This is a genomic window from Type-A symbiont of Plautia stali (assembly GCF_059731155.1).
In genome coordinates this window covers 461,045-576,387 of sequence record NZ_AP035891.1, presented here as the reverse complement: position 1 = coordinate 576,387, position 115,343 = coordinate 461,045, and the positions used below count along the sequence as shown (strand labels likewise).

Genomic DNA, 115,343 nt, shown 5'->3' with positions numbered 1-115,343 from the left:
GTGCCGGTCAGCTGCGGCATCACATCCCTGATCATCGCGAAAAAATGCTGCAGGCGGGCCGGATAATAACTGGCCCACGGGTAGGTCAGCCACACCGGCAGCGGCGGCGCCTGCCAGTCGGGCACCAACTGCACCAGCGCGCCGCTGGCTAAATCCTCCTGCACCACCCATGACGACACAATCGCGGCGCCTATGCCCGCCAGCGCGGCTTTGCGCACCGCGTACAGGCTATCGCTGGCGAGGCGCGGGGCAATCGCCAGGTTGATCGGCTGGCCGTCGCTGAGACGCTGCAGCGCAATTTCGTTACGATAAAAACTGGTCAGCGCCAGCCACGGCAGTTGCGTCAGTTGGGTAACCTCTTTCACCGGCGCATGAGCCGCCAGCAGCGCCGGTGCCGCAACGACAAAGCGCGGCACTTCCGCCAGCAGCACCGCCACCACCGACGGGTCCGTGGGCGCGCCGACCTGAATGGCGCAGTCAACGTTTTCACTGACAAAGTCCGGCGTGCGGTCGTTGAGCATCTACTCCACTGCCAGGCGCGGATAGCGCTGCAGATAATCCATCAGCGGCGCAATCAACTGATCCTGACCAAACGCATGCGGCGCACGCACGCGCAGCGTGCCGATCGGGTCGTCATTGGCGCCGGTTAATTCATCTTCAAGCGCGTGCCAGGTCGCCACCAGCTGCCGTGCCTGGGCATAGCAGCGTTCCCCGTCATCGGTGAGTTTCAGCGCATGGGGTGGTGCGTAAAATCAGTTTCAGGCCGAGCCGCTGCTCCAGCGCCTGCAGACGGCGACTCACGGTGGGCTGGGTGGTGCCGAGCTGCGCCGCAGCCGCCGACAGCGAGCCGCTTTCAACAATGCGGATAAACGTCTGCATCAGTTCGATGCGGTCAACGCTGGTGAATGTGCTCATACGTACCACGCATAACAGTTCTGTGTCGTAGCAGTCTACCGCGTATGGCCGCAACGCGCTTTAATAAGCGCATTATCACGGGGGAAAACCACTATGTCTGCCATGTCTCAATCTTCTGCCATGCCTGCTGAAAAGCTGCCGGCGCCGCTGGTGTTTACGCTGGCGGCCGGTGCCGGTCTCAGCGTGGCATCGATTTACTACAGCCAGCCGATGCTGGATATCATCAGTAAACAGTTCAATGTGGGCATCGGCAGCGTTGGTATGGTACACCGATGCTGACCCAAGCCAGTTACGCGCTGGGGATTCTGCTGCTGGCCCCGCTCGGTGACCGCCACGATCGCCGCACCATCATTCTGGTTAAAGGCTTGCTGCTGGTCGCCGTGCTGCTGCTGTGCGGCTTTTCCGGCGGCATCAGTGCGTTGCTGATCGCCAGCTTTGTTACCGGATTAACCGCTACCGTGGCGCAGGACATTGTGCCGGCGTCGGCGGCGCTGGCACCGGAGCGCAGCCGTGGCAAAACCGTCGGCACGGTGATGACCGGGCTGCTGGTCGGCATTCTGCTGTCGCGCGTGGTGAGCGGCGTGGTGGCGAAGTATCTGGGCTGGCGCACCATGTACATGATGGCGGCGGCGGCGGTACTGCTGAGCAGTCTGGCGCTGTGGCGCGCGCTGCCACGCTTTACGCCGGGCACCACGGTGAGCTATCCGCGTCTGCTGCTGTCGCTGGCGCATCTGTGGCAGCATCACCAGACGCTGCGCCGCGCGGCGCTGGCGCAGGGCCTGCTGTCGGTAAGTTTTAGCGCCTTCTGGTCTACCCTGGCGCTGATGCTGAGCGATCGCTTCCATCTCGACAGCGCCGTGGCAGGGGCTTTCGGTCTGGCCGGTGCCGCCGGTGCGCTGGCCGCGCCGCTGGCGGGCAGTTTTGCCGACCGCATCGGCCCGGCGCGTGTCACCCAGTATGGCGCCACGCTGGTGATGGTGTCGTTTGCCCTGATGTTCCTGCTGCCGGTGCTGCCGGTGCCGGCGCAGCTCGGCCTGATTATCCTCAGCACCATCGGCTTTGACCTTGGCGTGCAGGCCACGCTGGTGGCGCATCAGACGCTGGTCTACAGCCTGGCGCCGGAGGCGCGCAGCCGCCTCAATGCGCTGATGTTCACCGTGGTGTTTATCGGTATGGCGACAGGCGCGGCGCTCGGCAGCCTGGCGCTGGCCCATTTCGGCTGGAATGGCGTGGTCAGCCTTGCGACGGCTGCCGCTGTGCTTGCGCTGCTGATTCGCCTCGCCAGTCGCCATCTGCAAAACTAATTCACGATCCTGTGCCAGGCTTAAAGGAGAATGTTAATTAAAAACGGAGCGTTATGAACTTCCTGGCCTGGACTGCCCTCACTGGCGGTCTGCTACTTTTGATGTCACTGGCTTCCGGCTGGATTCACCGGGGGCCGGTGACGTCGTTTGGTCTCTACCTGTTCGCGGGCATTCTGTGCGGCCCGTGGATGCTTAATCTGCTGCAAATCGACATTATCGGCCACGCCGAGCTCGCCGCCCATATCACCGAAATCACCATGGCCGCCTCGCTGTTTATCACAGGGCTCAAGCTGCGTCTGCCGATGAGCGCGCATGCGTGGCGCGTCGGGCTGCGGCTGGCATTCTCGGCGATGTTGCTGACCGTCGGCGGCATGGCCTGCCTGATTCACTGGATTACCGGCTTTGGCTGGCCGCTGTCGCTGGCGTTTGGTGCCATTGTTGCCCCGACTGATCGGTGCTTGCCAGCCTGATCTCCGTTAACGATGCGCTGCGCGTGGCGCTCTCCAGCGCGCGATGTGGTGTGGGCGATTGGCGGTGGGCTGGCGATTGGTTATCTGCTCGGACGGCTGATCGGCCAGCTGGCGACCCATCTGCGCAGCGCGCATCACGACGTGGCCCCCAATGATTTCCTCGCGCTGGCGCTGATCGCCCTGAGCTATGCGGCGGAGCAGTCGGTGGATGCGTCTGGCTTCCTTGCCACCTTTGCGGCAGGCGTCGGCTTACGCTGCGCCGAGCTGCGCGTGACTAAACGCTTTCCACTGGAAGATTTACCGGAAGAGAAGCGCTACCTGCCGGCAGAGGTGCTGGTCAATCCTAACCAGCGCCTGAAGCAGGGGGGCGGCAGCCCGGTGAAATCGGTCGGCCTGGTGGTCGGCGATGCGCTGTCGTTTGGTGATACTATCGAACGCCTGCTGGCGGCAGCGATGATGGTGGTGCTGGGTATTACGCTGGCGCATCACTGGAATCTCACCGGCATCGGTCTGGCGCTGCTACTGTTTGTGGTGGTGCGGCCGCTGGCGGTATGGCTGACCACTTGGCGCTGCGAGGTGCCGTTTATGCGGCGGATGCTGATTGGCTGACTGGGGATTCGCGGCATCGGCAGTATCAATTATATTGCTTATGCTTGGGTGCATGGCCTGCAGGGCCCGCAGGCGGAACAGATGATGGACATGGCGCTGACGCTGGTGGTGTGCAGCATTGTGCTGCACGGCATCACGGTGACGCTGCTACTGAACTAGCGTGCTGCCCGGCAGGCGGCACGCGCGCAGCAAGACGAAACGTGATTTTCTGGAAATAACGGGAGCTTATTATGAAAGCATTGCTTATCGCCCTGGTAGGGCTGTCGCTGTCTGCCAGCGCGCTGGCGGATGATACGGATGCCGACGCGCAGGAGAATATCTTCTACGCCAGCCAGTCACCATCGGCCATGAACAAGCCCTCCTTCAACGAGGAAACCGCGCAGGAAGTGGTCAACGGCTGGCTGGAACTGTGTGAAGAAGAGCGGGCGAAGCTGCGTCACGATCAGCAGCAGTGCGAGCAGACGGTGATGACTCAATTCCAGCAGCAGGATTAATTTTCCCTTCTCTTCGTTAATACGAGCCTTTTCTGGCGCGTTTTTTTATGGCTTTTTTGTACGAAATGCGTACATTATCGCCAGATTGAAACAGGACCTGCATCACATAATGAGACGCCGCCTCCGGGCTGGCGCATTTTCCATACCGGCTACTGGGCAAGATGATTACACGGCGTCGTTTTCTGTTGGCTAGCGGAGCAACCGTACTCTCCATGACGGCGGGCAAACTGTTTGCCCGGGATGGCATTATTCCGCTCTGGCCGGACGACCCACCGGGCGGCGGCGGTCCGTCTGGCCTGCTGAAAGTCAGCGCTAACGGTTCGTGGACCAATATCGTTTCTCCCGCCATTCAGCGCTTTCGTCCGGAGAATCCCAACGGGGAAGCGGTGATCGTTGCGGCTGGTGGCGGCTACCGTTTTATCGGCATGGGGCGCGAAGCCTGGCCGGTCGCGCGCTGGCTTAATGCCAACGGGTATACCGCCTACGTGCTGAGCTGCCGGGTGAAAAGTGGCAGGCCGGCAGACTGGCGCCGCTGCAGGATGCGCAGCGCGCGATTCGCATGGTGCGCGCGATGGAAAACAAGGTGCACCTGCTGGGCTTTTCGGCCGGCGGCCATCTGCTCGGCATGGCGGCGGCGCGGCCTGACTTCGTCACCTATTCACCGCAGGATTCGCTGGATGACATCCGGCCAACCGCAGACAGCGTCGGGCTGATTTACCCGGTTATCACCCTTGAAGCGCCTTATCAGCACACCCGTACTCACCAGATGATCGTGGGCAATGACGCCATGCCGACCCAGGAAGCCAACTGGTCAGTGCAAAATTACGTTACCCGCGCCTATCCGCCAACCTTCCTGGCGCAAGCGGAGGACGATCATACGTCCAACCCCCACAACACCGAGCTGATGCGCGACGCCTGCCGCCGTATGCGCGTGCCGGTTGAGCTGATTGAACTGAGCAGCGGCGGCCACGACTTTGGCCTCGGTAAAGCCGGCACCCCCGCCGCACTGTGGGATCAGGCGTATGTCCGCTGGCTGGATAAGCTGGGATAATTTCTTTACTGGCGCATCAATCGAGGAGCGCTTGCAACGGCGCTGCAATAACCCTCCGCACAAACCGTAGCGGCGCAATTTATTGCGCAAAAAACAGCGGCGCAGCGGTCGGATTAGCGCGATAAATCGCGCCGCTACCGATGCGGTGCGGTCAGCGAGCATGGCGATTGAATCAGCTCGTGCCGTCACGTCAGATTAAAATACCGGTCCGGCTGGCTCGCTGCCGGCAGCGGGAAATCGTTGTTCATCGCTTTCAGATTGCGTTCGATATTCACACACAGCGCGTCCAGCGGCAGATGATTGGGCGCGGTGCCGAACGGATCTTCCAGTTCCTCCGTCAGCGACTCCAGCGACAAAAAGGTGTACGAAATAAACACCGACACCAGCGGTGTCATCAGGTGCAAATCCGCCACCAGCGCGAACGGCAGCAGGGTGCAGAACAGATACACCGTACGGTGCAGAATCAGGCTGTAGGCGAAGGGAATCGGTGTGCTGGCCAGCCGGTCGCAGCCACCCAGATACGCCGACAGATGGTTGAGGTTGTCATCAATACTCTGCCAGACGATATCCGTCACTAATCCCTCATCACGCCGCTGCGCCAGCCATTCACCCATGCATAATATGATTTGCGAGGTCGGCATCGGATGGCCGAGCACAGCGGCGTGCCACGCGGGCGGCAGCAGCCGCTGCAGATCGGCCTGGGCATCGGTTTTACGCAGCCGGTGTTTCAGGCTCCAGCTGAACGCCAGCTGCAGCCCGATAAACTCCTGCACCTGTTCCGCACGCAGTCCGCGCAGCGTTTTAACCTAGCGCAGCAGCGAGCGCTGAGTAATGTTGCATATTGCCCCACAGCGTGCGCGCCTCGATAAAGCGCGCGTAGCTGGCGTTATTGCGAAAGCCGAGAAAGATGGCGATCGACACGCCAATCAGGCTGAACGGCGCGGTGGTCAGGTGAATGCCGAGTGTGGAATACCATGGATAACCCAGAATGGCGATCACTGACATCAGCAGGTTAAGCGACAGGCGGAACGCAATGCGAGACAGCACTGAGCCGTGCCAGTCAAACAACCGGAGAAACCAGTGTTGATGAGGACGTACGATCATTTTGCGATGGTGTTTTTTATGATTTTGTCGCCACAGATTACGCCCGTCGCAGGCGCAGAATCAACGTCGGTGAGCCGCTGTTTTACCGGCAAAAACGCTGCGCTTTGGCCAATTAATCCATTCAAATCAAGCTTCTAAAAACGCTTTGAACAAGTTGTAAAATTCTTTGCGTTATCTCTTTGTCTGCGCTTTCTCTAAAGTTTATTCCAGCAGCACAACACACAAATTTAAAACCACTTTAGAGGAAACCATCATGTCTAAACTCGACCTGCTTGACCCACAGAACTCAACCCTGATCTTCATCGACCATCAGCCACAGATGGCGTTTGGTGTCGCCAATATTGACCGCCAACAGCTCAAAAATAATACCGTCGCCCTAGCGAAAGCGGGGACAATTTTCGACGTGCCGGTGATTTACACCTCGGTAGAAACGGAAAGCTTCAGCGGCTACATCTGGCCAGAACTGCTGGCGGTGCACCCGGAATCGAAGCCGATTGAGCGTACCTCCATGAACTCATGGGAAGACGCGAAATTTGTCGAGGCGGTAGAGAAAACCGGTCGTAAAAAACTGATCATCTCGGCGCTGTGGACCGAAGTGTGCCTGACCTTCCCGGTCCTGATGGCGCTGAAAGCCGGTTATTAAGTGTATGTGGTGACCGATACCTCCGGCGGCACCAGTGTTGATGCGCACGAACGTTCCGTGCAGCGCATGGTGCAAGCGGGTGCGGTGCCGGTGACCTGGCAGCAGGTGCTGCTGGAGTACCAGCGCGACTGGTCACGCAAAGATACTTACGATGAAGTGATGGATCTGGTGCGTGAGCACAGCGGTGCCTACGGCATAGGCGTCGACTACGCCTACACTATGGTGCACAAAGCGCGGCAGCGTCAGGGCTGATTCAGCGGTAGTGCGGCAGGCGGGTTTTCAATGCGTCGATAAACAGCCGCAGCGCCATCGACTGATGCCGGTTCGGCGGGAACCACAACGCGATTCCCGCCGACTGAATGCGCCAGTCGGCCAGCAGTTCCACTAATTTCCCCCTGCTGCAGTGCCTCGCTAACGTACAGTAAGGGCACGAACGCAATCCCTGAACCGTTGATGGCCGCGCGCGCCATCAGCGCATTATTGTCTAACGTCAGCGTACCCGGCACGTCAATCTCCAGACTTTCATCCGCATTCTGATACTCCCAGCGATAGCGTTTGCCACCGGGCAGGCGATGACGAATATACTGCTGCTGCAGTAAATCCTGCTGCTGGCGCACCGGCGCGTGCGCCGCCAGATAATCGGGCGAGGCCACGGTAACGAAGGTCAGCGGGCCGCCGAGCGCAATAGCCACCATATCCTGCGGCACATCTTCAATCCGCCGGATGCCGGCATCAAACCCGGCGGCGGTGATATCCACCAGCGCGCCCTGGGCGGCGAAATCAAGCTGAATGCCGGGATAGCGTGCGCTGAACTCGGGCACCACCTGATCCAGCAGCAGGCCAATCACCAACATTGCTGGCGCTGATGCGCAGCGTACCGTACTGCTGCTGGCGGCTCAGGCTGATGTCGTGCAGCACCTCATCCATCTGATTGAGCAGCGGCGCGAGACGCTGCAATCTGCAATAGCAGCTCACCGGCGTCGGTCAGCGATACGCTGCGTGTGGTGCGCTGAAACAGCTGCACGCCGAGGTTGTGCTCCAGCGTTTTCACCAGGTGGCTGAGCGAAGAGCGCTTCAGGCCAAGCAGCTCGGCGGCGTGCCGAAAGCTGCGCTGCTCGCCCAGCGTTTTGATCGCCTGCAGTTCGTGCCAGGAAGGGCGTTTCATTGGTGGTATTTCCTCACTAGGTCATGTGCGATTGGGGAGATTATGACCACCAGTAAAGCGATCTATCATCAGGTTTTCAACATGAGGAGCGCCAAAATGAAAACCTGGTTAATTACCGGTGCCAGCAGCGGGCTGGGCCGACTGATGAGTGAACGCTTACTTGAGCGCGGCGATCGCGTGGTGGCAACGGTGCGCCGCGAGCAGGCACTGGCCGATTTGCAGCAGCAATATGGCGATCGGCTGTTGGTGATGCGGCTGGATCTGGCCGAAACGGCCCGTATCGCACCGGCCATCGCCACCGCCTTTGCCCACGTCGGGCGTATTGATGTGGTGGTAAGCAATGCCGCTTACGGTCTGTTTGGCGCGGCGGAAGAGCTCAGCGACGCGCAGATTGCACGCCTGATCGCCACCAATCTCACCGGATCGATCCAGCTGATTCGCGCCGTCATCCCGCATTTGCGCCAGCAGGGCGGTGGCCGCATTGCGCAGATCTCTTCCGAGGGCGGCTAGGTGGCGTATCCCAATTTCAGCCTGTATCACGCCAGCAAATAGGGGATTGAAGGTTTTGTCGAAGCGGTGCGCCAGGAAGTGGCCAGCTTTGGTATTGAGCTGCTGCTAGTGGAGCCGGGCCCGACCGTCACCAACTTTGCCAGCGGGCTGGATATCGCCGCGCCGCTCGACGCCTATCGTGACAATGCATCCGGCCAGTTCCGTCGGGCGATCGAAGCGGGTGAGGTCGCTATTTTGGGCGATGCCGGAAAATGTGTGGCGGCAACGCTGGCGACGCTGGATCAGGAAACGATGCCGCTGCGACTGGCGCTGGGCAGCACGGCCTATCAGCACATTGAAGCCGCGCTGGAAACCCGGCTGGCAGAGCTGCGCACGCAGAAAGCGCTGGAGTTTGGCGCGGATGCGTAAGTCTGTGGCTGCGGCATCATCCTGACAGGGAAACCGACGTCAGAACAGCAGGCTGTGCGCCGTGGCGCGCAGCGCAATGCCCAGCAGAATGCCGGGCACGGCGAAGCGGAACAGGCGCGGAAAACGGCTGGAGAGGCCGAGGAAAATCCCGATGCCGGGCAGATCGAAGGTCTGAATCAGCAGGCCTGCCGAGGCGTTGATGTTGTGCGCACTGTACTGCCCCTGTTCGACCAGACCGGAAACCACGCCGTAATAGGCGGTGCCGCCGGCCAGGCATTTGGTCAGCGCAGGCAGCACATACACCTCGGCGATATGCAGTTTTTGTAACAGCGGTGCCAGCAGCTGTGTCAGCAGCTCAATGGCTCCGGCACTCTTCAGGATGCCCACCACCGACAGCGAAAGGATCAGCATCGGCAGCGAACCGAGCGCGAGGCGAATGGCGTCGGCACCCGAGGTGTTGATGATGGCGATCAGCCCCGACTTCGCGTCGTCGTTCTCCACGCCCTGATCTTCATCGCGCAGCGCGACGTCGGAAAGTTTACGGGCAAAAAGTGATAGGTTGAGGCGGCCGCCAGCACGCCGCCGCTGATGGAGAACAGCAGCGCTGCGCTCCAGTTGAGCCCGTCAGGAATCAGCGGATAAAAGGCGTTGGCCTGGCCCATCGCGAACAGCATCGCCAGCGTGGCCGCCATGTGGCGGTCTGAAGTGCCGCGCTTTTCCATGATCGCCAGCGCGGCGAGCGGTGCGGCAAAACTGACAAAATTTAACTGGATTAGCGCGAACAGCGCTAGGCCGGTAATCCCCAGCGGCTTCAGTAACGGCGTGGCGTGGCGCACGACAAAATCCAGCACGCCTTTCACTTCGAGGTATTTCATGATGAATAGCATCACCACCATGATGGGAATCAGGGTGTAAAGCGCGACGTCGACCGCGGCTTTGCCCGACTCCATAATTATGCTGATGATATTCACGTGCTGACGTCGTCCCGTTACCGCAAAACGCTGGCCGCCGGGCCAGCAAAGCAAAAATCATAGCGGGTATGCGCGCTGTTGAGTAGTCAGCAAACAAAAAAGCCCCCATGCGGGGGCTGCGATGATGGCGCTGAGGCGGTGTTAGCGCATGGTGACGAACTCTTCCGCCGCCGTCGGGTGTATCGCCACGGTGTTGTCGAAGTCTTTTTTGGTGGCACCCACCTTTAGCGCCACCGCAAAGCCCTGCAGCATCTCATCCATGCCGTTGCCGATACCGTGAATACCCACAATCTTCTCTTCCGGCCCCACGCATACCAGCTTCATGCGGCACGGCTGGCGGTGCTGGGTTACCGCGGTATACATGGAGGTAAACGACGATTTGTACACTTTCACTTGGTCGTCGCCATACTGCTTACGCGCCTGCGGCTCGGTCAGACCGACGGTGCCAATCGGCGGATGGCTGAACACCACGGTGGGAACGTTGCTGTAGTCGAGATGCTCTTCCGGCTTGTTATTAAACAGGCGTTCGGACAGGCGACGGCCTGCCGCCACGGCCACCGGCGTCAGCTCGACCGCACCGGTGTTATCACCCACCGCATAGATGTCTTTGACGTTGGTGTTCTGGAACTTGTCGACCTGAATGTAGCCTTGGTCATTCAGCGCCACACCGGTCACCGCCAGGTTGAGGTTATCGGTGGCGGGCTCGCGGCCAATCGCCCACACCAGGCAATCCACCGTCTGCTGCTGGCCGTTTTGCAGCTGCAGCGTCAGGCTGCCGTCAGCATTCCTGATCACCGCTTTCGGGATCGATTCGGTGTGCAGCGTCGGACCTTCCGCCTGCATCACTTCCACCAGCGTCTCAACAATCAGCGGGTCGAAGCTGCGCAGCGGCGCATGCTGACGCACAAACAGATGAGTTTCTGCGCCCAGCGCATTCACCACGCCGGCCAGCTCAACCGCAATATAGCCTGCGCCCACTACCGCAACGCGTTTTGGCAGCGCCTCCAGCTCAAAGAAGCCGTCGGAATCGATGCCGTACTCTGCGCCTGGCACCTGCGGATGGCTGGGACGACCGCCGATGGCGATCAGGATATGGTCGGCGGTAATGGTCTCGCCGTTCACTTCCACCGTGTGGGCATCGACAAAACGCGCGAACCCTTTGATCACTTCCACCTGGTTTTTACCCAGCACGTTGTCGTACGAGGTGTGGATACGGTCAATGTAGGCGCTGCGATTTTTCACCAGCATTGACCAGTCAAAGCGATTAACGGTGGTATCAAAGCCGTAATCCGGACCGTACAGGTGAATCGCTTCGGCGATTTGCGCCGCATGCCACATCACTTTCTTCGGTACACAGCCGACGTTGACGCAGGTGCCGCCCAGCTCTTTCGCTTCGATCAGCGCGCACTTCTGCCCATACATCGCCGCACGGTTAATGGAGGCGATACCGCCGCTGCCGCCGCCAATGGCGAGGTAATCAAAATGTCTGGTCATCCGTTGTGTCCATCTGTTGGAGGAAAACTGGCATAGAGTGTAACGCCGCTTCAGTTACCGGCGCAAAGTTTACACCTATGTATGTAATAGGGTTGAATGCCGGCAAGGGGTTGGCTCAAAGGAACTTATCATGCACCTGACATTTCTTGGTACCGGCGCGGGCGCGCCCAGCCTGCAGCGCAACGTCACGGCCATTGCGCTGACGCTGTCGAAGCGCGGCGAGACCTGGCTGTTCGACTGTGGCGAAGCGACGCAGCATCAGTTTATGCGTTCAGCGCTTAAGCCCGGCAAGCTGGAAAAAATCTTTATTACCCATTTGCATGGCGATCACATCTTTGGCCTGCCGGGTCTGCTCACCAGCCGTTCGATAGCGGGCCTGACCGAGCCAGTGACGCTGTACGGTCCGAAAGGATTGCGCCAGTTTGTCGACACCGCACTCAGCCTGAGTGGCTCTTATACCGGCTATCCGCTGGAGATTGTCGAGATCGAGGCCGGTCCGGTGCTGGATAACGGTGAGTTTCGCGTCATTGCTTACGCGCTGAATCACGTGGTCGAGTGCTATGGCTACCGCATCGAACAGCATGACAAGCCGGGCTTCCTTGACGCACCGCGCCTGAAGGCGGAAGGCGTGCCGCGCGGCCCGTGGTATCAGGATCTGAAACAGGGCAAACGCATCACGCTGGAAGATGGCCGCGAGATCAACGGCGCCGACTATCTTGGCCCGGCCACCAAAGGCAAAGTGCTGGCGATCTTCGGGGATACCGGCCCCACCGAGGTGGCGTTGCAGCTGGCGGCGAACGCCGATGTGATGGTGCATGAAACCACGCTGGAAGCGGCGATGGTGGAAAAAGCCAACGGGCGCGGCCACTCCACTACGGTACAGGCGGCCAGCGTGGCACAGCGCGCTGGCGCAAAACGCATGATCGCTACGCACTTTAGCTCGCGCTATTTGTCGCAGGATCGGGAAAGGCTGCTGGCAGAGTGCCAGTCGGTGTTTCCGGCCACCGAACTGGCACATGATTTTGCGATATTTGAGGTGTAGCGCTTATTCCGGCACGATTTGCGTCACGCTGTAGTGACCGGTGCCGGTGGGCACCAGCTTCTGGTGCAGCCACGGCAGCAGCTCTTCCATCTGCGCTTTCAGCTTCCACGGCGGGTTGATGACAATCATTCCGGACGCGGTCATGCCGCGCTGATCGCTGTCCGGACGCACTGCCAGCTCGATCTGCAGAATATTGCGGATGCCGGTGGCTTCCAGATCCTTCAGCATGTGCTTGATCTGCTGGCGCAACACCACCGGGTACCACAGCGCATAGACGCCGGTGGCGAAACGTTTGTGACCTTCCTGAATGCCTTTCACCACATCCTGATAATCGCTTTTCATTTCGTACGGCGGGTCGATAAGGATCAGGCCGCGACGGGTCGGCGGCGGCAGTTTGGCCTTCAGCTGCTGATAGCCATCCGCGCGTTCAACGCGGGCGCGCGCATTTTTACTGAACTCACTACGCAGCAGCGGGTAATCGGTCGGATGCAGTTCAGTGAGCTGCAGCTTATCCTCGTCGCGCAGCAGATGGCGGGCGATCAGCGGCGAGCCAGGGTAATAGCGCAGCGTGCCGGTTGGGTTAAGGTTGCGAATCGCCGCCAGATAGGGCTTCAGCAGCGCCGGTGCGTCCGGCTGTTGCCAGATACGCGCAATGCCTTCCAGATATTCGCCGGTACGTTCGGCGTGCTCACCGCTCAGCTGGTAACGTCCGGCACCGGCGTGGGTGTCCAGATAGAGGAAAGGTTTCTCCTTCTCCATCAGGGCGGTGAGGATCAGGCTTTCAACGGTGTGTTTCAGCACGTCGGCATGGTTGCCGGCATGAAAACTGTGGCGATAACTCAGCATAAAAAAGAGGGGCCCGCGGTTGGATCAAAGAAGTCGAATAGATCGTGTGTGGCGCGATTATAGCCGCGCCGCATAAAAATTGCTGACGTTTTACCATCCGCTTAAGTTTTCAGCGCCCGGGTCGCTTTAGCGGAATGCGACCGGTCTGGTAGAGGACTAATTTCACTTAGGGATAATTCGACTTTCGAAATTTTACCGCAGATTAAGTAAGTTAGTAGCCGAAAACGAAGCGGTCGCGAGCGAAATGCCAGGAATGCGTCTCTGGCAAGGAAACTTTTCGGCCATGGCCGTATAATTTTTTGCTTCAAGCATCCTTAACAACTCCTGGTGACAATAATGAAAAAAATGACTGGTATCGCGGTGGCAAGTCTGCTGGCACTGGCCGGCTGCGCGAAACAACAGCCTGTTCATAGCTTGGTAACGCCGCCCGCTGCCGACGCTCAGCCGATGGCTGAATCCGCTGCACAGCCTAACGGCCAGCCGTTTGTAACCGAAGCGCCAGCCCAGCCGGCCGCTGCCTCGTTCGCTGACGATCGCGCCAGCAACATTCAGCAGTGCCGTAAAGAGCTGGATGCGATGCGCCTCTACAGCCAGGCGTCTTACGACAGCTACCAAGCGGAATTCCAGAAAATTGGCGCGCAGACCAACAAATATCTGCAGATTAAAGATTCCATCGGCGCAGATATTAACGATTTAGTCATGCCGCGCTATCAGTTCCAGATTCGTGAACTGTGCTTCCGCATTAAAACCCGTCAGTCACAGCTGATTATTCGCCAGGCCGGTTAACAATAACGGCGTAAGCCGACCCCTTTTTTAACAGCGCGACAACCTCGCGCGGTGGATGGCTTCATCTCAATTAACATATTGAGATGAGGCCTTTTGTTTTCTTAGCGGCAAGGTAGCCGCGACTGGAGGTTTTGATGACACAGCGTCATCTGCTGGCGGTGCTGATTAGCGCGGCCTTACTGCTACCCGGACAGGCCGCGTCAGCGGCTGATGATGACATGCTGTGCGCCTTCAGCGAAGCAGCGCGCACCCTGCCACCGGCACCGGCAGCGAAACCACAGCCACCCGCAAAACCGGCCGCTAAACCGGCGGCGAAAACGGTCAGCAAGACAGAGAAAAAAGCAGCGGCAGCGCCCGATCACAGTGCGGAACTGACGCGTCTGCGCGCCCGCGTGGCGGAGCTGGAAAAGCTGTCTGCGGCCCCCGCGGCGAAAGCAGATGATGCGTTAAAGGCGCAGCTGGCTGCCAGCGACAAAAAACTGGCGGCACTCAGTGCGGAGAAGCAGCAGCAGGAGAAAAACATCGCCACGCTGCAGCAGGCGCTGAAAGAGGCACAGCAGCAGCAAAGCGCCGGCAGCGCCCAGCTGACCAGACAGCTCAGCGACGCCCGCGCAGCGGCCACCCAGAGCGCCGACGCGCTTAAAGCGCTGAAAGCGGAAAACGAGAAGGCGCTGGCGGCGTTGCAGGCAGAGAGCAAAAAGCAGCTCAGCGCCCAGCAGGCGGCAAGCGACAAACAGCTAAAAGCGTTACAGTCTCAGCAGACGGAAAGCGAGAAGAAGCTCACCGCCCTGCAAACGCAGCAGGCCGAGCATGAAAAACAACTCGCCGCGCTGGATAGCGAAAAACAGCAGCAGGCGCACAACCTGGCGCAGCTGACGCGGGAACTGGAGGCGGCGAAGCAGCAACCGATCGCCGCGCCGAAGCTTTCTGCCCCGAAAAGCGATGCCGAATGCGATAGCTACACGCTGGGTCAGTTCATCGCCAGCAATGCGGTGGTGCAGCTGCAGATGGTCAAAGATATCGGCCTCAGCATCAGTATGGATCAGCTGATTGCCGGCTTAACCACCCAGTTGCAAAGCGGTGATTCGCTGCTTGATGGCGAAGAGATGGCGCGCCGTTACGCCACCATGCAGGCCTCCATCGGTAAAGGACTGAACGCGCTGATTGAAAAAGGTTACGCGCAGCTGGACAAGAAAGTGGCGAAGCGTAAAGCGCTGAAGAAAGATCTCGGCATGCAGTGGTTTGCGGTGAAAAGCGTGAAAGGCAAACTGCTGCCGGACCAGCAGGCGGCTGGTCAGCGTCCGGGTCACCACCCTGAGCGGCAAGGTAATCAACGATTTTTCGCACGATCAGGTGCCGTTCAACGACAGCCTGCCGCCACTGTTGCGGGAAGGCATGTCGCTGACCGGTAAAGGCGGTGCAGTGGAAGGCTGGGCGCTGGCGAAGGATATTTACGAGCGCGAGCTGCTGCCACCGTGGGTCGCTCCGTATGATGTGATCCATTATAAGCTGGCCATCAAATAACTACTGGCCCGCCGTCTGGCGGGCTATTTTTTCAACATTGCGCGATTCATCGCGCGTTTTTCTGTCTGCCCTTGCGGGTGGCATTGATTTTCCCCTCGTCTGACCGCATGTTAGTAAAATTGCGCCGCGCCCCTGCGCGCGGCCCCACTCCATGATGAAAGGACTGCGCTTATGACCAATCCGTTACTCACGCCTTTTACGCTACCGCCTTTTTCCGCCATCAAACCTGAGCATGTGGTTCCCGCTGTAACTGAAGCGCTGAACGACTGTCGTGCGGCGGTGGAGCGCGTAGTGGCGCAGGGCGCGCCTTACACTTGGGAAAATTTAGTCCAGCCGCTGGCGGAAGTGGACGATCGCCTGGGCCGTATCTTCTCGCCGGTCAGCCACCTCAACTCGGTAAAAAACAGCCCGGAACTGCGCGAAGCCTACGAGCAGACGCTGCCGCTGCTGTCCGAATACAGCACCTGGGTGGGCCAGCACGAAGGCCTGTATCAGGCGTATCGCAACCTGCGTGAGGGCGAGAGCTACGCACAGCTGGATATCGCGCAGAAGAAAGCGGTGGATAACAGCCTGCGCGACTTTGAGCTGTCCGGTATCGGCCTCGATAAACAGAAACAGAAACGCTATGGCGAGATCGCCGCGCGCCTATCCGAGCTGGGATCGGCTTACAGCAACAACGTGCTGGACGCCACCATGGGCTGGAGCAAACTGATCACCGACAAAGCCGAACTGGCGGGCATGCCGGAGAGCGCACTGGCCGCGGCCAAAGCGCAGGCGGAAGCCAAACAGCAGGAAGGCTGGCTGCTGACGCTGGATATCCCCAGCTATCTGCCGGTGATGACCTACTGCGACAACGCCGCGCTGCGTGAAGAGATGTATCGCGCCTATTCCACCCGTGCCTCCGATCAGGGCCCGAACGCCGGTAAATGGGACAATGGCCCAATCATGGCGGAAGAGCTGGCGCTGCGCCACGAGCTGGCCGAGCTGCTGGATTTTGACTCGTTCGCCGACAAATCGCTGGCGACCAAAATGGCGGAAAGCCCGTCTCAGGTGATCGACTTCCTGAACGATCTCGCCAAACGCGCGCGTCCGCAGAGTGAAAAAGAGCTGGCGCAGCTGCGTGCCTTCGCCAAAAAAGAGTTTGGCGTGGATGACATGAATCCGTGGGATCTCACCTATTACGGCGAGAAGCAGAAACAGCATCTGTATACCATCAGCGACGAACAGCTGCGTCCGTACTTCCCGGAATCACGCGCGGTGAACGGCCTGTTTGAAGTGGTGAAGCGTATTTATGGCATCACCGCCAAAGAACGTAGCGACGTGGATGTTTACCACCCGAACGTGCGTTTCTTCGACCTGTTCGACGAGAGCGGCGAACTGCGTGGCAGCTTCTACCTCGACCTTTACGCGCGCGAGCACAAGCGCGGCGGCGCGTGGATGGATGACTGCGTCGGACAGATGCGTAAAGCCGACGGCAGCCTGCAGAAGCCGGTGGCGTACCTGACCTGTAACTTCAACCGTCCGGTACAGGGCAAACCGGCGCTGTTCACTCACGATGAAGTGACCACGCTATTCCACGAGTTCGGCCACGGCCTGCACCATATGCTGACGCGTATCGAAGCACCGGGCGTATCCGGCATCAACGGCGTGCCGTGGGATGCGGTCGAGCTGCCAAGCCAGTTTATGGAAAACTGGTGCTGGGAGCCGGAAGCGCTGGCGTTCATCTCCGGCCATTACGAAACCGGTGAGCCGCTGCCGAAAGCGCTGCTGGATAAAATGCTGGCGGCGAAGAACTATCAGGCGGCGCTGTTCATTCTGCGTCAGCTGGAGTTCGGCCTGTTCGATTTTCGTCTGCACACCGAGTTTGATCCGGCGCAGGGCGCGCAAATCCTCGAAACCCTGCGTGAAGTGAAAAAGCAGGTTGCCGTGGTGCCGAGTCCGGAGTGGGGCCGCTTCCCGCACGCCTTCAGCCACGTGTTTGCCGGTGGCTACGCGGCGGGTTACTACAGCTATCTGTGGGCCGACGTGCTGGCTGCCGATGCGTATTCGCGCTTCGAAGAAGAGGGCATCTTCAACCGTCAGACCGGTCAGTCGTTCCTCGACAACATCCTGACGCGCGGCGGTTCTGAAGAGCCGATGGAGCTGTTCAAACGCTTCCGCGGCCGTGAACCGCAGCTGGATGCGATGCTGGAACACTACGGAATTCAGGGATAAACCTGCTTGTGAAGATCGGTTTAGTGGATGAAACAGGCGCCGGAGACGGCGCCTTATTACATTTGGCGCAGCGCTGGGGGCTGGAGCAGGACGACAGCGCCACGCTGGCGCTGGTGCTGACATCGCAGCATCTTGAGCTGCGTAAAGTGGACGAGCCAAAGCTCGGCGGCATCTTTGTCGATTTCGTTTCCGGCGCGATGGCGCACCGGCGCAAATTTGGCGGCGGACGCGGCGAAGCGGTGGCGAAAGCGGTGGGCATCAAAGGGGATTACCTGCCCGACGTGGTGGACGCGACGGCGGGGCTGGGGCGTGATGCCTTTGTGCTGGCCGCGCTGGGCTGTCGCGTGCGCATGCTGGAGCGCCATCCGGTGGTCGCGGCGCTGCTGGAAGATGGTTTGCGGCGTGGCTATGAAGATGCGGAGATCGGCGGCTGGCTGCGCGAGCGCCTGACGCTGCTGCATGTGGTCAGTCAGCAGGCGCTGAGTGATATCACGCCGGCACCGGACGTGATGTATCTCGATCCGATGTATCCACACCGGCAGAAAAGCGCGCTGGTGAAGAAAGAGATGCGGGTGTTTCAGTCGCTGGTGGGGCCGGACGAGGATGCTGATGCGCTGCTCGAACCGGCGCGCCGTCTGGCGAAGAAGCGCATCGTGGTGAAGCGCCCGGATTACGCACCGCCGCTGGCCGGCGTCGCCACCCAATCGGCGGTAGTGACCAAAAGCCACCGTTTCGATATTTATCCGCCGTTGGTTTAGGCGGTGCGGCAATAAAACAGGTCGGCATCAATGCCGACCCTACAATGAACATTAACACTGCAGGGTCGCCATTCATGGCGACCGAATCGCACTGTATTCCTGCAGGTTCGCCATAAATGGCGACCGAATCACGCCGTATCCTGTAGATACCGTCTTGCCGGTTACCTGGCAAGACATATTTCGGCATCGAACGGACGACCCGACTTCAGCACACCATAAGCCAGCTGCAGCCGTTTCTTCAGCAAACTCCGTGACAAACAGTGCCGGTAATGTCGCTGGCATGGTGCCGCTAAAGCAGGTATGTAATAAGCCCAGCACGGCCAGACCGGCAAATACCCATAGCATGTTGCCAGAACCAATCAGCATGAACACCGGGATCGCCAGCACTAATAATCCCAGTGCGCCGAAACCAATCACTGGTTTACGGCCGATGCGGTCAGTAAAATGGCCCCACATTAAGGTCAGCGGCATCATGATAAACATCACCACCATCACCAGCAGCAGACCGGATATTTCGCTCAGCCCCAGAATGCCGGTTAAATAACTTGGCATGTAGGCGGTCAGCATATAATTAGACACGTTAAACAGCAGCACCAGACCAATACACTTCAATAGCGGCTTGCTCTGCGTGCGCAGCATTTGCCACAGGGTGAGCTGCGGCTTGTTATGTTAGGCCTCTTCACGCTTATCCATGTGCTCTTTAAACGCGGGTGTCTCTTCCAGCTTCAGGCGGATATACAGGCCAAACAGACCCAGCGGCGCGGCCAGGAAGAACGGAATGCGCCAGCCCCAGTCCATCATCGCCTGATGCGGCAGCAGCGCAATCATGCCGGTCACCAGGCTGGCACCCAGCAGATAGCCGGCCAGCGAACCAAACTCTAGGCTGTGTCCCTTAATCACCTGAGATATAGTAACTACCTGTTTCCACAACACACTGAACTATGGCTCGCTACGACCTTCCCGATGAAGCATGGACTATCATCCAGCCCTTATTACCTGCTGAACCAGCAACACCACGGGCCGGACGTCCATGGGCTGAACATCGTATGATCATCAACGGCATGTTCTGGGTGCTGTGTTCAGGCGCACCATGGCGCTATTTGCCTGAGCGATATGGCCCATGGAAGACCGTTTATAACCGTTTTAATCGATGGTCTAAATCGGGAGTGATTAACATTATTTTCAACAGGTTACTTTCTTCTCTTGATGCTCATGGTCTCGCTGACTGGTCCGCAACTGCGCTGGATGGCAGCAATATCCGGGCACTCAGGTGCGCCGCCGGGGCGCAAAAAAACATTCCGATATCGCCGGAGATAATGGGCTGGGTCGCTCTCGCGGTGGTTTTGGCACCAAAATCCATCTGGCGACAGACGGAAGCGGTCTGCCGTTAAATATCGTACTGAGTCCCGGTCAGGCTCACGAAAGCCAGTTTGCACAACGTCTTCTGGACGGTATTGGTGTTCAGCGCCGGAACGGCAGCATGAAGCGTCGTGGCCATGCAGTGCTGGCTGACAAAGCCCACTCCGGACAAAAGAATACCGCCGCATTGCCACACGTTATGACAAAACGGCGAGGAATTATCTGGCGATGGTGAAACTGGGATGCATCCGGCTGTTTTACAAAAGGTTATGTAATTAAGGGACACAGCCTAAATACATTCTCAAAGATTTCTCCATGGAAGATATTCTTTCCAAAGGCCAGAAAGATCTCTTCATCGATGACGGCAAAACCCAGCTGATGGTCAACGGCAATCAGGGCGATACCGTGCGCCTCGAAGATATCCTGCCTGAAGGCAGCGAGCAGAAAGGCTGGACCGAACAAACTGGCACAGTCACCATCGCTGGCAACCAGTATCACGTGTTCAGCCACGGCGACGCGGAACTGCTGGTGCAGGACGGCGTAACGGTGAATCTGGTTTAACCGCAGTTTGGCACCGCATCGTGTCATGGCGGCCTGCTCAGGCCGCCACAATAAAAAAGGTCGTCATAAATGACGACCCTGCAGATAAGGTGGCTGGATTTACGTCGGCGAAATTATTTCTTCACCGTCGCCATGCCCATCAAACCAATCTTCAGATAACCCGCTTCACGCAGCTGATCTATCACCGACATCAGCGTTTCATAATCTACCGATTTGTCCGCCTGGAAGAAGATGGTGGTCTCTTTGTTGCCTTCAGTTTACGCGGTGAGCGCGTTCACCAGCGTCTCTTTGGTCACCGCATCGTTACCGATGTAGATCTGTTTATCCGCTTTGATCGACAGATAAACCGGCTTCTCCGGACGCGGCTGCGGCGCGCTAGTGGAGGCAGGCAGATTGACGCGCACATCCACCGTGGCGAGCGGCGCGGCGACCATGAAGATGATCAGCAGCACCAGCATGACGTCGATAAACGGCGTCACGTTGATTTCGTGCATTTCGCCATCGCCGACCGCATCATCGTTTAAACGCATCGCCATAATACTTATCCTACGTGCAGTTTCTGGGCCGCCGCCGGACGGTTAACTTCTTTTGCGGTATCGACGTTGCCGAGGTCCAGATCGCGGCTCTGCAGCAGCAGTACCTGCGCCGCCACGTCGCCCAGCGAGGCTTTGTAGCTGGCAATCATGCGGGCGAAGACGTTATAGATCACCACCGCCGGAATTGCCGCCACCAGGCCAATCGCCGTCGCCAGCAGCGCTTCCGCGATGCCCGGTGCAACCACCGCGAGGTTGGTAGTCTGGGTTTTAGCGATACCGATAAAGCTGTTCATGATGCCCCACACGGTGCCGAACAGACCGATAAACGGAGCGACGGAACCGATGGTGGCGAGGAAGCCGTTACCGCGGCCGGCGTGACGGCTGAAGCCCGCGACGCGGCGCTCAAGGCGGAAGCTGGTGCGCTCTTTGGTGCCGTCGAGGTCTTCGCTGCCGGCGGAGAGTTCCAGTTCGTTACGCGTGTCGGCGAGCAGCACGGCGCTGTGGCTGTTGGCTTTGAAGTTTTCGGCAGCGCGATAGGCGTCATTGAGTGAGCGCGCTTCGCCCAGCGCCAGCTGTTCACGCTTCAGGCGACGTTTCGCCCCGCCCCGCTCAGCTCCGCGTATTTGCCAAAGAAAATCGCCCAAGTGACGACCGAGGCCAGCAACAGGCCGATCATCACAATTTTTACCACGATATCGGCATGCTGATACATGCCCCAAACGGAGAGGTCCTTTTGCATCAAGTCACTGGCTACCACGCTGCGTCTCCGACTTCTGTTGCACCGTTCACGATTGAAGCGCGGATGATAGCAAAAAAACTGACCGAAGTGATAGTGGTTCTCATTACTATTTACAATAGCTGTAACCCGCTGAGTTGATACGGCGCAATTTATTGCGCTTTTCCGCCGCGTGATAAAAGCCACAACCAGCCCCTTTTCGCAATTGTGCTGGCGTCACTCTGATATTCGGCAAACGGGCTCAACCCCGCGCCGCGATTCGTGGTAAGTTGGATGCTTTGTGAGACGTGTCAGGAAAGGCTGTGATGGCAACGAAAAAAATTGATACCCGGCTTGTCACCGCGGGACGCAGCAAACGTTACACTCAGGGCTCAGTTAACAGCGTCATTCAGCGCGCATCCTCACTGGTTTTTGACTCCGTCGCGGACAAACAACGCGCCACCGCCGGACGCGCCAGCGGTGAACTGTTTTATGGCCGGCGCGGCACCCTCACCCATTTTTCCTTCCAGGATGCGATGACCGAACTGGAAGGCGGCGCCGGCTGCGTGCTCTATCCGTGCGGTGCGGCCGCGGTCGCCAATGCCATCCTCGCGTTTGTCACCAGCGGCGATCACATTCTGGTCAGCGGCGCTGTGTACGAACCCACCCAGGATTTCTGCACCAAAATTCTCGCGAAGCTTAACGTCACCACCACCTGGTTCGATCACTGCATCGGCAGTGAAATCGGCGAACTGGTGCAGCCGAACACCCGAGTGGTGTTCCTCGAATCACCGGCTTCCATCACCATGGAAGTGCAGGATATTCCGGCGATTGTCGCGGCGGTGCGCGCCAAAGCGCCAGACGCGGTGATCATGATTGATAATACCTGGGCGGCGGGCGTGCTGTTTAACGCGCTGGAGCATGGCATCGACATTTCGATCCAGGCCGGCACCAAATACATCATCGGCCACAGCGATGCGATGATCGGCACTGCGGTGGCCAACGAACGCTGCTGGGCGCAGCTGCGCGAAAACTCCTACCTGATGGGCCAGATGGTGGATGCGGACACCGCCTACATGGCCAGCCGCGGCCTGCGCACGCTGGCTACGCGTCTGCGTCAGCACGAAGAGAGCGGCCTGCGCGTGGCCGAATGGCTGGCAGCGCAGCCGGAAGTAGCGCGCGTTAACCATCCGGCGCTGGCGCAGTGCAAAGGCCACGAGTTCTGGCGGCGCGACTTCAGCGGCAGCAGCGGGCTGTTCTCGTTCATCCTGCGAGAAAAACTCACCCCGGCGCAGCTGGCAAATTATCTCGATCGCTTCCACCATTTCAGTATGGCCTACTCGTGGGGCGGCTTTGAATCGCTGATTCTGGCGAACCAGCCGGAAGAACTGGCGGCGATTCGTCCGGCGGGCAGCGTGGATTTTGACGGCACGCTGGTGCGTCTGCATATCGGTCTCGAGCACGTCGACGATCTGCTGGATGACCTGAAAGCCGGTTTTGCCCGTCTGAATGCGTAAAAAGATAAACCAAACTTAAACCATCCGGTGCGGCGTAGCGGAGATCAACGATTACGCCGTCCCGGACGGTTAAAATACAAGCCTTGTGACTCGATGGGATAGCTGATGGGTGTTTTACATGAGATTGTCTAGGCCTGTGGCATCAGGATTTTACCGCGCTGGCCAATCCGGATGTAGTGTGGATTGTCTACGGCGTGATGTTTCTGACGCTGTTCCTGGAAAACGGTTTGCTGCCTGCCTCGTTCCTGCCCGGCGACAGCCTGCTGCTGCTGGCAGGTGCGATGATCGCCAAAGGCGTGATGGATTTTGTGCCGACCATGGTGATTCTGACCACCGCCGCCAGCCTTGGCTGCTGGCTGAGCTATCTGCAGGGGCGCTGGTTTGGTAATACTAAAATCGTCAAAAGCTGGCTGATGCATTTGCCAGCGCAGTACCATCAGCGCGCCTGGCACCTGTTCAACCGCCACGGTCTGATGGCACTGCTGGTTGGCCGCTTTCTGGCCTTTGTGCGTACGCTGCTGCCCACCATGGCGGGTATTTCGGGTTTGCAGAACGGGCGTTTTCAGTTCTTCAACTGGCTGAGCGGCGCGCTGTGGGGCGGGATTGTGGTGGCGATGGGCTACGGCATCAGCCAGGTGCCGTTTATCAAGCGCCACGAAGATCAGGTAATGGCGATCCTGATGGTGCTGCCTATTGTCCTGCTGTTTCTCGGCCTCGGCGGCAGCATTGTGGTGATCTGGAAAAAGCGTCGCCAGAAAGCCTGACCTCTGCAAAGCGCCGCCGCTTCAGGCGGCGTCAAACGGCAGCAGCGCTCCCGTCTGGCGCGCGTGGCTCGCCTCTTCTCCCGGCGTCACGCCAAAGTACCGTTTAAACTCCCGCGAAAACTGTGACGGGCTTTCATAGCCAACGCGCACGGCGGCGGCGCTGGCCTTCAGCCCATCCTGCAGCATCATTAACCGCGCCTGATGCAGCCGGTAACGCTTGAGATACTGCAGCGGCGACGTCTGGGTCACCGACTTAAAGTTATGGTGAAACGCCGAGACGCTCATGTTGACCTCCGCCGCCAGCATTTCCACGCTCAGGCTTTCGGCAAAGTGGTTCTCGATGCGACGCGCGCCCGGGCCACCTGGCTGAACTGCGTCTGGCGATTGACCAGCGACAGCAGCGCACCGCCAATCGGCCCGGTCAGTACGTAATAGATGATTTCACGCACCAGCTGCGGGCCAAGCACGCGGGCGTCACGCGGTTTATCCATCACATCCAGCAACCGTTCCGCGGCGCACAGCATCTCCTCGCTGAGAAACGCAGAGTGAATGCCGGAGGTTTGCGGCTGCGGCTGAAACTGCTCGTCATCGCCGATGCTTAACAGCAGATCCTGCAAACTGGCCGGATCCACGGTGAGACTCATACCGGCCAGCGGCTGCTGCGGCGTGGCGTCGGTTTCGCACTCCACCGGCAGCGTGACGGTGAGCATCAGGTATTTGGTGGCGTCGTAGCGAAATACCGTGCTGCCGAGGTAGCCGGTTTTGTGTCCCTGAAACAGGATCACGATGCCCGCCGGATACAACATCGGCGTGCGCGGCAGCGGTTCCTCAGCGTAGATCAACCGTACGTTTTCCACCGCACACAGCGGCTTTTGTGGCTCGCGCATCAGCGTGATCACGCGCTGCGCCAGCTGGCGGCAAAGGGCATCGTTCGGCATGGCACTCTCTCGGGCAGCAAAAAACGCAGTGTGCCGTATTGCTGCATAAAGCTCCAGATGGCTGGAGGATCAGGCAAGATTTTTGCAGGATTGCACCGGGCAAAAGTGCCGTTCGGTTGCCACAATGATCCTCAGGTCAGGTTTGTTGACTAGACTTAAGCACATCGTTTCTACGGTAAGTCACTGCAACCGATAAGGAGTCACTATGGCAGAGCAACCCCGGATTAAACTGCACGACGGCAACATGATGCCGCAACTCGGTCTTGGCGTCTGGCAGGCCAGCATTGATGAAGCGCGCAACGCGGTGCTGGAAGCGCTGAAGGTCGGCTATCGCTCCATCGATACCGCCGCCGCGTATAAAAATGAAGAGGCGATTGGCCAGGCGCTGCAGGAAACCGACGTGGCGCGCGATGAGATCTTTATCACCACCAAACTGTGGAATGATGACCAGCAGAACGTTGAACAGGCGATGGAGAACAGCCTGAAGAAGCTGCAGCTGGAGCAGGTGGATCTCTATCTGATGCACTGGCCGTGCCCGCAGAAAGACCATTACGTCTATGCGTGGAAGAAAATGGTGGAATTGCAACAGCAGGGCTTGGCGAAAAGCATTGGCGTGTGCAACTTCCATGAAGCGCACCTCAAGCGGCTGATTGATGAAACCGGCGTGTCGCCGGTGGTGAATCAGATTGAACTGCATCCGATGCTGCAGCAGCGCACGCTGCATGCGTGGAATGCGCTGCATCAGATTCAGACCGAGTCGTGGAGCCCGCTGGCACAGGGCGGCGAAGGCGTGTTTGATCAGGAGATCATTCGCGAGCTGGCGAAGAAGTACAGCAAGACGCCGGCGCAGATTGTGATTCGCTGGCATCTGGACAGCGGCCTAGTGGTAATTCCGAAGTCGGTGACGCCGGCGCGCATTCAGGAGAACTTCCAAGTGTTTGATTTCCGTCTGGATAAGTCAGAAGTGAGCGAGATCGCGAAGCTGGATAAAGGCAAGCGGCTGGGACCGGATCCGGAAACGTTTAATGGGTGAAGGGGTGACGTGGGTGAAGGGTGCGGTTTGCCCCCTCACCCCGGCCCTCTCCCGCACGCGGGAGAGGGGGTTGTCCGGGCGAGTCTGAAGCGGTGTGCCAGTGTGTAATACTGCTCAAAACGATTCCCTCTCCCGCGTGCGGGAGAGGGTTAGGGTGAGGGAACAGAAACGCATCTCACCCGACCGGATTGACCACCATCTGCCCTACCGTGCCGCGATCGGCGAGTTCCAGCGTCTGGCTGTAATAGACAAACGGGAAATGCTCTGACGAACTCTGCGGGAAACTCACCAGCAGTTCGACATCGCCATCCACCCAGACCGTATCTTTCCAGCCGCGATCTTCTCCCATCGACTGCGCGCCGTTGACGCTCTTAATCAGGAACATCACGCCCTGAATATGCAGCGACTGCGGACGGTCGGCGTGAATGATCCAGCGCTCAAAGGTGCCCTGCTGCACCGTAGTATCGATGCGATTCATGTCCCACAGCACACCGTTAATGCCCGGCGTGCCGTCGCCGAGGCGGAATTCGCGCGTGCGCACCGCCACGCCATCCAGAATCTGATCCGCCAGCAGGTGCATCGGCAGGTTGTCGGTCACCAGCGGCAGCAGGCCGGTCGGGCGCAGCGTCAGCACCAGCGTATTGGTCAGAATCGATGAAGGCTCAAACAGCCCGCGCAGACGATCCATAATGCCTGCCGCCGTGCCTGCGGTGATCGACACTTCATCGCCCTGCGACATATCCACCAGCACTTCGCGGCGTTCACCCGGCGCGAGCGACAGCGTTTGCACCGCTACCGGCGCGGGCAGGAAGCCCTGATCGCTGGCGATCACCGTAAACGGTCGGTTATCGCTAAAGCTGAGATCGAAACGGCGCGCATTGGCCGCATTCAGCAGGCGCAAACGTACCCAGCCGCGCGACACTTCGACATACGTGTTTTGCACGCCGTTAACCAGCAGCGTATCGCCGAGGAACCCGCCGTCCGACGGTGGGTTATAAACCGGCGTGGCAAAGTTATCGAGGCGCTTGTCCTGAATAATCAGCGGGAAATCATCGACGCCGTAATGCTTCGGTAGCGACAGCGCTTTGCTGATGTCATCTTCGATCAGCCACATGCCCGCTAGGCCGTTATAGACGTGCGGTGCCATGCGATTCGGCGTGTTGGCGTGATACCACAGCGTGGCCGCGCCCTGACGAATCGGCAGCACCGGTGCCCAGTCTACGCCGGCGGACATCATGCGCGGCGCACCGCCCATCAGCGCGCCCGGCACCTGCAAACCGCTGACGGTCATCGCCACCGGTTCATTGAGGCGGTTGCTGTAGATCAGTTTGACATCATCGCCGCTGTAAACGCGCACCGTCGGGCCAAGGTACAGGCCGTTAATGCCCCATACCGGCACTTTGTTGCTATTACCGTTGAAGGACCAGTGGCTGCGCTGCAGCGTAAGGAACAGCGGCTGACCGCGGCGTGATTCGATCAGCGGCGGCACCGGCAAAGGCACATCGCCCAATGGCGCGGCGGCGCGGGCGGCGTAAGGCATAACGCTGGAAGCCAGCGCCATACCGGCAGAAAGCTGAATAAACTGACGTCTGCTGCAAGACATAAAACTTCAGACCTTTTGAGCGTGGCGTGAAGACGCCGTCTCCATGTTGTTGTTTTTATTCGTGTTGTGAAGCGCCCGACAGGCGCGGCTGTGTGTCCGGGTAAGGCCAGTGCGCATCCGGGACCCGGTGCGCATGAATGCGCACCCGACAAACGGCGGGACCCGCAGCACATCAATGCGTACCCGAAAAACGGCGAGACCCGGCGCGCATTAACGCGCACCCGACAGATCGAGCCATGGCGCGCGCTGCGGGTGAGCCATTTTTTGCCGGCTAGATTTTACCGTTTTTTTCGCGTTCGGCGACTTCAGCGTTCAACTCTTCCAGCTTAGCAGACATTAATTCACGGCAATGGGTCGCCAGTTTACGTACCGACGTGGTTTCAAACTGCGTGGTATCCACTGGTGGCAGCATTTCCACGATCACTAAGCCATTGTTCCAGCGATTCAGTTTGATTTTGCCGTGGGTGTTAGAGACCACCACCGGGATGATCGGCACGCCCGCCGCCACCGCCGCATGGAACGCGCCGGTCTTGAACGGCAGCAGACCGCGTCCGCGGCTGCGCGTCCCTTCCGGGAACATCCAGAAGGAAATCTTCTTCTTTTTAAACTGCGCCACCAGCTCGCCGATAGTGCCGTGCGCTTTAGCGCAGTTATCGCGGTCGATCAGCAGGTTACCGGTCAGCCAGTAGAGCTGACCAAAGAACGGGATCCACAGCAGGCTTTTCTTGCCCACCGTGACCGTGGTCGGCTGCACGATATTGGCGGCGGTGATCATGTCGTAGTTGTTCTGATGGTTAGCGATGTAAATCGCGTTACCGTAGCTTTCGGCATCCGCCGGTTTACGCAGTTCGACTTTGACGCCAAACACCGTCGAAAGACGACCAAACATGTGACCAAAGGTCGCCACGTGGCGCGGATTACGCGGTGAAAACAAACACCAGATGCTGCCAAACACACAAACCAGAATCGAATAAATCACAACGATCAACGTGCGTAAAATTAGTAACATAGCTTCCTCAAATGTGGCAGTCCTTCGCCTTTTCAGTCTTACTCTTCGCTATTCGCGTCACTTTTTGGCCGCGCTGGCGCATTCACTTCCACGCTATCGATACGCTGCAGTCCGCGCGATACGCTACCGCGACGGCCGCGCTCAGCACGCACTTTCTGAAGATCTTCATCACGCATGATCAGCTTACGCTTGCCGACATAGATAGTGATGGAACTGCCCGGCGGCAGAATCAGCAGCCACTGCAGCTTGTCCACGCCAGCGGCGGCGTCCGCGGACGGAATCGAGATGATCTTGTTGCCCTTACCTTTCGACATCTGCGGCAGATCGGCCACCGGGAACATCAGCATACGCCCCGCTTGGGTGATGGCCAGCAGCATGTCGTCGCCAGAGTGCACCGCCAGCGGCGCCATCACTTCGGCGTTTTCCGGCAGCGTCAGCAGCGCTTTACCGGCGCGGTTGCGCGACACCAGATCGGCAAAGGTACAGATGAAACCGTAGCCGGCGTCGGAGGCCATCAGCAGCTTCTGATCGTCCGCTTCCATCAGCACCTGCTCAATCACCGCGCCCGGTGGTGGCGTCAGCTTGCCGGTGAGCGGCTCGCCCTGCCCGCGCGCCGACGGCAGCGAGGTCGGATCCAGCGTATAGCTGCGGCCGGTGGAGTCGATAAACGCCACCGGCTGGTTGCTCTTGCCGCGCGCGGCGGCACGGTAGCTGTCGCCGGCTTTGTAGCTTAATCCTGCCGGATCGATATCGTGACCTTTGGCGCTGCGCACCCAGCCCATCTGCGACAGCACAATGGTGACCGGCTCAGCGCTCACCAGTTCGTTCTCGCTCAGCGCTTTCGCTTCTTCACGTTCGTGCAGCGGCGAGCGGCGATCGTCGTCGTAGGTCTGGCTATCCGCCAGCAGTTCTTTCTTCAGCAGGTTACTCATTTTGCGATCAGAGGCGAGGATCGCCTGCAGCTGATCGCGCTCTTTCTCCAGCTCGGCCTGTTCACCGCGAATCTTCATCTCTTCCAGTTTGGCGAGATGGCGCAGTTTCAGTTCCAGAATCGCTTCGGCCTGGGTTTCGCTGATGTCAAAGCGCGACATCAGGACCGGCTTCGGCTCATCCTCGCTGCGGATGATGTGAATCACCTCATCAATATTGAGGAACGCCACCAGCAAACCTTCGAGGATATGCAGACGACGCAGCACGCGTTCCAGGCTATGATTGAGACGGCGTGTCACGGTATCGCGGCGATACACCAGCCATTCCGAAAGAATCTCCAGCAGGTTTTTCACCGCCGGACGGTTATCCAGCCCGATCATGTTGAGGTTAACGCGGTAGCTCTTCTGCAGATCGGTAGTGGCAAACAGGTGGTTCATTACCTGATCGAGATCCACACGGTTGGAGTGCGGCACAATCACCAGCCGCGTCGGGTTTTCGTGATCCGATTCATCGCGCAGATCCTCCACCATCGGCAGCTTTTTATTGCGCATCTGGCTGGCGATCTGCTCCAGCACGCGCGCGCCCGACACCTGGTGCGGCAGCGCGGTGATCACCACTTCGCCGTCCTCTTTTTTCCATACCGCACGCTGGCGGATCGAACCGCGACCGTTCTGGTAGATCTTGCGGATCTCGTCGCGCGGCGTGATGATCTCGGCTTCGGTCGGGAAGTCCGGCCCCTGCACGATCTCCAGCAGCTCATCCAGCGTGGTGTTGGGCTTGTCGATCAGGCGCACGGCAGCTTCGGCCACTTCGCGCAGGTTGTGCGGCGGAATGTCGGTCGCCATACCCACGGCGATGCCGGTGGTGCCGTTGAGCAGGATGTTCGGCAGGCGCGCCGGCAGCATTTTCGGCTCCTGCAGCGTGCCGTCGAAGTTCGGGATGTAATCCACCGTGCCCTGCCCCAGCTCGCTGAGCAGCACTTCGGCATATTTCGACAGGCGCGATTCGGTATAACGCATCGCTGCAAAGGATTTCGGATCGTCCGGCGCACCCCAGTTGCCCTGACCATCCACCAGCGGATAACGGTAGGAGAACGGCTGCGCCATCAGCACCATGGCTTCGTAGCAGGCGCTGTCGCCGTGCGGATGGTATTTACCCAGCACGTCACCCACGGTACGCGCCGATTTCTTGAATTTTGCGCTGGCGTTAAGCCCCAGCTCGGACATGGCATAAACAATGCGGCGCTGCACCGGCTTGAGACCGTCACCGATGTACGGCAGCGCACGGTCCATGATCACGTACATGGAGTAGTTCAGGTACGCGTTTTCAGTAAACTTGTGCAGGGCAAGACGCTCTGCGCCATCCTGTATCATTTCACTCATTAAGCTGGCATCCTCACTTCGTGGCCCGCAACGGCGGGTCATCCGGCGGTCATTTGGCGAGGATAGTACCTTATTCGTGGGATTTAGTCACAGGGAAGCCGTTGAGGACAGAAAGAATCTCCCGGCCTTAAATAACGTGACGCCGGTTGGAAAAATAAAAAGGATTGGGAGCATCATCACACTTATTTAGCGCTTTATTGTGTGAGCAAACTCGCATTTAATTTCCTTTCACCGCGGTGTATTAATGCTGTCCGCCTGACGGGACAACATTTAGTATTGTTGCTGCCGCCATCCTTTCCTAAATTTATACTCCATAAGACACACCTTTTTCGCGACGGCTTGCTGGCAATGAAATAAATGCCACAAGGAAAAATCCCATTAGGTTTTACCAAAATAAAGGGTGACCGAATGCAAATACTGACTTCGCGACAACACCGGTTAGTGAAATTGCTGTTGCAACAGGCGGCGCCGCAGCCGATTGGTCAGCTGGCGTTACAGCTCGGTGTCTCCGGAAAGACCATTCAGCGCGACCTGCAATGGCTGGAGAGCTGGCTCAGCAACTGGGCGCTGACGCTGGAGAAAACCCCTGGCCGCGGCGTGCGGCTGCGGGTTGAGGATATGCAGCAGCGTTTGCAGCTGGAGCAGCAGCTGAACGGCGACGAGGCCGGCGACGCGCTCAGTCATAACAGCCGGCGGATAAAAATCGCCTCCCAGCTACTGAGCGATGCGCCGCGTGCCACGTCAATCAGCAAGCTGTCCGAGCGCTACTTTATCAGCCACGCCTCGATTGTGAACGAACTGAAAGTGATTGAAGAGTGGCTGCAGCCGCTGGGGTTAACGCTGCAGCGCGGCCCGGGCGGCACGCACATAGAGGGCCATGAGCAGGCGCTGCGTCAGGCGATGGTGTCGCTGATCAACGATGTGATGCAGCAACAGGTCGCCGGTACGCCGCTGCTGCCGCGGCTTGATCCCGGCAGTCAGCAGGCGCTGGTGCACTATTTTGGCGAAGAGGATGTGGCCTTTGTGCAGGCGCTGCTGCAACAGATGGAGCAGCAGCTGAGTTATCCGCTGGGCGATGCTTGGTATCTCAATCTGTGCACGCACATCCTGATCATGATGCACCGCATGGCGCAGGGCAACGCGCTGGCGCTGGACATTCTCACCACCGCGCACGATCTGGATCAATCGATTCTCACCATTGCCCGGCAGATGGTGGTGCGCATTGAGCAGCTCATCGGCTGTGCCTTGCCGGCCGATGAAGTCGGTTTTATTTATCAATATATTGTCTCCTCCGGCATTGTGGTGGAAGAGCGTGGCGATCAGGTGACGCTGCATAATCAATTTTCCACTGCCGAGTCGGTTAAAATAACCTGCGAATTAATTGATCGTTTCTCGGCGTTTATTCAGCAGGACTTATCTCAGGACCGTTTATTATTTGACGGTTTACTGGTGCATATAAAGCCATTATTAAACCGGCTTAAATATCACATTCATATTCGCAATCCGCTGCTGGATGATATTAAACAGGAAATAAAAGAGATATTTCCTCTGACCCAGCAGGCAATGCAACTGACCGCGCGCACTTTCGCCCTATCGCTGGTGGCTGAGGATGAGATTGGTTATCTGTGCGTTCATTTCCAGGCGGCACTGGAGCGGCAGATCGCCCACAAACGCATCCTGGTGGTGTGCTCCAGCGGCGTGGGCACCTCACACCTGCTAAAGAGCCGCATATTACGCGCCTTTCCGGACTGGGAAATTGCCGGCGTGGTGTCAGCCAGCAATCAGGCGGCGTTTTGTCAGCACCACGCGGTGGATTTGGTGATCACCACCATCCACCTCGACGCCGGTGCCATTCCGGCCGTGTATGTCAGCGCCTTTTTTAATGATGACGATATCCGGCGGGTCACTGACGCCATGATTGGCAGCCAGCTGCCCAACGGCACGCCCTGCGCGTTGGCCGCACACTGATTGAATGAGGAGCAACCATGGACATTTCCCGCATTCTGACGCCGCGCCGCGTTAACCTGGCGCTCAGCGCCACCAGTAAAGAAGAGGCGATCAACGAACTCACCGATCTGCTGGTGAGCGACGGCGCCATCAGCGATCGCGCCGCGTTTATTGCCGATGTCTGGCTGCGTGAAGCGGAAGGCTCGACCGGCTTCGAAAACCATATCGCGATTCCGCACGGCAAATCGTCGGCGGTCAAACAAACCACGCTCGCCATCGGCCGCACCCAGCAGGATATTCCGTGGGAAACGCTGGATGGCAGCCAGGTGCGCTGCATCATCCTGTTCGCCGTGCGGCTGGAAGATCAGAACACCACCCATATTCGCCTGTTGTCGCAAGTGGCCAGCGCGCTGGCCGATGATGAGGTGATAGCCCGACTGCTGGCGGAGAATGACCCCGGCAATATCATCCGGCTGTTTAGTCAGTACGCCGAAACCGACCTCTGTTAACACCCAACACCTTGAGGTGCCACATGAATATCGTCTGTGTAGCGGCCTGCACCGCAGGCATCGCGCATACCTACATTGCGCGTGAAAAACTGATTAAGGGGGCTCACGCGCTGGGCCATATCATCCACGTTGAAACCCAGGGCACCATCGGCACTGAAACGCCGCTGACGCGCGAGCAGATCGACGCCGCTGACGTGGTGATCCTCGCGGTTGACGTCAAGATCAACGGCGAAGAGCGCTTTCAGGGCAAACCTATCGTGCGAGTGAAAACCGAAGTGGTGATCAAGTCACCGGTGAAATTCCTCGAAAAAGTGGCGGATTCACTGGCGCGCGCCTGAGGAGATCGATCATGAGCGATCACAAACGTCAGTACGGTCAGGAGATCAAAGGCCATCTGCTCACCGGCATATCTCATGGATGATCCCGCTGATCGTCGCCGCCGGCATCTGCATCGCGCTCGGCCAGGTGATTGGCGGGCCAGACGTCGGCAAGCAGACCGGCAGCATTGCCTGGATGCTGAACCAGATCGGCGGCTGGGGCATGGGGCTGATTGTGCCGCTGATCAGCACCATCATCGCCGGGCTGCTGATGATGACCTTTATCGGCCAGCCCATCGTCTGGCTGCAAAAAACGCTGATTCATCTGCTGGAGTCCATGCAGGGCGGCTCCAAGTTCGTGATGGGCGCCATCCTCGGCGCGATGGCCACCTTCGACTTTGGCGGACCGATCAATAAGACCATGTCGCTGTTCGCCGACGGCATGCTGGTCGACGGCATTTACGGTCCGGAAGCGGTGAAGTTTGTCGGCTCCATCATTCCGCCGTTCGGCATCACCCTCTCTTATCTGCTGACGCGCCACAAATACACCAAAGCAGAGAAAGAGGCGCTGAAAGCCGCCTTCCCGATGGGCATCTGCATGATTACCGAAGGCGTGATTCCGATTGCGGCACGCGACCTGCTGCGCGTGGTGGCCTCAGCGCTGGCAGGCGGACTGATTATGGTGTGGGGCGTGGAAGCGCCGGTGCCACACGGTGGCATGTTCGTGGTGCCGCGGTTCACCAAACCGTGGCTGTTCTGCCTGGCGCTCGGCATCGGCACCGTGGTGTGCGGCGTGATGCTGTCGGTGATGAAAAAACCGGTCACGCAGCAGGATGAAGAGTTCGATGACGTGGAAGCGCCCGGCGTCCGAGATGAAGAGATCAAATTCACTATGGAATAAGGAGCCCGCATGTTTGCCATGATGAATGACCTGATTCAGGCCGCCTTCCAGCACAAGTACGCGGTGCTGGCGATCAACTGCTTCAACCTCGAAACCGCCCGCGCGGCGATTCAGGCGGCTGAACAGCAGCGCGCGCCGCTGATCCTTAATGTGTATCAGGGACACAGCGCGCATTTTCCGCCGGCGGTGGCGCTCGACCATGGTAAAGCCTTCCCGCTGATTGGTCAGGCGTTTCGCGCCGGCTTTACCGGGCTGATGATTGACGCGTCGGCCGAGCCGCTGGCGGACAATATTCGTCAGACCGCAGCGGTAGTGAAGATGGCGCATACCGCTGGCGTGTGCGTTGAAGGCGAGCTGGGGCATATCGCCGATGCGCCCACATATGAACTGGCCGATGCCGCCGTGAAGATGACCCGGGTAGAAGACGTGCTGCCGTTTATTGAGCAGACCGGCATCGATCTGCTGGCGATTTCGGTGGGTACCGCGCACGGGCTTTATCCGCCGGGCGTAAAGCCGAAGATCGACTTTGAACGGCTCCAGCAGCTGCACGCGGTGACGACGCGGCCGCTGGCACTGCACGGCGGTTCGGGCACCCCGGCGGAGGATATACGCCGCGTCAGCGCCTGTGGCGTCGCCAAAATCAACGTCGGCGCTGCGGTGTTCGACGCCGGTAAGCACGCGGTGCAGCAGGCGCTGCGCCAGCACCCGCAGGCCGAGCTGGCCGATGTGCTGGCGCTGATGGAGTCCGCCTGTCGCGAAGTGGTTATTGAATATTTGAGCTGGTCAGGGTCGGCAAACCGCTACTGACGGCGCGCACGCCCTGATCGCGGCGCAATCTCCACCGGTTTCTTTTTGTCCCTCATCGGGTCGGCGCGTGCTCCGGCTCTGGTAAAACTCACGCTAAGGAAACATAAACATGTTGATTTCAATGAAAGAGATGCTGGCCCCGACCCGTGAACATCGCTTCGCCATCGGCGCATTTAACGTCGCTGACAGCTGCTTTATCCGTGCCGTGGTGGAAGAAGCCGGCCCGCCATTATTTCTATCCATCCGAGCAAACTGGAATTTGTCACCGATGAATTTTTTGGCTACGTGCGCGAACGCACCTTAAAAAGCCGCGTGCCGTTTACCATTCACCTCGATCACGGCGCTTCAATTGCGCAGGTGCTGCGCGCGATTCAGTGCGGCTTTACCTCGGTAATGATTGACGGCTCGCTGCTGCCGTACGAAGAGAATGTAGCGCTGACCAAAGAGGTGGTGAAGCTGGCGCACACAGTGGGTGTATCGGTGGAAGGCGAACTCGGCACCATCGGCGATACCGGCACCACGGTGGAAGGTGGCGTGAGCAAGGTGATTTACACCGAACCGGCGCAGGCGGAAGATTTTGTGCAGCGCACCGGCGTCGATACGCTGGCGGTGGCGATTGGCACCGCGCACGGCATCATATCCCAAAGATATGAAACCGGAGCTGCAGATGCACATTCTGAAGGATATCTCGCAGCGCGTAGACATTCCACTAGTGCTGCACGGCGGTTCGGACAATCCGGACGCGGAGATTGCCGAGGCGGTGACGCTGGGCGTGGGCAAGATCAATATCTCCAGCGACATGAAGTTCGCCTATTTCGCTAGACTGCGCGAGATCCTGGCGCGGGAGAGCTGGTGGGATCCGAATGTAATTTATCCGGACGCCATCGCCGCCGCGAAAGCAGTGATCCGCTACAAGATGAATCTGTTCGGCGGGTTAGGTAAGGCCGGGTTGTATCGTTGATTTTAAAACAATAAATATTGCCGCTACGGAAGTGCAGGATGTCAGTTGCACATGCCGTAGCGGCGCGATTTATCGCGCGTATTCACCCGCCGCACTGCTGCTGATTGCGCAATAAATTGCGCCGCTACGGGACGGTAACGCCTGTCGCGATACCATTTATCAGCTAACGATCACTTCACCACGCCCAGCCACTGTTTGGCGATCTGCGCATATTCGCCGGTGGCAGTGCTGAGGTGCAGCCACTGATCCACATACAGCTTCCAGCTCATATCATCATGCGGGATCATGTAAGCCTTCTCGCCATACTGCATCGGCTGCTGCGGATTGATGGCACACAGCGACGGATAGTGCTGCTGCTGGAACAGCGCTTCGGAAGCATCGGTGATCATCACGTCGGCTTTGTTATCCACCAGCTGCTGGAAAATCCCGGTGTTCTCCGCCAGCTGCAGGCTGGCCTGTGGCAGATGACGGTGCACAAACGCTTCGTTGGTGCCGCCAGCCGGCTCTATTACCCGCACCTGCGGCTGGTTGATCTGCTCAACCGTCTGGTACTTCGCTTTATCCGTGCAGCGCACCAGCGGAATTTTGCCATCGACACCCAGCGGCTGCGCGAACCAGGCGATCTGCTGACGTTTCAGCGTCACGGAGACGCCGCCCAGTGCGATATCACACTGTCTCGCCACGAAATCTTCGCTCAGGGTTTTCCATGTGGTTGGCACCCACTTTACTTTTGCGCCGAGGCTGGCGGCCAGCGACTGCGCCATGCTGATGTCCAGCCCTTCATACTGGCCGTCGCTGCGCAGAAAGGTGTATGGCTTGTAATCGCCGGTGGTGCAGACCTTCAGGGTTTTGCTCTGGCGAACGTCATCAAGGTGGGATTGCGCCTGAGCCGCGCCGGCCACCAGAAGTAAGGCACTCAGTATCACAGTTTTCATGGTTTTTTCTTTTTAAGTGGATGTTGGTTAGCGTGCGGATTGTTGCATAAGTGACGGCATTATTGCTTTGAGAGCAAAAGTCTTGTCATCAATCACGCATTTTTTGCCCCCCGCGCGCGCGTAGAGTGGGCGGCATCTATGAGAAACGGAGCGAATTATCCATGAGCAAGATTTTGATTATCGACGGCGGCAAGACCTTTGCCCATTCCAAAGGCGAACTGAACCATACCCTGACCGAAGTGGCGGCCAGCCAGCTGCGCGATCTGGGCCATGAGGTTCAGGTGACCGTTGCCGATAGCGACTACAACGTGGCGGACGAAGTGCAGAAATACCTCGACAGCGACGTGGTGATTTATCAGATGCCAGGCTGGTGGATGGGCGAGCCGTGGACGGTGAAAAAGTACATTGATGAGGTGTTTACTCTGGGCCACGGCGCGCTGTACGCCAGCGATGGCCGTTCGCGCAGCGATGCCAGCAAAAAATACGGTTCCGGCGGCCTGATTCAGGGCAAAAAATACATGCTGTCGCTGACCTGGAACGCCCCGCTGGAAGCCTTTACCGATCCCGACCAGTTCTTTGAAGGCGTCGGCGTGGACGGCCTGTACCTGCACTTCCATAAAGCCAATCAGTTCCTCGGTATGGAAAGTCTGCCGACCTTTATCTGTAACGACGTGATTAAACAGCCGGACGTGCCGCGCGATATCGCACGTTATCGGACTCATCTCAGCCAGATCTTTGCTTAAACTGTAAGCACACCGGGAAAAAACAGAAGGAAGCGTTATGTTAACTGTGGTTGCAGAAATTGCGTTAAGCCGGGCCGCCGTCAGGAGGTGCTGGAGGCGATTAATAAACTGATCCCTGTCGTGCTGGAAGAAGAGGGTTGCCATCAGTACGATGCGCTGGTCGATCACCAAGCACAGGTGCCGTGGAAGCAGAACTCGCCAGACTCGATCTTTATGCTCGAGCAGTGGGAATCGCTGCGCCATCTGGAGCAGCATCAGCAGATGCCGCACATGGATGCGTACCGCGCCACCATCAAAGATGACGTGGTGGACGTGAAAATTCTGGTGCTGGAACCGACCGCCTGATTTTTCCGATGCATGCATAAAAAAAGCCCCGGTTTTGCGACCGGGGCTTTTGTTTAGCAGCTAATCAATGATCAGTGCTGTTCGTTATGCAGGTTCTGCACCAGCAGTTCCGCATCACCGTTGCTGTAGACGTTGTACTCGTTGCCACCGACGGTGACGGTACCGGCCGCCTGCTGCTAGGAGCTGGCATCTTCACCGGCTGGCAGGATGTCTTCCAGCGTCAGCGCCTCGCCCTGTTTGGCATTCACCACCAGCTGCGATTTGCCGTTGTCGATGAACAGGGAGTCCTGGCCCTGCGCCATGATGTCGTTGAGTGACATGCTCATCAGCCCTTCTACATCCGTGGCACCGGCAGCGAAAATCGAGTTGATCTCTGGCGGCGGCGGTGGAGTAACGTCGACATTGGTCTTAACGGTACGGTCAATGACCAGCTCGTTACCAGCCTCATCGCGTATCGTGACGTTAAAGACATAATCGCCTTCTGCCAGTTTGTCAGACTCATAGCGCCACACGCCATTTTGCACCACGGTAGAACCGATCAGCTCACTACGCGCTTCGTCGGCCCAAATCATCACGATAGTACCGTCTTCTGCGCCCTTACCTTTGAAGATCAGGGTGTCATCGTTGGTGTCCGATGGCACTGGGATTTCAATGCCGGTTTTATCAGCGAAGACGCCTTCGAAGTTAGCCTCAGGGCCACCTTCAACCAGCTCCGGCTTGGTGGTATCCACGTTGAAGTTAATGGCGGCTTCTTTGTCGCCCTTCACACCGGATTTGCTTACTGGCTGTACTTCAACTTTATGCTCGCCCTCGCCCAGTTCTGGCAGCTCATAGCTCCACTTGCCGTCAACAACGTCAACCACAATCGGCTTCAGATCGTCGATGTAAATGATGACCTGCGACAGATCCGATGAGGTGCCCTTCAGCGTTGGCTGTTTGTCATCGGTGACCATGCCGTTTTCAATGTTCCCCTGAATAGGACCGACGTTATCCTCCAGAACGTACGTGCCGTCCATTGAGCCCGGCTTTTTGGTGTCAATGATCAGATCGATAGGATCGGATGGCTGAGATTCGTTGCCGGCCGGATCGGTAATCTCAATGATTACCTGATACTCGCCATCTTCGATTGGGTTTTCAGGCTTCACTTCCCACTTGCCGTCTTCGCCGACAATGCCGGTGCCGATCACCACTTTATTACCGGTTTCGTCTTCGATGATGACTTCCACCTTGTCGCCCGGGTTGCCGCCGTCGCCGCCGAAGCCAGGACGGTTGTCATCGATGGGTTTACCTGGCTCAACCGAACCGGTGTTATCACCTTCGTTATCAATGATCGTCGGTGGTTTTGGCTGATCCGGTGGCGTAACATCGATGATCACGTTAATAGGATCAGAAGTCGGTGACTCTTTACCAGTGGCCGGATCTTTGGCAATCAGTTCAATATCGTGTGAACCTTCCGCCAGCTCTGGCAATTCAATTTCCCACTTGCCATCTTTAAAGACAGTTGAAGCCACTGGCTCTTTTTCGCCGTCAACAATGACGTAAATGATGTCGCCGTCGTTGCCTTCACCACGCAGTACTGGCGTGGTGTCGTTAGTGGAATCGCCTGGCTGCAGTACACGCTCTTCATCACCGTTGTTGGCGACCATCTCATCCACCACCGGTGCTGGTAGGATGTTGCTGTCGACAACCAGTTTGAACGGATCGGTTTTCTCAGAAACGGTGCCGCCTTTGCTGATGGAATCCACAACCAGCGAGTGCTCGCCCTCACCCAGCTCAACGTCCAGTTTCCACTCACCGCGATTGTTCGCCACGGTAGAACCGATCAGTTTGTCGCCGTCCCACACGCGCACAATTACGCCCGCATCCGCCACACCCGACAGGGTTGGGGTTTTGTCATCGGTTATGTCACCTGACTTCATCGGACCGGTAACGCGGCCTTCGTCATCCAACACCTCACTCACGTGATGGCGTGCCTGGTACTGAGGAGTCCAGCGTCAGTGCGAAGTTGTCAGAGCGCGGGCTCTCGGCGCCGAAACGATCGGTGTAGCTGGCGCTAAACACGTGGGTGCCGTCGGTGGTCAGTTCCGGCGTGAAGCTCCAGCGGCCATCGGCACCGGCTTTCACGCTACCAATCACGTTGAAGCGAATATCGTAGATTTTAACCACGCTGTCCGGCTGAGCAACACCGTACAGGGTTAAGGTTTTGTCGTTGGTGTAATTGCCTGGCGTCAGATAGGTATCTGCGCTGCCTTCATTATCGATCACGCGCATAATCTGCGGTGCTTCGGGTGCAGAGGTGTCGATATTGTAAATACGCGGAGTTGATGATCCCCAGTTGCCCGCACGGTCCAGATAACGAATGCCCGCAACGTGCAAACCCTCTTTCAGCTCCGGCGAGTCAAACTGCCATTTGCCACTGGCATCAGCACGGGTCGTGTAAACTGTTTCATCAATAATAATCTGTACTAAGGCATTGGGTTCCGCGTTTGTACCGCTGAGCGTAATTACGTTTTTGTTGATGATTCTGACCGGTTCACCCGCAGAATTAGCCGCGTCCACGGTGGCTGCTTCTGCCGGCGTTACAGATACCGCTTCGTTCACAGCCTGAGTGACTACACCGTTGGCAATCGTCAGGTTGAAAGCATCAGAAATCGGGCTTTCATGGCCAACCGTATCCTTCGCCATCACGGTCAGTTTGTGCTCGCCATCTGCCAGCTCCGGCGTGATGCTCCATGCACCCATTTTGTCTGCTACCACCGAACCGATCTCTTTACCGTTATCGTAAAGGGTAACAATCGTGCCAAGCTCTGCCACACCAGACAGCGCCGGCGTTTTATCGCGGGTGGCTTCACCCGGCGTCAGGTAGTGATCTTCCGCCGCCGCATCGTCAATCACGCGCCAGATTTCCGGTTTTACCGGAGACTTAGTGTCGACATCAAGAATGAAGATGCGCGGGTCACTTGGGTTGGTCGCTTTATCAATCGATACCAGCTGAATAACATGGGTGCCGTCTAACCAGCTGGTTTTCGGGTCGAATGACCATTTGCCGTCCTCGCTGATATCTACAATGTGCATTTCACCATCGACTGTAATCTCCAGCTTGCCGCCGTTGGCACCTTTTACTTCCTTATCGATCCAATTATAAAACTGATTTTTGGTCGAGATAACGCTGGCGTTTTCCGCCACCTTTTGAATATTAGCCATGATGTGTATTCCTTTTACGTTGAATAACGTTTCGGGATTTCTAGCCGAATACAGTTTTAATTTCGCTTTTTATGCCTGCAGACAATACGAGAAACGTCTTAATCGATAAAGTTATATAAACTCTTAATAACTTTATCGAGGCACAGTGCCTCACACCTCATCAATATGATGATGTGAGAATGCGCTGCTAAAATAATTAAATCAGATTACTTGTTTTCTACACTGATAATAACCCGGCGCTCGCTGGCATAGCATGCTTTCTGCTCCTGCAGGCTGCCTGAACAGTTCGTGTTTACCTGAGATTCCCCCATGCTCTGCGCGGTGATATTGGCTGCATTCATTCCCTGGGCGATCAACAGTGCTTTCACCGCCTCAGCGCGACGCTGGCCGAGCGCCATATTGCTGCTGTCGCTGCCAATAGGATCGGTAAAGCCGGTGACAATGATGTGGCGTTGAGCGGCATTTTCCTTTTTCAGCATGCTGGCAAAACTGCTAAGCGCCTCGCGCCCCTGTGCGGAGATGTCGTTGCTATTGGCGCTGCCAAAGCGGAACAGCAGGTCGGATGAAAACGCATATTTATCATAAGCTTCAGTCGTTCCTTCCTGACAGCTCTGTACCGACGATGCGCGCGACAGCAGATGGGCCTGACGTTTGGTGCTCAGTAACTCCAGCTGTGCCTGCTGCTGGCTGACCACCAGCGGACGACCGCTGTCATCGAGGTTAGCGCGAATGTAGTAGGTTTTACCGGCAGCCAGTTTATCAGTCCACGATTGCGCGCGTTTACCCTGATAATCTGGCGCATCGTTGACATAACTGCCCAGCGAATGCGTTCCCGGCGCAACACAAAACACCGTATAGCCACCGGCCAGTAACGACGTCTGGAATTCACCGTCGACATAAATATTTGCCGGTTTTTCCCCGGTTAATGAAGCCGGACGATAATAAACCACCCGCGCCTGCTTTGCCGATACCGGCGATAAACTGCGCCATGCGGCACCAAATGAATTTTGCGCCTAGGTTGAAAAAGTCGTTAATACTGGCGCACACACCAGTGAAGCTAAAAGTAATTTTTTTGCAATTTTCATTTAGGTTTCACAGGTGCAATAAATTGCACCTGTATGCTCCAGATAAATTAGAATTGTTCGATTTCGTTCTGTAAGAACAGCGCATCTGATTGGGAATTATTTTCAGCCATCACACCACTCTGGCTTTCCTGATTATACCAGTCATTAAATGCATCTTTATTAAGCTGCAGTAATTCCGCATTAATCGGCTGCTGCTGATCGTCGGCCTCATTGAACAATTCATGATTGTCCAGCGAAAGCAGAGCAGAAAGATCGAGACCGGCCAGCTCAAGCGCATTAGGCTGTGTCCCTTAATCACCTGAGATATAGTAACTACCTGTTTCCACAACACACTGAACTATGGCTCGCTACGACCTTCCCGATGAAGCATGGACTATCATCCAGCCCTTATTACCTGCTGAACCAGCAACACCACGGGCCGGACGTCCATGGGCTGAACATCGTATGATCATCAACGGCATGTTCTGGGTGCTGTGTTCAGGCGCACCATGGCGCTATTTGCCTGAGCGATATGGCCCATGGAAGACCGTTTATAACCGTTTTAATCGATGGTCTAAATCGGGAGTGATTAACATTATTTTCAACAGGTTACTTTCTTCTCTTGATGCTCATGGTCTCGCTGACTGGTCCGCAACTGCGCTGGATGGCAGCAATATCCGGGCACTCAGGTGCGCCGCCGGGGCGCAAAAAAACATTCCGATACCGCCGGAGATAATGGGCTGGGTCGCTCTCGCGGTGGTTTTGGCACCAAAATCCATCTGGCGACAGACGGAAGCGGTCTGCCGTTAAATATCGTACTGAGTCCCGGTCAGGCTCACGAAAGCCAGTTTGCACAACGTCTTCTGGACGGTATTGGTGTTCAGCGCCGGAACGGCAGCATGAAGCGTCGTGGCCATGCAGTGCTGGCTGACAAAGCCTACTCCGGACAAAAGAATACCGCCGCATTGCCACACGTTATGACAAAACGGCGAGGAATTATCTGGCGATGGTGAAACTGGGATGCATCCGGCTGTTTTACAAAAGGTTATGTAATTAAGGGACACAGCCTAAAGTGCCAGTGGGTGCTGATATCGGCTGCAGTCATGGCCAGACCCGCCAGTGCGCCGATCAGCGTGCCGAAACTGAAGAAGCCGTGAATGATCGTCATGATTGACTTGCCGATGCGCCGCTCAAACGCTGCCCCTTCGACATTTACCACCACATCCATCAGCGCGGTTCCGCCGCCCAGCAACACCAGACTGGTAAACACCAGCCCGCTACTGGCGAGCGTTAACGCAACGGTCATCAGTACGAGGCCACCGAGCAGGATCAGGTAACCCGTGCGCATCACCCGGCTGGTGCCAAAGTGCGCGACCAGCTTACCGGCCAGCAACACGCCCAGCATTGAGCCACAGGAGAAGCCAAACAGAATCAGGCCCATCATTTCCGTCGAGGCGTGCAGCACATCGCGCATAAAGGGCGTGCGGCTGACCCAGGAAGCCCAAGTAAAGCCAGGAATAAACATCAGGCCAAAGATGGTCCATTTACCGCGTGTCTGTTGCTGAGGGTGCATAGGGTTCCTTAAGGGAGCGGCGGGCATGCGGGGGTGAAACGCCTTCGTTGATGATGACCGTTAGCGTGGTTCACAGAATAGCAGTTTTGCTGGCGCTCGTTGAAGCAATGTCGCTCGCGCCAGCGCGCTTGGGGGAATTCGTCAGTGGGAGAAAGCCCCTCCGCGCGACGACGCGGAGGGCAAAGGGATTGGAAACTCTGCCAGTCTGCATCGCTGGCCAGTGCCAGACGTCCCGGCTGTGGCGCTTTATGGCTCGCCGGCGCAGGCTTAATGACCGGCGTTGCGCCGGATTCTGCCAGCACGAAGCGGGTCACCAGCTGGTTGAGCGTTTGGGCCTGCTCCTGCAGCGATTGCGACGCGGCTGAGGCCTGTTCCACCAGCGCGGCGTTCTGCTGCGTCACATCATCCATCTGATTTACCGCCTGCTGCACCTAGCTAATGCCCTGACTCTGTTCAACCGCGGCCGCTGCGATTTCGCTCATCAGTTCGCTGACCTGATGGATAGTGTCATTCATCACCTGCATGTTGCTGCTGACGTCGCTGGCCTGGGCGGCCCCTGCTTCAGTCAGGCGGTGTGACTCTTCGATCAATCCTTTAATCTCACGTGCGGCGGAAGTGGAGCGCTGAGACAGGCTACGTACTTCACCCGCCACCACCGCAAAGCCCTTGCCGTGCTCACCGGCGCGTGCGGCTTCGACTGCCGCGTTGAGCGCCAGAATATTGGTCTGGAAAGCGATGCCTTCGATCATCGAAACAATGTCCGTGACCTTGCGTGAGCTGCCACGAATGTCATCCATGGTCGAGAGCATGGTGCTGAGCGAGGTACCACTTTTTTCCGACAGCGAACTGGCGTTAGCCGCCAGCTGGCTGGCCTGACGCGTGTTATCGGCGGTCTGACGTACGGTTTCACTCAGTTCAGTCATGCTGGCCGCGGTCTGCTCCAGCGAGGCGGCCTGCTGTTCGGTACGTGCAGAGAGATCTTCATTGCCGGCGGCGATTTGCACCGATGCGCTGCTCACCGAATGCGACGCGCTGCGCACGGCACTCAGCGAACCTGCCACGCTGCGCATCAGCTGATTAAAGGAGCGCGCCATATTGTCCACCTCATCGCGACGGCTTTCGTCTGCGCTGAGCGTCAGGTCGAGATTTTCACTGGCGCGCATCATCACTTTGCCGACATCCGCCAGGCTGCGGCGGATGCGCAGTACGGTGAACAGGGCGAACAGACCGAATACCAGCACCGTTGCAACCACGCCGCTGATGGTCGTCCACAACACATTATGGAAGGTGCTGCGGTTGGTGGCGCGTAACTCGTCGCCAATGGCGATGTTCAGCATCAGCTGCTTCTGATAATCGGCAATCAGCTGACGGATGGCGGCACCGATGCCGCTCTGGCCTTCAATCAGGTCGAGGCTGATGGCATTCTGGTGTGCACGCGACGCACTGAGAAATGCGGGCAGCCGTTCATTCACGCGCTGAATATTGTTAAAGGCCACCTCAGTCAGGCGTTTATCTCCTTCGCTGGAGATATCATGCTTCATGTAGTAATCGGTGAGCGATTTCAGCCCGGCAATCTGTTTATCAATGTCTGCTTCGACGGCGGGCATGTTGCTGTCCTGCAACTGGGTTTGGTGTTTGTACAGCGTCAGCGCCAGCTGATTGCCGCAATCAATCAAAGTGTTGAGGTCTTTGATCGAGGGGATGGCGTTGGTTTGCACATATTCAAAGCGCTCCTGAAAGCCGGAAAGCAGTGAGATGGCGAGCACGGCTTGCAGAATGATGGCGCCAAACAGCATGGAAAAGGTCAGTAACAATCGTTGGGAGATGTTCATCTTATTATCCTTAATCTAAACGCACCCCGACGCCTGACGCGGCGGGTACAAGGGCAGATTAAAGATCATCGGCAGATTGTGGTTTCTAGTTAATGAAATTTTAGCGCCGGGTAGCAGAAGAGGCTGGCGGGTTAACAGTGGAGCCGGTCGTGGAACAGGTCGCCGTGAACGGCGACCCATGCGGTGCATGTCCCGTTTTCCGTAGGGTGCGCATTCATGCGCACCTGGAAACCCATGGCTGCGGCACCCCGCGTTCCACTCACGGCCGGCGGAACAGCGCCAGGCTGCGGCCCTCCAGCTCGAAATCCTTCTCTTTGGTAATCACCAATCCCTTACTGGCGCTGTCGGAGGTGGTCAGCTCCAGCACCCAGCCGCCTTCACCAAACTGCGGGATGCGGAACGGCACATTGCCTTCAAACGGATTGAACAGCATCAGCACATCGTGCCAGATACCCTCTTCGGTTTGCAGATCCGGACGCCCAATGTACACGCCGAGCGTCGAGCCCTCGTCCCACTGTTCCGCCTGCTGGAAACCGCCGCCGGCGTTAAACCATTTGATCTCCATGCCGTCGCGCCAGCTTTCACGTCGCAGCAGCGGCTGCTGCGCGCGCAGTGCGATGATTTGACGAGTGAAATCGCGTAACGCATCAGCGGAAGCCGGCAAATCTTCCCAGTGCAGCCAGGAAATCTCGCTGTCCTGACAATAGCCGTTGTTGTTGCCCATCTGGCTGCGGCCAAACTCATCGCCCGCCAGCAGCATCGGTGTGCCGTGGGAGAAAAACAGCGTGGCGAGGAAGTTACGCTTCTGCCGCTCGCGCACCGCGTTGATGCCTTCGTCGTCGGTTGGGCCTTCGGCACCGTAGTTGTACGAACGGTTATCGTTATGACCGTCGTTGTTATCTTCCCCGTTGGCATCGTTATGCTTGTCGTTGTACGAGACCAGATCGTTCAGCGTAAAGCCATCGTGTGCGGTGATAAAATTGACGCTGGCCCATGGGCGGCGGCCGCGTTGATCGTAGAGATCGCCGGAACCAAGCAGGCGCGCGGCAAAGTCGGTTGAGACGTTGTCGCCTTTCCAGTACTCACGCACCGTGTCGCGATATTTGTCGTTCCACTCAGCCCAGCCGGGCGGGAAGCCACCCACCTGGTAGCCACCGGGGCCGATGTCCCAAGGTTCGCCGATCAGCTTCAGCTTAGACAGCACTGGATCCTGCGTCATGGCATCAAAGAAGCCGCCACGCTGATCGAATCCTTCCGGCTCGCGACCGAGAATGGTGCCGAGGTCGAAGCGAAAACCGTCGATATGCATCGATTCTGCCCAGTAGCGCAGCGAATCCGTCACCAGCTGCAGCACGCGCGGATGGGAGGTATTCACCGTGTTGCCGGTGCCGGTATCATTGATGTAATAACGGTGCTGATCCGGCAGCGTGCGGTAGTAGGAGAAGTTATCAATCCCTTTGAACGACAGCGTCGGCCCCAGTTCGTTGCCTTCCGCAGTGTGGTTATACACCACGTCGAGAATCACTTCGATGCCGGCATCGTGGAAAGCGCGCACCATGTCGCGAAAGCCCTGAATGCCGCGCGGACCGAAGTAGCGGCTGGCAGGCGCGAAAAAGGCCAGCGAGTTATAGCCCCAGAAGTTTTTCAGTCCGCGATCCAGCAGGTGCTGATCGTCCGGGAACCAGTGCACCGGCAGCAGTTCCACTGACGTCACGCCCAGGTTTTTGATATATTCAACGGTGGATTTGTGGCTCATACCGTCATAGGTGCCGCGCATCTCTGCCGGAATCGCCGGGTTAAGCTGGGTGAAACCTTTGACGTGGGTTTCATAAATCACCGTGCCGGACCACGGAATGCTGGGCCGATTATGGTCCTGCCAGTCGAACGCATTGGTATCAATCACCCGGCACTTGGGGGTAAACGGCGCGCTGTCACGGGTATCCAACGTCAGATCTTTATCTTCGTGCAGTAAATCGTAAGCGAAGTGCGCCTCGTTCCAGTCGATGTTGCCCTGCAACTCACGGGCGTACGGATCAATCAGTAATTTGCTCGGGTTAAAGCGATGGCCGTTTTCCGGATCGAACGGTCCGTGGACGCGATAGCCGTACAGCGCGCCGGGCTTCAGGCCGGGCACGTAGCCGTGCCAGATTTCGTGGGTATATTCCGGCAGATCGAAGCGGGCAATTTCATGCTGACCGCTCTCATCGTACAGACAGAGTTCGACCCGTTCCGCGTGTGCTGAAAACAGCGCAAAATTGACGCCGTCCCCATCAAAGTTGCCGCCGAGCTGGTGCCCCGATCCAGCGGTGATTTCTAAAGGTTTACCGTTAGACATTCAATCCTCTCCATCCAGTGAATAGATAGTCATGTAAAACAACAGGTTTATCGGGGACGCTACTGGCTAATCAGCACCAGCGGTGCGCTATAGCTCACATTGTCCAGCGTAACATCGTCATTAATCACTACGGTCTCGCCGGTCAGCACATTGCGATAGTGGCGATGCGCCAGCGATTCCGGCAGTGCCAGTCGGGTATGACTCCACTGTGCACCATTGAAAATCAGCCGTGGCGTAATCACCAGCAGCGCGTAGTCGCTGTCCTGACGGGCAAAGGCGATCACTTTTTCCGCATGTTTGCCCGATGCACTGAGCGGTTGATAATCACCGAAGCGGAACAGCTGTCCATGGTCGCGGCGCAGATGCAGCAGGCGCGCAATGATCTGCTGCTTCAGCGGGCCGCTCAGCCAGTCCTGCTGGCTGGCGAAATCCGGCGCGGCGTGGACATCAAGCTGAGCCGTCAGCTGAGAGAAATCCGGCTCGCGCCGGTTATCCGGATCGACCAAGCTGAAATCCAGCGCTTCGCAGCCCTGATCGATATCCGGCACGCCCGGCGCGGTCAGTTTGATCACCGTCTGACTCAGGCTGTTAACCAGTCCGGCACGGATGAACGGCTGCAGCGCGTGGCTGAAGTCCTGCAGGAACGCCGGGTTGGTGGGTGACAGCAGCTGGCGGGCATACTCCAGCACGGCGTTTTCATAAGCTTCGTTGCTGTCCGCCCAGTCGGTGCGTAACTTCGCTTCGCGCAGGGCTTTTTCCACAAATGGCAAAAAGCGATCGCGCAGCGCGTCCAGTGCCGCCGTGTCCTCCGGCTGCAGCGTGGTGGGCCAGACGCCCGCCAGCGCTTGGTACAGCATCCACTCTACCGGCGGTTCGGGTGCCGGTCCGTCCGCCAGCGCGACCACGTGCGGCTGGTTCATCTGGCGCCAGCGCGTCACGTTCTCCGCCCACAGCGCCGGCGCTTCGCTCAGGGTATACAGCCGCGCGCGTGCATCCTCGCCGCGTTTGGTATCGTGCGTGGACGTACCCGACAGCCCATCCGGCTGATGGCGCAGTCGGGTTTGCATTTCGCTGTGGAAGCGTTCGAGCGAAAACGCGTGCGGCAGCGGTTCGGCACCCACTTCGTTGATCGCCAGCGCCACGTGATTGCGGAAAAAGAGTGTATCTTCGACCGATTTCGCCATCAGCGGGCCGGTCAGCTGCTGGAAGCGGGCGCGGAATTCCGCCGCATCTTGCTCGCCCTGTTCAGTGATTGCACCCAGCAGTAATGCCTGCAAAAAGCTCAGCGCCGCAGGCGAGGCGCTGTGTTTAACCTGCTCCAGCACCTGTAATAGCAACGCTTCGCCTTCCAGCGGCATACCGGCTTTCCTGCCGTAGGTGCGATACACCGGGAAGGCGATCAGCAGTTCGCGCAGCGCCACGTGCAGCTCAGCCTCACTGAAGTTGCGATGCACCAGATCGGCTGCCTCGGTAGCCAGCGCCAGCAGGCGGCTGAATTCCCCGGCAAAGTTGCGATCGACCATCAGTTCACGCGCCGCACGCAGGCCAGCCGTCACGTCGTTACTTTCGGCGGATACCGCTTCATAGGCCAGATGCAGCATATCGATCTGATTATCATCAATCAGCGCATGCGACAGCGCGGCGATAAACTCGTAACCGGTGGTGCCGGACACCGGCCAGTCGGCAGGCAGCTGTTCCCCGTCAGCAAGAATCTTCTCCACCGTGATATAGCACGCGTCGCCAGCGGCCTGACGCAGCTGTTGCAGATAGCCGAGCGGATCGGCCAGCCCGTCAACGTGATCGATGCGCAGCCCGCTCACCACACCGCTGTGTACCAGTTCAAGAATCAGGCGATGCGAAGCCGCGAACACCTCTTCATCTTCGACGCGCACGCCGACCAGCCCGGTAATTTCAAAGAAGCGGCGGTAGGAGAGCGCGCTGCGCGCCTCACGCCAGTTCATTAGCTGCCACGGCTGTTGCGCATGCAGTTCCGCGATGGCCGCGCGATCGCGCAGCGCCAGCACTTCGTCTTTACGCTGCTGCCAGCTGGCGGGCGTCAGCGGATAATAACTATCGTAATAGACCAGCGCCGGATTGCCGCTGTGCGGATCGGCCTTGATGCTGAGTTCATCATTGGCCAGCACGCGGTCAAAATCATCGCCGAGGAACGGCAGCGTCAGCCTGCGCGACCAGTCGATATCAAAGTAGCGTGCGTAGCGGCTGGCTTCCCCGTGTTCAATCACATCGCGCCACCAGGCATTTTCCAACGACGCTGCCATGTGGTTAGGCACAATATCGAGGATCAGGGCAATCCCGGCCTGCTGCAGCGCCGCGCTGAGGCGGTCAAAACCGGCGCGTCCACCAATCGCCGGGTCAATCTCATTGGCATCGGTGACGTCATAACCGTGCGTCGAGTCGCGCGTGGCGGTAAAGATCGGCGAGGCATAAAGATGGCTGATGCCCAGCTGCTGCAGATAGGGCACCAGCTGCGCCGCGCGGTCAAAGGTCATGCCGTTGCGGAACTGAATACGGTAGGTTGCGGTTGGAATACTCATTGCGCTGCTCCTTTTGCCAGACGCACGATGAGAGAGTGCTGCGGCAGCTCGCCGCTTTCCTGTGGCCACGCAAATAGCGTCTCGCCGGGCATAGCGGGCAGCGGCTGGCTCTGCTGTCCAATATTCAGCGCCAGCGACAGCTGGCCCTGCGGGAACTGCCAGCTGACGGCGACAAAGCCCGGTGCGGTGCGCAGCACTTGGCCGTTATGCCTGCGGGCATCCGGCAGCAGCGGCACGATGTGCTACTGGCGCAACGCCAGCAGCTGGTGCGTGAGCGTCAGCCACGCCTGGCCTGCGGGATGATCCACTTTGCTCCAGTCCAGTTTCGAACGCGTGAAGGTCTCTTCAGCGTTGGGATCCGGAACCGTATCGTCATGACCGGCGTGACCGGTAAATTCGCGCGCACGTCCTTCGCGCACCGCTTTCGCCAGATCGCCGTGGAAATCGGTAAAGAACAGGAACGGGTTGGTTTCACCGTACTCTTCGCCCATAAACAGCAGCGGAATATGCGGTGACAGCAGCAGGGTGGCCAGCAGCACTTTGGTGCGTTCGGCACCGGCCAGGCTAATCAGACGTTCGCCCTGTGCGCGATTGCCCACCTGATCGTGGTTCTGGATAAAATCGACAAACGCGACCGGCGGCTGGCCTGCGCTGGGTACGCCGCGCCGCTGGCCACTCTGTGGCGACAGCTCGCCCTGATAAGCAAAGCCCTCCGTGAGAATGCGCGCGATTAATTTCTCCGGTACGTCGGCGAAATCCTGGTAATAAGCGTGCGTCTCGCCGGTGGCAAAGACATGAATGGCATTATGAAAATCGTCGTTCCATTCCCCACTGAACAGCGGCGCGTTGCAGTCAGCATCGCGCGGATGAAGGAAGATCACGTTGCGGCTGTCTTCGGTGGTGAGATGGATCGGGCGGTGGTGGATCTCCTCGCGAATGCGCTCGGCAATCTCAATCAGTACGTGCTTGCTGGACGTGTCCTCAATCTGGTCGATGGCATCGAAACGCAGGCCGTCGAGGTTAAACTCTTTCAGCCAGTAGAGCGGCGCTTCGACGATATAACGCCGCGCGGCGTCCACATCGTAAGCAATCCCGGCGCCCCACGGCGTCATACGCTCCTCATGGAAAAAGGCCGGTGCCAGCAGCGGCAGGTAATTGCCTTCCGGACCAAAGTGGTTGAGCACAATATCCAGCACCACCGACAGTCCCAGCGCGTGCGCGGCATCGACAAAGGCTTTGAAATCATCCGGTGAGCCATACGCCGAGTGCGGCGCATACAGCAGAACGCCGTCATAGCCCCAGCCGCGCGTGCCACCAAACTGCGATACCGGCAGCACTTCGCTCATGGTGATACCGAGGTCGGCCAGCGCGGGGAGTTTTTCGATAGCCGCGTGGAAGGTGCCTTCGGCGGTAAAGGTGCCGATGTGCAGCTCGTAGACCACCGTTTCGTGCCACGGCCGTCCCTGCCAGTCGCGCTGCTGCCAGGCATAATGGTGTGGGTCGATGACCAGAGAAGGGCCGTTGACATCGGCGCGTTGTGCCCGCGCGGCCGGATCGGGCACCGTGCTGCCATCGGCCAGCTCGTCGTGATATTCGCTGCCGTGACCAGGCCCGCGCAGCGTCAGGCTGAACCAGCCATCCTGCTGCGGCTGCATGGCATGCTACTGACCGGGTGCCCAAAGGCGAAACCGCACGCTGCCGTCAGCAAGGATTTCAGCACCCCAGGATTTTTTCAACGTTGTGGATTCCATTCTATTGCCTCGTTAAGCCCCGCACGGGGAATGGACGACATCAAGCGATTCGCGTTCCTTAAAACCATTTACTCTCTGAATACAAAAGACTAAATGCCTTGGTAGCAAACGGGTACGCAGATAAATCACTGAGTACTTTGAAAAATCATAGCCTATATTTTCAGATTTAATTCCCGCTGCGCTTTAAACAGTACCGTTACGTAAATTTTCCGATTTGTTCGCTTAAGCACCTTTTAATCTCAGTCATAGGCTACGCTTATCTCTGCGCAGTTAACCGATGCGCGAAATAATGCCAGGCGGCACTGTCACCTAAATGAGGAGAACACTGATGAACAAAGATCGTATCAGCGGAAACTGGAAGCAGTTCAAAGGAAAAGTGAAAGAGAAATGGGGCCAGCTTACAGATGACGATTTAGACGTAGCCGAAGGGAAACGCGATCAATTAGTCGGCCGCATTCAGGAGCGCTACGGCTACGGTAAAGATCAAGCAGAGAAAGAAGTCAAAGAGTGGGAAGATAGTAATAAATTTAACTGGTAGTGTTGGTTATCCCCGGTACACTGATGTGCCGGGGTTTTGTTATTTATAATGGCACTATTTTCGATCTGGATAAAATATCAGGCATGTCTTGCTTTGATTTCTATGTTATTTAAGACATAAATATGCTTTCGTATTAATCACTCCTGTAAAAAAATCCTTCGCCCCCTGTAGATACCGTCTTGCCGGTTACCTGGCAAGACATATTTCGGCATCGAACGGACGACCCGACTTCAGCACACCATAAGCCAGCTGCAGCAGCTTCTTCAGCAAACTTACCGCCGGATTCCACTTCATCGCCACTATCGCTGGCATGTACAGGGCCTTGCGCATCGCGCTGTTGCCCATCTTCGATATCCTGCTTTTGCCCTTCCACTCACCGGACTCCTGCCGCATCGGATTCAGCCCCACCCACGCCACAAGAGCCTTGCTGCTGCTGAACCTCGACATGTCCCCCATATACGCCAGCATCGTGCTGCCCAGCACGCCCGGGATGGACTCCAGCAGTTCCCTGTTCTTTTTAAGGCCCGGGTCATTGTCAATATGGTCGTTTATTGCCCGCTTCGTTTCGTCTATCTGCGCATCCAGCGCCGCAATGACCACGCGGATTGAGGGCTGCACCACCGCATCCGATACCTCCAGCCGGTTCTCTTCCATCTGCCGCATTTCCTGAAGATTCGTCAGGCGCTTCACCAGCGCTTTCAGCCTGCGTTCATTCAGCGGCGCCGGCTGCCACAGCGATGGACCGTGCAGTTTACAGTAGCGCGCTATCATGCGCGCATCGTCTTTATCCGTCTTATTCCGGCTCAGCTCGGCCTGCCCGAAGCGCCTGATGCGCGCAGGATTTTCCACGCTGACATCATAGCCTTCGTCGTGCAGGAAGGTGGCCAGCGGCTCACTGTACGCGCCGGTAGCCTCCATGCAGATATGGCAGCAGCCGAACGGCTCCAGCCATTTTTTCAGGGCGATAAAGCCCTTAGGGGTGTTGGGAAAGACTTTGGTTTTGTAAGACGTGTCGCCTTTCCAGACGGCCACATCAAACTTTCCGGAGGCAATATCAATGCCGACAGGCATACGGGTTTGTATAGATTCTCCTTAACAGCACAGGGAAACCGCCATGACCATCCTTATGGATGCGTGCTCGGGGCACAGGATACCGTCCGGTCTTGAAGGCGGGAGTTAAGTTGCCGGGGATGAATCCACAAAGCAGGCTTTATGCCCAGGGGTCGCCCCCATCTCACCAGCAACTTCCCGATGATCAGTCGGGGATCATCATACCCGGAGGAGAATGATCGGGATATAAGGGTCGCCATTTATGGCGACCAGATCCACCCGTAACATCCGACCATGAAGGGGAGCAAAGCAAATTATCCGGTATGAAACCTGAAAAGAGGAAATCCTGAGTGCTAAAAAGAGGATTGATGAAAGCGTGCCCCGGTCACTGGTTGTTACGGATGCGGTTTGCTATGTTGCCGTAAGCACAACAGCGGAGCGTGGCCATGCAATTACTCACCCCTCGTTTGTCCCTCAGCCGGTTACAGCCGGAAGACTGGCAGATTTTCAAAGCGGTACATGAAGATGCCGCAACCATGACTTGGGTGAGCGAGATCCCCGATGAAAACGACATCCGCCAGCGCTTTAACGAGCGGCTGGCACCGTGGCAACCCAGCAGTTTTCACATGCTGTGCCTAGTGGCGCGCCTGCGCGACAGCGGTGAAGCGATTGGCCTGTTTGGCTGCAGCGCCGAGTGGCATCCGTATCGTCAGGCCGAAGTGGGTTACATGCTGCGCCACGCCTGTACCGGTCAGGGCTACGGCAGCGAAGCGTTGCAGGCGTTGTGCACGTTCCTGCTGCAGGCCGACTTCCACAAACTCAAAGCGCTGGTGATTGAGGGCAACTGGCCGTCGCGGCGCATTCTGGAAAAGAACGGTTTCGCGCTGGAAGGCACGCTACGCGATAATTACCGGCTCAACGGCCAGTGGGTAAACGATTGGGTGTTTGGGCGCTTAAACTAGGCAGGCTAAGAAAATTTGCCGTCCCCCTCGACAATATTGTTATCAGCGCGTTATGTTCTTGTTTCGGTCACGGCAGTGACCAGCGTCGCTCGGACGGTCCGGGCGCTAACGTAATCCAGAGGACATCATGGCTGATAACAGCACACCCCGTCGTTTCTCGCGTATTGAACGTCTGCCCCCGTATATATTTAACATCACTGCTGAATTGAAGATGGCTGCGCGCCGGCGCGGCGAAGACATCATCGATTTCTCCATGGGCAACCCGGATGGCGCGACACCACCGCACATCGTGGAAAAACTCTGTCAGGTGGCACAGCGTGAAGACACGCACGGCTACTCCACCTCGAAAGGGATTCCGCGCCTGCGCCGCGCCATTTCGCGCTGGTACGCCGAGCGTTACCAGGTGGATATCGATCCGGAATCCGAAGCTATCTTCACCATTGGCTCGAAAGAGGGCCTGGCGCACCTGATGCTGGCGACGCTCGATCACGGCGACACCGTGCTGGTGCCCAATCCCAGCTACCCGATTCACATCTACGGTGCGGTGATCGCCGGCGCGCAGGTGCGCTCGGTGCCGCTGGTAGCGGGCGTCGATTTCTTCAATGAGCTGGAACGCGCCATCCGTGAAAGCTACCCGAAACCGAAGATGATGATCCTCGGCTTTCCGTCCAACCCGACATCGCAGTGCGTGGAGCTAAACTTCTTCGAGCGCGTCATCACGCTGGCGAAACAGTACAACGTGCTGGTCATCCACGATCTGGCCTACGCCGACATCACCTATGACGGCTGGAAAGCACCGTCGATCATGCAGGTGCCGGGCGCGCGCGATGTGGCGGTGGAATTCTTTACCCTGTCAAAAAGCTACAACATGGCGGGCTGGCGCATCGGCTTTATGGTCGGCAACAAAGAGCTGGTGGTGGCACTGGCACGCATCAAAAGCTATCACGACTACGGCACCTTCACACCGCTGCAGGTGGCGGCGATTGCGGCACTGGAGGGCGATCAGCAGTGCGTGCGCGATATCGCCGAGCAGTATAAACGCCGGCGCGATGTACTGGTGAAAGGGCTGCATGAGGCGGGCTGGATGGTCGATCTGCCGAAAGCATCCATGTACGTCTGGGCGAAAATCCCCGACCATTACGCGCATTTAGGCTCACTGGAATTCGCCAAGCGGCTGTTGCAGAAGGCGAAAGTGTGCGTCTCGCCGGGCATTGGCTTCGGTGACTACGGCGATACCCACGTGCGTTTTGCCCTGATTGAAAACAGCGATCGTATTCGTCAGGCGGTGCGTGGCATTAAAGCGATGTTCCGCGCCGACGGTATTTTGCCGGGAACGGTAAAAGCGGTGGAAGAAGCAGAGTAAATACAAATCGAGGCGACTGAGCGGTCGCCCCGGCTGGCGTCTTTACAGCATCAGCACGAAGGTGCCGACCCAAAGTAAGACGAAGAAAGAGATTCCCATCAAGGCGTATTTCACAAAACAACTCCTCTGAGCGGTTACAATGATGGCGATCCCAAACCAGCGTAACCCGAACAGAATAAGAGAAAGGTGGAGTTCATCATCGCTACACGCTTTCTACTCAGGTCGCTTCGGGCTGCCCCGAAACAGGATCGAGCGCTAATTTACGCGGAATCGATCCGAAAATAAATAGGTCACTTCTGAGAAGTTGCTCACATTTTCATCGGGTCTCAATCTGCGGAATCGCCGACATGCCGACACGTAATTGCGCCAGATCGCTCTGATGAGGAGCCAGCACAATTTTCACCGGCAAACGCTGAACCACTTTAGTGTAGTTGCCGGTGGCGTTATCGGGGGCAATCGCGGAAAACGTGGCGCCGGTAGCGGGGGCGATACTGTCAACATGACCGGTGAAGGTCTTGCCGGGCAACGCATCAATCTTCACTACCACTCTCTGGCCCGGACGCACATCCGCCAGCTGCGTCTCCAGATAATTGGCGGTGATGTAAGTCTGCTGTAGCGGCACCACGGCCAGCAGACGCGTACTCGCGCTGACCCAGGCTCCCACGCGCACCGAACGCTGACCCACCATGCCATCCACCGGCGCAATAATACGCGTATAGGAGAGATTCAGCCCGACCTGGTCGACGCTGGCGATTGTCCATTACGTGGTGGCCACGCGTGAGCTGCGCGTGGTGCCACATATCAGCCTGAATCTGCCGCTCTACAGCACGTCCGGTGGCCGGGCGCTGCTGGCGCTGGAGAGCGACGAAGATGTGCGGGTGATGGTCAGCGAAGCCTATGCAGAACTGACGGAAATGACGGTAAAAACGCTGCCGCAGTTGCTGATGCTGATTGCGGAGGTGCGCGCCAGCGGACTGGCTATCGATCGCGGCGAAACGCTGGAGGGCATTTCCACTATGGCGGTAGCGATTGATACGCTGTTCGGGCGCTTCTCGATCTCACTGCTGGTGCCGACGGCACGTTTTCACCGCCAGGAAGCGCATTACCGGACGGCGCTGATAAAGTGTAAAGAGGCGCTGATTCGCGAAATTGGCAAAATAACTGCTGCGGAAGGATAACCGACTGATGAAAACCTTGCTGATGGCCATCGATAACTCACCGGTGGCGGAAAAAGTGATCGCTCTGACCATTGAGCAAGCGCTGGCGCAACAGGCGCAGGTCACCGTGCTGTGTCGATCCTGCTTATTCGTCGTGCAATCAGCCGATTGAGATCGACGCCGGTGAAGACCCGGACGATTTTGTCGTGGCGCAGGATGAACAAAACACGGCTGAAATGGTGGTACGCCATGCGCTGGTACCGCTGCTGCGCGCTGGCATTGACGCACGCGGGCTGATTCTGGCCGGTGAAGCGGCGGAAACCATTGTGGCGCAGTCTGAGGCGTTGCACGCCAGTATGATTATAATGGGCCGTCGTCACCTGTCGCCGCTCAACCGCCTGCTGAAAGGCTCGGTGAGTGCGGCAGTGATTGAACGCGCCAGCTGTCCGGTTTTAATTGACGTTCGCAAGGATTAATGTCACTCCATGTTCTCGCTTTTCCCGCTCACGCTGGCCGCTTTTGTGCTGCTGGCGATCATCATCGTGGTACTGCTGCGCACCACCGCGCTGCGCGTCTGACAGGGTGTCCTGCTGTTTTTGCTGCCTTTGCTGCTGGCCAACCTGCTGTGGTTTAGCTGGTTGCATCCGGGTCAGGAGCGCGAGGCGCTGGCGGCGCAGGTGGCTACCCAACTGAGCGACGCGCCGGGTTATATCGCGTGCTGAAAGTGCAGGAGCCGGCACTGTGGCAACTGCTGAATCGCGAGCTGCAGCATAAGCTGGCAGAGGGCGTACCTGCAGAGCAGGCGCTGGGCGATATGCGCGGCTGGCTGATAGATTTGGTGAATCAGCGCATGGCGTGCGCCAGCGATGCTGCGATCATCAACTACATCCGCGTTTCGGTGCAGGATACGCAGCGCTGCTTCCGTTTCCTCTATCCGCAGGTCAGCGGTGGGGTCAACCTGCAACAGGTGCTGTCGCCGGAGCTTAATCAGCGTGATGGTGAAGCGCTCGAGGCACTGCTGCAAAACAGCACTGGCGATGAACTGGCGGTGGATCAGCCTCAGGCGCAGCGCGATCTGCAGCGCGTGGTGGAAATAACTGTATGGCAAGTGGGGCGATAAGCTGCAGCAGCTGAATATGCCGGCGGATACGGCGGTGGATCGCGGCACGATGTGTGCGATGTCGATTGATATTTACAGCGGAATTCTCGCATTGCCGGACAAACAAGCGGCCAATCTTTTGCGTAAGATGGTTAGCCTTACCGGATAACGGGCGAAAAAAAAGCCCGCTCAGCACGAGCATAAAGTTCACTTTCAGTATGTCTTTTTGTGGGTATCACCTGGTGTGGTGCAGACTTCGTTTTGTCTGAAGTCATCTTCTCACTGCTGATGTGATAAGGAAAACCGTTTGGTTTTATTTATTTTATTGGCGAAAGCTTTGCTTTAATCGGACATTTCGCGTCTTTTTTCTATAGAGGCGTGTGGCGTTGCCTTTTACACTGCAACGTCTGATGAGGACACCCTAATGAATAAAATGCTTATTAGCGCGTTAGCGCTTTTTATGCTGGCCGGTTGTCGTGTCAGCAAACCCGGGGGTTTTGAGCGCGTGGATGAAGATGCCCGTTCAAATACCGTACAGTATCGTTACGATCCACAGAAGCTGGATAAAGATGCGCTGGAACTTGATCTGGCGAATTACTGTAACCAGCGCGGCTTCGATAAAGTCGAATCGCTTCCGGCGCAGGACAGCCATTTGCTTGGCCTGAAGAAAGTCTGGTATCAATGTAATTACGCGGTGAAAAGCTAAAAAATAAGGGCGGGATTCATTCCCGCCCTTTTTTCCATTTTTTTATTATGTGCTGTGTGTGCTATTGCCCAATTACCAGTGACGATAGCCGCCGTGCCCGTGACCCCAGCCTGGACCGCGTCCATGGTCGTGCTCGATAATACACCCGCTTAGCATGGTAATAATCGCCACCACCGAAGCGACTTTTATTAACTTCTTCATGGAGAGTCCTCCTCTTTTCCAATGAGGCCAGATTAACCGGGAAAAGTGGAGTGAAGATGCAGTGAATGTAGAGTTATTTCCGCAATTATTACCAGATGTGTCAATTAAAAGCTAAAAGTGACAAGGCGGGAAATAAACCAATCGGAATAAGCTGAATAGAGCCTGATAATAACCCGATTACTCTGAAATGCAAGGTTAAATAACAGTCATTCTCAACGCGTGATCAATTCTGTGGCCAGCTGAAAAAAGCCTGCCGTGCATTTACACTGCAGGGTGGGTGAATTAATTATGTAGTGCCGGCGCGACCAAGTTTTGACGATTTGGCAGACGGATACTGAGCGACAGCACCAGCGAGATCACCAGCAGCGTCATAATCAGACTGAAGGTCACGGTGAAGCTGCCGAACACCGAAGCCACTAGCGTGCCGAGCACGCTACCGATGCCGAAGCCGAGATAGATCAGGCTGTAGTTTTTGGTCAGGTTGTTGAGGCCGAAGAAATCGCTGACCAGCGACGGGAAGACGGTGATGGTGCCGCCAAAGCTGAACGCCACGCAGGCCAGCGACAGGAAGAAGGTGGTCTCATTCATGTGGGTGAACAGCAGGATGCTCATGCCGCTTAGCGAAACCAGCTGTGCCAGCGAAATTACCCGGATGCGCGCCATTTTGTCCGACAGCACGCCGAGAATCAGCCGTCCGCTCAGGTTGGCAATGGCAATTACCGTCACCGCATTGGCCGCCGTTTGCGTGCTCAGGTGCACCATGCCTTCACCAATATCTTTTGCTACGCCAATCACATACAAACCACTCATGCAGGCCGTAAGGAACATCAGCGCCAGCATCCAGTACTGCGCCAGCGTAAACTCCTGTGTGGCCTGCTGCTGACGTGAACCGGTCTGCTGTAGCGGCGCATCGCGCATCATCAGGGCACCGGCAATAATCATCGTCATCGCCAGCACACCCCAAATCACAAAGGTATTTTCCAGCCCCTGAGTGCTGAGCAGCGCGCCACAGATAAATTTAAAGCCGAGACTGCCGAAGCCGTAAGCGCCGATCGAACAGGCCGAAATCAGCCCTTTGCGCTCCGGAAACCACTTCACGCAGTTAGAGAGCGTCATCAGATAGCCCGCGCCATCGGCCAGCCCGACCAGAATGCCGGCGCTCAGATACAGCATCATCAGGTTGTCAGCATGGGCGGTCAGCCAGAAGCCAATCGCCATCAGAATGCCTGCACCGATGGTGACATTGCGCACGCCAAAGCGCTCCTGCAGCTTGCCGGCCAGCGAGGAGGCAATCGCTAGGCCAAGACTGAGCAGACCAAAGGAAAAAGCCACTTGGCTGACCGGCGCATCCAGCTTTTGCGCCAGCTGGCCGTTAAACAGGCTCCAGGTATAAACCGAACCGAGCGCGAACTGGGTAATGATAGTGCCTGCCAGGGTAAGAATACGGACACGCTGATGATTAGGGGTAACGGCTGTTGTCATTTTTCTCTCTCCCATCCGGGAATACGGAATCTGCAGCGATAATAAGTCTCACGCGGGCGCGGGTGGCGCGGACGGGCGTGAACGGAGCGGGAGACGGAATGAAATGTTGCGAAACCGGTATGAATGGCATTGCGCCTTTGCTTAAGCGCAGCGCGGATGTCGTCACATGAAAAGGCATTGCGACAGGTGAGCATGTGTAACAGGGTGTTTTAAGCGCAGCAGTTATCTCGCCTGGAGTAACTCGCGCCCGACTGGAATATTGCTTACGGTCAACAGCTGGTGGAGCAGGCGCAGGCGCTGTGGCCGGAACAGACGGGTTCGTTATCAGCACGGTGGCAGCATCAGCTTGAGGCCAGCACGTTGCCAGCGCAAAACTTTGAGGTCTGGCATCAGGGGATGATGAAGCTGGCACAGTTGAGCGAGCGTCTGAATGGGCTGGATGAGCAAAAAGGAAAATACATCACGGTGAGTGAGCTGAAGTCCTCGGTATTTGGCATGATGACCCGTTTTCAGCAGGCTAAGCCCATCGAGGAACAATTGCGGCAAATTCACTCGCTACCAGCCAGTGCGCCCCAGCGGCAGCAGCTTATCCGCCAGCTCGAACAGCACCTGCGATCGCAGATTTACACCTTGTGGCAGATGAAGAACAGCATTGAGGTGACAGAGGGAGAGGACCAATAAGCGAAGCGGTCAACCAAAGCAGAAGAGGTGTTACTGGTGTCCCCTGCAGGAATCGAACCTGCAACTAGCCCTTAGGAGGGGCTCGTTATATCCATTTAACTAAGGAGACGTGCGGCGCGCAGTATAGCGCACCGTGCAGGGGATTTTAACCGTGGGCCGCCTGTTTGCTCAAAGTGTCAGCAATCAAGCGGTTGCGATCACGCTTTTTCCTGATCTTTCTGCTTTTTCTGCTGCTCTTTACGCTTTTGTTCGGCTCGCGCTTTGGCTTTGGCCGCTTCGCTCATGTCGTTACGGATCTGCGCGTGACTGATCAGAGCAAAAATCAGCGTTCCCCCGGTAATGTTGCCCAGCAGGGTGGGCAGTGCAAACGGCCACAAAAACTCCTGCCACGGCAGCGTACCGGCAAACACCAGATACAGCACTTCAACCGATCCGACCACAATGTGTGCCAGATCGCCCAGCGCCACCAGCCAGGTCATCATCACGATCACCACAATTTTGGCGCCGCCAGCGTAAGGAAACATCCATACCATGGTGGCGATAATCCAGCCCGAGATCACCGCGTTGGCAAACATTTCGCCCGGCGTGTGCTCCATCACTTTTTCGCTGATGGCGGTGAAGGCCTGGCGCGTGGCGTCATCAAAAATCGGCATATGATTAAACGCCAGCGCGCCCAGCGCGGTACCAATCAAATTGCCGATCAGCACCACGCTCCACAGCCGCAGCAGCATAAAATTGCCGCCGGTGGGTTTATGCATCACCGGCAGTACGGCGGTGACGGTATTCTCGGTAAACAGCTGCTGGCGCGCCATAATCACGATGACAAAACCAAAGGTGTAGCCGAGATTCTCCAGCAGATAGGCGCCGGGCACGCCAGCGAGGTGCACCTGAAAAATGCCTTTCGCCATCAGCGAGGCGCCCATCGATAAGCCGGCGGCAATCGCTGACCACAGCAGTGCCATGCCATCGCGTTCCAGCTCCTTTTCCCCGTCCTGTCGAATCTCTTCATGGATCGCCGCAGCCCGCGAGGGCAGGGCGTCTTCGTCCACTTCGATATCCGTTCTCTGTTCTTTTTCTTCACTGTCCACGTCATTGTCATGCGTGCTATTTGATGGCGATGGCTTCATTTTTTCTCCCGGTGATAATGCCAGTGCGTAATAAGCGCAGACGCTTTTAGCAAGGGCGAAATGTTACAAAGATTCAAATTAAGAGTAACAAGAGATTAGCAAAGGTGGTTTTTTGAGCGCTTTCTTGATCTGATGCGCATGAATACCCCATTTGGGGGAAGGGGGAGCTTGCGCGCAGACTTCGGCCCCTGGTTTGAGTGTGGAATTATTCCCGCCTCATTTACTGCTATGAATCTCCCTTCTATGCTCGAAGTGATTAATCTCGCCTGCGTTCGCGATGAGCGAACCCTGTTCCACGGACTGAGTTTTCAGGTGCAGGCGGGCGATGTGGTGCAAATCGAAGGGCCTAACGGCGCAGGCAAAACTTCACTGTTGCGACTGCTGGCCGGGTTAAGCCGGCCAGAGCAGGGCGAAGTACGCTGGCAGCAGCAGTCTATTCACCGGCAGCGCGAAATATGGCAGCAAAATCTGCTGTATCTCGGCCATCATCCGGGCGTGAAATCTGTGCTGTCGCCGCGGGAGAATCTGCATTTCTGGCACGGCGATCGCAGCGAAGACGCGCTTTATGACGCGCTGGAGCAGGTCAATCTGCTGGGCTATGAAGAGGTGCCGGTGGCTCAGCTTTCTGCCGGCCAGCAGCGGCGCGTGGCGCTGGCGCGACTGTGGCTCAGCCCGGCTCCGGTGTGGATTCTGGATGAGCCGCTGACCGCCATCGACAAACACGGCGTGGAAAAATTAATGGCGCGTTTCGCCGATCATGCCGATAACGGTGGCGTGGTGATTCTGACGACCCATCAGGATCTGCCGGACAGCCATGCGCGCGTGCGCAAAATTCGTCTGACATCGGAGTGGGCGTGATGCTTGGCCGAGTTATTCAGCGTGAGTTAAAGATTGCCTTTCGCAGCGGCGCGGAAGTGGTTAATCCGCTGTGGTTTTTTCTGATCGTGATTACGCTGTTCCCGTTAGGCATTGGCCCTGAGCCGCAGCAGCTGGCGCGCATCGCGCCTGGAGTCGCCTAGGTAGCCGCGCTGCTGGCATCGCTGCTGGCGCTGGAGCGGTTGTTTCGCGACGACTTTCTCGATGGATCGCTGGAGCAGCTGCTATTGCTGCCGACGCCGCTGCCGCTCACCGTGCTGGGCAAAGTGATTGCGCACTGGCTGATTACCGGGCTGCCGCTGATTTTACTCTCGCCGCTGGCGGCGCTGCTGCTGTCTCTGGATTTTGCTGGCTGGCGGGCAATGGCGTTAACGCTGCTGATCGGCACGCCAACCCTGAGTTTTCTCGGTGCGATTGGCACCGGTCTGACCGTCGGGCTGCGGCGCGGCGGCGTATTGCTGAGTTTACTGGTGTTGCCGCTGTCGATACCGGTACTGATTTTTGCCAGCGCGGCGATTGACGCGGCCGGTCAGGGGTTACCGATCGGCGGTTATCTGGCGATTCTCGGCGCCATGCTGGCGGTCAGCGCCACGCTGTCGCCGTTTGCGACCGCTGCCGCGCTGCGCATCAGTCTGCATTAAGGCGGGCCTCCGGCAGAGAGGCCGCCATCCGAATTCTTGTTTAGTGTGAGCAATGTCAATGTGGAAATGGTTACACCAGTGGGCAAAGCCTGAGCGGCTTTACCAGCTATGCGGTCGCTTCATTCCCTGGTTCACAGTCCTGGGCGTCGGCGCGTTGCTGCTCGGCTGGATTTGGGGATTCGGCTTTGCGCCGGCGGATTATCAGCAGGGCAACAGCTTCCGCATCATGTACATTCACGTGCCGGCGGCGATGTGGTCGATGGGCGTCTATGCCTCGATGGCCATCGCAGCCTTCATCGGCCTGGTGTGGCAGATGAAAATGGCCGATCTGGCGGCCGCGGCGATGGCGCCAGTTGGGGCGGTATTCACCTTTATCGCGCTGGTGACCGGCTCGGCGTGGGGCAAGCCGATGTGGGGGACTTGGTGGATTTGGGACGCGCGTCTGACTTCTGAACTGGTACTGCTATTCCTCTATATGGGCGTGATTGCGCTCTATCACTTTTTCGACGATCGCCGCACCGCCGGACGCGCGGCCGGCATCTTGATTCTGGTCGGCGTGCCGATTATTCACTTCTCCGTGCAGTGGTGGAACACGCTGCATCAGGGCTCGTCGGGCATTCTGCAACAGGCGATCGATCCCAGCATGCGCACGCCGCTGCGCTGGTCGATTCTCGGTTATCTGCTGGTGTTTGGTGCGCTCACCCTGATGCGTCTGCGCAACCTGATTCTGTTTACCGAGCGTCACTGCCCGTGGGCGATTGACGTGGCGCAGGGAGGACGCAAAGCATGACGACTGCCTTCTCATCGTGGAGCGAGTTTTTCGCCATGGGCGGCTATGCCTTTTACGTCTGGCTGGCCGTGTGTTTTACGCTGATTCCGCTGATCGGTCTGATGCTGCACACCGTGTTGTTCCGTCGCCGCCTGCTGGCAGAGATTCGCCAGCGTCAGTCCCGCGAGCGCCGCATCCGCGCGGCACAAGCTAAACAAGCTCCCAGTGAAGCAGCAGGAGAGTCCGTGTGAATATCCGTCGTCGTAACCGCCTGTATATGGTGGTGGCGGTGCTGGTGGGCTTAGGCCTTGCCACGTCGCTGGTGATGTACGCGCTGCGTTCCAACATCGACCTGTTCTACACCCCGAGTGAAATTCTGTACGGCAAAGGTGAGGATCACCAGAAACCGGAGGCCGGTCAGCGCCTGCGCGTCGGTGGCATGGTGATGCCCGGTAGCGTCAAACGCGATCCGAAAACGCTGGCGGTGTCGTTCAAACTGTATGATGCCAACGGCGTGGTCAGCGTCAGCTACGAAGGCATTCTGCCGGATCTGTTCCGCGAAGGGCAGGGCGTGGTGGAAGACGGTAATCTGGTCAACGCCAAAGAGGTGCTGGCGAAGCACGATGAGAAGTACACGCCGCCGGAAATTCAGGACGCAATGAAGAAGAATCACAACGGACCGGCTGCGGCCTATCAGCAGGCGGGTACGCAATCATGATGCCGGAAATTGGCAGCTTTCTGCTGTGTCTGGCGCTGGGCTTAGCGCTGCTATTAAGTATTTATCAGCTGTGGGGCGCAGCGCGTCAGGATGGCCGGCTGATGGCGCTGGCGCGTCCGCTCACCTGGGGCATGTTCCTGTGCATCGCCGCCGCGTTCCTCATGCTGGTGCACGCGTTTGTGGTCAACGATTTTACCGTCGGCTACGTTGCCACCAACTCCAACTCGCTGCTGCCGGTGTATTACCGCATCGCCGCCACCTAGGCATGAAGGATCGCTGCTGCTGTGGGTGCTGCTGCTCAGCACCTGGACATTAGCAGTGGCGATTTTCAGCCGTGGCATGCCGCAGGATGCGCTGGCGCGCGTGCTGGCGGTGACAGAAAAACGCGGCAGCTTTAAGTCGTGGACGGTGCTGCTGGCGATTACCGCGTTCTCATTAAGCCTACTGGGCACCTTTCTGGTGATTGTCATCGGCAGTTCGCTGCTGCTGTACGCCCTGAAAGGGGGCCAGGTGCGCAGCCGCGTGCAGAGCGAAGCCTGGTCGCGCGAATCCTTCCTGCTCGGCAACAACGTGCTGCTGATTGCCGCAATGCTGGTGGTGCTGCTCGGTACGCTGCTGCCGCTGGTGCATAAACAGCTCGGGCTGGGCAGCATTTCGGTTGGTGAGTCGTTCTTCAATACTATGTTCACCTGGCTGATGGCGCCGTTCGCGCTGATGCTCGGCATCGGGCCGCTGGTGACGCTGATCCTGTCGATCGTGCTGCCGTGGCTGTTGTAGGATCGCATCGAAGCGATGACGGTGATTGGTCTGCTGATGGCCATCTGGGTGACCCTGCTGACGCTGATGGAGCTGCACGAACGCGCTACCCATCGGCACCGTTTCCTGGCGGGATTGCGCCATCTGTCGCGCAGCCACTGGGGGATGGTGCTGGGCCATCTTGGCGTGACGGTGACGGTAGTAGGCATTGCCTTCAGCACCCAATACAGCGTTGAGCGCGACGTGCGCATGAAGGCCGGCGACAGCGTGGATATCCACAACTATCACTTTATTTTCCGCGACGTGCACAATCTGCAGGGCCCCAACTACAGCGGCGGCGTGGCGATTATCGATGTCACACGCAACGGTAAGCCAGAAGCGGTGCTGCATGCAGAGAAGCGCTTCTATACCGCAGCGCGCACCATGATGACGGAAGCGGCGATCAGCGGCGGCTTCACGCGCGATCTCTACGCGGCGCTGGGCGAAGAGCTGGATGACGGTTCCTAGGCGGTGCGTATTTATTACAAACCCTTTGTGCGCTGGATCTGGTTCGGCGGCGTGTTTATGGCGGTGGGCGGCCTGCTGTGCCTGCTCGATCCGCGCTATCGCTCGCGCAAAAAAGCGCAGCGCGAGGAACTGGCATGAATAAAAAGATACTGTTTATTCCTTTAGTCCTGTTTCTGCTGCTGGCGGCGGCGCTGCTGTGGCAGCTGACGCGTAACGCCAGCGGTGACGATCCTACGCGCCTCGAATCGGCGCTGATCGGTAAACCGGTGCCGGTGTTTAAACTCGAAGCGCTGGATCAGCCGGGCAAAATCTATAACCAGCAGGTGCTGACCGATGGCAAACCGCTGCTGCTGAACGTCTGGGCCACCTGGTGCCCGACCTGCCGCGCCGAACATCAGTATCTCAACACGCTGGCGGAGCAGGGCATTCGCGTGGTTGGTCTCAACTACAAAGACGATCGCAGCAAAGCCGTCACCTGGCTTAACACGCTCGGCAATCCGTATGCGCTGAGTCTGTATGACGGCGACGGCATGCTCGGTCTGGATCTCGGCGTCTACGGCGCGCCGGAGACCTTCCTGATTGATGGCCACGGCATTATCCGCTACCGCCACGCCGGCGACATGAACGACCGGGTGTGGAATGAAGAGGTGAAGCCGCTGTGGCAGAAATACAGCAAGGAGGCCGGCGTATGAAACAGCTGCTTATGTTGCTCGCGAGTATGCTGCTGAGCACCAGCCTGTGGGCCGCGATCGATACCTGGCAGTTCGATTCGGTCCAGCAGGAAGAGCAGTATCGCGAGCTCACCGCATCGCTGCGCTGCCCGAAGTGCCAGAACAACAGCATTGCCGACTCTAACGCGATGATCGCCGCCGACATGCGGCTGGAAGTGTATGAGCTGATGAAGCAGGGCCAGAGCCGCCAGCAGATCATTGATTACATGGTGGCGCGTTATGGCAACTTCGTTACCTATGAGCCGCCAGTGACGCCGTCAACGCTGATTCTGTGGGTCGGACCGGCGCTGTTTGTGGTGCTCGGTGGGCTGATTATTATTCTGCGCAGCCGACGCGGCAACGCGCGCAGCGAGCTGGATGACGATGAACAACAGCGCCTTGCGGCGATTCTGAAGCGTGACGGGAAGCCGTAATGACTGGATTCTGGATTACCCTGATTATTTTACTGGCGGCGGCGACGCTGTTTGTCGGTGCCGGCTGGCGGCAGCGTCAGGCCAGCAGCGGCGATCGCGATCGCCTGAACACCGATTTTTATCAGCAGCGCCTGCGCGAGCTGGAGCACGATGAAGCCGAGGGCGTGGTCAGTGAACGTCCGGAGATGGTGCGCGAACTGCAGCAAACGCTGCTGACCGACGTGCCCGGCGACGCGGCGGCACGCGCGCATCACACAGCCGCTGGGTGCTGCTGCCGGGCGTGATCGTCCTGGTGCTGGTGTCGGTGGGCGTTTATCTGAAAACCAGTGGCCTCGCCCAGCTGGCGGGATGGCAGAGCGTGCAGCAGGAATACCCGGTGCTGCGCGCCCGGGTGATGGATCTCAATGCGCAGCCGCTGACCATGGAAGAGCTGGCGCGTCTGCAGCTCGGCCTGCGCACTTCGCTACAAAACGATCCGCAAAACCTCAATGACTGGGCGATGCTGGGCCGCCTCGGCATGGTGCTGAACAACGCCACCGATGCCAGCCAGGCCTTTGAGCACGCTTTGCAGCTGGCGCCGGACAACCTTGAACTGCAGCAGGATTATGCCGAAATGCTGACGCGCTCCAGCGATCCGCAGGATAACCGCTAGGCCAGTATGCTGCTGAAAGACCTGCTGAAGCGCGACCACAGCAACGTGCGCACCCTCAGTCTGCTGGCGTTCAACGCGTTTGAACAGCAGCAGTATGGCGAAGCGATTGGCGCGTGGCAGGTGATGCTGAAGTTGCTGCCGGCCGGCGATCGACGCATTACCATGATAGAGCGCAGCATTGAACAAGCGAAAACCGACGCGGGACAGCAAAATAGCCAGCTGGCATTGACGGTGAGCTTAACGCCAGAGGCAGAAAAAATGTTACCGCCGGGCGGAGTGTTGTATATTTCTGTGTCTGACGGTGTTTCACCGGTGCCTGTGGCTGTAAAGCGTTTACCGCTCAGCCACTTCCCGCTATCGCTTACGCTGGATGACAGCAACGCCATGATGCCGGATCGCCTGCTTTCGGCGCAGCATCAGGTGCAGGTCAGGGTGCGCGTTTCGCGCGACGGCAGTGCTAATCCGCAGTCCGGCGACTGGTTTGGTTTAAGCGCGGTCACCCCCTGGGATGGTCACCAGCCGATGGCTGTTAAGGTCAATCAGCAGCAGCCCTGAAGCGATACACCTTTTATCTGCACAGGGAGAGAAGAATGAATAATCGCCTGACCGGCCTGGCGCTGGCCAGTTTACTGCTGGTGGGATGTGCCAGTTCCAAACCGGCCGACGAGACGATGCCTGCGCAGCGCAGCGATCCGCTCGAAGGGTTCAACCGCACGATGTTTAACTTCAACTACAACGTGCTGGATCCCTATGTGGTGCGCCCGGTGGCGGTTGCCTGGCGTGATTACGTGCCGGTGCCGGCCCGTACCGGGCTGAGCAACTTCCTCAGTAACCTTGATGAACCGGCCAGCATGGTTAACTCGATTCTGGTCGGCGAGCCGCGTCAGGCGGGCATTCACTTTACCCGTTTCTTCCTGAATACCGTGCTCGGCCTTGGCGGTTTCATCGACGTCGCCGGCAAAGCCAATCCCCAGCTGGCGCGTGAAGTGCCGCACCACTTTGGCAGCACGCTGGGCCGTTATGGCGTTGGCTACGGTCCGTACGTGGTGCTGCCAGGTTACGGCAGCTTTACCGTGCGTCAGGATGGCGGCGACTACGTCGATACGCTTTATCCGGTGCTGAGCTGGCTTACTTGGCCGATGTCGATCGATAAATGGACGCTGGAAGGGGTGGAAACGCGCGCGCAGCTGCTTGATTCCGACGGCCTGCTCAGACAGCAGCAGGATCCGTACGCCTTTATCCGCAACGCCTGTTTCCAGCGTAACGATTTCCTCGCCAGCGGCGGCAAGCTGAAGCCGGAGGAAAACCCGAACGCCAGCGCGATTCAGGACGATTTAAAAGATATCGACTCTCAATAAATGACAACGGCGACCAACAGGTCGCCGTTTTTCTCTCTGCAGGCGACCCGTGCGCGCCGCTGCTGTGGCAATCAGAACTAGTAGTTAAAGTTAGCGCCGTACAGCCAGGCCTTACCTTCGGAATTAAAGTTATAAGGACCTTCTTTCACCGTCACGTGCTGACCATGCATATAGGAAACGCCGACATCAACCGACGCATCCGGCGTGAAGGCGTAAGACGCACCGGCGCTTAGCCACAGGCGATCCTGATCCGGAATCGAGATGGAGCGTTTATCCGCCGGCACCGGGCTGTCATCAAACGCGATACCGGTACGGAACGTCCAGTTATCGTCGTAGTTGTAGGTGGTACCTAACGCGATGCGATATGCATCACGGTAGCCTTCATCTTTATAGAACAGCGTCTGGCCGTTGCTGCCGGTGGCTTTCAGCTCCTGGAACTGGCTCCAGCTGGTATAGGCGAGGCTATAGTGCACCGCCCACTGTGGCGCGACTTTATGCCAGCCGGACACTTCCCACATTTCCGGCAGGTTCAGAGTCAGCGAACCCGGAATGGTGGCGCCGCTGGTGCCATACGGCAGACCCAGCGCAATTGCCTGCGGCGTGCCGTTAAAGGCGCGCGGGATATTGCTCTTATAGTCGCCGTCGAAATCGATCTTCACTTTGGAACGATAGGTGAAGCCGAAGCGGTTGTTTTTATCCACTTCATACAGGATACCGGCGTTCCAGCCGTAGCCCCATTCGTCACCTTTCAGGTGCGCAACCTGGGTATCTGCTGGCAGACCGGCGCGGGCACCGGCTTCACCGGCGTAGCGCTCAATTTTCGCTTTGGCGTACACCGCGTCAAAGCCGACGCCGAAGCTGAAGTTATCATTTAACCGATAAGCCGTGCTGAGGTTGAAGTTGCCGGTCATCAGATCGGTTTTGCCACCGAAGCCGCCCGCGGTGTAGCCGTTATTAAATTCGGTTGCCAGACCGTAGTTCGAGGTGGCCGAGGCGCCAATCCACCACTGATCGTTAATCGGATGCACATAATGGATGTTCGGGATCCACTGGTTTGGCGCAATATTGCTGGCGTTGAGGCTGTTGCCGGTCGGGCTGTTACCGCTGATATCCACTTCCGGGTCGATAATAGACGGCACCGATGGAGAAAGAAGGGCGGTCCATCAGGGCCATGGTGGCTGGGTTACGGCTGGCAGAGGCGGCGGTATCACCCATGGCGCCTTCACCGGAATAGGCGCGGCCCAGGCCGATTGCTGAGAATTCGTTAAGTTGAAAGCCTGCGGCGTAGACGTGAGAAGAGACGAGCGCCACTGCAGCTGCCACAGCTGACTTTGCAAACAGGTTCTTATGGTTCATGACCACAACCTCATCTAAATTATTATTAAACGTAGTTACGTCGCGTAACAAAGGACGGCGGATTGTAGGGACTGACGATACAGACACATATCAGACCAGTGCGACGAGTATAGGTCCGACCTGTGTATTTGTTGCAACATTGTTTTTAAAATATTTCTGCTTTGATCGATAAAATCAGATCTGCTTAACAAAATCCTTGCGGTTCTGCTCCAGCATAGCGAGTCAAATTTGTTTTGGATCAAATTTTAGTGTGATATTCGTCACTTAGCGGGCGGAAGATAGCCGCGACGTGGCATGCGGCGTACACTTTGCAGCAGAAAATGATCCGATAGTGTTGATTTATCGTCAGGAGAAAAACATGACTGATGCCATTAGAAACTGTAGTGCGAACGAAACGGCAGCCTGCTGCTGCGTTGACGTGGGCACCGTGATGGACAATACCGATTGCAGCGCCAGCTGGTCAGGCGTGTTCGCTGACCGTCAGGCGGCAGAAGCAATGCTGGCCGAGCTGAGCGCCAAAGCGCGCTAGGTTGAGTCCGATCCGTACGAGATTCACCCGCGCTTTACCGACGAGGCAGACGGCGTGCGCTTGGACGTCGATTTCACCTTTGCCTGCCAGGCCGAAACCCTGATTTTCCAACTCGGCTTACGCTAATCCCGCCGCTGCCGACCCTCTTTTTCGGCAGCGTTGCCTCTTTTTCGTGTTACTCCTCGCACTTTTTTTCTTCTGTTATTGGCGACTTAGCAACACCTGGTTAACACTGATGATCAGGTCAGACCTGTTGGGCAATGATGCTCAGGTCGTAAATTACAGGTGAGTGCAATGAGCAAAGCGCAGCCGCTGCTGACGCGTCAGGGCGAACGTATCGCCATTACCCACGTATTACGCACCCCGTTTGCCCGCCAAGCAAGCGACTTTCACGGCATTCCGGCGCTGGAGCTGGGGCGCATGGTGGTCAGCGAATTAATGGCGCGCAGCGAATTGCCGGTGGAGGTTATCGATCAGCTGGTGTTCGGCCAGGTGGTGCAGATGCCGGAAGCTCCCAATATTGCGCGTGAAATCGTGCTGAGCAGCGGACTGAGCGTGCACACCGATGCCTACAGCGTGAGCCGCGCCTGCGCCACCAGCTTTCAGGCGGTGGCCAACGTGGCGGAAAGCCTGATGGCCGGGACCATTGATGCGGGTATTGCCGGTGGCGCCGACTCCTCCTCGGTGCTGCCGATTGGCGTCAGCAAAACGCTGGCGCGCGCGCTGGTTGACCTCAACAAAGCCCGCACCCTGAGCAAAAAATTACACATCTTACGCCGCCTGCGCCCACGCGATCTGTTGCCGGTGCCGCCGGCAGTGGCGGAATACTCCACCGATTTACGCATGGGCGACACCGCCGAGCAGATGGCCAAAACGCACGGTATTACGCGTGAGCAGCAGGACGCGCTGGCGCTGCGCTCGCACCAGCGTGCGGCGCAGGCCTGGCAATCCGGCGTGCTGGCGCAGGAAGTGATGCCGGCGTTTGTGCCGCCGTGGAAAGCGCCGGTTGAGCAGGACAACAACATTCGCTTTAACGCCAGTGCGGCGGATTATGCAAAGCTGCGTCCGGCGTTTGACCGTCGCCACTGCTCGATCACCGCGGCCAACAGCACGCCGCTGACCGATGGCGCGGCTGCGCTGATTCTGATGCGCGAAGGGCGCGCGCGTGAGCTGGGCATTACACCGCTCGGTTACCTGCGCAGCTATGCTTTTGCCGCGATTGATGTCTGGCAGGACATGTTGCTCGGACCGGCCTACGCATCGCCAATGGCGCTGGATCGCGCCGGCATTACCCTTGGCGATCTGACGCTCATCGACATGCATGAAGCCTTTGCCGCGCAGACGCTGGCCAACCTCAAGCTGTTTAACGATGAACGCTTTGCGCGCGAGGTGCTGAAGCGCGATCGCGCGCTGGGCGAAGTCGACGAGACGCGTTTCAACGTGCTGGGCGGTTCCATCGCCTACGGTCATCCGTTCGCCGCCACCGGCGCGCGCATGATCACGCAAACGCTGCATGAGCTGCGGCGGCGCGGCGGCGGCTTAGGGCTGGTGACCGTCTGTGCCGCTGGCGGATTAGGCAGCGCGATGGTTCTGGAGGCCGAATAATGAGCGAATCTGCATTCCATTTATAGATGCGTCCGGATCACGTTGCGGTGATCACCATTGATGTACCGGGCGAAAAGATGAACACCCTAAAAGCAGAGTTTGTGCCGCAAATCCGCACGGTGCTGGCGGAGGCGCGCAGCGATGCCCAGCTGGCGGGCATCGTGCTGGTTTCGGGCAAACGGGACAACTTCGTCGCCGGTGCGGACATCAGCATGATCGCCAGTTGTGAAACAGCGCAGCAGGCTGAAGCACTGGCGCGGCAGGGACAGGAAGTGATGGCGGAGATCGCCGCGCTGCCGTTCCCGGTGGTCGCCGCCATTCATGGAGCCTGTCTTGGCGGCGGGCTGGAGCTGGCGCTGGCCTGCAATGCGCGCATCTGCTCGCTGGATGAGAAAACCCGTCTCGGCCTGCCGGAGGTGCCGCTCGGCCTGTTGCCCGGTTCCGGCGGCACCCAGCGGTTGCCGCGTCTGATTGGTGTGCAGCAGGCGCTGCCGCTGATCCTCAGAGGCAAACAGCTGCGCGCTAAGCAGGCGCTAAAGCTTGGGCTGGTGGATGATGCGGTGCCGCAGGCAATTCTGCTGGCAACCGCTGTGGCACGCGTCCATAAAGGAAAGCGCGCCGCACGCAGCCTGTCGCGCCGCGATCGCCTGCTGCAGGGACCGCTGGCGCGTCCGCTGCTGTTTGCGCTGGCCAAACGCCAGACCGACGGTAAAACCCACGGCAACTATCCGGCTACCGACCGTATTTTGCAGGTGGTGCGCATGGGGCTGGAGCAGGGCAGCACCGCCGGTCACGCCGCGGAAGCGCGTGCGTTTGGCGAGCTGGCGATGACCGCGCAGTCGGCCGCACTGCGCAGCCTGTTTTTTGCTTCCACCGCCCAGAACCGATGGCTGATGCGCCGCCGCGCCCGCTGCAGCAGATTGGCGTGCTGGGCGGCGGGCTGATGGGCGGCGGGATTGCCAGCGTCACCGCGCTGAAAGCCGGTCTGCCGGTGCGTATCCGCGATATCAACCTTAACGGCGTTAACCACGCCCTGCAGTACTGCTGGGATTTACTGAGCAAAAAGGTGAAACGGCGCCAGCTCAAGCCGGCGGAACGCCAGCAGCAGATGGCGCGCATCAGCGGCGGCACCGATTATCAGGGCTTCCGCCAGCGCGATCTGGTGATCGAAGCGGTGTTTGAGGATCTGGCGCTGAAGCAGCAAATGGTGGCCGAGATTGAAGAACACTGTCAGTCGCACACTATCTTTGCGTCTAACACCTCCTCGCTGCCGATTGCGCAGATCGCCGCCGGCGCGCAGCGCCCGGAGAATGTTATCGGCCTGCACTTCTTCAGTCCGGTAGACAAGATGCCGCTGGTCGAGGTGATTCCGCATCGCGGCACTTCAGCACAGACGCTGGCCACCACGGTGGATCTGGCGCGTCGTCAGGGCAAAACCGCCGTCGTGGTGGCTGACCGTCCCGGTTTTTATGTTAACCGCATTCTCGCGCCCTATATAAATGAAGCCATGCGCTGTCTGCTGGAGGGCGAGCCCATTGAACACATTGATAGCGCACTGGTGAAATTTGGTTTTCCGGTCGGCCCGCTGCAGCTGCTGGATGAAGTCGGTATTGATGTCGGCAGCAAAATCAGCCCGATTCTCGAACAGGCCTACGGTTCACGCTTCAGCGCGCCGCAGGCGGTGAGCGCTATCCTGGCCGACGATCGCAAAGAGCGCAAAAACCAGAAAGGCTTTTATGATTATCAGCGCACGCGCTGGCCGCGCAAGCGTCAGGCCGATGCCAGTCTGTACCGACTGCTGCAGTTAAAACCCTAGGCGAAACAGAGCGAGCAGCAGATCGCCACGCGCTGTGTGATGCTGATGCTCAACGAGGCGGTGCGTTGTCTCGACGAAGCGGTGATCCGCAGCGCCCGCGACGGCGACATCGCAGCAGTGTTTGGCATCGGATTTCCGCCGTTTCTCGGTGGGCCGTTCCGCTATATTTACCAGCGCGGCGCGGGCGAGATCGTCAATACATTATGTACATTAATGCAGCAATACGGCGAGCGTTTTACGCCCTGTGACGCGTTAGTGGCAATGTCAGAAGGGAAAACGAATTTTTACACTTCTGCTCATTCATGAATAGCCGCACGGATTCAGCGGGTTAGAATCGGGGCCGCGCTGTGCCTGGCGCGGCACCATTCTGAGATGTGTTTATTTAATAAACAACCGGTTGACTATACTCAAGCCATTGGGGTAAAACACAGCCTTCATTCGCAGAATGAAGCGTCTGGTGCTGTGGTACCCGGCGATATCGACAAACAACAGCGGTGCTTTATGCAAGTTTTTATCATGCGTCACGGCGACGCAGCTCTGGAAGCAGCGAGTGATGCGGTTCGTCCTCTCACCCTGTGTGGCTGCGACGAATCACGTCAGATGGCGAGCTGGCTGAATGGTCAGACGCCGGGAATCGATAAGGTGCTGGTCAGCCCTTATCTGCGCGCAGGGCAAACGCTCGCCACGGTACGTGAAGCGCTGAAACTGCCGGAAGGGCAGGAAGTGCTGCCAGAACTGACGCCAGGCGGCGATCCGGGCATGGTCGCCTGTCATTTACAGGCGCTGGCGGTGCAGGGGGCGCACGCTGTGCTGGTGATTTCGCATCTGCCGCTGGTCGGTTATCTGGTTTCCGAACTCTGCCCGCAGGAAGCGCCACCGATGTTCGCCACCTCCGCCATTGCCTGTGTGGAGTTTGATGCCGACGCCTGTGAAGGCAAGCTGGCGTGGCAGGTGAGTCCGGCCAAGCTGGCCAAAGCCATTTAATTCCCCGTCATACTTCTGGCTGCCGCTGCGTTGGCTGCGTCAATTCACCCCAGTCACTTACTGATGTAAGCTCCTGGGGATTCATTTCCTTGCCGCCTTGCTGCAACCTGAATTATTTTGGGGAATGGTGTGCGTAATATTCCTGAACCGCCGCTGAGTAAATACCTAGCCTGTCAGGGTAATTCCGGCGGTTGCTACTCTTCTACTTCAATCAATACCAGCAGCGCGGCGTCGCCGCCAAACAGTTTGGGTGCCTGGTGAAACGCCATCACGTGCGGATGCTGTGCCAGCCAGAGTGGGGTTTGCTGCTTGAGAATGTGCTTGCCGTGGCCGGTCATCACGCTGGCACAGAAAATATGCTCGCGGCGGCAGGCGGCAATCAGCGCGCCGAGTTCCTGTTTCGCCTGGAGCTGTGTTAACCCGTGCAGATCGAGAAAAATCTCTGGCGTGTAATCGCCACGCCGTAATTTTTTCAGCTCGTAATGGCTGACGTCGGCGCGTACGTAGCGCGTCGGCCCGTCGCTGGAGAGCAGTGGCTGAAACTCGTCGGAGAAATAATGGCTGTTATCGGCCTGCTCAGACAGCTGCCGCTTCAGCGGCACTTCACGGCTTTTCACTGCCGGTTTGTGCACGATCGTATCCTGTTTCAGCTGGCGCGTACCGCTCATTAGCTGGCGGAACAGCGCCTAGTCGTCCTGGCTTAGCGGCGTCTTTTTACTCATGTCTCAGTAAATCATCAGAAATGGCGGGTGTCTGGCCGTTACCTTACCGCTAAGCGTCAACAAATGTCAGCTTTTTCACCTCGCTGCGCTGAATTCTGCCCGGCTTCATGGCACACTATCGGCCGATTGATTTTATGGCCTGCGGAGGGCTACGTGGACAAGATTTTCGTCGATGAAGCAGTGAACGAACTGCACACCATTCAGGATATGCTGCGCTGGGCAGTAAGTCGCTTTTCGGCGGCGGGCATTTGGTACGGCCACGGCACGGACAATGCCTGGGACGAAGCGGTCCAACTGGTGCTGCCGACGCTGTGGCTGCCGCTGGATATTCCGGAAGACATGCGCCACGCGCGTCTGACCGCCAGCGAACGTCACCGCATCGTGGAACGCGTGATCCGTCGCGTTAATGAGCGCATTCAGGTGGCCTACCTCACCAACAAAGCCTGGTTCTGCGGCCATGAATTCTACGTCGATAAGCGCGTGCTGGTGCCGCGTTCACCGATTGGCGAGCTGATCGAAAACCGCTTTGCCGGCCTGATCGACGGTGCGCCGCGCCACATTCTCGATATGTGCACCGGTAGCGGCTGTATCGCCATCGCCTGTGCGTACGTCTTCCCGGAAGCGGAAGTGGATGCAGTCGATATCTCCACCGACGCGCTGGCCGTGGCTGAACAGAATATTGAAGAGCACGGTCTGCTGCATCACGTCACGCCGATTCGCGCCGATCTGTTCCGCAATCTGCCGCAGGTTAAATATGATCTGATCGTCACCAATCCACCGTACGTCGATGCCGAAGACATGGACGACCTGCCGAACGAATATCGCCACGAGCCGGAGCTCGGCCTAGCCGCGGGCAGCGACGGCCTGAAGCTGGTGCGCCGCATCCTGGCCTGCGCGCCGGACTACCTCAGCGAACAAGGCGTGCTGATTTGCGAAGTCGGTAACAGCATGGTGCACATGATGGAGCAGTATCCGGACGTGCCCTTTACCTGGCTAGAGTTTGATAACGGCGGTGACGGCGTGTTCATGCTGACGCGCGATCAAATCGTCGCGGCGCAGTCGCACTTCTCATTCTATAAAGACTAAAAATCGGGGCGAGCGCTCGCCCGCAACATCGCAACAAGGAACCCCCATGGCCGGAAACAGCATCGGACAACTTTTTCGCGTTACCACCTTTGGCGAGTCGCACGGTATTGCGCTTGGCTGCATTGTTGATGGCGTGCCGCCCGGCATCCCGCTGACCGAAGCCGATATTCAGCACGATCTCGATCGTCGTCGTCCCGGCACCTCGCGCTATACCACCCAGCGTCGCGAGCCGGATCAGGTGAAGATTTTGTCCGGCGTGTTTGAAGGCGTCACCACCGGCACCTCCATCGGTCTGCTGATTGAAAACACCGACCAGCGTTCGCAGGATTACAGCGCGATTAAAGATCTGTTCCGTCCTGGCCATGCGGATTACACCTACGAACAAAAATATGGCCTGCGCGACTATCGCGGCGGCGGCCGGTCCTCGGCCCGTGAAACCGCCATGCGCGTGGCGGCCGGTGCCATCGCTAAAAAGTACCTGCAGATGAAGCACGGCATCGTGGTGCGCGGCTATCTGGCGCAGATTGGCGACATCGCCTGCGAACTGAAAGACTGGAGTATCGTGGAAGATAACCCCTTCTTCTGTCCCGATGCCGACAAACTCGATGCGCTGGACGAACTGATGCGCGCGCTGAAAAAAGAGGGCGACTCCATCGGTGCCAAAGTCACGGTGATGGCCGAAAACGTGCCGCCGGGCCTTGGTGAGCCGGTGTTCGATCGCCTCGACGCCGACCTGGCGCACGCGCTGATGAGCATCAACGCGGTCAAAGGCGTGGAGATTGGTGATGGTTTCGCGGTGATCAACCAGCGCGGCAGTCAGCACCGTGATGAAATCCGCAGCAAAGGTTTTCAAAGCAACCATGCCGGCGGCATTCTCGGCGGGATTAGCAGCGGTCAGACCATCAGCGCCAACCTGGCGATGAAACCCACTTCCAGCATCACCGTGCCGGGCAACACCATCACCCGCGACGGCGCGGAAGTGGAGATGATCACCAAAGGCCGTCACGATCCCTGTGTCGGCATCCGCGCGGTACCGATCGCGGAAGCGATGATGGCGATTGTGCTGATGGATCACCTGCTGCGCCAGCGTGGACAGAACGCTGACGTTAACAGCAGTGTCCCGCGCTGGTAAGCCGCATGATACGCCGCCTGCTTATCTCCCTTGCCGCGCTGCTGTGCAGTGCGGCCAGCCGGGCTGCCACGCCGTGGCAGCAAATCCATCAACCGATTGCCGGCAGCCCGCGGTCCATCGGCAGCTTTGCCAACGGCTGTATCGTCGGAGCGCAGCAGCTGCCGCTCAACTCGCCCAACTATCAGGTGATGCGTCAGGATCAGCGCCGCTATTACGGCCACCCGGACCTGATCGCCTTTATCCAGCGCCTCAGCACCCAGGCGCATCAGCTGCAGCTGCGCCAGGTGCTGATTGGTGATATGGGCATGGCCGCCGGCGGACGCTTTAGCAGCGGCTACGCCAGCCATCAGACCGGTCTCGACGTTGATATCTGGCTGCAGCTGCCGCAAAACCGCTGGACGGCACAGCTGCTGCTGAAGCCGCAGCCGCTCGATCTGGTTGGGCCGGACGACCGCTAGGTAATCGCGCGTCACTGGCAGCCGCAGATCGACAGCCTGATCAAGCTGGCCGCGAAAGATGACGACGTCACGCGCATCTTCGTCAATCCGGCGATTAAAAAGCAGCTTTGTGCCGATGCTGGTAGCGATCGTGCGTGGCTCAACAAAGTGCGGCCGTGGTTCGCCCACCGGGCACACATGCACGTGCGCCTGCGCTGCCCGCCGGGCAGCCTGGAGTGTGAAGATCAGGCGCCATCGCCGCCGGGCGATGGCTGCGGCGCAGAGCTGGAGAGCTGGTTCCTGCCGAAGAAGCCGGGCAGTACGCCGCCGGTGAAGAAGTCGCCGCCGCCGTTGCCGCCTTCCTGCCAGGCGTTACTTGATAAGCATCTACTGTAGGAACCTGAGATGGATCTGTTTGTTGTCAGCCCGATCGTGCTTGGTGTGCTGTTTCTGGTCGCGGTGCTGGCGGCCTTTATTGATTCCATCGCTGGCGGTGGCGGTCTGCTGACCGTGCCGTCGCTGCTGGCGGCGGGTCTTTCGCCGGCTCAGGTGCTGGCGACCAACAAGCTGCAATCGGTCGGCGGTTCCTTCTCGGCCAGTCTCTATTTTGTGCGGCGCGGCGCGGTGAAGCTGCGCGAGCAGCGGCTGAATATCGCCATGACCTTTCTCGGCGCGATTGGCGGAACGTTGCTGATTCAGCATATTCAGGCTGAGATACTGTGCCAGATACTGCCGCTGCTGCTGATCAGCATCGGGCTGTGGTTCCTGCTGATGCCGCGTCTCGGCGAGGCCGATCGCGAGCAGCGCCTGCACGGCCTGGCGTTTGCGCTGGTTGGCGGCGGCTGCGTCGGCTTTTACGATGGCTTCTTCGGCCCGGGTGCCGGCTCGTTTTATGCGCTGGCCTTCGTCACGCTTTGCGGCTTCAATCTGGCGAAAGCCACCGCCCACGCCAAAATCCTAAATTTCACCTCCAACTTCGCCAGTCTGCTGTTCTTTATGTTCGGCGGAAAGGTGGTGTGGGGCACCGGTGTGATTATGCTGCTGGGGGCGTTTATTGGCGCACGCCTCGGCGCCAGGCTGGTGCTGAGCCGCGGTCAGAAGCTGATTAGCCCAATGGTGGTGACGGTCTCTGCCGTCATGAGCGCTAAGCTGTTGTGGGACAGCCACGGCAGTGTGATTCTCGCCTGGTTTGCCGCACTGTAATCCGCACTCGTCAAAACCTGCCGCCAGTGCGATAATGGCGGCGGTTTGTTTAAAGATTAAGATATTATGAGTACAGAGCACCATTATCAGCAGCTGGTGGAGATTTTTGACGGCTGCTTTGCTGACGATTTTCAGACGCGTCTAATTAAAGGCGATGATGAACCTATTTATCTTCCAGCGGATGACATCTCACCGTGGCACCGCGTGGTGTTCGCCCATGGCTTTTACGCCAGCGCGCTGCACGAAATTTCGCACTGGTGTATTGCCGGTGAAGCGCGGCGCAAACTGGTAGATTTTGGTTACTGGTACTGCCCGGACGGGCGCGATGCGCAAACGCAGGGCCAGTTTGAAGCGGTGGAGATTAAGCCGCAGGCGCTGGAGTGGCTGTTCTGTGTGGCAGCCGGCTTTCCCTTCAACGTCAGCTGTAACAATCTCGACGGCGATTGTGAACCGGATCGCATAGCGTTTCAGCGCAAGGTGCAAGCGCAGGTGATGCATTATCTGCAGCACGGTATTCCGGCGCGTCCGGCGCGCTTTATTGATGCGTTAGCCAGCTATTATGGTACGTCTGCACTGACGGCGGCACAGTTTCCGTGGCCGGAAGATCTGTGAGCCGCACTCCGATAAATGAAGGATAATGAGAAGATGATCGTAGAATTCGAGTCCCGCATTCTGGCGCTGATTGACGATATGGTCGAACACGCCAGCGACGACGAACTGTTTGCCAGCGGTTATCTGCGTGGCCATCTGACGCTGGCAGTAGCGGAAATTGAGCAGAGCGGCGAACACACGCCGGAAGCGCTGCAAATTCAGGTCACCAACAGCCTGCAAAACGCCATCGCCGCCGGTGAGCTGTCGCCGCGCGACCAGGCGCTGGTGGTGGGCATGTGGGATAACCTGTTTACCCAGGCGCGCCTCACTGCCTGACTGGCCGGGGCGATCGCTCGCCCCGCGCTTTAGCGTCCTGCCTTTTTCCCTTTCAGCAATTTGCGCACCCAGTAACGGTTGGGATGCAGCGCCGCCAGCGTGCTGCTGTCCAGCGGCTGCGGCTCGCCGCTCATTTGTGCCGCCAGCACTTCTGCCGCCAGCGGTGCGCTGCACAGTCCGCGCGAACCCAGCGCGCCAAGCACGAACAGGCCGGGATGCACCGGCGCTTCAGCAATCTGCTCGCCGCGCGCGCGCTGCGCCGGTAAATCCGCATACTCACTGAGCGTCGCCGCATAATCCGGCACGCTGCCGCTCATCGGCAGGTGATCGCGCGTGGCGCAGCGCACGCCGCTGCGCGCTTCATCAGTGCTGACGTCAACCTGCGTCGGCCAGCTGACCTGCGGCAGACAGTTAATCAGCCGCTGGCGATTATCCTGCTGATCGTCGGCGCGGAAAGCGGTTGCCGTCTCACCGCGATGGTAGCTGGCACCGATGCAGTGCGTGGCAAAGTTCGGGCTGACCGGCGTGAGATAGCCGTCGTAACACAGCACGGTGCGCAGCGGGTTCAGCGCCGCGTTGGTCGGCACATGGCTGACCTGACCGGCCACCGCATACACCGGCAAATCGCGGCTTTGCTCAATCGCCTTCAGCGCATGACCGTTGGCCAGTACCACCTGCTGATGGCTTACCGCGGGCTGTTGGGCGAACTGCAGCGTCCAGCCTGCCTGCTGGCGGACCAGCTGCGTCACGCGATGCAGCCAGTGCATGCGCAGCCCCTGAGTCTGGGCATACTCCAGCAGATTGCTGGTGAGCTGTGACGGTGACAGCCAGCCGCCCTGCGGATAGAAAATGCCGCCGCAGTCGAGATCGACGCCGGCCAGCTGCTGCGCCAGCTCGTGCGGCAGATCCATGCTCAGCATCTGCGCGATCTTCTCCGCGCTTTTAGCATCCCAGCCGAGCTGCAGTACGCCGCTCCACTGATGTTCAAACATGACCGGCTGCGCATCGTACAGGCGGCGGGCAAAGCTGAATGCCGCCGGGAAAAAAGTGGCGAGCGCCGGATCGTGCTGGTTGAGCAGCGGATAGAGCGCGCCCTGACGGTTACCCGATGCGCCGAGCGCCGGGGCGGCATCGGCGCAGTACAGCGTAACCTGCCAGCCACGGCGCAGCAGCGCCACCTCGCGGCTGGCGGCCTGCGGACGCGCATACCACGGCTGAGCCGGCAGCTGCCCGGGTGCGCTGTCCAGCACGCCGGTCAGCATTTCACGCTTGTGGCCGAAGCCTTTGCGCTTCGCCACGCTGAACCCGGCCTGCTGTAAGCCCCGCCGCACAAAGCCCGCCGAGGTAAAGGTGGCGAAGGTGCCGCCGGGACGCGCCAGCCGGGCCATGGCGGCGAACAGCGCCGGCGTCCACATCTCCGGGTTTTTCGCCGGCGCGAAGCCATCTAAAAACCACGCGTCAACCTGACCGTTGAGGCTGTCATCAAAATTATCAATCAGCGCGTTAATATCACCCAGCCACAAATCCAGCGTCACCTCGCCGCCATTGAACAGCAGGCGCTGACAGCCGGGCAGGGCCAGCGGCCACTGCTGCTGTAGCTGTCCGGCCCACGGAGCCAGTTCCGGCCAGTGCCCGTGCGCGCTCACCAGATCGGCGTGGGTCAGCGGGTATTTTTCGCAGCTGATGAAGTGCAGGCGGCGCAAGCCGGCTTGCGGATGGGCGGCGCGGAAGAGATCGAACGTCTGCCACAGGGTAAGAAAGTTGAGTCCGGTGCCAAAACCGCTCTCGGCAACGATGAACAGATCGCGCGGATGTGCGGCAAATCGCTGCGGAAGATGGTTACCGTCGAGGAACACATAGCGCGTCTCCTCCAGTCCGTTGTCGTTAGAGAAATAGACGTCGTCGAACGCTCAGGGAAACAGGTGTACCCTGATCGTTCCAGTTTAATTGCGCGTGTTCAACCGGGGATAACTTCACGGGAAAGGCTCATTTTTCAGGCAGTGGCGCGATTTTAGCGAGTGGCGTCACATGACGCAAATTTACAAAAGGAAATGGCTGATCGGACTTGTTCGGCGTACAACTGTAAGCTAGAGTGCACGTCAATCCAAAAGAAGTAGAATGAGGACTATTGAATGAAACGTGCAGTGATTACTGGCTTGGGTATCGTTTCCAGTATTGGTAATAACCAGCAGGAAGTGCTGGCTTCCCTGCGTGAAGGCCGTTCCGGAATCACTTTCTCCGAAGAGACGAAAGATGCCGGCATGCGCAGCCATGTATGGGGTAACGTCAAACTGGATACTAACGGGCTCATCGATCGCAAAATCGTGCGTTTCATGAGTGATGCCTCAATCTATGCCTATCTGTCGATGGCAGAAGCAATCAAAGATTCCGGCCTGACGGATGAGCAGTACCAGAACAACCCGCGCGTCGGTCTGATTGCCGGTTCCGGTGGCGGTTCCCCGCGTTATCAGGTGTTCGGTGCCGACGCGATGCGTGGCCCGCGCGGCCTGAAAGGCGTTGGCCCGTACGTGGTGACCAAAGCGATGGCTTCCGGTGTCTCTGCCTGCCTGGCCACGCCGTTCAAAATCCACGGCGTCAACTACTCCATCAGCTCGGCGTGCGCGACTTCAGCACACTGCATCGGCAACGCGGTGGAGCAGATTCAGCTGGGCAAACAGGATGTAGTATTTGCTGGCGGCGGCGAAGAGCTGAGCTGGGAAATGGCCTGTGAGTTCGACGCCATGGGCGCGCTCTCGACTAAATACAACGAAACCCCGGAAAAAGCGTCGCGTACTTACGATGCCAGCCGTGACGGTTTCGTTATCGCCGGCGGCGGCGGTATGGTGGTGGTCGAAGAGCTGGAGCATGCGCTGGCGCGTGGTGCCCACATCTACGCGGAGATCGTCGGCTACGGCGCAACCTCTGACGGCGCTGACATGGTTGCACCGTCAGGCGAAGGTGCCGTGCGTTGCATGAAGATGGCGATGCAGGGTCTGGATACGCCAATCGACTACCTCAACACCCACGGCACGTCAACGCCGGTCGGCGACGTGAAAGAGCTGGGCGCGATTCGCGAAGTGTTTGGCGACAACACGCCATACATCTCCGCGACCAAAGCCATGACCGGTCACTCGCTGGGTGCGGCAGGCGTGCAGGAAGCGATTTACACCCTGCTGATGCTGGAGCACAGCTTCATCGCGCCAAGCATTAACGTGGAACAGCTGGATGACGCAGCGAAAGGCATGAACATTGTGACGCAGCCAACCGAAAAAGCGCTGACCACGGTGATGTCCAACAGCTTCGGCTTCGGTGGCACTAACGCCACGCTGACCCTGCGTAAATACTAGGCGTAACCCCTGCGCTAGTGCTCAAAGGCCGGTTAATCCGGCCTTTGTTGTTTTTGTCGCTGACGGATTTACGTTGCCAGCAGCCTTACCAGCTTCGCGCAGGGGCGGTCAATTTCGCCGGGCGTCAACGCTGCAAAGCCGAGTATCCAGCCCTGCTGTCGCTATGCGCCGGCGTAAGGGGTGACAGCGGCGGCAGCAGCAGACCGTCGGCCTGCGCCAGTTGCGTGAGCCGCGCCTCATCTCCCTGTAATAACTCAACCGTCAATTGTAACCCACTCGCCGCCGGCAGCGGCCGGAGCCACGGCTGCAGGTGCTGTTCAAGCTGCATCAGCAGCCGATCGCGCCGGCTATGATAGAGCTGACGCATCAGCCGCAGGTGGCTGGCGAAATAGCCTTGCTGGATAAATTCGGCGGTAATCGCCTGCTGCAGCAGGGCGCTGTGGCCGTCCAGTACGCTGCGCGCGCGGCCCAGCGCCGTCACCAGCGCCGCGGGCACCACCATCCACGCCAGCCGCAGCGACGGAAACAGGGTTTTGGAAAAGGTCCCCAGGCTGATGACCCGGCTATTGGCTTCCATCCCCTGCAACGCCGGCGCCGGGCGACCGTCATAGTGAAATTCACTGTCGTAGTCATCCTCGATCAGCCAGCTGTCGTGCTGACGTGCCCACGCCAGCCACTGCAGCCGCCGCGCGAGGCTCATCGGTGTGCCGGTCGGGTACTGGTGGCCGGGCGTCAGATACACCAGTTGCGCCCGGCCGCTGAGTGGCAGCGCGCCCTGATCGTCCAGCGGCATGGCGCGGCAGCGGGCACCGGCGGCGAGAAAGGCGTTACGCGCGCCACGGTAGCCCGGCTCCTCCAGCCACACTTCATCCTCTGCATCCAGAAACATCAGCGCCAGCAGCTGCAGCGCCTGCTGTGAACTGGTGAGCATGATGACCTGCTCAGCCGCTGCCACTGGCGGTGCGGAAACGCGCGCAGTTCCGGTGATCCGGCGGCAAAGGCAAGGGGAAAAGAGGGATCCTGGCAGCCGCCGGTCGCCAGCACCTGCGCGTCGCGGTGCGAAAAGCGCGGTGCGCGCTGCGCTGTCGCCTTTTCCGTCGGTGGCGGCAGGGCGATGGCGACAAAGGTGCCACGTCCGCTGTGTCGCTGCACGTAGCCTTCGCTCTCCAGCTGGCTGTAAGCGGCCTAGACCGTTACGCGTGACAGCGCCAGATCGGCAGCCAGCTGGCGGCTGGAGGGCAGCTTCTGCCCGAAGCGCAAATGGCCGCTGACAATGGCTTGGCGTAGCGTGGCGCACAGCCGCTGGCGTAAACCGCCCTGCGTCTGATGGCGAAACAGCGGCAAAAAGGCGTGGTGCATAATGGTCTTATCGTTCCGGTCAAAGTGGTATCAGGATGCAGACCACTTTGCCGTACACTGCAGGGACATCACAACAGGAGAATGCCATGTCAGCCGTTTTGTTTTATCCGCCCGCCAGCCCGCAGCACAGCGTGGCTTATTTGCAGTACAAACTCAGCTATTACACGGATGCCTGGGATCTGGCGGCGGATTTGGCGCAGGGCGTCACGCAGATTGTGGTGATTGATGCCCGCAGCCGCGACGCGTATCAGGCCGGACATATCTGCGGCGCGCTGTCGTTGCCGCATCGCGAGATGGATGCGGCCAGCACCGCGCGACTCGATCGTCACTGCGTCTATGTGACTTACTGCGACGGCATCGGCTGCAACGGTTCAACCAAAGCGGCGCTAAAGCTGGCTCAGCTGGGGTTTGAGGTTAAAGAGCTGATTGGCGGGCTGGATTTCTGGAAGCGCGACGGCCACCCGATGGCGTGGGGCGCGGCGGCGGGTGAGTGGCCCGCCGCTGCACCTGCGGCGGAGTGCGGCTGCTGAGTGCGATGGCTTAACTACAAGCAGCAGCCAGAGCAAAAAGAAGAACAGCGCCAGGCCGAGCACCAGCGTTAGCGCCGGGCGCTGCGCCAGTGGACGCGGCAGAATTTCGATAAACGGTGCCCAGATCGGCTGCGGACGCAGCTCGCTGTCAGCCAGCGGCGTTTCGCTGTTGCGCTCGGCGCGGCTGCTGAACAGCAGCATCAGCAGATCCTGACTCTGCGCCGGCGTCAGCAACGTCTGCGGCGTGGCCTGGAAGCGCTGCAGGCTGTAATCCTCCAGCATGCGCTGTTCATCGTGGCTGAGCGGCTGCTTCTGCGAGCTTTCCAGCAGCTGCAGCGTCGGCGCGCTGTGCTAGCTCAGCGTCTGGCGCACCTGTAAAAACTGCGTCAGCAGTGGGAAGTGGCGCGACTGCAGTTCGGCATCATTTTTCACGCCCACTTCATGGCGTACGCCAGCCCACAGTTCGGGCGCTTTCAGCGTGCTGAGTGACATGATACGGACGATCAGGCCGACGATGGTGCCGATAAAGCAGCCTATCAGGGCAATCATCAGGTTTTCCGGCGTCATGGCGACGGCGAAGCCCTGCATCAGAAAAGACCAGGTATCCATAAGTGACTCCCGTTAGCTCAGCCAGCTGCCGAAGGGCAGGGTGACATCCAGCAGATGATCGAAGGCGTAGAACAGCGAAATGCCCATTACCGCGCCGGAGAGCGCCGCCGCCCACCAGCGCGCACCAAACAGCATGCCGATGCCAAAGGTCAGCAGCGTGGTACACAGGGCAAAACCAAGACGCTCAAACAGCCAGCCGTAGACGATCAGCATCACGCACAGCGCCAGCAGTTTTTTCAGGGTAGAGACCACCGGCCACTGCACGCTGTCCGGTTTGCGCAGCAGCATCATCACCGCGCAGATCGCCATCAGCCCGAGCAGCAGCAGCGGGAAAGGGCGCGGGCCAACCGGCTCGTAACTATACTCGCTCTGAATCTGCCAGCCGATAAACAGTCCTGCCAGGCACAGCATCAGCCAGATGGCAGCAAAAATACGATCGCTCATGTGCGCCTCCGTTATTTCGCCAAGCCGAAGGATTTCGCCTGTTCGCGATAATCAGCCACCTGTTTTTTCACGTAGGCGTCCAGCTCGCTACCGAACAGGTTGAACTCAAACAGACCGCGCAGATCGCGTTGCTGCTGAAATTCTTTGGTGGTGACCAGTTTTTTAAACGCCTGTTCCCACCACTGATAATCGGCGTCGCTGACTTTGGGGCCGAGGTAATAGCCGCGAATGATCGGCCACTCGACGTTAAAGCCCTGCTCTTTGGCGGTTGGGATGTCAGCCAGTTCGCCCGGCAGACGTTTATCGCTCATCACGGCCAGCACGCGCATCTTGCCGCTTTGCAGATGGGGCACCATTTCGCTCATGTCGCCTGACACCACCTGGATGTGATTGCCAAGCAGCGCGGTGACCGGTTCGCCGCCGCCTTCAAACGCCACATAGCGCATTTTGCGCGGATCGATACCGGCTTCCCGCGCCAGCAGCGCCGTTTTCATCCAGTCTTGGCTGCCGATGGAGGCGCCGGCGCCAACCACTACTTTGGTCGGATCGTTCTTCATGGCCGCCAGCAGCTCGCCCAGCGTTTTCCACGGTGCATCGGCGCGTACCGCCACCATGCCGTAGTCGGTGCCGACGGCCGCCAGCCACTTCACGTCATCCACCGAATACCGCCCAAACTTGCCCTGCGACAGGTTCAGCAGCGACCCGCCGGAGAAGGCCACCAGCGTGCCTGCTTCGGCGGGCCGCTGCGCAATGATGGCGTTGTAAGCCACGGCACCGACGCCACCGGGCATGTAGGTCACGCGCATCGGCGTGGTGATCTGCCCGGTTTCCTGTAAGGAAACCTGGATCAGTTTACAGGTCAGATCAAAACCGCCGCCGGGTTTGACCGGGGCGATACATTCGGTACGCTCGGGTGCTGCAGCCTGAGCCGCCGCGAGGGAAAAAGCCAGCAGGGTTGTAGCAAAGGCGGTGCGCATTGTTTTTTTCATCTGTCGCTCCATTGTTTCTTCCAGAGTGTGATTGCCACCGAACATTCGGGGTTGCTGAATTGTTAAAACAGCAACCTTTCATTTACCTTTCAGCCATCGGCAAAACTAACAGGATGTGATATGCGTCTCTTACTGGTGGAGGATACCGTGGAGCTGGCCAACTGGCTGCAGAAAGCGCTGACGCAAAAAGGCTTCGCCGTGGACTGGGTGGCCGACGGGGTGGCGGCGGACCATGTACTGCAAAGCGAAGATTATGCGCTGGTGGTGCTGGACGTGTCGCTGCCGCGGCTGGATGGCCTGGCGGTGCTGGCGCGCCTGCGCCGGCGCGGGCAACATGTGCCGGTGCTGCTGCTGACCGCACAGAGCGCGCTGCAGCAGCGCGTGCAGGGACTGAATGCCGGCGCCGATGATTACCTCACCAAACCGTTTGAGCTGGAAGCGCGGCTGCGCGCGTTGCTGCGCCGCAGTCAGGGCCAGGCAACGCAGACGCAAAGCCTCGGCCAGCTGGAGCGCGATGCCGAAGGCTACTTTCTGCTGAACCACAAACCGCTGCCGCTGACGCCGCGCGAGGCCAGCGTGCTGTCGACGCTGATGCAGCGTCCGGGGCGGCCGGTATCGCGCCAGCATCTGTACGAGCAGACCTTCACACTGGCGGATGAGGCCAGCCCGGAGAGCATTGAGCTGTATGTGCATCGGGTACGCAAAAAGCTGGCGGGCAGCGACGTGGCGATCGTTACGCTGCGCGGGCTCGGTTACAGCCTTGAGGTTCAGCCATGCGACTGATTCACTCGCTGCGCGGCGAATTGCTGGCATGGCTGGGGGCGCCGCTGCTGCTGCTGTGGGGATTATCGGTCTACACCCACTATCAAAGCGCGCTGCAGGCGGCGAACCAGGCTTACGACCGCTCGCTGCTGGCCTCGGCGCGCACCGTGGCCGAACGGCTGGTGGTGCGTCATCAGCGGCTGGAGGTGGATGTGCCGTGGGTGGTGCTGGACAGCTTTGAGCGCAACATGAACGATCAGTTGTTCTACCAGGTCATTTCGCCTGAAGGGCACACGCTGTCCGGCTATCCCGATTTACCGCTGGTGCCGGGTAACGCGCCGCTGTCCGACATCTATCCGGCGCTGGTGCATTTCTACGATGCGCACTACCGCAAGCAGCCGATTCGCGTGGCCGCGCTGTGGCAGCCAGTGAATGAGCAGGGCGTACAGGGCATGGCGCTGGTGCTGGTGGCGGAAACGCTTAACTCACGTCACGCTTTTGCCGACAGTCTGCTGCGCACCGCGCTGATCAGCCAGAGTTTTCTGGTGCTGATCACGCTGCTGCTGGCCGGGCTGCTGCTGAGGAATATGCTGCGCCGCGCGCCGGGCGAACTGACGCCGCTGCCGTCGCTGCTGCCGTGGTCAGAACTGCAGCCGCTGATCGTCGCCTTCAACCGCCATCTGGAGCGGCTGCGCGGTCTGCTGGCGCGGCAGGAACGCTTTAGCGCCGATGTGTCGCACCAGCTGCGCACGCCGCTCACCATTCTGAAAACCCAGGTCGGCGTCGCGCTCAGCAGCGACGACCCGCAGCAGTGGCGCGAAAGCCTGCAGGGCATGCGCCACACGCTGGACGACACCGTTCAGCTCACCGACCGCCTGCTGCAGCTGGCGCAAATCAAGGCACGCCACGACGAAGACAAGCCTTTCAGTGAGGTCAATCTCAGCGATATCGTGCAGCAGGCCTGTTTCAGCGGTTATGCGGCGGCGCGGCGTAAACAGATCGACCTGGGGTTTGAAGAGCAGAAGGCAAGCCATGTGCAGGGCGATGCGCTGTTGCTGGCCGAGCTGTGCGCCAATCTGCTGGACAACGCCATCAAATACACGCCGCACGGCGGCACGGTCACCGCGCGCCTGCGGCAAAAGGTGCTGGAAATTGAAGACAGCGGGCCGGGCATCGCGGCGGATCAGCAGCGTCAGGCGCTGCAGCCGTTTGGCCGGCTCGATCACGCCAGCCAGCCCGGCGCGGGCATTGGACTGGCGCTGGTGCAGGATATCTGCGCCTGGCACGGCGCACAGCTCCAGCTGGACCGCAGCCCGCAGCTGGGCGGACTGCGGGTGACGGTTAGCTTTCGCTGATCGGCGGAGCCATCACGCGTGATTTACGCAGCGGGGTTTTCAGCCGCTGCGCAAGGATCACCCCGACCAGCGTCAGACTGCCGCCAATCCAGTGGTAAGCATGCAACTGTTCGTGCAGGAACAGCACGGCAATGATGGCGGTAAATACCGGCACGACGTTCATGAAAATACTGGTGGTGCTGGCGCCGAGGCGCTGCACGCCGAGGATCCACAGGAACGGCGCCACAATCGAGGCAAACAGTCCGGCGAACAGCACCAGCGGAATATTATCGGCATTCAGCGCCACCTCCGGCGCGTGCCAGAAGCCGGGCAGCAGCAACAGCACGCCGAAGAAGATTTGCACGTACAGGCTTTGCCATGTCGGCAGCGGGATTGCCCAGCGCTTCGTCAGTACGCCGTACAGCGCGTAGGAGGTTGAGGCCGCCAGCATCATCAGCTCGCCGTTGCCGAGGCGCTGGCTGAGCAGCTGCGCCGGGTTGCCGGCGCTCACCAGCCACACCAGCCCGGCAAACGACAGCAGGCCGCCAATCAGAATGCCGCGCGTCGGCGCAAGGCGCAGTACCACTAAGCTGAGCAGGATGGTCAGCAGCGGAATAGTGGCCCCGAGAATCCCCATCATCACCGCCGAAACGCTGTGTGCCGCATAATAGGCGAGGCTCTGGTACAAGCACCATGCCGAGCAGGCCCAGCACCAGTAATCGCCACAGCTGGGGTTTGATGGTGTGACGATGGCGCCATACGCCCGGCAGGCAGAAGGGCGTGAGCACCAGCAGCGCCAGCAACCAGCGGTAAAAGGAGATGGCAGCAGGATCGATGCTGCCGGCAGACAGCTTGCTGACGATGGTGTTGATCGACCAGATCAGCACCGCCACCAGCGGTAACAATAAGTTCATAGTACGGCTCCGAATGTGAATCGCGACTAGCTTACGTTTGACCGGTTTAAAGCAGATAGTTAAAATCGGACAAAATTCGTTAGTGACCGGACAGAATGAATCTTCAGGTTGAGTATCAGCCACCGCGTGACGCGCCGCTGCTGCGTTTTTTCATGCGCTATGAGCAAACCAACGCCAAAACCGAATACCTGCCGCACCTGCACGACTGGGGCCAAGCAATATTCGTTACCAGCCACGTGCTGGAGATGGAAGTGGAGGGCGAGCGGCTGCTGACGCCGGCCGAGATGCCGATCTGGATCCCGCCGGGCCAGCGCCACAGTAGCTATAACCACTGTCAGGCGCAGTTTCGCACCTTTAACCTTGCCGCTGATTTATGCGCCGGCATGCCGGAGAAAGCCTGCCTGCTGAGCGTGGACGCCATCATGAATGATTTTGCCCGCCGCGCACTGGAGCAGCCGCAGAGCGACGCCGACTGGCAGCTGTGCGAAGTGCTGATTGATCGGCTGCGTCTCGCACCGGTGAACACCAGCTATCTGCCGATGTCCGACGATAAATTCCTCGCGCCGATTCTGCGCGCGCTGGAAGAGAACCCGGGTGATAACACCACGCTGGCACAATGGGCGAAGCGCGTGTTTACCACCGAGCGTACGCTGGAGCGGCGCTGTCAGCAGCAGTTGCAGATGTCATTCAGCGAGTGGCGCCAGCATTTACGTTTCCTGCGCGCGATTGCGCTACTGGAGCAGGGCTGCAGCGTGCAGGGCATTGCCCACGAGCTGGGCTACAGCTCCGCCTCCGCGCTGATCGTGATGTTTCAGCAGCAGGCGGGCACCACGCCGGATCGCTATCGCAGTCGGTTAGGTTAATCCCCGGCTTTGTGCCATGATATGCCCCGTTTATTTCAAGCAGACAGGACCGCCGCCGTGAAAATTCTCGTCGATGAAAATATGCCCTACGCCCGTGAACTGTTTAGCCGCACCGGAGAGGTGGTGGCGGTGCCGGGCCGCCCGCTGCCGGCAGGCGAACTGCAGGATGCCAGCGCGCTGATGGTGCGCTCCGTCACCAAAGTGGATGCCGCGCTGCTGGCCGGCACGCCGGTGAAGTTTGTCGGCACCGCCACTGCCGGCACCGATCATGTCGATGATGCCTCGCTGGCAGCGGCCGGTATCGGCTTCTCGGCCGCGCCGGGCTGTAACGCGATTGCGGTGGTGGAGTACGTGTTCTCCACGCTGCTGCTGCTGGCCGAACGCGACGGTTTTGATCTGCGCGATCGCACCGTGGGCATCGTCGGCGTCGGTAATGTGGGCGGACGTCTGGCTAAACGCCTCGCCGCCTGGGAGGTAAAAACCCTGCTGTGCGATCCGCCGCGCGCCGATCGCGGCGATGACGAAGATTTCCACTCGCTCGACGCGCTGGTGGCACAGGCCGATATCCTGACCTTTCACACGCCGCTGTTTAAAGACGGCCGCTATAAAAGCTGGCATCTGGCGGATACCGCGCTGCTGATGGCGCTGCGCCCCAACACCATCCTGATCAATGCCTGCCGGGGTCCGGTGGTAGATAATGCCGCGCTGCTGGAGGTGCTCCGGCTGCGTAACGATCTCAGCATGGTGCTGGACGTGTGGGAACCGGAGCCGGATCTCAACCTCGATCTGCTGGACAAGGTCGATATCGCCACCGCGCATATCGCCGGTTATACCCTTGAAGGGAAAGCGCGCGGCACCACCCAGGTGTTTGAGGCGTGGAGCGCGTTTATTGGTCAGCCGCAGCAGGTGGCGCTGGACACACTGCTGCCGCGCCCCGAGTTTGACACCCTTACGCTGCACGGCAAGCTCGATCAGCCGACGCTGAAACGCCTAGTGCATCTGGTGTATGATGTGCGCCGCGACGATGCGCCCCTGCGCAAAGTGGCCGCGCAGCCGGGCGAATTTGATCGCCTGCGCAAGCAGTATGTCGAGCGCCGCGAGTGGTCTTCGCTGCAGGTGATCTGTGATGAGGCGGAGAGCGCGGCGTTGCTCAATCAGCTTGGCTTCAGCGCCACGCTGCAGGCGAATCACTAATCTCTGATTTTTCTGAATTAATGGGCGATGCATGTCATCGCCTCTCTTTTTTATGTCATTGTCTGGAGTAAACCAACATGTCTGACGGCTGGAATATTGCGCTACTGGGCGCGACAGGCGCAGTAGGGAACGCTGTACTGGAACAACTGGCGGAACGCCAGTTCCCGGTTGGTGAGTTGTATCTGCTGGCGAGTAAAAACAGCGCCGGTGAAAGCGTGCGTTTTGACGGTCGCTCGCTGCGCGTGCAGGACGCGGCGGAATTTGACTGGTCGCAGGCGCAGCTGGCGTTCTTTACCGCCGGCCGTGAGGCTTCGGCGCGCTACGCTGAAGACGCCGCCAGCCAGGGCTGCCTGGTGATTGACAGCAGCGACCTGTTCGCGCTGGAGCCGGACGTGCCGCTGGTGGTGCCGGATGTCAATCCACAGGTGCTGGGGGATTACCGCAATCGCAACATCATTACCATGGCCGATGCGCTGGTGAGCCAGCTGTTAAGCGCCATCAAACCGCTGTTGGATACCGCCGGTTTAGGCCGTCTGCAGGTGACCAACCTGGTGTCGGTCTCCAGTCACGGCAAAGCGGCGGTAGACGGCCTGGCCGGTGAAAGCGCGCGGCTACTGAACGGTGTACCGGCCGATGCGCACTATTTTGGCCGCCAGCTGGCGTTCAACCTGCTGCCGCAGCAGGCGGACAGTGCCGGCAGCGTGGCGAGCGAGCGCCGGCTGGTCGATCAGGTACGAAAAGTGCTGCAGGACGAAGGATTACCGATTGCGGTGAGCAGCGTGCAGGCGCCGGTGTTCTACGGCAACGCGCAGATCGTGTATATCGAAAACCTGCGGCCGCTGTCGGCGGAGGAAGCGCGTGACGAACTGGCGCGCGCCGACGATATCAGCCTGAGCGACGACGGCGATTACCCGACGCCGGTCAGCGACGCCTCCGGCAGTGAAGCACTGAGCATCGGCAGCGTGCGCAACGACTACGGCATCCCGGAGCTGCTGCAGTTCTGGTCGGTGGCCGACAACATCCGCTTCGGCGGCGCGCTGATGGCGGTGAAAACCGCAGAGAAGCTGGTGCAGGAGTATCTGTATTAATGCTGGAAGACGCGACCCCGTTTAAGCTGGCGCTCGGCATTGAGTATGACGGCAGCCGTTACTACGGCTGGCAGCGCCAGAATGAAGTGCGCAGCGTGCAGGAAAAGCTGGAAAAAGCGCTGGCGAAAGTGGCCAATCACCCGGTGAACGTGTTCTGCGCCGGGCGGACCGACGCGGGCGTGCACGGCACCGGCCAAGTGGTGCATTTTGAGACCACCTTATCGCGTGCCGACAGCGCCTGGACGCTGGGCGTGAACAGCAACCTGCCGGACGATATTGCGGTGCGCTGGGTGAAAGCGGTGCCGGAAACCTTTCACGCGCGCTTCAGCGCCACCGCGCGCCGTTACCGCTACGTAATTTACAACCAGCGGCTGCGCCCGGCGATTCTCGGCAAAGGCATTACCCATTTTTACCATCCGCTAGATGCGGAAAAGATGCACCGCGCCGCCCAGGCTTTACTGGGTGAGAACGATTTTACCTCGTTCCGTGCGGTGCAGTGCCAGTCGCGCACGCCGTGGCGCAACGTGATGCATCTCTACGTCACGCGCCAAGGGCCGTACGTGATTGTGGATATCAAAGCCAACGCCTTTGTGCATTACATGGTGCGCAATATCGTCGGCAGTCTGCTGGAGATTGGCTGCGGCAATCAGCCGGAAACGTGGATGGCCACGCTGCTGGCGGCAAAAGATCGTACGCTGGCGGCGGCAACGGCGAAAGCCGAAGGGCTGTATCTGGTGGCGGTGGATTACCCTGCTCAGTTTGCGTTACCTCAGCCGGCGCTGGGACCGTTGTTCCTCGCGGATTCATTTTAATCGGAAAGTGTCAGGCAGTTAGCTGTTATGGAGTTTATCCACTTTATCGTCGATTTCATTCTGCACATTGACGTGCATCTGGCCGAGCTGGTGGCGCAGTACGGCATCTGGATTTACGCCATTCTGTTCCTGATTCTGTTCTGTGAAACCGGGCTGGTGGTCACGCCGTTCCTGCCGGGGGATTCGCTGCTGTTCGTTGCCGGTGCGCTGGCGGCGTTGCCGGGCAACGACCTCAACGTGCACCTGATGGTGACGCTGCTGGTGATTGCCGCGATCCTCGGCGACGCGGTTAACTACACCATTGGCCGGCTGTTTGGTGAGAAACTGTTCAGTAACCCGAACTCGAAAATTTTCCGCCGCAGCTACCTCGACAAAACCCATGCGTTTTACGATCGCCACGGCGGCAAAACCATTATACTTGCGCGCTTTGTGCCAATCGTGCGAACCTTTGCCCCCTTTGTGGCGGGAATGGGACACATGTCTTATCGCCACTTCGCGCTCTTTAACGTGACAGGCGCGCTGCTGTGGGTCCTGCTATTCTCCTATGCCGGTTACCTGTTTGGTGACCTGCCGGTGGTGCAGGAAAACCTTAAGTTGCTGATTGTCGGCATCATCATTGTCTCGGTACTGCCAGGCGTGATTGAAGTGTGGCGTCACCGCCGCCAGGCGCGTCAGCACAAGTCGCAGTAAGCCTGTTACCAGATTTTTATCCACAGCGTGAACGGGTTGTGGTTTAATGAGCGACATTTACGGCCTGCTGAAGGTGATTTCAGCAGTAACGACAAGACTGGACCAGGTCAGCATTAAACAGAAAGGTCATCAATGAGCTGGATTGAACGCATACTGAATAAAAGCACTACCACACCTTCGCGCAAAGCCAGCATCCCGGAAGGGGTGTGGACCAAATGCGATAGCTGTGGTCAGGTGCTGTACCGCGCCGAGCTGGAGCGCAACCTTGAAGTCTGCCCGAAGTGCGACCACCACATGCGTATGCACGCGCGCGAGCGTCTGCATAGCCTGATGGATGAAGGTTCGATGACAGAGCTGGGTAGCGAGCTGGAACCGAAAGACCTGCTCAAGTTCCGCGACTCGAAGAAGTACAAAGATCGTCTGGTTGCGGCACAGAAAGAGACCGGCGAGAAAGATGCGCTGGTGGTAATGAAAGGCCAGCTGCACGGTATGCCGGTGGTGGCCGCCGCGTTTGAGTTCTCCTTCATGGGCGGCTCAATGGGCTCGGTGGTCGGCGCCCGTTTCGTGCGTGCGGTTGAGCAGGCGCTGGAAGACAACTGCCCGCTGATCTGCTTCTCCGCCTCTGGCGGTGCGCGTATGCAGGAAGCGCTGCAGTCGCTGATGCAGATGGCGAAAACCAGCGCGGCGCTGGCAAAAATGCAGGAGCGCGGTCTGCCGTATATTTCGGTACTGACCGACCCGACCATGGGTGGCGTCTCCGCCAGCTTCGCGATGCTGGGCGATTTGAACGTCGCAGAGCCAAAAGCGCTGATCGGCTTTGCCGGCCCACGCGTGATTGAACAGACGGTACGTGAAAAGCTGCCGCCGGGCTTCCAGCGCAGTGAGTTCCTGATCGAAAAAGGCGCGATCGACATGATCATCCGTCGTCCGGAAATGCGCTTTAAGCTGGCCAGCCTGCTGGCGAAAATGATGAACCTGCCGGCACCGCTGCAGGATGGTGATCGCCCGACTGCGGCTGAGCCGGAGAGAAACGAAGCCTGACAGGCAACCGAAAGGCGCAGAGTGATGCGCCTTTTTATTCATGCACCACATCGTAAAGAGCTAACAGGGCACATGGACACTCTTCACCTCCCGCAAGCCACGTCGCCTCTGGCCACGTGGCTTCATTATCTTGAGCATCTGCATTCTCAGGCCATCGATCTGGGCTTGGACCGTATTCAGCGCGTCGCCGCACGCCTCGACCTGCTAAAACCCGCTCCGTTTGTCTTCACCGTCGCCGGCACCAACGGCAAAGGCACCACCTGCCGTACACTGGAAACCCTGCTGATGGCCGTAGGCTATCGCGTTGGCGTCTACAGCTCGCCGCATCTGGTGCGCTACACTGAACGCGTGCGCGTGCAGGGCGCTGAGCTGGATGAAGCCCGGCACAGCGCCAGCTTTGCCGCCATCGAGGCCGGACGCGGCGATATTTCGCTCACCTACTTTGAGCTTGGCACGCTTTCCGCGCTCAATTTGTTCCGTGAAGCGCAGCTGGATGTAGTGATTCTGGAAGTGGGGCTGGGCGGCCGGCTGGATGCGACGAACATTGTCGACGCCGACGTGGCGGTGATCACCAGCATTGCACTGGACCACACCGACTGGCTGGGGCCAGATCGCGCCAGCATCGGCCGGGAGAAGGCTGGCGTATTCCGCGGCGGTAAACCGGCGGTGGTCGGTGAGGCCGATATGCCCGACACCATTGCCCAGGTGGCCGCCGAGAAGGGCGCGCAGCTGTTACAAATTAACCGCGACTGGCAGTGGCAGCGCCAGGGCGACAGCTGGACGCTGCAGGACGCCCAGGGTGAACTGCGCGATCTGCCGCTGCCACAGGTGCCGCTCCCTAATGCGGCCACCGCCATTGCGGCGCTGCGCGCTTCCGGCCTGACGGTGAGCGAGACGCTGATTCGTCAGCATCTGCCGCTGGCGATTCTGCCGGGACGTTTCCAGACGGTCAGCACCGCGCCGCGCGTGATCCTTGATGTGGCACACAATCCGCATGCGGCTTATTATCTGGCTTCACGTCTCGCTGAGCTGCCGGCACATGGCACGGTGCATGCGGTGGTTGGCATGCTGCACGACAAGGATATCGCCGGGACGCTGGCCGCACTGGCGCCGCAGGTCAACCGCTGGTACTGCGCGCCGCTCGACGGCCCGCGCGGCGCTTCCGCCGATGAGCTGATGGTGCATCTGCAGGGCGGCAGCGCCTGGCAGAGCGTTGAAGCCGCGTGGCAGGCGGCGCGGCAGCAGGCTCAGCCCGACGATGTGATTCTGGTGTGCGGCTCGTTCCACACCGTGGCGCAGGTAATGCAATCGATGCCAGCGGAGAACGGCAGTGGCAAGTAAGTTTCAGAATCGTTTAGTGGGCACGGTGATTCTGGTGGCGATTGGCGTCATCGTGTTGCCGGGTCTGCTGGATGGTAAGAAAAAGCACTATAAAGAGGAGTTCGCGGCGATTCCGCTGGTGTCAAAGCCTGACGATCAGCAGGACAGCGAAATGGTGCCGCCGGTGACGCAGCCGGCGCAAAACAGCCAGCCCAGCGTCGTGACGCCGCCGCCGGTGCATCAGCAGCAGAAACCGGCAGAACAGGTGAAGCCGAAGCCGGTGGAGCAGCCGAAACCGAAGCCGGCAGAACAACCGAAAGCGACAGAACAGCCAAAAGCCACAGAGCAGCCCAAAGCGGCGGAAACGCCGAAGCAGAGCGAGCCGTCGGCACCCGCCGGTCAGGCCTATGTGGTGCAGCTTGGCGCCCTGAAGAACGCCGCCAAAGTGAATGAGATCGTGACGCAGCTGCGGCTCTCCGGCTATCGTGCCTTTACCGTTCCGTCGACGCCGGTGCAGGGGCAGATCACCCGAATTTATGTGGGGCCGGATGCGTCCAAAGCGAAACTGCAGGGCGCACTCGGCGAGCTGAAAGGCATCTCTGGCCTCGGCGGCGTTGTGAAACCGTACAGCACACGCTGATCAACTGATAAGCCGCGCCGATAGCAGAAACAGGCGCGGCTTTTGGCGTTTTTTTTAGCGAAGAGTTACTGAAAATTTATGGAATATCAGCAGGTTAAATGGCTGACATTAACAAGGGCGAGGAAAGTTTTTTTCATCGCCCTTTTTCTCGGGACAGAACCGGAAAACCCTACGCAAACGTTTTCTTTTTCTGTTAAAATGCGCCCCGAACTGGATGCAGGGGTGCAAATGCACTGTACTGGAAGCGTTCATGATCTGGATTGATTACGTCATTATTGCGGTAGTTGGTTTTTCGGCTCTGGTCAGCCTGATTCGCGGGTTTGTCCGGGAAGCCTTATCTCTTGTTACCTGGGGATGCGCGTTTTTTGTCGCCAGTCATTACTACGCCTACCTTGCTGTCTGGTTTACAGGTTTTGACGACGAACTGGTTCGCAATGGCATCGCCATCGCGGTGTTATTCATTGCCACCCTGATTGTGGGTGCTATCGTGAACTATGTGATCGGCTCGCTGGTTGAGAAAACCGGCTTGTCGGGAACCGACAGGGTGTTGGGGGTCTGTTTCGGGGCGTTGCGTGGCGTGCTGATTGTATCCGCCATTCTCTTCTTCCTTGATACATTCACCGGCTTTTCAAAAAGTCCGGACTGGCAACAGTCTCAACTCATTCCCCAGTTCAGTTACATCATCAGGTGGTTTTTCGATTACCTGAAAAGCACGTCGAGTTTTTTACCCCGGTAACACCGGGAGTGCGGCTAATGAGGAAATGACAACATGTGCGGTATTATTGGTATCATCGGTTTTATGCCAGTAAACCAGTCGATCTATGACGCGTTAACGGTGCTACAGCACCGCGGGCAGGATGCCGCCGGCATTTGTACCATCGATGCGCTGAACTGCTTCCGTCTGCGTAAGGCCAATGGCCTGGTCAGCGACGTGTTTGAAGCGCGCCACATGCAGCGTTTGCAGGGAAATATGGGTATCGGCCACGTGCGTTATCCGACTGCCGGCAGCTCCAGCGCCTCTGAAGCGCAGCCCTTCTACGTGAACTCGCCGTACGGCATCACGCTGGCTCACAACGGTAACCTGACCAACGCTCATGAACTGCGCAAGCAGCTGTTCGAAGTCGGTCGCCGTCACGTGAATACCACCTCAGATTCCGAAATCCTGCTCAACATCTTTGCTCAGGAGCTGGATCGTTTTCAGCACTATCCGCTGGAAGCTGACAACATTTTTGCTGCCGTGGCGGCAGTGCATCAGCAGGTGCACGGCGCTTACGCCGTGGTGGCGATGATCATCGGTCACGGCATGGTTGCGTTCCGCGATCCTAACGGTATCCGTCCGCTGGTACTGGGCAAGCGTGAGCTAGCCGATGGCCGCACCGAATACATGGTGGCCTCAGAGAGCGTGGCGCTGGATACGCTCGGCTTCGAATTTATTCGTGACGTTGCGCCAGGCGAAGCGGTGTACATCACCGAGCAGGGTCAGCTCTCGACGCGCCAGTGCGCAGAGAACCCGAAAAGCAATCCGTGCCTGTTCGAGTACGTTTACTTTGCGCGTCCGGACTCGTTCCTCGACAAGATCTCCGTCTACAGCGCACGCGTGCGCATGGGCACCAAGCTGGGCGAGAAAATTGCCCGCGAGTGGGAAGATCTCGATATTGACGTGGTGATCCCGATTCCGGAAACCTCGACCGATACCGCGCTGGAGATTGCCCGTATTCTTGATAAGCCGTACCGTCAGGGTTTTGTGAAAAACCGCTACGTGGGACGCACCTTTATTATGCCGGGCCAGCAGCTGCGCCGCAGTGCGGTACGCCGTAAGCTCAACGCCAACCGCGCTGAGTTCCGCGATAAAAACGTGCTGCTGGTGGATGACTCGATTGTACGCGGCACCACCTCTGAGCAGATTATCGAGATGGTACGTGAAGCGGGCGCGAAGCGTGTCTATCTGGCGTCGGCGGCACCGGAAATCCGCTTCCCTAACGTGTACGGCATCGATATGCCGAGCGCCACCGAGCTGATTGCGCACGGCCGCGAAGTGGAAGAGATTCGTCAGCTGATTAAAGCCGATGCGCTGATTTTCCAGGATCTTGAGGATCTGATCGATGCGGTGCGTGAAGAGAACCCGGATATTGCCCAGTTCGAATGCTCGGTGTTCAACGGTATCTACGTCACCAAAGACGTTGACCTGCAGTATCTGGAATATCTGCAATCGCTGCGCAACGACGATGCTAAAGCGATTGCGCGTCAGAACGAAGTGGAGAACCTGGAACTGCATAACGAAGGTTAAGGTCAGTCTCAGGCAGACGAAACAGGGCGGGCGCAATCCCGCCCTGTTTGTTTTTGTATTTATGGCGGCGGAGCGGCTATTATTGGCGCACTCTTTTGCAGCAAGGCTGAATTATGAAACGACTCATCATTGGTATTTCCGGCGCCAGCGGCGCGATCTACGGCGTGCGTATGCTGCAGGTACTGCAACCGTTAGCCGAAGTGGAAACCCATCTGGTGATGAGCCCGGCGGCGCGGCAAACGCTGGCGCTGGAGACCGATTACAGCCTGCGTGACGTGCAGGCGCTGGCCGATGTGGTGCACGATGTGCGCGGTATCGCCGCCAGCATCTCGTCCGGCTCGTTCAAAACGCTGGGTATGGCGATTCTGCCGTGTTCCATGAAAACCCTGTCCGGCATTGTGCACAGCTACAGCGACAGTCTGCTGACGCGCGCCGCCGATGTGGTACTGAAAGAGCAGCGCCGGCTGGTGCTGTGCGTGCGGGAAACCCCGCTGCATCTTGGTCATCTGCGCATAATGACCACCGCCGCCGAGCTTGGGGCGCTGATTATGCCGCCGGTGCCGGCGTTTTATCACCGCCCGCAGCGCATCGACGATTTGATTGATCAGACGGTCAACCGCGTGCTGGATCAGTTTGATATCGAGCTGCCGGAAGATCTGTTTACCCGCTGGCAGGGTGCATGATGGTGCAATAATGCACTGAATGCGTGCAAAAACGCGGGGCCGATCACTGTTCGTGCATCTTGTGCACCAAAAGTTAACAATCTCACTTTTTCTTCCTCACACCGCTGTTATATTTCCCTCACAAACTAAGTGCTTGCGTCCCAGATGGACGCGGTATTTAGTGCGCCTGCGCACAGTTTCGCCGATTTGCACAACTGGCATGAAACCTGCAAAACATTCAGCGCAAACACATCACGCACCACATAACAATAAGCACTTCACTTGAGGGTTACCTATGAAAAAGCGAGTTCTGGCTCTTTCTCTGATGCTGGCTATGTCCGGCGCTGCGAGCGTGTTCGCAGCGGTACCGCAGTCGCTGTGCATCGGGACCGATCCAACTTACCCGCCGTTTGAGTCCAAGAACGCGCAGGGCCAGCTGGTTGGCTTTGATATCGACCTAGCCAACGAGATCTGTAAGCGTATCAAGACCAAATGTACTTATGTGGAAAGTGATTTCGATGCGCTGATCCCGTCGCTGAAAGCGAAGAAGATCGACGCCATCATCTCTTCACTCTCGATCACCGAGAAACGTCAGGAAGAGATCGCCTTCTCGGAAAAATTGTATGCAGCGAACGCGCGTTTAGTGGCGCCGAAGGGGTCTAAACTGCAGCCGACCATTGAGTCGCTGAAGGGCAAAAACATCGGCCTGCTGCAGGGCACCACGCAGGAAACCTACGCCAATGAATACTGGCGTCCAAAAGGGGTGACCGTCACGCCGTATGCCAACCAGGATCTGGTGTATCAGGACCTGAACGCTAGCCGTATTGATGCGGCGTTCCAGGATGAAGTGCAGGCGAGCGAAGGCTTCCTTAAGCAGCCGGTAGGGAAAAACTACGCGTTCGCCGGTCCGGCGGTGAAAGATGAAAAAATCTTTGGCGTCGGCACAGGTATGGGCCTGTGTAAAGATGACGCCGATCTGAAAGCTGCCATCGACAAAGCCTTTAACGACATGCGCAAAGACGGTACCTACGACAAGATTGCCAAGAAGTACTTTGATTTCAACGTTTACGGCGATTAAGACTCCTGTTCCTGAACGGGTGTATTGAGTCACGCTAACGTGGGTCATAACTATTCACTCCGGGCGCTTACTTATGTAAAATCCCGGAGTTCATACGCTTGCCACCATCCTTCCGTGATTCACATCTCTAGTCAGGACTGTCCGTGTGTTGTTGGACAGCGTTTGTTTATTTCCCTCACGACAGGATCGAACCCATGTTGTATGGCTATTCTGAAATAATTCTCAAAGGCACGCTGGTGACCCTTGAGCTGGCGCTCAGCTCGGTGGTGCTGGCCGTGGTGCTGAGCCTGATAGGTGCCGGCGCCAAACTCTCCCGCAATCGCCTGCTGGCGATGATTTTTGAAGGCTACACCAGGCTGATCCGTAGCGTGCCCGATCTGGTGCTGATGCTGCTGATCTTTTACGGTCTGCAGATTGCCCTCAACGCCGTAACCGATGCGCTCGGCATGGCGCAGTTTGATATCGACCCGATGGTGGCCGGTATTATTACGCTCGGCTTCATCTACGGCGCTTACTTCACTGAAACCTTCCGTGGCGCGTTTCTCGCGGTGCCGAAAGGGCAGATTGAAGCCGCCACCGCCTTCGGCTTTACCGGCTCGCAAACTTTCCGTCGCATTCTGTTCCAGGCGATGATGCGCTTTGCGCTGCCCGGCATCGGCAACAACTGGCAGGTGATCCTCAAAGCCACTGCGCTGGTGTCGCTGCTCGGCCTTGAAGATGTGGTAAAAGCCACGCAGCTGGCAGGCAAAAGTACTTGGCAACCGTTCTACTTCGCGATTGTTGCCGGGGTGATTTATCTGGTGTTTACCACGCTGTCCAACGGCGTGCTGTGGTAGCTTGAACGCCGCTACTCGGTTGGGGTGAAAAGGGCAGAGTTATGATCGAGATTATTCAGGAGTACTGGAAACAACTGCTCTGGACCGACGGTTACCGTTTTACCGGCGTGGCCATCACGCTGTGGCTGCTGATTCTGTCCGTGGTGATTGGCGGCAGCCTTGCGGTGCTGCTGGCCATCGCGCGCGTTTCGCCAAATCGCTATATCTCCACGCCGGTGTGGCTGTTTACCTATGTGTTTCGCGGCGCGGCGGTGATGGCGGAATCGTTTATCCAGTGGGTGATTGAGGATGATTTTATCGCCGGACGCCCGGCGCTGGAAAAGGTGGGCGTGGAGCTGGTGGCGTCGGTACTGCCGTGGGAAGAGGCGAAAATCCGCATTCTCAACGCCACGCACGCGGCGATTGCCTGGGCCGGCACGCTCACCGGTCATGACTACATTGATGACAGCACGCGTCAGCCCGCGATTTATCAGCTGGCGTACGACTACATCACGCAGGACGTGATCCCGTCACTGTCGCCCAGCCTGCTGGATCTGGCGGATTACCGCGACGTGGTGCTGGCGCGCTTTAGCAATCCCTATATCAAAGATACCAACCAGCGCGTCGGTGCCGATGGGCTATTGAAAATCCCCGGCATGGTGACGCCGACGCTGCGCGAATGCTATCAGCGCGGCGCAGAACCGACCGCCACCGCCGTGCTGCCGGCGCTGTTCTACCTGTTCCTGCAACGCTGGGCCAGCAACCAGCTGCCGTATGCGTATCAGGATAGCGTGCTCAATGCTGCAGCGCTGCGCCAGCAGCTGAGCGGCGAGAATGCGTTACAGCGGTTCCTCAGCGACAGCGCGCTGTTTGCCGAACTGGCCGATGACCGCGCTTTTCATGCGCTGGTGACGCGCAGCGTAGACGCCATCGAGCAGCAGCTGTTGCAGCCGGCGACGGTGTAAGGAGCGCACATCATGTATCTCGGCATTGATATTGGCACCTCTGAACTCAAAGCGCTGATCGTTAACCCGCAGGGCGAGATTGTGGCGTCGAATCACGCCACGCTCAGCGTGCAGCGCCCGCATCCGCACTGGGCAGAGCAGGACCCGAGCGCTGGTGGCAGGCCTGTGGTCAGGCGATTGCCGGGCTGCGCCAGCACCATCCGCAGATGATGGAGATTGCCGCCAACCTGATTATGCCCGGCTTTACCGCGCCGAAACTGCACTGGGTGGCGGAACATTAGCCCGAAATCTTCCGCCGCATCGACAAGGTGCTGCTGCCCAAGGATTACCTGCGCTGGCGTCTTACCGGGCGCTTTGTCAGCGAGCCTTCGGACGCCGCCGGTACGCTGTGGATCGGCGTGGCGCAGCGCGACTGGGCTGACGCGCACACAGATGACCGAACTGGTTGAGGGCAGCGCGGTCAGCGCCACGCTGCGCGCCGATCTGGCCAGCGAATGGGGCTTAGCCGCTACGGTGAGCGTGGCCGGCGGCGGCGGTGATAATGCCGCGTCGGCGGTAGGCGTCGGCGCGGTTAATGCGGGCGATGCCTTTATCTCGCTCGGCACGTCGGGTGTGATTTTTGTAGTTAACGATCGGCGGCGCGCGGGGCTGAGCTGCAGCAGCGGCTGCGCCTGTTCCGTGAACTCTATGTACAACAACAGCAGGCGCGCGCGTTGCTGCCTGCCTGATCCGCATCATCAATACGCTATCGCTGTTTGGTTTTGCCATCATCATGCCGCTGCTGTTTGTCGATCGGCTGGGCTTTACCATCTCCGAATGGCTGCAGATTTGGGCGATGTTCTTCTTTGTCACCATCTTTACCAATATTTTCTGGGGTATTACCGGTGAGAAGCTGGGCTGGAGCCGTCAGGTGCGCTGGTTCGGCTGTCTCGGTATGGCGATCTCCAGCCTGGCGTTTTACTACCTGCCGCTGTATGCCGGGCATAACTTCTGGGTGGCGCTGATTCCGGCGATCATGCTGGGGATCTTTGTCGCTGCCTTTGTGCCGATGAACGCGGTGTTCCCGACGCTGGAACCGCATCATAAGGGCGCAGCGGTATCGATTTACAATCTGTGGGCCGGGCTGAGTAACTTTGTTGCCCCGGCGATTGCCTCGCTGCTGCTGCCGTTCTTCGATATCGTAGGGGTGGTGTGGGCCTATACCGCGCTCTACCTGTTCGCCGGCGTGCTGACCTTTATCATCCGCGTGCCGCAGCCGGGACACACCCGGGAAGCGTCAGCGGTGAAGTCGTCGGTTGTGCAGCAGCGCAGCTAAAGCTGAGCCTGTCGCACCGGCAGCCGCCGCTGCCGGTGCTGACATGGCGCTATTCCAGCCGCTGTTTCACTTTCTTCACCTCATCAGCGCTGATCGGTGCGGCGGCATTTCCCCAGCTGTTGCGGATGTAGCTAACCACCGCGGCGATCTCCTCATCACCCAGCGTGCCGGCAAAGGCCGGCATTGCCGGTGCCGTGGGGCGGGCATCGGTATCGACACCGCGACTGCCGGCGGCGACCACCCGAATTAGCGAGGTGGCATCCTCCAGATTGAGCAACGAATTGTCCGCCAGCTGCGGGAAGATATTCTTCTCACAGCGGCCACCCGGGCTGTGGCAGGCTGAGCACTTCGCCGCATAGATCTGCGCGCCCAGCTTCATGCGATCGTCCGTCGCGGCAAGTGCGGCGGGCGCTTTCTCATCACGCGATTCACCGCTTTTCAGGTACACCGCAACCGCCTGCAGATCTTCATCGCGCCAGTGCTGAGTGGAGTGACGCACCGCGTCGGCCATTGGACCGGAAGCGATATCGAAACGGTTCACGCCGGTACGCAGGTAGCTGACGATATCCTGCTGGCTCCATTTGCCCAGCCCGCTGTGAGGGTTCGCGGTGATGTCCGGGGCCATCCAGCCTTCGACCACTTCGCCACGCAAAAACGAGCCGTTTTTATCCCCGCCGAGCAGATTTTTCGGCGTATGGCAGGTGCCGCAGTGGCCCGCGCCCTGCACCAGATACACACCGCGATTCCACTGGGCGGATTGACTGGCGTCCGGCTGGAACGCGCACCGGTCAAAGTTGACCCAGTTCCACACCATCAGGCTGGTACGGATGTTGAAAGGGAAGGGCAGCTGATTGGTCTCGACCAGGTTGTGTATCGGCTGCAGCGTCTGCATCCATGCCCACAAATCCTGCAGATCCTTATACGACATTTTGGTGTAAGCGGTGAACGGCATCGCGCGGCGGAAATCTTCATAGCGCCAGTTGCCGATACCGGTTTCGCGATCCGGCGTGATATTAGCGCCGACCAGCGTACCAAACGGCGTCTGCAACCTGACGCCCCCGGCAAACGGCTGGATCGGCGGTGTGGCAGGCGGTGCAGTCCGCCAGCGTGGCAATATAGCTGCCGCGCGCGTACTGATCGTATTCCGGCTGGGCGTGAGACACGAAGCTGGTGAGCAGCAGCGCGGCAGCGCACAGAGAGAGGCGTGTTTTCATGCGGTAATCATCTCCCCGGGACGCTGCAGATAGTAGTGACGAATCGCATGCACCGCTTTGAACGCCAGCGCGCCGACGGTGCCGGTCGGGTTATAGCCCGGGTTTTGCGGAAAGGCTGACGCGCCCACCACGAACAGGTTCGGTACATCCCACACCTGCAAATGTTTATTGACCGAGCTGGTTGAGGGATCGCTGCCCATGATAAAACCGCCAACCACATGCGACGACTGATACGGCACGCTGCTCCAGTGGCCGGTCATCGGTTTGACAATCATCTCGCGTGGGTTCATCGATTTAGCGATTTCCGCCACTTTACCGGTGCAGTACTGCGCCATTTTCAGATCGTTCGCCGCAAAGTCGAAGGTAATGCGCAGCAGCGATCGGCCATGCGGATCTTTGTAGTTGGGATCGAGCGACAGATAGTTGGTGCGCGTGGTGTAGCTGCTGGCCTCGCAGCCAATCGACATGGTGCTGAGATAGTTGTCTTTCAGCGCGCGCTTCCACTTCGAGCCCCATTTGGGCGTGTTGGGCGGCAGCGGCCGGTAGCCAATCGGCATCGAGTTAATGGGCGTCACGCGGATGCTGCCGCCGCCGAAGAAGCCCAGACCGCTGTGGTCAAAATTATCGTTATTGAATTCATCAATGCCCATGCCCACCGCGCCGGCACCGATAAACGGGTTAAAGTTTTTGTTGTCGAAAAACAGCGTGACGCCGTTGGCGGTCTGATAGGCGTAATTGCGCCCGGTGGTGCCTTTATTGGTGACCGGATCATAGGCCTGGCCAATGCCGGAGAGCAGCATCAGGCGCACGTTTTCAAAGGTAAAGGCGGCGACGATCACCAGATCGGCTGGCTGTTCCCACTTATCGCCGGAGGAATCAATGTAGGTGACGCCGGTGGCCTGTTTGCCGCTGGCGTCGGTCAGTACTTCCAGCACTTCGCAGTTGGTGTACGCGGTAAAGTTCTCTTTGCGCATCAGCGCCGGCAGCACGGTGGTGATGGCGCTGGCTTTCGAGTAGTTGACACAACCGTAGTTGGTGCAGAAGCCGCAGAAGGTGCAGGGACCCATGGTGACGCCATAGGGATTGGTGTACGCCTCTGAGACCAGCGAGGACGGCACCGGAAAAGGCTGGTAGCCGAGATTTTTTGCTGCTTCGGCAAACAGCGTTGGACCATAGGGCTGGCGCAGCGGCGGCGTCGGGTAGTCGGCCGACCGCGCGCCCTCGAACGGATTGCCGCCCGTCCGTTTCTGTCCCTGAATATTGCCGGCGTAACCCGAGGTGCCGGCCACGCGCTCAAACTGCATATAGTGCGGCTCCATCTCTTCCCAGCTGGTGCCCCAGTCCTGTAGCACCAGCTCATCCGGAATGGCACTGGCACCGTAGCGTTCGGTCAGGTGGCTTTTCAGGCGAAACTCTTCCGGCTGAAAGCGAAAGGTAATGCCGGCCCAGTGGTTGCCCGCGCCGCCGGTGCCGTTGCCCGGATGGAACGAGCCCTAGGTGCGCATCGGCAGGGCGGTTTGCGACGGATTGTTGCGCATGGTGCAGGTGTTCTGCCGCGTGCGCAGCATCAGCTCTTCGCTCATCACGTAGCGCAGTTCGTCGGTGACGGTGCCAATATTGAAGTCGCGCGCGGTGTCGCGCCACGGGCCGCGCTCGATGCCGATCACTTCCAGGCCTTCGTCGGCCAGTTCATTGGCGATAATCGATCCGGCCCAGCCAAGACCAATCACCACTACATCGGTTTTCGGTAATTTAGTCATCATTTATCCCCGAGCTTTCCATTGCGCAATGCTGATCGGCTCTAAGCCCAGATTTTCGTTGTGGCGCTCAATGTATTCGCGATAGTCATAGCGCGCGCCGGGAAAGCCCAGCATCTTCCACGACACCATATCTTTGTTGCCGCCGTAGATCGGATCGGCAAAGAAGCCTTCCACTGTGTTGTTCAGCACCTCAAGAAACAGCGACTGCGCATCAAAGCCGCTGAAATGCACCTTTCCGGCTTCCATGTCTGCCAGCAGCGCATCCTGCTGCGCTGGCGTCAGATCGACAAAGTTCTTTTGCGAGGTTTGCTGCACGTAGCGGTTGAGCGCCGCCAGCCCCTGGCGATAGCGCTGTTGCGGCACCAGCGGCGACTGGTCGCCCTGTTCGGTGGTGCCCTCCTGAAACGGGCCCTGCATGTAGAGGCGTTCGAAGGTGCCATAAAAGCCGTGCAGCTGGCGGTCGATAAAGACAGCGCAGCCGGCTTCTTTGCCGCCCACGCTCAATTCGTCCGCCGGGATAATGCGGTCAACCATGGCTTCCACGGTGCGCGCTTCTTCATCGGTGAAGAACAGCCAGCCCTGAGCCTGGAACTGTTCCGGTGGGTTATCGGCGAAGGGTGTCCAGCCGGGTGCGCCCTTGAGGGAGACGGCATCGGCAGCGCGGGTGACGCCAGCGGCAACGCCCAGCGTGGACCAGGTCAGTACCTGGCGTCGTGTGACACCGGGCAGGGTTTTGGCTCTTTTTTTCATCATCGCTTCCAGACAGAGTAACAAGATAAGGCGTAACCGGCCGGAGTGCGTGGCGACACGACGGGCCGGAATCTTCAGTTTTTGTAAATTTTTATGGCGAATGTTAACTGTAGACGGGCTGCGTGGTGGCGACCAATAACCGTACAAAAAAGTGCACTATTTGATAATCCGCCGGTTTTTTCCTGAACTAAGCGCCACGTAAAATCTGCGGGCTTCGCTTGAACTCAACGCGCTGGCTGTCAAGCTTAACCGTTTCAACCGCGAAATAACCAGGAGGAAATATGTCGCGCTTTGCAGAAAAAGTTGTGGTGATCACCGGAGCCGGAGCCGGCATTGGTGCCGCAGCGGCGCTGCGTTTCGCCAGTGAAGGCGCACAGGTGGTGCTAGTGGGCAGAACCCGCGACAAGCTGGAACAGGTGCTGAGCACACTCAGCGGAGATAATCATCTGGTGGCACCCTGCGACGTCGGCGATGCGGATCAGGTTAAACAGCTGGCAGAGCAGGTGCAGCGACAGTATGGGCGTGTGGATGTGCTGGTGAATAACGCCGGCAGCATCGTGCAGGGCAAAATTCACGAAGTGTCGATAGCGGACTGGAAGTCGCTGATGAGTACTGACCTCGACGGTGTATTTTACTGCACCCACTTCTTTATGCCCGCGCTGCTCAACAGTAAAGGCAACGTGGTGAATACCTCGTCGGTATCCGGACTGGGCGGTGACTGGGGCATGAGTGTGTATAACGCCGCCAAGGGCGCGGTAACCAATTTTACCCGCGCGCTGGCGATGGATTATGGCACGGACGGCGTGCGTGTTAACGCCGTTTGCCCTGGCTTTACCTTCACCGATCTCACCGAAGAGATGAAAAACGATGAGGCGCTGCTCGCACGCTTCTATGACCGAATTCCACTGGGCCGCGCCGGTGAACCGGAAGATATCGCCAGCGCGATTGCTTTCATCGCCAGCGACGACGCGCGTTATATCACCGGCGTTAACCTGCCGGTCGATGATGGCCTGACGGCGTCGAACGGCCAGCCGAAACAGGCATGAGTGATAACAGGCGGAGAGTCAGGTGTAATGTCACCGCAAATCCGCCTGTTATTTATTCTGTCATTATTCACTCGCTTCGCCATCGTGACACGCTGACACATAGCTGGCCGTATAACCGCCGTCCGCTAACGCCACGATTCTGGCAAAGCCAGACGCGCCAAAATGCATGCCGGCAATAACAGTATTATCCGCTGCGACCTGCTGCAAAATACGCCGGCGCGTCTCTCTGGCCATGACGGGATCAATATCGAAGGCAATGGAAACCTGCGGGCAGGCCAGCTGAACAGGCGGGTAATGCACAATATCACCCAAGATCAATAAACTCTCGCCGTCTGAATCAATGCGAAACCCGCAATGCCCCGGGGTATGACCGGGTAACGCCAGCGCACGGATTCCCGGGCTGATCTCCTCATCCGCCATCAGCTGCAGCCGCGGGCCATAAGCCTGCAGCGTGCGCCGCAGCAGCGCCGCGTTTAACTGCGCGCGTTCACTCAGCTGGCTGATCGCCGCATCATCCTGCCAGAATGCGGCTTCGCTGTGGCTGAGGCAGAGCCGGGCATGGCGAAAGACCGGCTGACCCGCGCTGTCCAGCAAGCTGCCAATATGATCGGGGTGCGCATGGGTTAATAACAGGGTATCGATGTCGTCCGGCGTTACCCCGGCCAGCTGCAGATGAGGCAGTAATTTGCCGCTATGCGCATCGCGTTTTCCCATACCGGTATCCACCAGAATCACGCGTCCCTGACCGCGGATCAGATAACAAAACACATGGATTTCGCCCGGCTGTGCTATGGCTGCCTTACGTTGCAGATCGACCGCATCGTCCTAGTGGATATCCGTTAATAAACTCAGACTGGCTTGCATGGTGCCATCGCTGATGGCGCTGACCTGATATTTCCCTGTGGTGTGTGAAAATATTGACTGGCTCATAATGATCTCAGTGCGCTAATTTACTCGTTCACGTTAAACAAAATAACGCTGCAATTTTCGCGGCTGATTAGCGCGATGATAATGCTGCGTCAGTGGCTGTTAGCGCGATAATGACGCTAGGACCGTTAAGGTGACCAGCGTCATTTTTGACAGAGTTGAGACCCAAATTGTCATGGACATAAAAATTTTGCGCGCCTTTGCCACTGTCGCGGCACTGGAGCATATTGGTCAGGCTGCGGAACGGTTACATATTTCGCCGTCACCGCTTAGCCGGCAAATTCAGCAGCTGGAAAGCGAACTGGAGATGGTGCTGTTTCACCGTGAAAAGAAACGTCTGCGCCTGACGGACGAGGGCAGGCGCTTTCTCACCGAGGTGACGCCCTTTTTGCAGCATCACGAACGGCTAAAAGATTATGCGCAGCATCTGCAGCAGGGTGACGTCGGGCGGCTGGATATTGGATATGTGGAGGCGGCTATTCACTCGCGCCTGCTGCCCGCTGCGCTGGCACGCCTGGCGCCGGGGTCTGGCGTCGATGTCCGGCTGCATGCGTTACGTTCCGCACAGCAAATTGCCCGGTTAGAAGCGGGGGCGATCGATATTGCCATTGTGCATACGCTGCCGCACGACGACGCGGGTTTTCTGCATAAGAAGAGCGCGACCGAACCGGTGCTGCTGGCGATGCCAGCATCCAGTGCGCTGACGGCACCCGTGCCGGCTGATTTGCACGGCCGGGCGTGGATTGCCGACCAGGAAAATCTCAACCCTGCCGCGCGGGCGCGATTGCTGGCAGCTTGCCAGCGCGCCGGCTTTCAGCCGGATATTCGTTTTGAAGTGAATGGTCCGCTGGCGGCCCTTGCCTGCGTTGAAGCCGGGCTGGGTTTCACCCTGATCCAGCAGAGTCTGGCGCGGATCATTCCGGATAATGTCATCCTGCTGCCCGTGCCAGAGCTGGCGCTGGAGATTGTGCTGTATGCCGTCTGGCGCAGGCAGGATGCCCGACCGTTAACGGCGCGTTTCCTTCAGCAGCTTTCCCTCACGCCCGCCGTGGCGCCGCGGTAAGCCTTTAGCGGAGGTGCGTCAGCCGGCGACATCCTGCACCGCTTCCTGCAAATCGTACCAGCGGAAACCGAAGCCGGACTCCTCCAGCCGCTTCGGCAGCACGTGCTGCCCACCCAGCACCAGCACTGCGGATTCTCCCATCATCAGTTTGATGGCGCTGGCCGGGATGCGCATAAAGGCCGGACGGTGCATCACCTGGCCCAGCGTGGCGGCGAACTGCTCGTTACGCACCGCGTAAGGCGCCACCATGTTGAACGGGCCCTGCAACTGATCGTTATCGATCAACCACAGGATGGCGTTGACCAGATCGTCCACGTGGATCCACGGCAGGTACTGTTTGCCGCTGCCAATCGGTCCGCCGACGCCAAGTTTGAACGGCAGCTTCATTTTGCTCAGCGCGCCACCTTCGCGCGCCAGCACCACGCCGGTGCGCAGCAGGCACACGCGGGTGCGCTCGCTTTGCGCCTTCAGCGCCAGCTGCTCCCAGCGGGCGCACAGTGTGTGGGTAAACTCCTCGTGGCCCGGATCGTCCTCGGTCACCACCACATCGCCTGTACCACCATAAAAGCCGGTGGCCGAGCCGGAAATCAACAGGCGCGGCGGATTGCTGCTGGCGTGGATAAGCGAGACGATCTGCTCAGTGATTTGCCAGCGGCTTTCGCACAGGCGCTGCTTCTGCTGTTCGGTCCAGCGCTTGTCAGCAATCTGTTCTCCCGCCAGATTGATGACGCCGTCAATAGCATTGAGATCGGGCTGCTGGTTAATGCCCGACCACAGCATCACGCGCGCATCGAGTTTTTCCCGCGCGGCCGCCACGTCACGCGTTACCACATTCACCTGATGGCCCAGCTGCAGCAGGCGCGGAATTAAATGGCGACCTATCAAGCCGGTGCCGCCGGTAATAAGCAGGTGCATGTTTAGTCTCCCTGTCATTAATTATCTGCTCTGAATTGAGCATAGAAGAGAAGTGCCGCTGCGGCGTGACAGCGCTTACGCTTATGATGAAAAACCGCCCGTTTGCCGTGGTCCTGCGGCAAAACATCGGACCAGCGCGCCATTGCCATAGCCGGCAAAAATCGGTAAACATGATGCACACCTGACGCTTAGCCGAGGCAGCTGATGAACTATCCCGCCATTACGTTGTGGTCCGATTCCTGTTTTTTTAGCCCGTATGCCATGTCAGTTTATATTGCGCTTACCGAGAAGGGCATTCCCTTTACTCTCAGGCGCGTTGACCTGTCGCGCAATGCACAGCTTGACGATGAATACCGCGGCCTGTCGCTGACCTGCCGTGTGCCCACGCTGCAAATTGATGATGTCAGCCTGAATGAATCCTCGGCCATCGCCGAATACCTTGAAGAGCGTTTCCCGGCGCTGGAGTTTGAACGCCTCTATCCGCGCGATCGCAAAAAACGTGCCCACGCGCGCGAAGTACAGGCGTGGCTGCGCAGCGATTTGCTGGCGCTACGCACGGAGCGTCCCACCGAAGTGCTGTTTGCTGCTGAAC

General features: G+C 58.5%; 83 protein-coding genes, 1 tRNA gene and 41 pseudogenes (2 of these 125 running past the window's edge). 78 read left to right on the top strand and 47 right to left on the bottom strand.

Annotated elements, in window-relative coordinates; translation table 11 throughout:
- Positions 1-915: pseudogene (locus AC6I8M_RS03015) on the bottom strand (LysR family transcriptional regulator) (it extends 16 nt beyond the left edge of the window).
- A 93-nt stretch (positions 916-1,008) separates the two neighbouring features.
- Here AC6I8M_RS03015 and AC6I8M_RS03010 point away from each other — a divergent pair.
- From AC6I8M_RS03010 to AC6I8M_RS02995, 4 genes and pseudogenes are all read left to right on the top strand, one after another.
- Positions 1,009-2,219, top strand: a pseudogene (locus tag AC6I8M_RS03010) (MFS transporter).
- 53 nt (positions 2,220-2,272) lie between these two features.
- A pseudogene (locus AC6I8M_RS03005) lies at positions 2,273-3,457 on the top strand (cation:proton antiporter domain-containing protein).
- Between the two features lie 71 nt (positions 3,458-3,528).
- Positions 3,529-3,792 carry a hypothetical protein gene (locus AC6I8M_RS03000; RefSeq protein ID WP_010617174.1) on the top strand — a complete coding sequence of 88 codons (264 nt, stop codon included), beginning with the start codon at positions 3,529-3,531 and terminating at the stop codon, positions 3,790-3,792.
- 161 nt (positions 3,793-3,953) lie between these two features.
- Positions 3,954-4,843, top strand: a pseudogene (locus AC6I8M_RS02995) (alpha/beta hydrolase).
- A gap of 185 nt (positions 4,844-5,028) precedes the next feature.
- Here AC6I8M_RS02995 and AC6I8M_RS02990 read toward each other — a convergent pair.
- A pseudogene (locus AC6I8M_RS02990) lies at positions 5,029-5,947 on the bottom strand (bestrophin family protein).
- A gap of 253 nt (positions 5,948-6,200) precedes the next feature.
- On the opposite strand from AC6I8M_RS02990, the pseudogene AC6I8M_RS02985 reads away from it, so the two are divergent.
- Positions 6,201-6,842: pseudogene (locus AC6I8M_RS02985) on the top strand (hydrolase).
- On the opposite strand, the gene AC6I8M_RS02980 reads toward AC6I8M_RS02985, so the two are convergent.
- Together AC6I8M_RS02980 and AC6I8M_RS02975 are read right to left on the bottom strand one after the other, a co-directional pair.
- Positions 6,833-7,444: a LysR substrate-binding domain-containing protein gene (locus tag AC6I8M_RS02980; protein ID WP_498013663.1), complete on the bottom strand. Its 612-nt coding sequence runs from the start codon at positions 7,442-7,444 to the stop codon at positions 6,833-6,835. The pseudogene AC6I8M_RS02985 and the gene AC6I8M_RS02980 sit on opposite strands and share 10 nt — an antisense overlap.
- Positions 7,445-7,509: 65 nt before the next feature.
- The gene (locus AC6I8M_RS02975; protein ID WP_022549087.1) at positions 7,510-7,755 is read right to left on the bottom strand and encodes a LysR family transcriptional regulator; all 246 of its coding nucleotides are present in this window, start codon (positions 7,753-7,755) and stop codon (positions 7,510-7,512) included.
- 96 nt (positions 7,756-7,851) lie between these two features.
- Here AC6I8M_RS02975 and AC6I8M_RS02970 point away from each other — a divergent pair.
- A pseudogene (locus AC6I8M_RS02970) lies at positions 7,852-8,673 on the top strand (SDR family oxidoreductase).
- A gap of 39 nt (positions 8,674-8,712) precedes the next feature.
- On the opposite strand, the pseudogene AC6I8M_RS02965 reads toward AC6I8M_RS02970, so the two are convergent.
- Positions 8,713-9,644 (bottom strand): annotated as a pseudogene (locus AC6I8M_RS02965) (nucleoside recognition domain-containing protein).
- A gap of 141 nt (positions 9,645-9,785) precedes the next feature.
- The gene (gorA, locus tag AC6I8M_RS02960) at positions 9,786-11,138 is read right to left on the bottom strand and encodes a glutathione-disulfide reductase (protein ID WP_010617176.1); all 1,353 of its coding nucleotides are present in this window, start codon (positions 11,136-11,138) and stop codon (positions 9,786-9,788) included.
- A gap of 130 nt (positions 11,139-11,268) precedes the next feature.
- Here gorA and rnz point away from each other — a divergent pair, with 130 nt between their 5' ends.
- Positions 11,269-12,180 carry a ribonuclease Z gene (gene rnz / locus AC6I8M_RS02955; protein WP_010617177.1) on the top strand — a complete coding sequence of 304 codons (912 nt, stop codon included), beginning with the start codon at positions 11,269-11,271 and terminating at the stop codon, positions 12,178-12,180.
- Positions 12,181-12,183: 3 nt separating this feature from the next.
- Here rnz and AC6I8M_RS02950 read toward each other — a convergent pair whose 3' ends face one another.
- Positions 12,184-13,026 (bottom strand): 23S rRNA (adenine(2030)-N(6))-methyltransferase RlmJ, encoded by an 843-nt coding sequence (locus AC6I8M_RS02950; protein ID WP_010617178.1) that lies wholly within the window; start codon positions 13,024-13,026, stop codon positions 12,184-12,186.
- Between the two features lie 336 nt (positions 13,027-13,362).
- Here AC6I8M_RS02950 and AC6I8M_RS02945 point away from each other — a divergent pair, with 336 nt between their 5' ends.
- From AC6I8M_RS02945 to rsmJ, 5 genes are all read left to right on the top strand, one after another.
- Positions 13,363-13,812: a YuaE family lipoprotein gene (locus AC6I8M_RS02945; RefSeq protein WP_072216161.1), complete on the top strand. Its 450-nt coding sequence runs from the start codon at positions 13,363-13,365 to the stop codon at positions 13,810-13,812.
- 134 nt (positions 13,813-13,946) lie between these two features.
- Complete coding sequence (locus tag AC6I8M_RS02940) at positions 13,947-15,224, top strand: hypothetical protein (RefSeq protein ID WP_010617180.1); 1,278 nt, start codon at positions 13,947-13,949, stop codon at positions 15,222-15,224.
- Positions 15,208-15,336 carry a hypothetical protein gene (locus tag AC6I8M_RS02935; RefSeq protein WP_010617181.1) on the top strand — a complete coding sequence of 43 codons (129 nt, stop codon included), beginning with the start codon at positions 15,208-15,210 and terminating at the stop codon, positions 15,334-15,336. Before AC6I8M_RS02940 ends, AC6I8M_RS02935 begins: the two co-directional genes overlap by 17 nt.
- Before the next feature lie 171 nt (positions 15,337-15,507).
- Positions 15,508-17,550, top strand: coding sequence for an oligopeptidase A (prlC, locus tag AC6I8M_RS02930; RefSeq protein ID WP_010617182.1), 2,043 nt, complete (start codon positions 15,508-15,510; stop codon positions 17,548-17,550).
- A gap of 8 nt (positions 17,551-17,558) precedes the next feature.
- Entirely contained in the window at positions 17,559-18,308 is a 750-nt protein-coding gene (gene rsmJ / locus AC6I8M_RS02925; protein ID WP_498013662.1) for a 16S rRNA (guanine(1516)-N(2))-methyltransferase RsmJ, read from the top strand.
- 219 nt (positions 18,309-18,527) lie between these two features.
- On the opposite strand, the pseudogene AC6I8M_RS02920 reads toward rsmJ, so the two are convergent.
- Positions 18,528-19,199: pseudogene (locus tag AC6I8M_RS02920) on the bottom strand (MFS transporter); the annotation flags it as partial.
- Between the two features lie 50 nt (positions 19,200-19,249).
- Here AC6I8M_RS02920 and AC6I8M_RS02915 point away from each other — a divergent pair.
- Positions 19,250-19,946, top strand: a pseudogene (locus AC6I8M_RS02915) (IS5 family transposase).
- 36 nt (positions 19,947-19,982) lie between these two features.
- Complete coding sequence (locus tag AC6I8M_RS02910) at positions 19,983-20,228, top strand: hypothetical protein (protein WP_022549096.1); 246 nt, start codon at positions 19,983-19,985, stop codon at positions 20,226-20,228.
- Between the two features lie 113 nt (positions 20,229-20,341).
- Here AC6I8M_RS02910 and exbD read toward each other — a convergent pair.
- Both exbD and exbB read right to left on the bottom strand, forming a co-directional pair.
- Positions 20,342-20,764: pseudogene (exbD, locus tag AC6I8M_RS02905) on the bottom strand (TonB system transport protein ExbD).
- 5 nt (positions 20,765-20,769) lie between these two features.
- A pseudogene (exbB, locus tag AC6I8M_RS02900) lies at positions 20,770-21,503 on the bottom strand (tol-pal system-associated acyl-CoA thioesterase).
- 302 nt (positions 21,504-21,805) lie between these two features.
- Here exbB and metC point away from each other — a divergent pair.
- Entirely contained in the window at positions 21,806-22,996 is a 1,191-nt protein-coding gene (gene metC / locus AC6I8M_RS02895; protein ID WP_010618467.1) for a cystathionine beta-lyase, read from the top strand.
- A 105-nt stretch (positions 22,997-23,101) separates the two neighbouring features.
- Positions 23,102-23,760, top strand: a pseudogene (locus AC6I8M_RS02890) (DedA family protein).
- Positions 23,761-23,781: 21 nt separating this feature from the next.
- On the opposite strand, the pseudogene AC6I8M_RS02885 reads toward AC6I8M_RS02890, so the two are convergent.
- Positions 23,782-24,698, bottom strand: a pseudogene (locus AC6I8M_RS02885) (AraC family transcriptional regulator).
- A gap of 205 nt (positions 24,699-24,903) precedes the next feature.
- Here AC6I8M_RS02885 and dkgA point away from each other — a divergent pair.
- Positions 24,904-25,731 carry a 2,5-didehydrogluconate reductase DkgA gene (dkgA, locus tag AC6I8M_RS02880; RefSeq protein ID WP_010618469.1) on the top strand — a complete coding sequence of 276 codons (828 nt, stop codon included), beginning with the start codon at positions 24,904-24,906 and terminating at the stop codon, positions 25,729-25,731.
- 175 nt (positions 25,732-25,906) lie between these two features.
- Here the strand turns inward: dkgA and ftsP are convergent, their stop codons facing one another.
- From ftsP to parC, 3 genes are all read right to left on the bottom strand, one after another.
- The gene (gene ftsP, locus AC6I8M_RS02875; protein WP_041387320.1) at positions 25,907-27,334 is read right to left on the bottom strand and encodes a cell division protein FtsP; all 1,428 of its coding nucleotides are present in this window, start codon (positions 27,332-27,334) and stop codon (positions 25,907-25,909) included.
- A gap of 271 nt (positions 27,335-27,605) precedes the next feature.
- Positions 27,606-28,343: a 1-acylglycerol-3-phosphate O-acyltransferase gene (locus AC6I8M_RS02870; protein WP_498013661.1), complete on the bottom strand. Its 738-nt coding sequence runs from the start codon at positions 28,341-28,343 to the stop codon at positions 27,606-27,608.
- Positions 28,344-28,381: 38 nt separating this feature from the next.
- Positions 28,382-30,655 (bottom strand): DNA topoisomerase IV subunit A, encoded by a 2,274-nt coding sequence (parC, locus tag AC6I8M_RS02865; RefSeq protein WP_010618472.1) that lies wholly within the window; start codon positions 30,653-30,655, stop codon positions 28,382-28,384.
- Between the two features lie 408 nt (positions 30,656-31,063).
- On the opposite strand from parC, the gene AC6I8M_RS02860 reads away from it, so the two are divergent.
- The 6 genes and pseudogenes from AC6I8M_RS02860 to AC6I8M_RS02835 all read left to right on the top strand — a co-directional run bounded on the left by AC6I8M_RS02860 (position 31,064) and on the right by AC6I8M_RS02835 (position 36,097).
- Entirely contained in the window at positions 31,064-32,623 is a 1,560-nt protein-coding gene (locus AC6I8M_RS02860) for a PRD domain-containing protein (protein ID WP_041387322.1), read from the top strand.
- A 17-nt stretch (positions 32,624-32,640) separates the two neighbouring features.
- On the top strand, positions 32,641-33,111 hold the full coding sequence (locus AC6I8M_RS02855) for a PTS sugar transporter subunit IIA (RefSeq protein ID WP_010618474.1): 471 nt from the start codon (positions 32,641-32,643) through the stop codon (positions 33,109-33,111).
- Between the two features lie 23 nt (positions 33,112-33,134).
- Positions 33,135-33,449 (top strand): PTS fructose transporter subunit IIB, encoded by a 315-nt coding sequence (locus AC6I8M_RS02850; protein ID WP_010618475.1) that lies wholly within the window; start codon positions 33,135-33,137, stop codon positions 33,447-33,449.
- A gap of 11 nt (positions 33,450-33,460) precedes the next feature.
- Positions 33,461-34,329: pseudogene (locus tag AC6I8M_RS02845) on the top strand (PTS fructose transporter subunit IIC).
- 9 nt (positions 34,330-34,338) lie between these two features.
- Positions 34,339-35,136: a class II fructose-bisphosphate aldolase gene (locus AC6I8M_RS02840; protein WP_010618477.1), complete on the top strand. Its 798-nt coding sequence runs from the start codon at positions 34,339-34,341 to the stop codon at positions 35,134-35,136.
- 109 nt (positions 35,137-35,245) lie between these two features.
- Positions 35,246-36,097 (top strand): annotated as a pseudogene (locus AC6I8M_RS02835) (ketose-bisphosphate aldolase).
- A 170-nt stretch (positions 36,098-36,267) separates the two neighbouring features.
- Here the strand turns inward: AC6I8M_RS02835 and AC6I8M_RS02830 are convergent.
- A complete protein-coding gene (locus AC6I8M_RS02830) occupies positions 36,268-37,032 on the bottom strand; it encodes a transporter substrate-binding domain-containing protein (RefSeq protein ID WP_010618478.1) in 765 nt (254 codons plus the stop codon).
- Positions 37,033-37,193: 161 nt separating this feature from the next.
- On the opposite strand from AC6I8M_RS02830, the gene AC6I8M_RS02825 reads away from it, so the two are divergent.
- Entirely contained in the window at positions 37,194-37,775 is a 582-nt protein-coding gene (locus AC6I8M_RS02825; RefSeq protein WP_010618479.1) for an NAD(P)H-dependent oxidoreductase, read from the top strand.
- Positions 37,776-37,812: 37 nt separating this feature from the next.
- Positions 37,813-38,120 (top strand): annotated as a pseudogene (locus AC6I8M_RS02820) (putative quinol monooxygenase).
- 176 nt (positions 38,121-38,296) lie between these two features.
- On the opposite strand, the gene AC6I8M_RS02815 reads toward AC6I8M_RS02820, so the two are convergent.
- The 5 genes and pseudogenes from AC6I8M_RS02815 to AC6I8M_RS02795 form a co-directional block, all read right to left on the bottom strand.
- On the bottom strand, positions 38,297-40,081 hold the full coding sequence (locus AC6I8M_RS02815; RefSeq protein ID WP_010618481.1) for an Ig-like domain-containing protein: 1,785 nt from the start codon (positions 40,079-40,081) through the stop codon (positions 38,297-38,299).
- Positions 40,074-41,324, bottom strand: a complete 1,251-nt coding sequence (locus tag AC6I8M_RS02810; protein ID WP_010618482.1) for an Ig-like domain-containing protein — start codon at positions 41,322-41,324, stop codon at positions 40,074-40,076. The genes AC6I8M_RS02815 and AC6I8M_RS02810 overlap by 8 nt, the downstream gene beginning before the upstream one ends.
- Positions 41,325-41,530: 206 nt before the next feature.
- Positions 41,531-42,019 (bottom strand): OmpA family protein, encoded by a 489-nt coding sequence (locus AC6I8M_RS02805; protein WP_318285217.1) that lies wholly within the window; start codon positions 42,017-42,019, stop codon positions 41,531-41,533.
- 18 nt (positions 42,020-42,037) lie between these two features.
- Positions 42,038-42,277 (bottom strand): annotated as a pseudogene (locus AC6I8M_RS02800) (OmpA family protein); the annotation flags it as partial.
- 179 nt (positions 42,278-42,456) lie between these two features.
- On the bottom strand, positions 42,457-42,627 hold the full coding sequence (locus AC6I8M_RS02795) for a hypothetical protein (protein WP_022549106.1): 171 nt from the start codon (positions 42,625-42,627) through the stop codon (positions 42,457-42,459).
- A gap of 121 nt (positions 42,628-42,748) precedes the next feature.
- Between AC6I8M_RS02795 and AC6I8M_RS02790 the strand changes: the two are divergent.
- Positions 42,749-43,445: pseudogene (locus AC6I8M_RS02790) on the top strand (IS5 family transposase).
- Here AC6I8M_RS02790 and AC6I8M_RS02785 read toward each other — a convergent pair.
- From AC6I8M_RS02785 to treZ, 5 genes and pseudogenes are all read right to left on the bottom strand, one after another.
- Positions 43,434-43,961 (bottom strand): MFS transporter, encoded by a 528-nt coding sequence (locus tag AC6I8M_RS02785; RefSeq protein ID WP_010618843.1) that lies wholly within the window; start codon positions 43,959-43,961, stop codon positions 43,434-43,436. The pseudogene AC6I8M_RS02790 and the gene AC6I8M_RS02785 sit on opposite strands and share 12 nt — an antisense overlap.
- A gap of 191 nt (positions 43,962-44,152) precedes the next feature.
- Positions 44,153-45,793: pseudogene (locus AC6I8M_RS02780) on the bottom strand (methyl-accepting chemotaxis protein); the annotation flags it as partial.
- Between the two features lie 259 nt (positions 45,794-46,052).
- On the bottom strand, positions 46,053-48,128 hold the full coding sequence (gene glgX, locus AC6I8M_RS02775) for a glycogen debranching protein GlgX (RefSeq protein ID WP_058948987.1): 2,076 nt from the start codon (positions 48,126-48,128) through the stop codon (positions 46,053-46,055).
- A gap of 59 nt (positions 48,129-48,187) precedes the next feature.
- On the bottom strand, positions 48,188-50,683 hold the full coding sequence (treY, locus tag AC6I8M_RS02770) for a malto-oligosyltrehalose synthase (protein ID WP_498013660.1): 2,496 nt from the start codon (positions 50,681-50,683) through the stop codon (positions 48,188-48,190).
- Positions 50,680-52,338, bottom strand: a pseudogene (gene treZ, locus AC6I8M_RS02765) (malto-oligosyltrehalose trehalohydrolase). Before treZ ends, treY begins: the two are co-directional and overlap by 4 nt.
- Positions 52,339-52,762: 424 nt before the next feature.
- On the opposite strand from treZ, the gene AC6I8M_RS02760 reads away from it, so the two are divergent.
- Complete coding sequence (locus AC6I8M_RS02760; RefSeq protein WP_010618848.1) at positions 52,763-52,972, top strand: CsbD family protein; 210 nt, start codon at positions 52,763-52,765, stop codon at positions 52,970-52,972.
- A gap of 186 nt (positions 52,973-53,158) precedes the next feature.
- On the opposite strand, the gene AC6I8M_RS02755 is transcribed toward AC6I8M_RS02760, so the two are convergent.
- The gene (locus tag AC6I8M_RS02755; RefSeq protein WP_498013404.1) at positions 53,159-54,043 is read right to left on the bottom strand and encodes an IS110 family RNA-guided transposase; all 885 of its coding nucleotides are present in this window, start codon (positions 54,041-54,043) and stop codon (positions 53,159-53,161) included.
- 425 nt (positions 54,044-54,468) lie between these two features.
- Between AC6I8M_RS02755 and AC6I8M_RS02750 the strand changes: the two genes are divergently transcribed.
- Both AC6I8M_RS02750 and alaC read left to right on the top strand, forming a co-directional pair.
- Positions 54,469-54,984: a GNAT family N-acetyltransferase gene (locus AC6I8M_RS02750; protein WP_041387173.1), complete on the top strand. Its 516-nt coding sequence runs from the start codon at positions 54,469-54,471 to the stop codon at positions 54,982-54,984.
- A 127-nt stretch (positions 54,985-55,111) separates the two neighbouring features.
- A complete protein-coding gene (gene alaC / locus AC6I8M_RS02745) occupies positions 55,112-56,347 on the top strand; it encodes an alanine transaminase (protein ID WP_498013659.1) in 1,236 nt (411 codons plus the stop codon).
- A gap of 42 nt (positions 56,348-56,389) precedes the next feature.
- Here the strand turns inward: alaC and ypdK are convergent, their stop codons facing one another.
- Positions 56,390-56,461 carry a membrane protein YpdK gene (ypdK, locus tag AC6I8M_RS02740; protein WP_006120362.1) on the bottom strand — a complete coding sequence of 24 codons (72 nt, stop codon included), beginning with the start codon at positions 56,459-56,461 and terminating at the stop codon, positions 56,390-56,392.
- A 202-nt stretch (positions 56,462-56,663) separates the two neighbouring features.
- Positions 56,664-57,098, bottom strand: a pseudogene (locus AC6I8M_RS02735) (HlyD family secretion protein); the annotation flags it as partial.
- Between AC6I8M_RS02735 and AC6I8M_RS02730 the strand changes: the two are divergent.
- The 4 genes and pseudogenes from AC6I8M_RS02730 to AC6I8M_RS02715 all read left to right on the top strand — a co-directional run.
- A pseudogene (locus AC6I8M_RS02730) lies at positions 57,094-57,525 on the top strand (IclR family transcriptional regulator domain-containing protein); the annotation flags it as partial. The pseudogenes AC6I8M_RS02735 and AC6I8M_RS02730 overlap by 5 nt on opposite strands.
- Positions 57,526-57,532: 7 nt before the next feature.
- Positions 57,533-57,980 (top strand): annotated as a pseudogene (locus AC6I8M_RS02725) (universal stress protein).
- 9 nt (positions 57,981-57,989) lie between these two features.
- Positions 57,990-58,772, top strand: a pseudogene (locus AC6I8M_RS02720) (hypothetical protein).
- A 255-nt stretch (positions 58,773-59,027) separates the two neighbouring features.
- On the top strand, positions 59,028-59,309 hold the full coding sequence (locus AC6I8M_RS02715; protein WP_010617455.1) for a hypothetical protein: 282 nt from the start codon (positions 59,028-59,030) through the stop codon (positions 59,307-59,309).
- A 72-nt stretch (positions 59,310-59,381) separates the two neighbouring features.
- Here AC6I8M_RS02715 and AC6I8M_RS02710 read toward each other — a convergent pair whose 3' ends face one another.
- Both AC6I8M_RS02710 and AC6I8M_RS02705 read right to left on the bottom strand, forming a co-directional pair.
- A complete protein-coding gene (locus tag AC6I8M_RS02710) occupies positions 59,382-59,510 on the bottom strand; it encodes a hypothetical protein (protein WP_022548115.1) in 129 nt (42 codons plus the stop codon).
- A gap of 282 nt (positions 59,511-59,792) precedes the next feature.
- Positions 59,793-60,992, bottom strand: a complete 1,200-nt coding sequence (locus tag AC6I8M_RS02705; protein ID WP_010617456.1) for an MFS transporter — start codon at positions 60,990-60,992, stop codon at positions 59,793-59,795.
- A 252-nt stretch (positions 60,993-61,244) separates the two neighbouring features.
- Here AC6I8M_RS02705 and AC6I8M_RS02700 point away from each other — a divergent pair.
- A pseudogene (locus AC6I8M_RS02700) lies at positions 61,245-61,673 on the top strand (VasL domain-containing protein); the annotation flags it as partial.
- A gap of 34 nt (positions 61,674-61,707) precedes the next feature.
- Here the strand turns inward: AC6I8M_RS02700 and AC6I8M_RS02695 are convergent.
- A tRNA-Arg gene (locus AC6I8M_RS02695) sits at positions 61,708-61,782 on the bottom strand.
- Positions 61,783-61,870: 88 nt separating this feature from the next.
- Positions 61,871-62,800 (bottom strand): formate/nitrite transporter family protein, encoded by a 930-nt coding sequence (locus AC6I8M_RS02690; protein WP_058948656.1) that lies wholly within the window; start codon positions 62,798-62,800, stop codon positions 61,871-61,873.
- A gap of 243 nt (positions 62,801-63,043) precedes the next feature.
- Between AC6I8M_RS02690 and ccmA the strand changes: the two genes are divergently transcribed.
- The 10 genes and pseudogenes from ccmA (at position 63,044) to mlaA (ending at position 70,221) form a co-directional block, all read left to right on the top strand.
- Positions 63,044-63,658, top strand: a complete 615-nt coding sequence (ccmA, locus tag AC6I8M_RS02685; RefSeq protein WP_010617459.1) for a cytochrome c biogenesis heme-transporting ATPase CcmA — start codon at positions 63,044-63,046, stop codon at positions 63,656-63,658.
- Positions 63,658-64,317 (top strand): annotated as a pseudogene (ccmB, locus tag AC6I8M_RS02680) (heme exporter protein CcmB). The gene ccmA and the pseudogene ccmB overlap by 1 nt, the downstream one beginning before the upstream one ends.
- Positions 64,318-64,375: 58 nt before the next feature.
- The gene (locus tag AC6I8M_RS02675) at positions 64,376-65,107 is read left to right on the top strand and encodes a heme ABC transporter permease (protein WP_010617460.1); all 732 of its coding nucleotides are present in this window, start codon (positions 64,376-64,378) and stop codon (positions 65,105-65,107) included.
- Positions 65,104-65,337, top strand: coding sequence for a heme exporter protein CcmD (gene ccmD, locus AC6I8M_RS02670; protein ID WP_010617461.1), 234 nt, complete (start codon positions 65,104-65,106; stop codon positions 65,335-65,337). Before AC6I8M_RS02675 ends, ccmD begins: the two co-directional genes overlap by 4 nt.
- On the top strand, positions 65,334-65,804 hold the full coding sequence (gene ccmE, locus AC6I8M_RS02665) for a cytochrome c maturation protein CcmE (RefSeq protein WP_010617462.1): 471 nt from the start codon (positions 65,334-65,336) through the stop codon (positions 65,802-65,804). Before ccmD ends, ccmE begins: the two co-directional genes overlap by 4 nt.
- Positions 65,801-67,205, top strand: a pseudogene (locus AC6I8M_RS02660) (heme lyase CcmF/NrfE family subunit). The gene ccmE and the pseudogene AC6I8M_RS02660 overlap by 4 nt, the downstream one beginning before the upstream one ends.
- Positions 67,202-67,759, top strand: a complete 558-nt coding sequence (locus AC6I8M_RS02655) for a DsbE family thiol:disulfide interchange protein (protein WP_010617464.1) — start codon at positions 67,202-67,204, stop codon at positions 67,757-67,759. Before AC6I8M_RS02660 ends, AC6I8M_RS02655 begins: the two are co-directional and overlap by 4 nt.
- Positions 67,756-68,211, top strand: a complete 456-nt coding sequence (locus AC6I8M_RS02650) for a cytochrome c-type biogenesis protein (protein ID WP_010617465.1) — start codon at positions 67,756-67,758, stop codon at positions 68,209-68,211. Before AC6I8M_RS02655 ends, AC6I8M_RS02650 begins: the two co-directional genes overlap by 4 nt.
- Positions 68,211-69,418: pseudogene (ccmI, locus tag AC6I8M_RS02645) on the top strand (c-type cytochrome biogenesis protein CcmI). Before AC6I8M_RS02650 ends, ccmI begins: the two are co-directional and overlap by 1 nt.
- Before the next feature lie 35 nt (positions 69,419-69,453).
- On the top strand, positions 69,454-70,221 hold the full coding sequence (gene mlaA / locus AC6I8M_RS02640; RefSeq protein ID WP_498013658.1) for a phospholipid-binding lipoprotein MlaA: 768 nt from the start codon (positions 69,454-69,456) through the stop codon (positions 70,219-70,221).
- A gap of 77 nt (positions 70,222-70,298) precedes the next feature.
- Here the strand turns inward: mlaA and fadL are convergent.
- Positions 70,299-71,577: pseudogene (gene fadL / locus AC6I8M_RS02635) on the bottom strand (long-chain fatty acid transporter FadL).
- A gap of 358 nt (positions 71,578-71,935) precedes the next feature.
- On the opposite strand from fadL, the pseudogene AC6I8M_RS02630 reads away from it, so the two are divergent.
- The 4 genes and pseudogenes from AC6I8M_RS02630 (at position 71,936) to sixA (ending at position 76,511) form a co-directional block, all read left to right on the top strand.
- Positions 71,936-72,232, top strand: a pseudogene (locus AC6I8M_RS02630) (YfcZ/YiiS family protein).
- Positions 72,233-72,400: 168 nt separating this feature from the next.
- Entirely contained in the window at positions 72,401-73,711 is a 1,311-nt protein-coding gene (gene fadI / locus AC6I8M_RS02625) for an acetyl-CoA C-acyltransferase FadI (protein ID WP_010617469.1), read from the top strand.
- A gap of 26 nt (positions 73,712-73,737) precedes the next feature.
- Positions 73,738-75,833 (top strand): annotated as a pseudogene (gene fadJ / locus AC6I8M_RS02620) (fatty acid oxidation complex subunit alpha FadJ).
- A gap of 195 nt (positions 75,834-76,028) precedes the next feature.
- The gene (sixA, locus tag AC6I8M_RS02615; RefSeq protein ID WP_010617470.1) at positions 76,029-76,511 is read left to right on the top strand and encodes a phosphohistidine phosphatase SixA; all 483 of its coding nucleotides are present in this window, start codon (positions 76,029-76,031) and stop codon (positions 76,509-76,511) included.
- A 194-nt stretch (positions 76,512-76,705) separates the two neighbouring features.
- Here sixA and smrB read toward each other — a convergent pair whose 3' ends face one another.
- Complete coding sequence (smrB, locus tag AC6I8M_RS02610; RefSeq protein WP_041387175.1) at positions 76,706-77,194, bottom strand: endonuclease SmrB; 489 nt, start codon at positions 77,192-77,194, stop codon at positions 76,706-76,708.
- Positions 77,195-77,386: 192 nt separating this feature from the next.
- Between smrB and prmB the strand changes: the two genes are divergently transcribed.
- The 6 genes and pseudogenes from prmB (at position 77,387) to AC6I8M_RS02580 (ending at position 82,018) form a co-directional block, all read left to right on the top strand.
- Entirely contained in the window at positions 77,387-78,319 is a 933-nt protein-coding gene (gene prmB / locus AC6I8M_RS02605) for a 50S ribosomal protein L3 N(5)-glutamine methyltransferase (protein ID WP_010617472.1), read from the top strand.
- Positions 78,320-78,365: 46 nt separating this feature from the next.
- Positions 78,366-79,451, top strand: a complete 1,086-nt coding sequence (aroC, locus tag AC6I8M_RS02600) for a chorismate synthase (RefSeq protein WP_010617473.1) — start codon at positions 78,366-78,368, stop codon at positions 79,449-79,451.
- Between the two features lie 5 nt (positions 79,452-79,456).
- A pseudogene (gene mepA, locus AC6I8M_RS02595) lies at positions 79,457-80,284 on the top strand (penicillin-insensitive murein endopeptidase).
- 9 nt (positions 80,285-80,293) lie between these two features.
- Entirely contained in the window at positions 80,294-81,091 is a 798-nt protein-coding gene (locus AC6I8M_RS02590) for a sulfite exporter TauE/SafE family protein (protein WP_010617476.1), read from the top strand.
- Between the two features lie 66 nt (positions 81,092-81,157).
- Positions 81,158-81,703 (top strand): elongation factor P hydroxylase, encoded by a 546-nt coding sequence (locus tag AC6I8M_RS02585; protein ID WP_010617477.1) that lies wholly within the window; start codon positions 81,158-81,160, stop codon positions 81,701-81,703.
- 33 nt (positions 81,704-81,736) lie between these two features.
- Entirely contained in the window at positions 81,737-82,018 is a 282-nt protein-coding gene (locus AC6I8M_RS02580; RefSeq protein WP_010617478.1) for a YfcL family protein, read from the top strand.
- A 29-nt stretch (positions 82,019-82,047) separates the two neighbouring features.
- On the opposite strand, the pseudogene mnmC reads toward AC6I8M_RS02580, so the two are convergent.
- A pseudogene (mnmC, locus tag AC6I8M_RS02575) lies at positions 82,048-83,995 on the bottom strand (bifunctional tRNA (5-methylaminomethyl-2-thiouridine)(34)-methyltransferase MnmC2/FAD-dependent 5-carboxymethylaminomethyl-2-thiouridine(34) oxidoreductase MnmC1).
- 155 nt (positions 83,996-84,150) lie between these two features.
- Between mnmC and fabB the strand changes: the two are divergent.
- Positions 84,151-85,365, top strand: coding sequence for a beta-ketoacyl-ACP synthase I (gene fabB / locus AC6I8M_RS02570; protein WP_010617480.1), 1,215 nt, complete (start codon positions 84,151-84,153; stop codon positions 85,363-85,365).
- 68 nt (positions 85,366-85,433) lie between these two features.
- Here the strand turns inward: fabB and AC6I8M_RS02565 are convergent.
- Positions 85,434-86,724: pseudogene (locus tag AC6I8M_RS02565) on the bottom strand (aminotransferase-like domain-containing protein).
- A gap of 86 nt (positions 86,725-86,810) precedes the next feature.
- Between AC6I8M_RS02565 and AC6I8M_RS02560 the strand changes: the two are divergent.
- Positions 86,811-87,254: a rhodanese-like domain-containing protein gene (locus tag AC6I8M_RS02560; RefSeq protein ID WP_022548133.1), complete on the top strand. Its 444-nt coding sequence runs from the start codon at positions 86,811-86,813 to the stop codon at positions 87,252-87,254.
- A gap of 351 nt (positions 87,255-87,605) precedes the next feature.
- Here AC6I8M_RS02560 and AC6I8M_RS02555 read toward each other — a convergent pair whose 3' ends face one another.
- The 4 genes and pseudogenes from AC6I8M_RS02555 to AC6I8M_RS02540 all read right to left on the bottom strand — a co-directional run bounded on the left by AC6I8M_RS02555 (position 87,606) and on the right by AC6I8M_RS02540 (position 89,284).
- Positions 87,606-87,758 (bottom strand): hypothetical protein, encoded by a 153-nt coding sequence (locus AC6I8M_RS02555; protein WP_498013790.1) that lies wholly within the window; start codon positions 87,756-87,758, stop codon positions 87,606-87,608.
- A pseudogene (locus AC6I8M_RS02550) lies at positions 87,756-87,863 on the bottom strand (tripartite tricarboxylate transporter permease); the annotation flags it as partial. The pseudogene AC6I8M_RS02550 and the gene AC6I8M_RS02555, both read right to left, overlap by 3 nt.
- Positions 87,864-87,875: 12 nt before the next feature.
- Positions 87,876-88,307: a tripartite tricarboxylate transporter TctB family protein gene (locus AC6I8M_RS02545; protein ID WP_498013657.1), complete on the bottom strand. Its 432-nt coding sequence runs from the start codon at positions 88,305-88,307 to the stop codon at positions 87,876-87,878.
- 11 nt (positions 88,308-88,318) lie between these two features.
- Entirely contained in the window at positions 88,319-89,284 is a 966-nt protein-coding gene (locus AC6I8M_RS02540; RefSeq protein ID WP_022548135.1) for a tripartite tricarboxylate transporter substrate binding protein, read from the bottom strand.
- A 132-nt stretch (positions 89,285-89,416) separates the two neighbouring features.
- Between AC6I8M_RS02540 and tctD the strand changes: the two genes are divergently transcribed.
- Together tctD and AC6I8M_RS02530 are read left to right on the top strand one after the other, a co-directional pair.
- The gene (gene tctD, locus AC6I8M_RS02535) at positions 89,417-90,079 is read left to right on the top strand and encodes a transcriptional regulator TctD (protein WP_010617484.1); all 663 of its coding nucleotides are present in this window, start codon (positions 89,417-89,419) and stop codon (positions 90,077-90,079) included.
- Positions 90,070-91,413 carry a sensor histidine kinase gene (locus AC6I8M_RS02530; protein ID WP_010617485.1) on the top strand — a complete coding sequence of 448 codons (1,344 nt, stop codon included), beginning with the start codon at positions 90,070-90,072 and terminating at the stop codon, positions 91,411-91,413. Before tctD ends, AC6I8M_RS02530 begins: the two co-directional genes overlap by 10 nt.
- Here the strand turns inward: AC6I8M_RS02530 and AC6I8M_RS02525 are convergent.
- Positions 91,400-92,306 (bottom strand): annotated as a pseudogene (locus AC6I8M_RS02525) (DMT family transporter). The gene AC6I8M_RS02530 and the pseudogene AC6I8M_RS02525 overlap by 14 nt on opposite strands.
- A 95-nt stretch (positions 92,307-92,401) precedes the next feature.
- On the opposite strand from AC6I8M_RS02525, the gene AC6I8M_RS02520 reads away from it, so the two are divergent.
- The 17 genes and pseudogenes from AC6I8M_RS02520 to AC6I8M_RS02440 form a co-directional block, all read left to right on the top strand.
- Complete coding sequence (locus tag AC6I8M_RS02520; protein WP_010617488.1) at positions 92,402-93,169, top strand: AraC family transcriptional regulator; 768 nt, start codon at positions 92,402-92,404, stop codon at positions 93,167-93,169.
- 57 nt (positions 93,170-93,226) lie between these two features.
- The gene (gene pdxB, locus AC6I8M_RS02515) at positions 93,227-94,363 is read left to right on the top strand and encodes a 4-phosphoerythronate dehydrogenase PdxB (RefSeq protein WP_010617489.1); all 1,137 of its coding nucleotides are present in this window, start codon (positions 93,227-93,229) and stop codon (positions 94,361-94,363) included.
- A gap of 77 nt (positions 94,364-94,440) precedes the next feature.
- The gene (locus AC6I8M_RS02510) at positions 94,441-95,451 is read left to right on the top strand and encodes an aspartate-semialdehyde dehydrogenase (RefSeq protein ID WP_010617490.1); all 1,011 of its coding nucleotides are present in this window, start codon (positions 94,441-94,443) and stop codon (positions 95,449-95,451) included.
- A complete protein-coding gene (truA, locus tag AC6I8M_RS02505) occupies positions 95,451-96,263 on the top strand; it encodes a tRNA pseudouridine(38-40) synthase TruA (protein WP_010617491.1) in 813 nt (270 codons plus the stop codon). The genes AC6I8M_RS02510 and truA overlap by 1 nt, the downstream gene beginning before the upstream one ends.
- 27 nt (positions 96,264-96,290) lie before the next feature.
- Positions 96,291-96,953, top strand: coding sequence for a DedA family protein (locus tag AC6I8M_RS02500; protein ID WP_010617492.1), 663 nt, complete (start codon positions 96,291-96,293; stop codon positions 96,951-96,953).
- A 132-nt stretch (positions 96,954-97,085) separates the two neighbouring features.
- Positions 97,086-97,994, top strand: a complete 909-nt coding sequence (gene accD, locus AC6I8M_RS02495) for an acetyl-CoA carboxylase, carboxyltransferase subunit beta (RefSeq protein ID WP_010617493.1) — start codon at positions 97,086-97,088, stop codon at positions 97,992-97,994.
- 72 nt (positions 97,995-98,066) lie between these two features.
- Entirely contained in the window at positions 98,067-99,335 is a 1,269-nt protein-coding gene (gene folC, locus AC6I8M_RS02490; RefSeq protein ID WP_010617494.1) for a bifunctional tetrahydrofolate synthase/dihydrofolate synthase, read from the top strand.
- Positions 99,325-99,954 (top strand): cell division protein DedD, encoded by a 630-nt coding sequence (gene dedD / locus AC6I8M_RS02485; protein ID WP_010617495.1) that lies wholly within the window; start codon positions 99,325-99,327, stop codon positions 99,952-99,954. Before folC ends, dedD begins: the two co-directional genes overlap by 11 nt.
- 78 nt (positions 99,955-100,032) lie before the next feature.
- Positions 100,033-100,218 (top strand): hypothetical protein, encoded by a 186-nt coding sequence (locus AC6I8M_RS02480; protein WP_153005893.1) that lies wholly within the window; start codon positions 100,033-100,035, stop codon positions 100,216-100,218.
- Positions 100,205-100,690: a colicin V production protein gene (gene cvpA, locus AC6I8M_RS02475; protein WP_010617496.1), complete on the top strand. Its 486-nt coding sequence runs from the start codon at positions 100,205-100,207 to the stop codon at positions 100,688-100,690. The genes AC6I8M_RS02480 and cvpA overlap by 14 nt, the downstream gene beginning before the upstream one ends.
- 33 nt (positions 100,691-100,723) lie before the next feature.
- On the top strand, positions 100,724-102,241 hold the full coding sequence (purF, locus tag AC6I8M_RS02470) for an amidophosphoribosyltransferase (protein WP_498013656.1): 1,518 nt from the start codon (positions 100,724-100,726) through the stop codon (positions 102,239-102,241).
- Between the two features lie 113 nt (positions 102,242-102,354).
- The gene (locus AC6I8M_RS02465) at positions 102,355-102,924 is read left to right on the top strand and encodes a UbiX family flavin prenyltransferase (RefSeq protein WP_010617498.1); all 570 of its coding nucleotides are present in this window, start codon (positions 102,355-102,357) and stop codon (positions 102,922-102,924) included.
- Positions 102,925-103,198: 274 nt separating this feature from the next.
- Positions 103,199-103,981 carry a lysine/arginine/ornithine ABC transporter substrate-binding protein ArgT gene (gene argT / locus AC6I8M_RS02460; protein WP_498013655.1) on the top strand — a complete coding sequence of 261 codons (783 nt, stop codon included), beginning with the start codon at positions 103,199-103,201 and terminating at the stop codon, positions 103,979-103,981.
- 194 nt (positions 103,982-104,175) lie between these two features.
- Positions 104,176-104,817 (top strand): histidine ABC transporter permease HisQ, encoded by a 642-nt coding sequence (gene hisQ / locus AC6I8M_RS02455; RefSeq protein WP_010617500.1) that lies wholly within the window; start codon positions 104,176-104,178, stop codon positions 104,815-104,817.
- Between the two features lie 191 nt (positions 104,818-105,008).
- A pseudogene (locus AC6I8M_RS02450) lies at positions 105,009-105,761 on the top strand (mannitol dehydrogenase family protein); the annotation flags it as partial.
- Between the two features lie 12 nt (positions 105,762-105,773).
- A pseudogene (locus AC6I8M_RS02445) lies at positions 105,774-106,394 on the top strand (FGGY family carbohydrate kinase); the annotation flags it as partial.
- A gap of 85 nt (positions 106,395-106,479) precedes the next feature.
- Positions 106,480-107,076, top strand: a pseudogene (locus AC6I8M_RS02440) (MFS transporter); the annotation flags it as partial.
- Positions 107,077-107,125: 49 nt separating this feature from the next.
- On the opposite strand, the gene AC6I8M_RS02435 reads toward AC6I8M_RS02440, so the two are convergent.
- From AC6I8M_RS02435 to AC6I8M_RS02420, 4 genes and pseudogenes are all read right to left on the bottom strand, one after another.
- The gene (locus tag AC6I8M_RS02435) at positions 107,126-108,124 is read right to left on the bottom strand and encodes a c-type cytochrome (RefSeq protein WP_010617507.1); all 999 of its coding nucleotides are present in this window, start codon (positions 108,122-108,124) and stop codon (positions 107,126-107,128) included.
- The gene (locus AC6I8M_RS02430; RefSeq protein ID WP_010617508.1) at positions 108,090-108,290 is read right to left on the bottom strand and encodes a hypothetical protein; all 201 of its coding nucleotides are present in this window, start codon (positions 108,288-108,290) and stop codon (positions 108,090-108,092) included. Before AC6I8M_RS02430 ends, AC6I8M_RS02435 begins: the two co-directional genes overlap by 35 nt.
- Positions 108,287-110,053: pseudogene (locus tag AC6I8M_RS02425) on the bottom strand (GMC family oxidoreductase). The gene AC6I8M_RS02430 and the pseudogene AC6I8M_RS02425 overlap by 4 nt, the downstream one beginning before the upstream one ends.
- A complete protein-coding gene (locus AC6I8M_RS02420; RefSeq protein ID WP_041387179.1) occupies positions 110,054-110,800 on the bottom strand; it encodes a gluconate 2-dehydrogenase subunit 3 family protein in 747 nt (248 codons plus the stop codon).
- 281 nt (positions 110,801-111,081) lie between these two features.
- On the opposite strand from AC6I8M_RS02420, the gene budC reads away from it, so the two are divergent.
- Positions 111,082-111,846 carry a meso-2,3-butanediol dehydrogenase gene (gene budC, locus AC6I8M_RS02415; RefSeq protein ID WP_010616754.1) on the top strand — a complete coding sequence of 255 codons (765 nt, stop codon included), beginning with the start codon at positions 111,082-111,084 and terminating at the stop codon, positions 111,844-111,846.
- Positions 111,847-111,909: 63 nt separating this feature from the next.
- On the opposite strand, the gene AC6I8M_RS02410 is transcribed toward budC, so the two are convergent.
- Positions 111,910-112,614: an MBL fold metallo-hydrolase gene (locus AC6I8M_RS02410; RefSeq protein ID WP_010616753.1), complete on the bottom strand. Its 705-nt coding sequence runs from the start codon at positions 112,612-112,614 to the stop codon at positions 111,910-111,912.
- 334 nt (positions 112,615-112,948) lie between these two features.
- On the opposite strand from AC6I8M_RS02410, the gene AC6I8M_RS02405 reads away from it, so the two are divergent.
- Positions 112,949-113,836: a LysR substrate-binding domain-containing protein gene (locus tag AC6I8M_RS02405; protein WP_498013654.1), complete on the top strand. Its 888-nt coding sequence runs from the start codon at positions 112,949-112,951 to the stop codon at positions 113,834-113,836.
- A gap of 18 nt (positions 113,837-113,854) precedes the next feature.
- Here AC6I8M_RS02405 and AC6I8M_RS02400 read toward each other — a convergent pair whose 3' ends face one another.
- Positions 113,855-114,751: a TIGR01777 family oxidoreductase gene (locus AC6I8M_RS02400; RefSeq protein WP_010616750.1), complete on the bottom strand. Its 897-nt coding sequence runs from the start codon at positions 114,749-114,751 to the stop codon at positions 113,855-113,857.
- A 204-nt stretch (positions 114,752-114,955) separates the two neighbouring features.
- Between AC6I8M_RS02400 and yfcF the strand changes: the two genes are divergently transcribed.
- A protein-coding gene (gene yfcF, locus AC6I8M_RS02395) for a glutathione transferase (protein WP_498013653.1) crosses the window boundary here: on the top strand, positions 114,956-115,343 show its 5' portion. 254 nt of this gene lie beyond the right edge of the window; 388 of the gene's 642 nt are visible here — the first part of the coding sequence; the start codon lies at positions 114,956-114,958; its stop codon lies beyond the right edge, outside the window.

Excerpts from the sequence above, each read along its gene's own strand:
- AC6I8M_RS03000 (WP_010617174.1), top strand. The coding sequence starts at position 3,529 with ATGAAAGCATTGCTTATCGCCCTGGTAGGGCTGTCGCTGTCTGCCAGC.
- AC6I8M_RS02980 (WP_498013663.1), bottom strand. The coding sequence starts at position 7,444 with ATGTTGGTGATTGGCCTGCTGCTGGATCAGGTGGTGCCCGAGTTCAGC.
- AC6I8M_RS02975 (WP_022549087.1), bottom strand. The coding sequence starts at position 7,755 with ATGAAACGCCCTTCCTGGCACGAACTGCAGGCGATCAAAACGCTGGGC.
- gorA (WP_010617176.1), bottom strand. The coding sequence starts at position 11,138 with ATGACCAGACATTTTGATTACCTCGCCATTGGCGGCGGCAGCGGCGGT.
- rnz (WP_010617177.1), top strand. The coding sequence starts at position 11,269 with ATGCACCTGACATTTCTTGGTACCGGCGCGGGCGCGCCCAGCCTGCAG.
- AC6I8M_RS02950 (WP_010617178.1), bottom strand. The coding sequence starts at position 13,026 with ATGCTGAGTTATCGCCACAGTTTTCATGCCGGCAACCATGCCGACGTG.
- AC6I8M_RS02945 (WP_072216161.1), top strand. The coding sequence starts at position 13,363 with ATGAAAAAAATGACTGGTATCGCGGTGGCAAGTCTGCTGGCACTGGCC.
- AC6I8M_RS02940 (WP_010617180.1), top strand. The coding sequence starts at position 13,947 with ATGACACAGCGTCATCTGCTGGCGGTGCTGATTAGCGCGGCCTTACTG.
- AC6I8M_RS02935 (WP_010617181.1), top strand. The coding sequence starts at position 15,208 with ATGTCGCTGACCGGTAAAGGCGGTGCAGTGGAAGGCTGGGCGCTGGCG.
- prlC (WP_010617182.1), top strand. The coding sequence starts at position 15,508 with ATGACCAATCCGTTACTCACGCCTTTTACGCTACCGCCTTTTTCCGCC.
- AC6I8M_RS02910 (WP_022549096.1), top strand. The coding sequence starts at position 19,983 with ATGGAAGATATTCTTTCCAAAGGCCAGAAAGATCTCTTCATCGATGAC.
- metC (WP_010618467.1), top strand. The coding sequence starts at position 21,806 with ATGGCAACGAAAAAAATTGATACCCGGCTTGTCACCGCGGGACGCAGC.
- dkgA (WP_010618469.1), top strand. The coding sequence starts at position 24,904 with ATGGCAGAGCAACCCCGGATTAAACTGCACGACGGCAACATGATGCCG.
- ftsP (WP_041387320.1), bottom strand. The coding sequence starts at position 27,334 with ATGTCTTGCAGCAGACGTCAGTTTATTCAGCTTTCTGCCGGTATGGCG.
- AC6I8M_RS02870 (WP_498013661.1), bottom strand. The coding sequence starts at position 28,343 with ATGTTACTAATTTTACGCACGTTGATCGTTGTGATTTATTCGATTCTG.
- parC (WP_010618472.1), bottom strand. The coding sequence starts at position 30,655 with ATGAGTGAAATGATACAGGATGGCGCAGAGCGTCTTGCCCTGCACAAG.
- AC6I8M_RS02860 (WP_041387322.1), top strand. The coding sequence starts at position 31,064 with ATGCAAATACTGACTTCGCGACAACACCGGTTAGTGAAATTGCTGTTG.
- AC6I8M_RS02855 (WP_010618474.1), top strand. The coding sequence starts at position 32,641 with ATGGACATTTCCCGCATTCTGACGCCGCGCCGCGTTAACCTGGCGCTC.
- AC6I8M_RS02850 (WP_010618475.1), top strand. The coding sequence starts at position 33,135 with ATGAATATCGTCTGTGTAGCGGCCTGCACCGCAGGCATCGCGCATACC.
- AC6I8M_RS02840 (WP_010618477.1), top strand. The coding sequence starts at position 34,339 with ATGTTTGCCATGATGAATGACCTGATTCAGGCCGCCTTCCAGCACAAG.
- AC6I8M_RS02830 (WP_010618478.1), bottom strand. The coding sequence starts at position 37,032 with ATGAAAACTGTGATACTGAGTGCCTTACTTCTGGTGGCCGGCGCGGCT.
- AC6I8M_RS02825 (WP_010618479.1), top strand. The coding sequence starts at position 37,194 with ATGAGCAAGATTTTGATTATCGACGGCGGCAAGACCTTTGCCCATTCC.
- AC6I8M_RS02810 (WP_010618482.1), bottom strand. The coding sequence starts at position 41,324 with ATGGCTAATATTCAAAAGGTGGCGGAAAACGCCAGCGTTATCTCGACC.
- AC6I8M_RS02785 (WP_010618843.1), bottom strand. The coding sequence starts at position 43,961 with ATGCACCCTCAGCAACAGACACGCGGTAAATGGACCATCTTTGGCCTG.
- glgX (WP_058948987.1), bottom strand. The coding sequence starts at position 48,128 with ATGTCTAACGGTAAACCTTTAGAAATCACCGCTGGATCGGGGCACCAG.
- treY (WP_498013660.1), bottom strand. The coding sequence starts at position 50,683 with ATGAGTATTCCAACCGCAACCTACCGTATTCAGTTCCGCAACGGCATG.
- AC6I8M_RS02760 (WP_010618848.1), top strand. The coding sequence starts at position 52,763 with ATGAACAAAGATCGTATCAGCGGAAACTGGAAGCAGTTCAAAGGAAAA.
- AC6I8M_RS02755 (WP_498013404.1), bottom strand. The coding sequence starts at position 54,043 with ATGCCTGTCGGCATTGATATTGCCTCCGGAAAGTTTGATGTGGCCGTC.
- AC6I8M_RS02750 (WP_041387173.1), top strand. The coding sequence starts at position 54,469 with ATGCAATTACTCACCCCTCGTTTGTCCCTCAGCCGGTTACAGCCGGAA.
- alaC (WP_498013659.1), top strand. The coding sequence starts at position 55,112 with ATGGCTGATAACAGCACACCCCGTCGTTTCTCGCGTATTGAACGTCTG.
- AC6I8M_RS02715 (WP_010617455.1), top strand. The coding sequence starts at position 59,028 with ATGAATAAAATGCTTATTAGCGCGTTAGCGCTTTTTATGCTGGCCGGT.
- AC6I8M_RS02710 (WP_022548115.1), bottom strand. The coding sequence starts at position 59,510 with ATGAAGAAGTTAATAAAAGTCGCTTCGGTGGTGGCGATTATTACCATG.
- AC6I8M_RS02705 (WP_010617456.1), bottom strand. The coding sequence starts at position 60,992 with ATGACAACAGCCGTTACCCCTAATCATCAGCGTGTCCGTATTCTTACC.
- AC6I8M_RS02690 (WP_058948656.1), bottom strand. The coding sequence starts at position 62,800 with ATGAAGCCATCGCCATCAAATAGCACGCATGACAATGACGTGGACAGT.
- ccmA (WP_010617459.1), top strand. The coding sequence starts at position 63,044 with ATGCTCGAAGTGATTAATCTCGCCTGCGTTCGCGATGAGCGAACCCTG.
- AC6I8M_RS02675 (WP_010617460.1), top strand. The coding sequence starts at position 64,376 with ATGTGGAAATGGTTACACCAGTGGGCAAAGCCTGAGCGGCTTTACCAG.
- ccmD (WP_010617461.1), top strand. The coding sequence starts at position 65,104 with ATGACGACTGCCTTCTCATCGTGGAGCGAGTTTTTCGCCATGGGCGGC.
- AC6I8M_RS02655 (WP_010617464.1), top strand. The coding sequence starts at position 67,202 with ATGAATAAAAAGATACTGTTTATTCCTTTAGTCCTGTTTCTGCTGCTG.
- AC6I8M_RS02650 (WP_010617465.1), top strand. The coding sequence starts at position 67,756 with ATGAAACAGCTGCTTATGTTGCTCGCGAGTATGCTGCTGAGCACCAGC.
- mlaA (WP_498013658.1), top strand. The coding sequence starts at position 69,454 with ATGAATAATCGCCTGACCGGCCTGGCGCTGGCCAGTTTACTGCTGGTG.
- fadI (WP_010617469.1), top strand. The coding sequence starts at position 72,401 with ATGAGCAAAGCGCAGCCGCTGCTGACGCGTCAGGGCGAACGTATCGCC.
- sixA (WP_010617470.1), top strand. The coding sequence starts at position 76,029 with ATGCAAGTTTTTATCATGCGTCACGGCGACGCAGCTCTGGAAGCAGCG.
- aroC (WP_010617473.1), top strand. The coding sequence starts at position 78,366 with ATGGCCGGAAACAGCATCGGACAACTTTTTCGCGTTACCACCTTTGGC.
- AC6I8M_RS02590 (WP_010617476.1), top strand. The coding sequence starts at position 80,294 with ATGGATCTGTTTGTTGTCAGCCCGATCGTGCTTGGTGTGCTGTTTCTG.
- AC6I8M_RS02585 (WP_010617477.1), top strand. The coding sequence starts at position 81,158 with ATGAGTACAGAGCACCATTATCAGCAGCTGGTGGAGATTTTTGACGGC.
- AC6I8M_RS02580 (WP_010617478.1), top strand. The coding sequence starts at position 81,737 with ATGATCGTAGAATTCGAGTCCCGCATTCTGGCGCTGATTGACGATATG.
- fabB (WP_010617480.1), top strand. The coding sequence starts at position 84,151 with ATGAAACGTGCAGTGATTACTGGCTTGGGTATCGTTTCCAGTATTGGT.
- AC6I8M_RS02560 (WP_022548133.1), top strand. The coding sequence starts at position 86,811 with ATGTCAGCCGTTTTGTTTTATCCGCCCGCCAGCCCGCAGCACAGCGTG.
- AC6I8M_RS02545 (WP_498013657.1), bottom strand. The coding sequence starts at position 88,307 with ATGAGCGATCGTATTTTTGCTGCCATCTGGCTGATGCTGTGCCTGGCA.
- AC6I8M_RS02540 (WP_022548135.1), bottom strand. The coding sequence starts at position 89,284 with ATGCGCACCGCCTTTGCTACAACCCTGCTGGCTTTTTCCCTCGCGGCG.
- tctD (WP_010617484.1), top strand. The coding sequence starts at position 89,417 with ATGCGTCTCTTACTGGTGGAGGATACCGTGGAGCTGGCCAACTGGCTG.
- AC6I8M_RS02530 (WP_010617485.1), top strand. The coding sequence starts at position 90,070 with ATGCGACTGATTCACTCGCTGCGCGGCGAATTGCTGGCATGGCTGGGG.
- AC6I8M_RS02520 (WP_010617488.1), top strand. The coding sequence starts at position 92,402 with ATGAATCTTCAGGTTGAGTATCAGCCACCGCGTGACGCGCCGCTGCTG.
- AC6I8M_RS02510 (WP_010617490.1), top strand. The coding sequence starts at position 94,441 with ATGTCTGACGGCTGGAATATTGCGCTACTGGGCGCGACAGGCGCAGTA.
- truA (WP_010617491.1), top strand. The coding sequence starts at position 95,451 with ATGCTGGAAGACGCGACCCCGTTTAAGCTGGCGCTCGGCATTGAGTAT.
- AC6I8M_RS02500 (WP_010617492.1), top strand. The coding sequence starts at position 96,291 with ATGGAGTTTATCCACTTTATCGTCGATTTCATTCTGCACATTGACGTG.
- accD (WP_010617493.1), top strand. The coding sequence starts at position 97,086 with ATGAGCTGGATTGAACGCATACTGAATAAAAGCACTACCACACCTTCG.
- folC (WP_010617494.1), top strand. The coding sequence starts at position 98,067 with ATGGACACTCTTCACCTCCCGCAAGCCACGTCGCCTCTGGCCACGTGG.
- AC6I8M_RS02480 (WP_153005893.1), top strand. The coding sequence starts at position 100,033 with ATGGAATATCAGCAGGTTAAATGGCTGACATTAACAAGGGCGAGGAAA.
- cvpA (WP_010617496.1), top strand. The coding sequence starts at position 100,205 with ATGATCTGGATTGATTACGTCATTATTGCGGTAGTTGGTTTTTCGGCT.
- purF (WP_498013656.1), top strand. The coding sequence starts at position 100,724 with ATGTGCGGTATTATTGGTATCATCGGTTTTATGCCAGTAAACCAGTCG.
- AC6I8M_RS02465 (WP_010617498.1), top strand. The coding sequence starts at position 102,355 with ATGAAACGACTCATCATTGGTATTTCCGGCGCCAGCGGCGCGATCTAC.
- argT (WP_498013655.1), top strand. The coding sequence starts at position 103,199 with ATGAAAAAGCGAGTTCTGGCTCTTTCTCTGATGCTGGCTATGTCCGGC.
- hisQ (WP_010617500.1), top strand. The coding sequence starts at position 104,176 with ATGTTGTATGGCTATTCTGAAATAATTCTCAAAGGCACGCTGGTGACC.
- AC6I8M_RS02430 (WP_010617508.1), bottom strand. The coding sequence starts at position 108,290 with ATGAAAACACGCCTCTCTCTGTGCGCTGCCGCGCTGCTGCTCACCAGC.
- AC6I8M_RS02420 (WP_041387179.1), bottom strand. The coding sequence starts at position 110,800 with ATGAAAAAAAGAGCCAAAACCCTGCCCGGTGTCACACGACGCCAGGTA.
- budC (WP_010616754.1), top strand. The coding sequence starts at position 111,082 with ATGTCGCGCTTTGCAGAAAAAGTTGTGGTGATCACCGGAGCCGGAGCC.
- AC6I8M_RS02405 (WP_498013654.1), top strand. The coding sequence starts at position 112,949 with ATGGACATAAAAATTTTGCGCGCCTTTGCCACTGTCGCGGCACTGGAG.
- AC6I8M_RS02400 (WP_010616750.1), bottom strand. The coding sequence starts at position 114,751 with ATGCACCTGCTTATTACCGGCGGCACCGGCTTGATAGGTCGCCATTTA.